Source organism: Methylobacterium sp. HJ2, from assembly GCF_056431005.1.
Genome location: NZ_JBWJYM010000012.1, coordinates 57672 through 163047, shown reverse-complemented (window position 1 = coordinate 163047; position 105376 = coordinate 57672). Strand labels below are relative to the sequence as shown.

97 protein-coding genes, 3 tRNA genes and 1 pseudogene (1 of these 101 running past the window's edge) are annotated in these 105376 nt (G+C 72.7%); 48 read left to right on the top strand and 53 right to left on the bottom strand.

Annotated elements, in window-relative coordinates:
• Window positions 1-140: 140 nt before the first annotated feature.
• The 3 genes from ACS5RC_RS24165 to ACS5RC_RS24155 all read left to right on the top strand — a co-directional run bounded on the left by ACS5RC_RS24165 (window position 141) and on the right by ACS5RC_RS24155 (window position 2874).
• Window positions 141-217, top strand: a tRNA-Met gene (locus tag ACS5RC_RS24165).
• 64 nt (window positions 218-281) lie between these two features.
• Window positions 282-1037: a precorrin-6A synthase (deacetylating) gene (gene cobF, locus ACS5RC_RS24160; RefSeq protein WP_478346466.1), complete on the top strand. Its 756-nt coding sequence runs from the start codon at window positions 282-284 to the stop codon at window positions 1035-1037.
• A 175-nt stretch (window positions 1038-1212) separates the two neighbouring features.
• Window positions 1213-2874 carry a DEAD/DEAH box helicase gene (locus ACS5RC_RS24155; RefSeq protein ID WP_478346465.1) on the top strand — a complete coding sequence of 554 codons (1662 nt, stop codon included), beginning with the start codon at window positions 1213-1215 and terminating at the stop codon, window positions 2872-2874.
• 512 nt (window positions 2875-3386) lie between these two features.
• Here ACS5RC_RS24155 and ACS5RC_RS24150 read toward each other — a convergent pair.
• Window positions 3387-4517 carry a glycosyltransferase family 61 protein gene (locus ACS5RC_RS24150; protein ID WP_478346464.1) on the bottom strand — a complete coding sequence of 377 codons (1131 nt, stop codon included), beginning with the start codon at window positions 4515-4517 and terminating at the stop codon, window positions 3387-3389.
• Window positions 4518-4699: 182 nt separating this feature from the next.
• On the opposite strand from ACS5RC_RS24150, the gene ACS5RC_RS24145 reads away from it, so the two are divergent.
• Entirely contained in the window at window positions 4700-5533 is an 834-nt protein-coding gene (locus tag ACS5RC_RS24145) for a class I SAM-dependent methyltransferase (RefSeq protein WP_478346463.1), read from the top strand.
• On the top strand, window positions 5530-6717 hold the full coding sequence (gene rffA / locus ACS5RC_RS24140) for a dTDP-4-amino-4,6-dideoxygalactose transaminase (RefSeq protein ID WP_478346462.1): 1188 nt from the start codon (window positions 5530-5532) through the stop codon (window positions 6715-6717). Before ACS5RC_RS24145 ends, rffA begins: the two co-directional genes overlap by 4 nt.
• A gap of 40 nt (window positions 6718-6757) precedes the next feature.
• Here the strand turns inward: rffA and ACS5RC_RS24135 are convergent, their stop codons facing one another.
• Window positions 6758-9043 carry a TonB-dependent receptor family protein gene (locus ACS5RC_RS24135; RefSeq protein WP_478346476.1) on the bottom strand — a complete coding sequence of 762 codons (2286 nt, stop codon included), beginning with the start codon at window positions 9041-9043 and terminating at the stop codon, window positions 6758-6760.
• Between the two features lie 362 nt (window positions 9044-9405).
• On the opposite strand from ACS5RC_RS24135, the gene ACS5RC_RS24130 reads away from it, so the two are divergent.
• Window positions 9406-14232, top strand: coding sequence for an NAD-glutamate dehydrogenase (locus tag ACS5RC_RS24130; RefSeq protein WP_478346461.1), 4827 nt, complete (start codon window positions 9406-9408; stop codon window positions 14230-14232).
• 268 nt (window positions 14233-14500) lie between these two features.
• Window positions 14501-15454, top strand: a complete 954-nt coding sequence (locus ACS5RC_RS24125) for an IS481 family transposase (RefSeq protein ID WP_478346460.1) — start codon at window positions 14501-14503, stop codon at window positions 15452-15454.
• Here the strand turns inward: ACS5RC_RS24125 and ACS5RC_RS24120 are convergent.
• The 3 genes from ACS5RC_RS24120 to mdoH all read right to left on the bottom strand — a co-directional run bounded on the left by ACS5RC_RS24120 (window position 15451) and on the right by mdoH (window position 19161).
• On the bottom strand, window positions 15451-15585 hold the full coding sequence (locus ACS5RC_RS24120) for a hypothetical protein (protein ID WP_478346459.1): 135 nt from the start codon (window positions 15583-15585) through the stop codon (window positions 15451-15453). The two genes, ACS5RC_RS24125 and ACS5RC_RS24120, sit on opposite strands and share 4 nt — an antisense overlap.
• Window positions 15586-15741: 156 nt before the next feature.
• Window positions 15742-16899 (bottom strand): MFS transporter, encoded by a 1158-nt coding sequence (locus ACS5RC_RS24115; RefSeq protein ID WP_478346458.1) that lies wholly within the window; start codon window positions 16897-16899, stop codon window positions 15742-15744.
• Between the two features lie 174 nt (window positions 16900-17073).
• Window positions 17074-19161: a glucans biosynthesis glucosyltransferase MdoH gene (mdoH, locus tag ACS5RC_RS24110; protein ID WP_478346475.1), complete on the bottom strand. Its 2088-nt coding sequence runs from the start codon at window positions 19159-19161 to the stop codon at window positions 17074-17076.
• A gap of 310 nt (window positions 19162-19471) precedes the next feature.
• Here mdoH and ACS5RC_RS24105 point away from each other — a divergent pair, with 310 nt between their 5' ends.
• Window positions 19472-20065: a YgjV family protein gene (locus tag ACS5RC_RS24105; RefSeq protein WP_478346457.1), complete on the top strand. Its 594-nt coding sequence runs from the start codon at window positions 19472-19474 to the stop codon at window positions 20063-20065.
• Window positions 20066-20131: 66 nt separating this feature from the next.
• On the opposite strand, the gene ACS5RC_RS24100 is transcribed toward ACS5RC_RS24105, so the two are convergent.
• Window positions 20132-20653: a Ros/MucR family transcriptional regulator gene (locus ACS5RC_RS24100; RefSeq protein ID WP_478346456.1), complete on the bottom strand. Its 522-nt coding sequence runs from the start codon at window positions 20651-20653 to the stop codon at window positions 20132-20134.
• A 375-nt stretch (window positions 20654-21028) separates the two neighbouring features.
• The gene (locus ACS5RC_RS24095) at window positions 21029-21259 is read right to left on the bottom strand and encodes a hypothetical protein (protein WP_478346455.1); all 231 of its coding nucleotides are present in this window, start codon (window positions 21257-21259) and stop codon (window positions 21029-21031) included.
• A 304-nt stretch (window positions 21260-21563) separates the two neighbouring features.
• Here ACS5RC_RS24095 and ACS5RC_RS24090 point away from each other — a divergent pair, with 304 nt between their 5' ends.
• On the top strand, window positions 21564-22604 hold the full coding sequence (locus ACS5RC_RS24090; protein WP_478346454.1) for a diguanylate cyclase domain-containing protein: 1041 nt from the start codon (window positions 21564-21566) through the stop codon (window positions 22602-22604).
• Between the two features lie 33 nt (window positions 22605-22637).
• Here the strand turns inward: ACS5RC_RS24090 and ACS5RC_RS24085 are convergent, their stop codons facing one another.
• From ACS5RC_RS24085 to ACS5RC_RS24070, 4 genes are all read right to left on the bottom strand, one after another.
• Entirely contained in the window at window positions 22638-23168 is a 531-nt protein-coding gene (locus tag ACS5RC_RS24085; RefSeq protein ID WP_478346453.1) for a hypothetical protein, read from the bottom strand.
• A 185-nt stretch (window positions 23169-23353) separates the two neighbouring features.
• The gene (locus ACS5RC_RS24080) at window positions 23354-26470 is read right to left on the bottom strand and encodes an efflux RND transporter permease subunit (protein WP_478346474.1); all 3117 of its coding nucleotides are present in this window, start codon (window positions 26468-26470) and stop codon (window positions 23354-23356) included.
• Between the two features lie 115 nt (window positions 26471-26585).
• A complete protein-coding gene (locus ACS5RC_RS24075; RefSeq protein ID WP_478346452.1) occupies window positions 26586-27695 on the bottom strand; it encodes an efflux RND transporter periplasmic adaptor subunit in 1110 nt (369 codons plus the stop codon).
• Window positions 27696-27820: 125 nt separating this feature from the next.
• On the bottom strand, window positions 27821-28993 hold the full coding sequence (locus ACS5RC_RS24070; protein ID WP_478346451.1) for a sensor histidine kinase: 1173 nt from the start codon (window positions 28991-28993) through the stop codon (window positions 27821-27823).
• 131 nt (window positions 28994-29124) lie between these two features.
• Here ACS5RC_RS24070 and ACS5RC_RS24065 point away from each other — a divergent pair, with 131 nt between their 5' ends.
• The 7 genes from ACS5RC_RS24065 (at window position 29125) to ACS5RC_RS24035 (ending at window position 36472) form a co-directional block, all read left to right on the top strand.
• Window positions 29125-29403, top strand: a complete 279-nt coding sequence (locus tag ACS5RC_RS24065) for a hypothetical protein (protein WP_478346450.1) — start codon at window positions 29125-29127, stop codon at window positions 29401-29403.
• A gap of 107 nt (window positions 29404-29510) precedes the next feature.
• Window positions 29511-30029: a (2Fe-2S)-binding protein gene (locus tag ACS5RC_RS24060; protein ID WP_478346449.1), complete on the top strand. Its 519-nt coding sequence runs from the start codon at window positions 29511-29513 to the stop codon at window positions 30027-30029.
• The gene (locus tag ACS5RC_RS24055) at window positions 30026-31084 is read left to right on the top strand and encodes an FAD binding domain-containing protein (protein ID WP_478346448.1); all 1059 of its coding nucleotides are present in this window, start codon (window positions 30026-30028) and stop codon (window positions 31082-31084) included. Before ACS5RC_RS24060 ends, ACS5RC_RS24055 begins: the two co-directional genes overlap by 4 nt.
• Complete coding sequence (locus tag ACS5RC_RS24050; protein WP_478346447.1) at window positions 31077-33317, top strand: xanthine dehydrogenase family protein molybdopterin-binding subunit; 2241 nt, start codon at window positions 31077-31079, stop codon at window positions 33315-33317. The genes ACS5RC_RS24055 and ACS5RC_RS24050 overlap by 8 nt, the downstream gene beginning before the upstream one ends.
• A 390-nt stretch (window positions 33318-33707) precedes the next feature.
• Window positions 33708-33998 carry a hypothetical protein gene (locus ACS5RC_RS24045; RefSeq protein ID WP_478346446.1) on the top strand — a complete coding sequence of 97 codons (291 nt, stop codon included), beginning with the start codon at window positions 33708-33710 and terminating at the stop codon, window positions 33996-33998.
• A gap of 100 nt (window positions 33999-34098) precedes the next feature.
• Window positions 34099-34806: a carbonic anhydrase gene (locus ACS5RC_RS24040; protein WP_478346445.1), complete on the top strand. Its 708-nt coding sequence runs from the start codon at window positions 34099-34101 to the stop codon at window positions 34804-34806.
• A gap of 100 nt (window positions 34807-34906) precedes the next feature.
• Window positions 34907-36472 (top strand): alkaline phosphatase D family protein, encoded by a 1566-nt coding sequence (locus ACS5RC_RS24035; RefSeq protein WP_478346444.1) that lies wholly within the window; start codon window positions 34907-34909, stop codon window positions 36470-36472.
• 64 nt (window positions 36473-36536) lie between these two features.
• On the opposite strand, the gene ACS5RC_RS24030 is transcribed toward ACS5RC_RS24035, so the two are convergent.
• From ACS5RC_RS24030 to ACS5RC_RS24010, 5 genes are all read right to left on the bottom strand, one after another.
• Window positions 36537-37829, bottom strand: a complete 1293-nt coding sequence (locus tag ACS5RC_RS24030; RefSeq protein WP_478346443.1) for an MFS transporter — start codon at window positions 37827-37829, stop codon at window positions 36537-36539.
• Window positions 37830-37863: 34 nt separating this feature from the next.
• Entirely contained in the window at window positions 37864-38289 is a 426-nt protein-coding gene (locus ACS5RC_RS24025; protein ID WP_478346442.1) for a MarR family winged helix-turn-helix transcriptional regulator, read from the bottom strand.
• 124 nt (window positions 38290-38413) lie between these two features.
• Complete coding sequence (locus tag ACS5RC_RS24020) at window positions 38414-38806, bottom strand: MAPEG family protein (RefSeq protein WP_478346441.1); 393 nt, start codon at window positions 38804-38806, stop codon at window positions 38414-38416.
• Window positions 38807-39122: 316 nt separating this feature from the next.
• Entirely contained in the window at window positions 39123-39386 is a 264-nt protein-coding gene (locus ACS5RC_RS24015) for a hypothetical protein (protein WP_478346440.1), read from the bottom strand.
• A 162-nt stretch (window positions 39387-39548) separates the two neighbouring features.
• The gene (locus ACS5RC_RS24010) at window positions 39549-39689 is read right to left on the bottom strand and encodes a hypothetical protein (protein ID WP_478346439.1); all 141 of its coding nucleotides are present in this window, start codon (window positions 39687-39689) and stop codon (window positions 39549-39551) included.
• Window positions 39690-39904: 215 nt separating this feature from the next.
• On the opposite strand from ACS5RC_RS24010, the gene ACS5RC_RS24005 reads away from it, so the two are divergent.
• Window positions 39905-40363, top strand: coding sequence for a Ros/MucR family transcriptional regulator (locus ACS5RC_RS24005; protein ID WP_478346438.1), 459 nt, complete (start codon window positions 39905-39907; stop codon window positions 40361-40363).
• Between the two features lie 218 nt (window positions 40364-40581).
• Window positions 40582-40752 (top strand): hypothetical protein, encoded by a 171-nt coding sequence (locus tag ACS5RC_RS24000; RefSeq protein WP_478346437.1) that lies wholly within the window; start codon window positions 40582-40584, stop codon window positions 40750-40752.
• Window positions 40753-40792: 40 nt separating this feature from the next.
• Here the strand turns inward: ACS5RC_RS24000 and ACS5RC_RS23995 are convergent, their stop codons facing one another.
• From ACS5RC_RS23995 to ACS5RC_RS23970, 6 genes are all read right to left on the bottom strand, one after another.
• The gene (locus tag ACS5RC_RS23995) at window positions 40793-41509 is read right to left on the bottom strand and encodes an SURF1 family protein (RefSeq protein ID WP_478346473.1); all 717 of its coding nucleotides are present in this window, start codon (window positions 41507-41509) and stop codon (window positions 40793-40795) included.
• Between the two features lie 107 nt (window positions 41510-41616).
• A complete protein-coding gene (gene cyoD / locus ACS5RC_RS23990) occupies window positions 41617-42009 on the bottom strand; it encodes a cytochrome o ubiquinol oxidase subunit IV (RefSeq protein WP_478346436.1) in 393 nt (130 codons plus the stop codon).
• Window positions 42006-42626, bottom strand: coding sequence for a cytochrome o ubiquinol oxidase subunit III (cyoC, locus tag ACS5RC_RS23985; RefSeq protein WP_478346472.1), 621 nt, complete (start codon window positions 42624-42626; stop codon window positions 42006-42008). The genes cyoD and cyoC overlap by 4 nt, the downstream gene beginning before the upstream one ends.
• Entirely contained in the window at window positions 42626-44632 is a 2007-nt protein-coding gene (gene cyoB, locus ACS5RC_RS23980) for a cytochrome o ubiquinol oxidase subunit I (protein WP_478346435.1), read from the bottom strand. Before cyoB ends, cyoC begins: the two co-directional genes overlap by 1 nt.
• A 42-nt stretch (window positions 44633-44674) precedes the next feature.
• Window positions 44675-45913 (bottom strand): ubiquinol oxidase subunit II, encoded by a 1239-nt coding sequence (gene cyoA, locus ACS5RC_RS23975; protein ID WP_478346434.1) that lies wholly within the window; start codon window positions 45911-45913, stop codon window positions 44675-44677.
• Window positions 45914-46050: 137 nt separating this feature from the next.
• Window positions 46051-47397 (bottom strand): MFS transporter, encoded by a 1347-nt coding sequence (locus ACS5RC_RS23970; RefSeq protein WP_478346433.1) that lies wholly within the window; start codon window positions 47395-47397, stop codon window positions 46051-46053.
• A gap of 407 nt (window positions 47398-47804) precedes the next feature.
• On the opposite strand from ACS5RC_RS23970, the gene ACS5RC_RS23965 reads away from it, so the two are divergent.
• The 7 genes from ACS5RC_RS23965 (at window position 47805) to ACS5RC_RS23935 (ending at window position 54947) form a co-directional block, all read left to right on the top strand.
• Entirely contained in the window at window positions 47805-49361 is a 1557-nt protein-coding gene (locus tag ACS5RC_RS23965; RefSeq protein ID WP_478346432.1) for a TAXI family TRAP transporter solute-binding subunit, read from the top strand.
• Window positions 49362-49636: 275 nt separating this feature from the next.
• Complete coding sequence (gene gntA / locus ACS5RC_RS23960) at window positions 49637-50452, top strand: guanitoxin biosynthesis heme-dependent pre-guanitoxin N-hydroxylase GntA (protein ID WP_478346431.1); 816 nt, start codon at window positions 49637-49639, stop codon at window positions 50450-50452.
• A complete protein-coding gene (locus tag ACS5RC_RS23955; RefSeq protein WP_478346430.1) occupies window positions 50449-51405 on the top strand; it encodes a methyltransferase in 957 nt (318 codons plus the stop codon). Before gntA ends, ACS5RC_RS23955 begins: the two co-directional genes overlap by 4 nt.
• 1 nt (window position 51406) lies before the next feature.
• A complete protein-coding gene (locus tag ACS5RC_RS23950) occupies window positions 51407-52339 on the top strand; it encodes an L-histidine N(alpha)-methyltransferase (RefSeq protein ID WP_478346429.1) in 933 nt (310 codons plus the stop codon).
• A 105-nt stretch (window positions 52340-52444) separates the two neighbouring features.
• The gene (locus ACS5RC_RS23945; protein WP_478346428.1) at window positions 52445-52954 is read left to right on the top strand and encodes a ferritin-like domain-containing protein; all 510 of its coding nucleotides are present in this window, start codon (window positions 52445-52447) and stop codon (window positions 52952-52954) included.
• Window positions 52951-53991 (top strand): SDR family oxidoreductase, encoded by a 1041-nt coding sequence (locus ACS5RC_RS23940; RefSeq protein ID WP_478346427.1) that lies wholly within the window; start codon window positions 52951-52953, stop codon window positions 53989-53991. The genes ACS5RC_RS23945 and ACS5RC_RS23940 overlap by 4 nt, the downstream gene beginning before the upstream one ends.
• A gap of 23 nt (window positions 53992-54014) precedes the next feature.
• A complete protein-coding gene (locus ACS5RC_RS23935) occupies window positions 54015-54947 on the top strand; it encodes an alpha/beta fold hydrolase (protein ID WP_478346426.1) in 933 nt (310 codons plus the stop codon).
• Here ACS5RC_RS23935 and ACS5RC_RS23930 read toward each other — a convergent pair.
• The 6 genes and pseudogenes from ACS5RC_RS23930 to ACS5RC_RS23905 all read right to left on the bottom strand — a co-directional run.
• Complete coding sequence (locus ACS5RC_RS23930; protein WP_478346425.1) at window positions 54920-56191, bottom strand: glycerophosphodiester phosphodiesterase family protein; 1272 nt, start codon at window positions 56189-56191, stop codon at window positions 54920-54922. The genes ACS5RC_RS23935 and ACS5RC_RS23930 overlap by 28 nt on opposite strands.
• 163 nt (window positions 56192-56354) lie before the next feature.
• Window positions 56355-56633 (bottom strand): YARHG domain-containing protein, encoded by a 279-nt coding sequence (locus tag ACS5RC_RS23925; RefSeq protein WP_478346424.1) that lies wholly within the window; start codon window positions 56631-56633, stop codon window positions 56355-56357.
• Between the two features lie 128 nt (window positions 56634-56761).
• Complete coding sequence (locus ACS5RC_RS23920) at window positions 56762-57802, bottom strand: sensor histidine kinase (protein ID WP_478346423.1); 1041 nt, start codon at window positions 57800-57802, stop codon at window positions 56762-56764.
• A gap of 38 nt (window positions 57803-57840) precedes the next feature.
• Window positions 57841-58293: a response regulator gene (locus ACS5RC_RS23915; RefSeq protein ID WP_478346422.1), complete on the bottom strand. Its 453-nt coding sequence runs from the start codon at window positions 58291-58293 to the stop codon at window positions 57841-57843.
• 81 nt (window positions 58294-58374) lie between these two features.
• The gene (locus tag ACS5RC_RS23910; RefSeq protein WP_478346471.1) at window positions 58375-59970 is read right to left on the bottom strand and encodes an ATP-binding protein; all 1596 of its coding nucleotides are present in this window, start codon (window positions 59968-59970) and stop codon (window positions 58375-58377) included.
• 297 nt (window positions 59971-60267) lie between these two features.
• Window positions 60268-60972, bottom strand: a pseudogene (locus ACS5RC_RS23905) (CHASE domain-containing protein); the annotation flags it as partial.
• Between the two features lie 365 nt (window positions 60973-61337).
• On the opposite strand from ACS5RC_RS23905, the gene ACS5RC_RS23900 reads away from it, so the two are divergent.
• A complete protein-coding gene (locus tag ACS5RC_RS23900; protein ID WP_478346421.1) occupies window positions 61338-61715 on the top strand; it encodes a hypothetical protein in 378 nt (125 codons plus the stop codon).
• Between the two features lie 9 nt (window positions 61716-61724).
• Here ACS5RC_RS23900 and cynS read toward each other — a convergent pair whose 3' ends face one another.
• The 4 genes from cynS to ACS5RC_RS23880 are packed head-to-tail and all read right to left on the bottom strand — an operon-like array spanning window position 61725 to window position 65489.
• Window positions 61725-62213, bottom strand: coding sequence for a cyanase (cynS, locus tag ACS5RC_RS23895; protein ID WP_478346420.1), 489 nt, complete (start codon window positions 62211-62213; stop codon window positions 61725-61727).
• 57 nt (window positions 62214-62270) lie between these two features.
• The gene (locus tag ACS5RC_RS23890) at window positions 62271-63266 is read right to left on the bottom strand and encodes an ABC transporter ATP-binding protein (RefSeq protein ID WP_478346419.1); all 996 of its coding nucleotides are present in this window, start codon (window positions 63264-63266) and stop codon (window positions 62271-62273) included.
• Window positions 63267-63273: 7 nt separating this feature from the next.
• Window positions 63274-64125 (bottom strand): nitrate ABC transporter permease, encoded by an 852-nt coding sequence (gene ntrB / locus ACS5RC_RS23885; protein WP_478346418.1) that lies wholly within the window; start codon window positions 64123-64125, stop codon window positions 63274-63276.
• A gap of 5 nt (window positions 64126-64130) precedes the next feature.
• Window positions 64131-65489 carry a CmpA/NrtA family ABC transporter substrate-binding protein gene (locus ACS5RC_RS23880; protein ID WP_478346417.1) on the bottom strand — a complete coding sequence of 453 codons (1359 nt, stop codon included), beginning with the start codon at window positions 65487-65489 and terminating at the stop codon, window positions 64131-64133.
• Between the two features lie 161 nt (window positions 65490-65650).
• Between ACS5RC_RS23880 and ACS5RC_RS23875 the strand changes: the two genes are divergently transcribed.
• A complete protein-coding gene (locus tag ACS5RC_RS23875; protein WP_478346416.1) occupies window positions 65651-67531 on the top strand; it encodes a sigma 54-interacting transcriptional regulator in 1881 nt (626 codons plus the stop codon).
• A gap of 12 nt (window positions 67532-67543) precedes the next feature.
• On the opposite strand, the gene ACS5RC_RS23870 is transcribed toward ACS5RC_RS23875, so the two are convergent.
• The 7 genes from ACS5RC_RS23870 to ACS5RC_RS23840 all read right to left on the bottom strand — a co-directional run bounded on the left by ACS5RC_RS23870 (window position 67544) and on the right by ACS5RC_RS23840 (window position 71860).
• Window positions 67544-67741, bottom strand: a complete 198-nt coding sequence (locus ACS5RC_RS23870) for a hypothetical protein (RefSeq protein ID WP_478346415.1) — start codon at window positions 67739-67741, stop codon at window positions 67544-67546.
• A 5-nt stretch (window positions 67742-67746) separates the two neighbouring features.
• Window positions 67747-67944: a hypothetical protein gene (locus tag ACS5RC_RS23865; protein WP_478346414.1), complete on the bottom strand. Its 198-nt coding sequence runs from the start codon at window positions 67942-67944 to the stop codon at window positions 67747-67749.
• A 51-nt stretch (window positions 67945-67995) separates the two neighbouring features.
• Window positions 67996-68241 (bottom strand): hypothetical protein, encoded by a 246-nt coding sequence (locus tag ACS5RC_RS23860; RefSeq protein WP_478346413.1) that lies wholly within the window; start codon window positions 68239-68241, stop codon window positions 67996-67998.
• 65 nt (window positions 68242-68306) lie between these two features.
• The gene (locus tag ACS5RC_RS23855; protein WP_478346412.1) at window positions 68307-69236 is read right to left on the bottom strand and encodes an acyltransferase domain-containing protein; all 930 of its coding nucleotides are present in this window, start codon (window positions 69234-69236) and stop codon (window positions 68307-68309) included.
• Window positions 69237-69350: 114 nt separating this feature from the next.
• Entirely contained in the window at window positions 69351-70496 is a 1146-nt protein-coding gene (locus ACS5RC_RS23850; protein WP_478346411.1) for an HD-GYP domain-containing protein, read from the bottom strand.
• A 562-nt stretch (window positions 70497-71058) separates the two neighbouring features.
• Window positions 71059-71346, bottom strand: coding sequence for a hypothetical protein (locus ACS5RC_RS23845; RefSeq protein WP_478346410.1), 288 nt, complete (start codon window positions 71344-71346; stop codon window positions 71059-71061).
• A 133-nt stretch (window positions 71347-71479) separates the two neighbouring features.
• Window positions 71480-71860, bottom strand: coding sequence for a hypothetical protein (locus ACS5RC_RS23840; RefSeq protein WP_478346409.1), 381 nt, complete (start codon window positions 71858-71860; stop codon window positions 71480-71482).
• Window positions 71861-71947: 87 nt separating this feature from the next.
• Here ACS5RC_RS23840 and ACS5RC_RS23835 point away from each other — a divergent pair, with 87 nt between their 5' ends.
• Both ACS5RC_RS23835 and ACS5RC_RS23830 read left to right on the top strand, forming a co-directional pair.
• Window positions 71948-73090 carry a PrpF domain-containing protein gene (locus tag ACS5RC_RS23835; RefSeq protein WP_478346408.1) on the top strand — a complete coding sequence of 381 codons (1143 nt, stop codon included), beginning with the start codon at window positions 71948-71950 and terminating at the stop codon, window positions 73088-73090.
• Between the two features lie 82 nt (window positions 73091-73172).
• Window positions 73173-74930, top strand: coding sequence for a dihydroxy-acid dehydratase (locus ACS5RC_RS23830; RefSeq protein WP_478346407.1), 1758 nt, complete (start codon window positions 73173-73175; stop codon window positions 74928-74930).
• A 22-nt stretch (window positions 74931-74952) separates the two neighbouring features.
• Here the strand turns inward: ACS5RC_RS23830 and ACS5RC_RS23825 are convergent, their stop codons facing one another.
• On the bottom strand, window positions 74953-75978 hold the full coding sequence (locus ACS5RC_RS23825; RefSeq protein ID WP_478346406.1) for a histone deacetylase family protein: 1026 nt from the start codon (window positions 75976-75978) through the stop codon (window positions 74953-74955).
• 273 nt (window positions 75979-76251) lie between these two features.
• Entirely contained in the window at window positions 76252-77193 is a 942-nt protein-coding gene (locus ACS5RC_RS23820; protein ID WP_478346405.1) for a 2-hydroxyacid dehydrogenase, read from the bottom strand.
• Window positions 77194-77688: 495 nt separating this feature from the next.
• Between ACS5RC_RS23820 and ACS5RC_RS23815 the strand changes: the two genes are divergently transcribed.
• The 3 genes from ACS5RC_RS23815 to ACS5RC_RS23805 all read left to right on the top strand — a co-directional run bounded on the left by ACS5RC_RS23815 (window position 77689) and on the right by ACS5RC_RS23805 (window position 80889).
• On the top strand, window positions 77689-79920 hold the full coding sequence (locus ACS5RC_RS23815; protein ID WP_478346404.1) for an ATP-binding protein: 2232 nt from the start codon (window positions 77689-77691) through the stop codon (window positions 79918-79920).
• A gap of 194 nt (window positions 79921-80114) precedes the next feature.
• Window positions 80115-80444 carry a hypothetical protein gene (locus tag ACS5RC_RS23810; RefSeq protein WP_478346403.1) on the top strand — a complete coding sequence of 110 codons (330 nt, stop codon included), beginning with the start codon at window positions 80115-80117 and terminating at the stop codon, window positions 80442-80444.
• A gap of 172 nt (window positions 80445-80616) precedes the next feature.
• Window positions 80617-80889, top strand: coding sequence for a hypothetical protein (locus ACS5RC_RS23805; protein WP_478346402.1), 273 nt, complete (start codon window positions 80617-80619; stop codon window positions 80887-80889).
• A gap of 106 nt (window positions 80890-80995) precedes the next feature.
• On the opposite strand, the gene ACS5RC_RS23800 is transcribed toward ACS5RC_RS23805, so the two are convergent.
• Together ACS5RC_RS23800 and ACS5RC_RS23795 are read right to left on the bottom strand one after the other, a co-directional pair.
• The gene (locus tag ACS5RC_RS23800; protein WP_478346401.1) at window positions 80996-81163 is read right to left on the bottom strand and encodes a hypothetical protein; all 168 of its coding nucleotides are present in this window, start codon (window positions 81161-81163) and stop codon (window positions 80996-80998) included.
• Window positions 81164-81373: 210 nt separating this feature from the next.
• Window positions 81374-82603, bottom strand: a complete 1230-nt coding sequence (locus ACS5RC_RS23795; protein WP_478346400.1) for an MFS transporter — start codon at window positions 82601-82603, stop codon at window positions 81374-81376.
• Window positions 82604-82698: 95 nt separating this feature from the next.
• Here ACS5RC_RS23795 and gcvA point away from each other — a divergent pair, with 95 nt between their 5' ends.
• Entirely contained in the window at window positions 82699-83592 is an 894-nt protein-coding gene (gene gcvA / locus ACS5RC_RS23790; protein ID WP_478346399.1) for a transcriptional regulator GcvA, read from the top strand.
• Between the two features lie 164 nt (window positions 83593-83756).
• Here the strand turns inward: gcvA and ACS5RC_RS23785 are convergent, their stop codons facing one another.
• The 4 genes from ACS5RC_RS23785 to ACS5RC_RS23770 form a co-directional block, all read right to left on the bottom strand.
• On the bottom strand, window positions 83757-84440 hold the full coding sequence (locus ACS5RC_RS23785; protein WP_478346398.1) for an MgtC/SapB family protein: 684 nt from the start codon (window positions 84438-84440) through the stop codon (window positions 83757-83759).
• A 389-nt stretch (window positions 84441-84829) separates the two neighbouring features.
• The gene (locus ACS5RC_RS23780) at window positions 84830-85051 is read right to left on the bottom strand and encodes a hypothetical protein (protein ID WP_478346397.1); all 222 of its coding nucleotides are present in this window, start codon (window positions 85049-85051) and stop codon (window positions 84830-84832) included.
• Window positions 85052-85148: 97 nt separating this feature from the next.
• Entirely contained in the window at window positions 85149-85862 is a 714-nt protein-coding gene (locus tag ACS5RC_RS23775; protein WP_478346396.1) for a cache domain-containing protein, read from the bottom strand.
• Window positions 85863-86549: 687 nt separating this feature from the next.
• Window positions 86550-86625, bottom strand: a tRNA-Ala gene (locus tag ACS5RC_RS23770).
• 120 nt (window positions 86626-86745) lie between these two features.
• Here ACS5RC_RS23770 and ACS5RC_RS23765 point away from each other — a divergent pair.
• From ACS5RC_RS23765 to ACS5RC_RS23755, 3 genes are all read left to right on the top strand, one after another.
• Entirely contained in the window at window positions 86746-87048 is a 303-nt protein-coding gene (locus ACS5RC_RS23765; RefSeq protein ID WP_478346395.1) for a YggT family protein, read from the top strand.
• A gap of 107 nt (window positions 87049-87155) precedes the next feature.
• Complete coding sequence (locus ACS5RC_RS23760) at window positions 87156-88199, top strand: MaoC family dehydratase (RefSeq protein ID WP_478346394.1); 1044 nt, start codon at window positions 87156-87158, stop codon at window positions 88197-88199.
• Window positions 88200-88747: 548 nt separating this feature from the next.
• Window positions 88748-89071 carry a hypothetical protein gene (locus ACS5RC_RS23755; protein WP_478346393.1) on the top strand — a complete coding sequence of 108 codons (324 nt, stop codon included), beginning with the start codon at window positions 88748-88750 and terminating at the stop codon, window positions 89069-89071.
• 53 nt (window positions 89072-89124) lie between these two features.
• Here ACS5RC_RS23755 and ACS5RC_RS23750 read toward each other — a convergent pair whose 3' ends face one another.
• Window positions 89125-89715, bottom strand: coding sequence for a L,D-transpeptidase (locus tag ACS5RC_RS23750; RefSeq protein WP_478346392.1), 591 nt, complete (start codon window positions 89713-89715; stop codon window positions 89125-89127).
• Between the two features lie 334 nt (window positions 89716-90049).
• Here ACS5RC_RS23750 and ACS5RC_RS23745 point away from each other — a divergent pair, with 334 nt between their 5' ends.
• The 4 genes from ACS5RC_RS23745 to ACS5RC_RS23730 all read left to right on the top strand — a co-directional run bounded on the left by ACS5RC_RS23745 (window position 90050) and on the right by ACS5RC_RS23730 (window position 95974).
• Window positions 90050-90406 (top strand): hypothetical protein, encoded by a 357-nt coding sequence (locus ACS5RC_RS23745; protein WP_478346391.1) that lies wholly within the window; start codon window positions 90050-90052, stop codon window positions 90404-90406.
• Between the two features lie 264 nt (window positions 90407-90670).
• Window positions 90671-91915 (top strand): efflux RND transporter periplasmic adaptor subunit, encoded by a 1245-nt coding sequence (locus tag ACS5RC_RS23740; RefSeq protein ID WP_478346390.1) that lies wholly within the window; start codon window positions 90671-90673, stop codon window positions 91913-91915.
• A gap of 136 nt (window positions 91916-92051) precedes the next feature.
• Complete coding sequence (locus ACS5RC_RS23735) at window positions 92052-95225, top strand: multidrug efflux RND transporter permease subunit (RefSeq protein ID WP_478346389.1); 3174 nt, start codon at window positions 92052-92054, stop codon at window positions 95223-95225.
• Between the two features lie 551 nt (window positions 95226-95776).
• Entirely contained in the window at window positions 95777-95974 is a 198-nt protein-coding gene (locus tag ACS5RC_RS23730; protein WP_478346388.1) for a hypothetical protein, read from the top strand.
• A 22-nt stretch (window positions 95975-95996) separates the two neighbouring features.
• Here the strand turns inward: ACS5RC_RS23730 and ACS5RC_RS23725 are convergent, their stop codons facing one another.
• Entirely contained in the window at window positions 95997-96230 is a 234-nt protein-coding gene (locus tag ACS5RC_RS23725) for a hypothetical protein (protein WP_478346387.1), read from the bottom strand.
• 660 nt (window positions 96231-96890) lie between these two features.
• Here ACS5RC_RS23725 and ACS5RC_RS23720 point away from each other — a divergent pair.
• Window positions 96891-97943 carry an NAD-dependent epimerase/dehydratase family protein gene (locus ACS5RC_RS23720; protein ID WP_478346386.1) on the top strand — a complete coding sequence of 351 codons (1053 nt, stop codon included), beginning with the start codon at window positions 96891-96893 and terminating at the stop codon, window positions 97941-97943.
• Here ACS5RC_RS23720 and ACS5RC_RS23715 read toward each other — a convergent pair.
• Window positions 97915-98331 carry a hypothetical protein gene (locus tag ACS5RC_RS23715; protein WP_478346385.1) on the bottom strand — a complete coding sequence of 139 codons (417 nt, stop codon included), beginning with the start codon at window positions 98329-98331 and terminating at the stop codon, window positions 97915-97917. The two genes, ACS5RC_RS23720 and ACS5RC_RS23715, sit on opposite strands and share 29 nt — an antisense overlap.
• Before the next feature lie 252 nt (window positions 98332-98583).
• Between ACS5RC_RS23715 and sseA the strand changes: the two genes are divergently transcribed.
• Entirely contained in the window at window positions 98584-99429 is an 846-nt protein-coding gene (sseA, locus tag ACS5RC_RS23710) for a 3-mercaptopyruvate sulfurtransferase (RefSeq protein ID WP_478346384.1), read from the top strand.
• A 24-nt stretch (window positions 99430-99453) separates the two neighbouring features.
• On the opposite strand, the gene ACS5RC_RS23705 is transcribed toward sseA, so the two are convergent.
• From ACS5RC_RS23705 to ACS5RC_RS23695, 3 genes are all read right to left on the bottom strand, one after another.
• Entirely contained in the window at window positions 99454-100698 is a 1245-nt protein-coding gene (locus tag ACS5RC_RS23705; RefSeq protein ID WP_478346383.1) for an aminopeptidase, read from the bottom strand.
• A gap of 156 nt (window positions 100699-100854) precedes the next feature.
• Window positions 100855-101148 (bottom strand): DUF2218 domain-containing protein, encoded by a 294-nt coding sequence (locus ACS5RC_RS23700; protein ID WP_478346382.1) that lies wholly within the window; start codon window positions 101146-101148, stop codon window positions 100855-100857.
• Window positions 101149-101460: 312 nt separating this feature from the next.
• Complete coding sequence (locus ACS5RC_RS23695) at window positions 101461-102879, bottom strand: FAD-binding oxidoreductase (RefSeq protein ID WP_478346381.1); 1419 nt, start codon at window positions 102877-102879, stop codon at window positions 101461-101463.
• Between the two features lie 196 nt (window positions 102880-103075).
• Here ACS5RC_RS23695 and ACS5RC_RS23690 point away from each other — a divergent pair, with 196 nt between their 5' ends.
• The 6 genes from ACS5RC_RS23690 to ACS5RC_RS23665 form a co-directional block, all read left to right on the top strand.
• Window positions 103076-103771 carry a fumarylacetoacetate hydrolase family protein gene (locus ACS5RC_RS23690; protein ID WP_478346380.1) on the top strand — a complete coding sequence of 232 codons (696 nt, stop codon included), beginning with the start codon at window positions 103076-103078 and terminating at the stop codon, window positions 103769-103771.
• Window positions 103772-103775: 4 nt separating this feature from the next.
• Entirely contained in the window at window positions 103776-104243 is a 468-nt protein-coding gene (locus ACS5RC_RS23685) for an NUDIX domain-containing protein (RefSeq protein ID WP_478346379.1), read from the top strand.
• A gap of 129 nt (window positions 104244-104372) precedes the next feature.
• Window positions 104373-104447 (top strand) — tRNA-Gly (locus tag ACS5RC_RS23680).
• Window positions 104448-104640: 193 nt separating this feature from the next.
• Window positions 104641-104943 (top strand): hypothetical protein, encoded by a 303-nt coding sequence (locus ACS5RC_RS23675; RefSeq protein ID WP_478346378.1) that lies wholly within the window; start codon window positions 104641-104643, stop codon window positions 104941-104943.
• The gene (locus tag ACS5RC_RS23670) at window positions 104882-105124 is read left to right on the top strand and encodes a hypothetical protein (protein ID WP_478346377.1); all 243 of its coding nucleotides are present in this window, start codon (window positions 104882-104884) and stop codon (window positions 105122-105124) included. The genes ACS5RC_RS23675 and ACS5RC_RS23670 overlap by 62 nt, the downstream gene beginning before the upstream one ends.
• 25 nt (window positions 105125-105149) lie before the next feature.
• Window positions 105150-105376, top strand: partial view of a hypothetical protein gene (locus ACS5RC_RS23665; RefSeq protein WP_478346376.1) — the 5' portion only. Its footprint extends 103 nt past the window's final position; 227 of the gene's 330 nt are visible here — the first part of the coding sequence; the start codon lies at window positions 105150-105152; its stop codon lies beyond the right edge, outside the window.

The window sequence follows — 105376 nt, the reverse complement described above, 5'->3', positions numbered from 1 at the left end:
ACTCGGCCGTTAAACGCACCAGCGCCCATGGTACTGTGTCTCAAGACACGGGAGAGTCGGTCGCCGCCAGACCCGCACAGCGCAGGCACGCATCCACAGGATGCCAACCCATTCCCTCGACACGATGCTCACGACCCTGGCGCGGGGTGGAGCAGCCCGGTAGCTCGTCAGGCTCATAACCTGAAGGTCACAGGTTCAAATCCTGTCCCCGCAACCAACCTCACAAGCCCGCCCCGGATCACACTGGAGCGGGCTTTTGGCTGTCCGCAGGACCTTTTGCGATGCGAACCTTGCGCGTCATCGGCATCGGCACCGGCAACCCGGACCATCTCACCCTGCAGGCGGTGCGGGCGCTCCGCGACGTCGACGCGGTGTTCGCCCTCGACAAGGGCTCCGAGACGGCCGACCTGATCGACCTGCGCCGGCAGATCTGCGCGGCCCACATCGCCCGGCCCTACCGCTTCGTCGCGGTGGAGGATCCCGCCCGCGAGCGGCGTCCGGCCGATTACGGCGGCACCGTCGAGGCGTGGCACGCCGCGCGCGCCGCTGTGCTCGAGGGGGTGATCGCCGACAGCCTCGGGGAAGGGGAGGTGGGAGCCATCCTGGTCTGGGGCGATCCTTCCCTCTACGACAGCACCCTGCGCATCCTGGAGCGCATCCGCGCGCGCGGGCGCCTCGCCCTGGCCTGCGAGGTCATCCCCGGCATCACCAGCGTGCAGGCGCTGACGGCGGCCCACCGGATCCTGCTCAACCGGATCGGCGCGGCGGTGCAGATCACCACCGGGCGCAACCTCGCCGCCGGCCTGCCGGAGGCGGACGGCACCGTGGTGATGCTCGACGCCGACCCGCGCTTCGACCATCTCGACCCGGAACTGACGATCTACTGGGGCGCCTATCTGGGCACGGCCGACGAGATCCTGCGCTCGGGGCGGCTCGGCGATGTCGGGCCGGAGATCCGCCGGGTCCGCGCGGAGGCGCGCGCCCGCCACGGCTGGATCATGGACATCTACCTGCTGCGCCGCCCCGAGCCCACCTGACCCGGTATCCGCCCGGCCGGAGCGGGGACGGAGCCAGCAAGCCCGCGCAGCGCCGGACAAGCCCGCGCGGCGCTTGAGCGAAGCCCGGATCCGTCATCCCGCAGGGATCATCTGGATCGGGTCTGAGGCAATGCCGCCACGGACGCGCCGCGGCCGAGCCTCTACACCGCCGCCCATGCTGCAACTCCGCGACTACCAGCGCGCGAGCCTCGACGCGCTCCGGGCGGCCTGGAGCGGGGCAGGGGGCTCGTCTCCCGCCTCCGCCCTGCGCGACGGCCTGATCGTGCTGCCCACGGGCGCCGGCAAGGCCCTGGTGATCGCCGCCCTCGCCCGCGAGACCCTGGAGCGCCAGCCCGACGCCCGCATCGCCGTCGTCACCCACAGCCGCGAGCTGATCGCCCAGAACCACCGCGAGCTCGTCGGCTGGTGGCCGGAGGCGCCGGCCGGGATCTTCTCGGCCGGCCTCGGGCGGCGGGAGGCGGGACGGCCGATCGTCGTCTGCGGCATCCAGTCGGTCTGGAACAAGCTCGACGCCCTCGGCCCCCGCGACCTCGTGATCGTGGACGAGGCCCACCTGATCCCGCGCGACGCCGAGACCCGCTACGGCCGCTTCCTCGCCGGCCTGCGGCGCCTGCGGCCGGAGATGCGCGTCGTCGGCTTCACGGCCACGCCCTACCGCCTCGACAGCGGGCGGCTCGACGAGGGGGCGGGGCGCCTGTTCGAGGGCATCGTCTACGAGGCCAATGTCGGAGACCTGATCCAGCGCGGCTACCTCGTCCCCCTGCTCTCCAAGGCGACGCTCACCGCCCTCGACGTCAGCGGCGTCGGGCGGCGGGGCGGCGACTACATCCCGAGCCAGCTCGAGGCGGCGGTGAACCGGGACTGGATCACCCGCGCGGCGGTGGAGGAGATGTTGGGCTACGGCCACGGGCGCCGGGCCTGGCTCGCCTTCTGCGCCGGCGTCGCCCACGCGGAAGCGGTGCGCGACGCGGTGCGCGCCGAGGGCGTCTCCTGCGAGACCCTCACGGGCGAGACCCCGCGCCGGGCCCGCGATCGCATGGTGGCGGCGTTCCGGGCGGGCCGCATCCGCTGCCTCACCTCGGTCGGCGTGCTCGCCACCGGCTTCAACGTGCCCGAGGTCGATCTCATCGCCCTGCTGCGCCCGACCCAGAGCACCGGGCTCTACGTGCAGCAGGTCGGGCGTGCCCTGCGGACGGCGCCGGGCAAGGCCGACGCGCTGATCCTCGACTATGCGGGGCTGGTGCGGATGCACGGGCCGGTCGACGTCGTCACCGCGCGCACGGCCGCGGCGGTGCGGGGGCGGGAGGGCGTGGTGCGGGCCAAGCCCTGCCCCGGCTGCGGCGCCCTGATCGCGCTGAACGCCTCGACCTGCGAGGCCTGCTGGGTCGAGCCCGAGGCGGAGTCCGCGGAGGCTCCGCACGAGGCGGAAGCCGAGGACGCGCTGCCGATCCTCTCGCCCGCGGTGACGGCGGCGCTTCGGACGGGCTGGCAGCCCGTCACGCAGTGGCGCGTCGAGCCGACGCCGGACGGGATCGCGGTGGTGCTCGGCGGCGGCGCGCCCAGCCGGATCCGTCTCGATCTCGCGGGCAGCGGCTACGCGCGCGAGACGGCGGTGCTGTGGTGGCGCGGCCTCGGCGGCGGGCGCGACGTGCCGATGGACGCGGCGGAGGCGCTGGAGCGCCGGGACGAACTGGAGCGGCCGGACGCCGTGCGGGTGCGCCCGGCGGGCCGGCTGCGCGAGGAGGTGGCCTGCCGCTTCGCGGACGGACGGGTCTTCGCCGGGACCCGGCGGCCGGATGATCCGGCGACCGGATGAGCCGGCCGCTTGACCGGGGAGGGGGCTCGGGCGGGGATGGCCCTGCCCCGGAGCGCCGGCCGCCACGATCGCGCGGGCGGGTCCAGGACGGCGCGGACCTGTCGACCGAGCCGGTGTCCGGATCGCCGCGCGTCGAACGCCAGCTTGCGGCTCCCGGCATCCCGGCCTCCGCCTCGAACGGTCGAGGACAGGACGGCCAAGGGCTGCGGAGCCGCGGCACAGGACCCCTGCCCCGAAACGGCAACGCCGTATGGTTAACGAAAACTGTAGGAATGGGCCTCCCTCGACCTGATGGTTCCATAATATATCTTATGCGAATGGCGGATGCAGGCGTCAGACTGGGGTTTCCGAGGTCGTGCGGCGGACAGACACGCGTCGGGCTCGGACCGGATGACGGTCGGGCGGGCTCGCGGCACGCGTCCGGCGGACGGCACCGGCGCATTGTGTCGCGATCCCCTCCCCGGCACCGGATGGACGCCGCATTCTCCGCACCGCGTCGCGGAGGCACGGGCTCAGAACAGAGGATCGGGGCGGCCGTGCCGCTCCCGCACCGGCGGCCGGGCCGTCAGGGCCGAGAGGCGGCCGGCGAGGTGGTCCGGGTCGACCCGGTAATCGAGGTTCCGCCGCGCCGGGCCGGCGGCCTGCGCGCCCTCCTCCGCGGTGGCCGCGACGAGGAGATGGTACTCGAGGCCCAGCACCTCGCAGAGATGCAGGAGGCCGACATGCTCCCGGCGCTCGACGCTGAACGCGCTCTCGATCACCAGGACGCGGGTTCCGGGCCGGCAGAACAGCAGGTTCGCCAGATCCGAGCCGTGCCCGCCCACCACGAGATCCGCCTCGTGGAAGAGCCGCGCCTGCTCCCGCGCCGAGTGGTCGCCGAGGGTCTCGGCCCGGATCCCGTGCCGCTCGAGGACCGGGGCCACCGCCTCGAAATTGGCGATCCGGCGCTTGGGCCCGGCCAGGCCCTGGCGGCTCGCGAAGATCCGGCGCGCGGCGGTGACCTCCGCGAGGCCGAAGGCGTCCTTCACGTGCCGGGCGAAGGCCCGCACGAGGTCGGGGTACAGCCGCCGCTGGTTGAGGAAGGAGACGAGATAGGCCTCTTGCAGTCGATGGTCGCGGGCGGGATCGACCGGGAGCAGCCGCTCCTCGGGGATGCCGAAGGTGTCGAGGATGGCCCGGAAGGGTTCCCGCATCGCGGTGGGATGGACGACGATGCGGGTGTCGGGATCTGCGAGGCGCTCCGGCGCCAGCCAGCGGAGCAGCAGCAGCCGCGGGCACCAGTTGAACAGCCAGTGATACCAGACGCCGTCGATCGGGCCGCCCAGCACGACGTGCCGTCCCGGATGGAGAGCCGGCGCGGCGGCGAGGTCGTAGCGGTCCGCCGTCCGGGTGAACCGCAGCGGGACGATGTCGGCGATGCCGGCGTAGGTCTGGCCGAGGAACATGCGCTCCCGGCGCAAGTCGATCGGCACGAAGCCGCTCGTCAGCAGAACGTCCTGCACGCTGAACCCGAAGAGGCGATCGTGGCCAATTTTGTGTTCGGGCCACATCTCCAGATATTGTGCGTGCAGGACGCGCTTGAGATCGTAATCCGAATAGACATCCTGTTCTTGGACGATGATCCCTGAATACGAGTTCAGCATCTCTCGCTTCCTGGCCGGCGCGGCTGCAGCAGGGTCCGGCCCCGCATCTCAGCGGTCCGCCGGGATGGCTTATTTACCATCTGGCACTAAAGTCTTATCGAACAGCACCCTTAACTGGCGGCTCGCTCCCGGTCCGGGGGACTTGAGATTGAATCCTTGGGACGAAGCGGGACCACGACCGGATGACGCGAGCGAACGGGGACGGCGCCGCAGCGGCCGATGCGCGCGCCTATTTCAACGACTATGTCCGCCGCGTCTTTCCCGAGCGCCGCGCCGCCGCCGGCGCTGACTGGCCCTGGCCGGGCGACGAATGGGCCGACGAGGCCCTGCAGGAGGCGACGTGGCGGCGGATCGCCGGGCCTGCGCCGGAGGCCCTGCGCGAGATCGTCGAGATCGGGCCGGGCGCGGGCAAGTACACCGCCCTGGCGCTGGACCGCACGCCGGCCCGGGTCGCCGCCTTCGAGATCAGCGACGCCTTCCTCGACGTGCTCCGCACCCGCTGCGCCGCCGCGGTCGCGGCGGGCCGGCTCGATGCGCGCCGCATCGCCTGGAGCGACAACGAGGGCCTGCTCCGGGCCTACGGCACCCGGGCCGGCAGCGCGGACCTGTGGTTTGCCATCGACGTCCTGATGATGATGGATTTCCAATCCGCCCTCGTCTACCTGATCTCGGCGACGGCGATGCTGCGCCCGGGCGGCCGCTTGGTCGCCACCTTCGCGGACGGCGGCAGCGCGAGCGGCCTCGCCCGCATGCTGCGCGACACCGGCCGGCACTCCGCCTTCGACGCGGCGCCCTGCACGCGCTTCCACTGGATCGACCGGAGCCTGCTCGAAGCCGTGCTGCCGCGGCTCGGCTTCGGCGACCTCGCCATCGAGCACGGGCCCGACGGCGGCCTCGACATCGCCCGCCTCTATCTCAGCGCCACCCTGGTCGACCCGGAGGCGGGGCGGGCCCTCGTCCCCGGCCTCGCCCCGGTGGGCGATTCGACCAACCGCCGGGCCGCCGCGTGGGAATGAGCGCGCAGGCGCGCCCCGCCGCGGCGCTCGCGGGCGCGCCGGTGCCGTTCTGCCGTCCCACCGTCACCCTGGCGGGCGTGGAGGCGGTGGCGCGCGCGCTCGCGGCCGGCGGGCTCGCCGGCGGGGGCGAGCACACGGCCGCCTGCCATGCCCTGCTCCGCCGCACCGTGCCCGGGACGCCCTTCCTCACCACCTCCTGCACGGACGCGCTGGAGATGGCCGCCCTGGTGCTCGGGCTCGGTCCCGGCGACGAGGTGGTGATGCCGTCCTGGACCTTCCCGTCGACCGCCAACGCCGTCGCCCTGCGCGGCGCCGTCCCTGTCTTCGTGGACGTCGATCCGGCCACGCTCAACCTCGATCCCGCCGCGGTCGCAGCGGCGCTCGGCCCGCGCACCCGGGCCGTGTTCTGCGTGCATTACGCGGGTGTCGGCTGCGACATGGACGCTCTGCTCGCGCTCTGCGCGCAGGCGGGCATCGCCCTGGTGGAGGACGCCGCGCAGGCCTTCGGGGCGTCGTGGAACGGCGCGCCGCTCGGCGGGATCGGCGATCTCGGCACCTTCAGCTTCCACGCCACCAAGAACGTGAGCAGCGGCGAGGGCGGCGCCCTCATCGTCGGCCGGCCCGACCTCGTCGCTCGGGCGGAGATCGCCTGGGAGAAGGGCACGGACCGGCTGCGCTATCATCGCGGCGAGATCGGGCGCTACGAGTGGTGCGATCTCGGCTCCTCGTTCCTGCCCTCCGAGGTCACCGCCGCGCTGCTCACGGCGCAGATCGGGGCGGCCGAGACGGTCAACGCGACGCGGCGGGCCGCCTGGGCCCGCTACGCGGACCTGTTCGCGCAGGCGGCGAGCCCGGCCCTGCGCCTGCCCGCGGTGCCGGCGGCGGCCCGCCACAACGGCCACATCTTCGCCCTGCGCTTCCGCAGCGGTGCGGTCCGCCAAACCGTGCGGGACACGCTCGAGGCGCGCGGCATCGAGGCGCGCACGCACTACGTGCCGCTGCACAGCGCCTCCGCGGGCCTGCGCTACGGCCGGGCCCTGGGCACCCTGCCCGTCACCCGGGCGGCCGCGGAGACGCTGCTCCGCCTGCCGCTCGACGCGGTGATCACGGCCCCCGAGCAGGAGCGCGTGGTCGGCGCGATCCTCGAGGGGCTGGCGCGCGCGGGCGAGCCGGCGGGCGGCTGAGCCGCGGCCGAGCCTCCGGGCGCGCCCGGCGGCGGGCGCGTCAGAATCCGAGCCGGACCCCGCCGAAGAGCGTGCGCGGCGCGCCCGCCACGATCGCCCCCGGCATGCCCGCGAGCACGGCGGCGCCGTTCTGGAGGCCGCCGGGGCCGAGGGTGTCGGCGAGATTCTGGGTCGAGGCGGCGTAGAGGGTGCCCAGGAGGTTGCGCACCTCCAGGTAGAGGCTGATCCGGCGCGCGGGACCGCCGGTGAGCGCGGCGTCGTAGTGGAGGTTCAGGTTCACCAGGGCGTAGCCCGGCGCGCGCAGGAGGTTGGCGTTGTCGAGGGCGACGCGATCCTGCACCACGACCTCCGCGAAGGCGCCGAGCCCGGCGAGCGGGCCGGCCGGCACGTCGTAGCCGAGGCGGGCGAGGCCGACCTGGGGCGGCACGCCGGGGATCCGCCGGCCGGCCCGGTCGAAGCCGCGGCTGAGCCCGCCCGCCGACAGCGTCTCCGCGAAGCGCGTGTAGATCTGGTCGTCGTAGGTGTAGGCGAGGGTGGCGCGCCAGCCCGGCAGCGGGCGCCACTCCGCCCCGATCTCGAGGCCGCGATGCTCCGAGGCCGGCACGTTGTAGGTGTAGGTGACGGGCCCCCCGCCCCCCTGCGAGACCAGCTCGTCCCGGAAGAGCTCGTAGAAGCCGGTGAGGCTGAGGCGGAGCGTCCCGCGCGGGCTCCAGTCGAGCCCGAGATCGAGGCCGAGGTTGCGCTGGGTCCTGAGGCCGGTGTTGTCGCCGGGCAGCCCCGCCGGGGTGACGAACAGGTTGCCGGCCACCGGCGTGCCGTAACCCGTCGCCACCCGCCCGCGCAGGGCCCAGGCCGGGTCCGGGCGGTAGACCAGGGCCGCCTCCGGGGCGAGGTTGAACAGGCTGCGGTCGATGCCGGTGAGCGTCGCGACGGGGCCGGCGGCCGTGGTGGCGTAGGCCCGGTTGCGGCCCGCGAGCCAGGTGTTCTCCAGTCCGAGGCCGAGCACCCCGGTCCAGGCGCTCCCGAGCGCCAGCTCGACCCGGGCCCGCCCGCCCAGATTCGTCTGCGTGCTCTCCAGATCGCCGAGCAGCGCCCCGAGCCGCGGGCCGCCGTAGGGCGCGCGGGCGAAGGTGGTGGCGTGGCCGTCGATCGTCCCGAAGGCGAGCGCCGCGTAGCCGAGGGCCGGCATCCCGAACAGGTCGCCCTGCCGGGTCAGCTCGCTCAGCCCGCTCCAGGACGGGTACGAGCCCCGCGACGCGGTGGCATAATAGGGCTGGTCGAAGTTGCGCTCGTAGAACACGGCCTGCGTGCGCCAGCTCGTCCAGGCGTCGAGGTCGTGCTCCCAGCGCGCGGCCACCACCGTGCGGCGGTCGTCGCGTCCGAAGCCTCCCTCGTCCGCGGTGACCGGCACGGTGGCGCCGGAAGCTCCGTTCCGGAACAGGTTGACGAGGCTGCAGCCCGGCGCCGCGACGGCCACTGCCGCGCAGCCGCGCTGGTAGGGGTTGATCCGGTACTCGGCGCGGGAGCTGCGCACCGGCAGATCGGCGCCGATCCGGTTGTCGATCACCTTCAGGACGAAGCGGTCGTCGGGGCCGGGCGTGACGCTCGCCAGCAGGTTGACCATCCGGGTGTCGTAGCTGCTGTGGTCCTGGTAGCCGTTGGCCCGGGCGTCGCTGGAGAACAGGCTGATCGCGACCGGCCCGCTGACCTGCCCCACCGCGAGAGAGGGACTGAGCGCGCCGAAGCCCCCCGCATCGACCCCGATCTCGGTGCCGTCGATCTCCGCCGCATCGCGGGTGCGCAGGGCGATGGCACCGCCGGTGGCGTAGATGCCGAACAGCGCCGATTGCGGCCCGCGGAACACCGTGGCGCCCGCGTAGGCGCGCGGGTCGGTCAGGTCGAAGCGCGCGAGCCCGTCGGGCTGGGTCAGCACGAAACCGTCCTCCACCACGACGACGTTCTTGGTCCCGCCCGTGGGGCGGGCGTTGTTGCCGCGGATCGAGACGACCGCGTCGCGCCCGCCGCTGCCCTGGCGCACGCTGACCCCGGGGCTGTCGAGAAGGACGGAGCCGATGGTCGTGGCCGGGCGGTCCGCGATGGTGTCCTGCCGCCCGATCCGGGTGGCGGTCTGGCCGACCGGGTTCTCGATGACGGCCGCGGCGGAGCCCGGCGGCGCGGCGACAGTCGGGCCGCGCCCGTAGGGGTCGGCGCCCTCGCCCGTCACGGAGAGCTCCGACAGGACGACCGCGTCGGTCGCCGCCTCGACGGAGGCCGCTGCGCCTCCGGGCGCCGGTCCCGGCCGGGCCACGGCCGGAAGCCCCGGCAGGCCGAGGATCAGCGCGAGGCCCGTCAGCCGCAGGACGGCGGACCCGGCGCCCGCGCGCCGCCGACGTTCTCGAAGCCCGGCGCCTGCCGTGCCGTGCCCGCGCGACACCCGATCCCCCGAACCGCCAGGGCCCGAACCGGGCAGGCCGCCGCCGGGCGGGCCGGGGGCGAGATTAGACCGCGACGCGCGTCCTGACGACGGCTTCGCGGCCACACTCCGGAACCTTCACGGTCCGCTTTGGGCGCCGGCGCCGGTGTCAGCCGCTCCGATCCGTCAGGGGCGTCCCGGGACCTGCATCGACTTGGCGGTCGCCCTCCCCTACGCCAACCTGAGGCGCCGATCCCGATTCGGGGGGAGTGACGATGGCTCTGGAAACCGCGACCGCCCTGGCGAGCCCCGAGGCCAAATCGGCCCGGAGCGACCTGATCGAGGCGGCGGCCGGCCGCATCGGCGAGACGGGAGGGCGGGGCGGCTTCGTCCGCGACCTCTACGGGCGGGTGCCGCCGGAGGATCTCGCCCCCTACCCCGCCGAGGCCCTGGCGGACCTCGCCTCCGCCGCCCGCGCCCTCCTCGCCGAGCCGCGCCGGCCGGGCGCCCCCGCGGATCTGCGCCTGCGCGACGTCACCGTGATGCGCGACGGGCGCCCGCGCGACCTGACCGTGCTGGAGGTCGTCAACGACAACCGGGCCTTCCTGCTCGATTCCACGCTCGCCGAACTCGCCGAGCAGGGCCTCGCCCCGCTCCTCGTCGCCCACCCGATCCTCGGCGTCGAGCGCGACGCCGAGGGCGCCCTCCTGCGCGTCGTCGGCGAGACCACGGCGGATGCCGGCGGCGCCCTCGACCGCGAGAGCCTGATCCATATCCATCTCGACCGCCTGGACGCGGGCGAGGCCCGCGACCGCCTCTGGACCGGCCTCGCCCAGGTCTACCGCGAGGTGATCGTGGCGGGCGACGACCAGGGCGCCATGCTCACCCGCCTGGAGCATCTGGCGGCCGATTACGGCCACGGCCCCTCCCCCCTCGCCGCCGAGGAGATCGAGGAGGCCCGCGCCTTCCTGGCCTGGCTGCGCGACGGGCACTTCATCGTGCTGGGCCTGCGCGAGCAGGACCTCACCGGGCAGGCGCCGGGCGACGCGGTCAGCCTCGGCGTGCTGCGCGATCCGGGCCTCGCGGTGCTGCGCCGCGGGCGCGCCCTCGTCGACATGACGCCCGAGATCCGCGCCTTCCTGGAGGAGCCGCAGGCGCTGATCATCACCAAGGCGAGCGCCCGCTCCCGGGTCCACCGGGCGGGCTATCTCGACTATGTCGGCGTGAAGCTGTTCTCGCCCGAGGGCCGGCTCTCCGGCGAGGTGCGGATCGTCGGCCTGTTCACCGCCGCGGCCTATACGGCGCTGGCCCGCGAGGTGCCCTACCTGCGCCGCAAGGTCGCCGCGGTGGTGGCGCGCGCCGGGCTCGACCCCACGAGCCATGCCGGGCGCAGCCTGCTCGCCGTGCTGGAGACCTACCCGCGCGACGACCTCTACCAGATCGGCGTGGAGCGCCTGACCCGCTTCGCCCTCGCCATCGTCGATCTCGCCGACCGGCCGCGGGTGCGGGTGCTCGCCCGCGCCGACCGCTTCGGCCGCTTCGTCTCGCTCATCGTCTACGTGCCCAAGGACCGCTACGATTCGAGCGTGCGCGCCCGCATCGGCGCCTACCTCGCGGCCGAGCACGGCGGCCGGCTCTCGGCGACCTATCCCGAATTGCCGGAGGGGCCGCTCGCGCGCATCCACTTCATCGTCGGCCTGCCCGAGGCGGACGCGCCCGAGCGCGACCCCAAGGTGCTGGAGGCCGGCGTCGCCGACCTCGTGCGGACCTGGGGCGACGCCCTGCGCGCGGCGCTCTCCGAGGCCTATGACGGGCGCGAGGCCCGCCGCCTGCACGCCCGCTACGCCGAGACCTTCTCGGCGGCCTACCGCGAGACCTTCGCGGCCGCGCTCGCGGTGGCCGACATCGCGATCCTGGAGCGGCTCGACCCCGAGCATCCCCGCGCCGTCGGGCTCGGGCGCCGCGAGGGCGACCCGCCGGCCCAGATGCGCCTCAAGGTGTTCTCGCAAGGGGGCGCCCTCCCCCTCTCCGACCGGGTCCCGGCCCTGGAGAATCTCGGCTTCCGGGTGATCAACGAGCGGACCTACCGGCTCGCGGGCGAAGGCGGGCAGGTCTGGCTGCACGACATGCTGCTGGAGCGCGCCACCGGCGCCGGGATCGACCTCGCGCGGCTCGAAGGCCCGCTCGAGGAGGCGCTGCTGGCGATCGGCGGGGGCCGCGCCGAATCCGACGGCTACAACCGCCTCGTCCTGGAGGCGGAGCTGCCCTGGCGCGCCGCCGCCCTGCTGCGCGCGCTCGGGCGCTACCTGCGCCAGCTCCGCGTGCGCTACGGCCAGGACTACCTCGCGGCGACGCTCGCCCGCTATCCCGAGATCGCCCGCGGCGTCGTCGACCTGTTCGCCACCCGCTTCGACCCCGCCCGCGAGGGCGACCGGGCCGAGGCGCAGGCCGCCGTGCGCGCCCTGCTGGAGGAGCGGCTCGCCGCGGTGACGAGCCTCGACGAGGACCGGATCCTGCGCCGCTTCGTCAACCTCGTCGAGGCCGCGATCCGCACGAACTTCTACCAGGAGGCGCCCGAGGGCGGTCCGCGGGAGACGATCAGCTTCAAGTTCGCCTGCGCCGAGGTGGCGAACATGCCCCTGCCCCGGCCCTTCTTCGAGATCTTCGTCTACAGCCCCCGCGTCGAGGGCCTGCACCTGCGCTACGGCTACGTCGCCCGCGGCGGCCTGCGCTGGTCGGACCGGCCGGAGGATTTCCGCACCGAGATCCTGGGGCTGGTGAAGGCCCAGCAGGTCAAGAACGCGGTGATCGTGCCGGTGGGCGCCAAGGGCGGATTCTTCCCCAAGCGCCTGCCTCCGGCCTCGGACCGCGCCGCCTGGCTCGCGGAGGGCACCGAGAGCTACCGGATCTTCATCCGCACGCTCCTCGACCTCACCGACAACATCGTCGACGGCCGGATCGTGCCCCCCGCCCAGACCGTGCGGCACGATCCCGACGACGCCTATCTCGTGGTCGCCGCCGACAAGGGCACGGCCACCTTCTCGGACATCGCCAACGCGCTCTCGCTGGAGAAGGGCCACTGGCTCGGCGACGCCTTCGCCTCCGGCGGCAGCCAGGGCTACGACCACAAGGGCATGGGCATCACGGCGCGGGGCGCCTGGGAGGCGGTGCGGCGCCATTTCCGCGAGATGGACGTGGACGTGCAGGCCGACCCCGTCACGGTGGCGGGCGTCGGCGACATGTCGGGCGACGTCTTCGGCAACGGCATGCTGCTCTCGCGGAGCCTGCGCCTCGTCGCGGCCTTCGACCACCGCGACATTTTCCTCGATCCGACCCCCGATCCCGCCGCGAGCTTCGCCGAGCGGCGGCGCCTGTTCGATCTCGGCCGCTCCTCCTGGGCCGATTACGACCAGGCCCTGATCTCGACGGGCGGCGGCGTGTTCCCGCGCTCGGCCAAGACCGTCCCGCTCTCCCCCGAGATCCGCGCGGCGCTCGGCTTCGACCGGGCCGAGGCCTCGCCCGCCGAGGTGATGCAGGCGATCCTCAAGGCGCCCGTCGACCTGCTCTGGTTCGGCGGCATCGGCACCTACGTGCGGGCGACGACCGAGACCGACGCCGACGCGGGCGACCGGGCGAACGACGCGGTCCGCATCGCCGGCACGGAGCTGCGCGCGAAGGTCGTCGGCGAGGGCGCCAATCTCGGCCTGACCCAGCGCGGTCGCATCGAGGCGGCGCGCGCGGGCGTCCGGCTCAACACCGACGCCATCGACAACTCGGCGGGCGTCAACACTTCGGACGTCGAGGTGAACATCAAGATCGCCCTGATGATCCCGGAGCGCGACGGGCGGCTCGATCCGGAGGCGCGCAACCAGCTGCTCGCCGCCATGACCGACGAGGTCGCCCGGCTGGTGCTGCGCAACAACGAATTGCAGACGCTCGCACTGTCGCTCGCCCTGAAGCGGGGCGCGGGCGAGACGGGCTTCGCCATGCGGACCATGCAGGCGCTGGAGGCGGAGGGGCGGCTCGACCGGGCGGTCGAGTTCCTGCCCGACGACGCGACGCTCGGTGAGCGCCTGCGCCGCGGCGAGGGCCTGACCCGGCCCGAATACGCGGTGCTGCTGGCCTACGCCAAGCTCTCGCTCTACGACGCGCTGCTCGCCGGGCCGGTGCCGAACGACCCCTATTTCGAGCGCGAGCTGCAGCGATACTTCCCCGTCGCCCTGCGCGAGCGCTTCCCGGACGCGGTGAAGGGGCACCGCCTGCGCCGGGAGATCATCGCGACCGCGCTCTCGAACATCATCGTCAACCGGGGCGGTCCCTCGCTCGTCACCCGCCTCGTGGACGAGACCGGGGCGGACGCCGCCACCATCGCCAAGGCCTACGCGGTCACCCGCGACGCCTTCGGGCTGATGGAGCTGAACCAGGCCATCGACGGGCTCGCCGGCCGCATCGGGGGCCAGGCCCAGCTCGACCTCTACGCCGAGGTGCAGGACCTGCTCACCGGCCGCATCGTCTGGTTCATCCGCGAGCTCGACCTCTCGGGCGGGATCAGCCCGGTGGTGGCGCGCTACCGCGACGGGGTGAGCGCGGTGCTGGCCGCCCTGCCCGACGTGCTCGCGGCCCAGGCCCGCGACGACCTCGCGGCGCGCGCGGCCGAACTCGTCGGCCTCGGGCTGGCGGAGGCCTCCGCGTCCCGCCTCGCGGCGCTGCGGGCGCTGACCTCGGCCCCCGACATCGTGCGGGTGGCCGAGACCAGCGGACGGCCGGTCTCCGAGATCGCCGCGACGCATTTCGCGCTGGAGCGGGCCTTCCGCCTCGATGCCCTGGCGGGCGAGGCGCGCAAGGCCCCCGTCACCGACATCTTCGACCGCATCGCCCTGGAGCGCGCGGTGGCGGGCATCCGCCGGGCGCAGCGCGCGCTGACGGCCGAGGTGGTGGGGGATGTCGGCGCCGGCCCGGAGGCGGTCGAGGCCTGGACCAACGCCCGCGGCGCGGGCCTGGCTCGCATCCGCAACGCGGTCGAGGCGATCGCGGCCTCGGGCCTCACCGTCTCGAAGGCGACGGTGGCCGCGAGCCTGCTCGGTGATCTCGCGCGGGTATGATCGGGACGGGCGTGACCGGCGCGGCCGAGTGATCCGCATGCCGGTCGCCTCGCCTGCCGGATAGCCTAGGACCCGCCCAGGACACGCCCGGGCAGCCGGCCTGTTTCACGGCCGGTGCCGTCCATCGCGGGTGCCGTCCGCCGCGGGAGGACCCGGTTCGGCGGAGGCGCGATCTCGAGGCCTAGATGTGAGCTTTCAGGAGGTTGTCCATCCGGTCTGAACCGAGGACGCTGGAGTTGCGAAGCTTCAACGATCCCGGAGAGACCGGATGAACATCCACCAGAATGCGCGCTTGACGCCCTCGGGTCGAGAGCGGCTGGTACGGCTGGCCCGGAGCGGCCTCAACCCGAAGGCGGTGGCCGCGACGATGGGCGTGTGCCCCAAGACGGTGCGCAAGTGGGTCGCCCGGTTCGCCGCGGAAGGTGCCGCCGGGCTGCAGGATCGCTCCTCGCGGCCGCACACGCTGCACCGCCCGACCCCGGTCGCGACGCAGGCGACTATCGTGGCCTTGCGTCGGCAACGCCTGACCGGCGCGCAGATCGCCCGTGATCTCGCCGTCTCGCCGGCCACCATCAGTCGGGTGCTGCGCCGGTGCGGCCTGAGCCGCATGCGCGACCTCGAACCGCCCGAACCCGTGCGCCGCTACGAGCGCGACAAGCCGGGCGAATTGATCCACATCGACATCAAGAAACTCGGCCGCTTCGAGCGGGTGGGCCACCGCATCACCGGCGACCGCACCCGGCAGAGTTCAGGCCGCGGCATCGGTTGGGAGTACCTGCACCTGGCCGTCGACGACCACTCGCGCCTGGCCTACTCGGAGATTCTGCCCGACGAGACCCGAGCCTCCTGCCTCGCCTTCCTCTTCAGCGCGCTCCGCTTCTTCCGCCGCCACGGCATCGCGGTCGAGCGTGTGATGACCGACAACGGGCCGGCCTTCAAATCCCGACGCTACGCCAAAGCGTTGCGGCGCCTGACCATCCGCCACGCACGCACCCGGCCCTACACACCCAAGACCAACGGCAAGGCCGAGCGCTTCGTCCAGACGTCCTTGCGCGAATGGGCCTACGCGCGCGCCTACGACACCTCCGAACAGCGCCGCGCGGACCTGCCTGCCTTCCTCTTCCGTTACAACTGGCAGCGCCCGCACGGCGGCATCAACGGCACGACACCCGTCAGCCGCCTCGGCCTGACCGAGGACAACCTGTTGAGGATCAACACCTAGAGCGGCTCGATGCCCATCTCGAGCATGCGCTGGTGATGCTCCAGCCACACCCGGATCATCCGGGCGAAGAGGCCGGTCCGGCGCGGGGTGGCCGCGGCGAAGGCGGGGCTGAGAGTAGGGGACGCGCTCATGGTCGGGCTCGCGGTGGCGGTGAGTGTCGGACTGGACAATGCGTCCGATGGTGCGGCGCAACAATCAGCGTGCGAGCGGCCGACCCATGCTACAATCGCATGGCGTTGACGAAATACTAACGCTTTTGCGCCGACCCATGCAGGATAGCCCCGGTCTCAGGAGGCCTGCAGGGCCGGACGGGCCCGCAGCGCCCCGAGCGTCAGGCCCAGCCCGAGGAGGGCGACGGCCGCTGCGATGAGCGGGAGCCGGCCGTAGCCGGCGCCGAGCGTCAGGGCGAGGCCGCCGAGCCAGGCGCCGGTCGCGTTGCCGAGGTTGAACGCGCCCTGGTTCAGCGTCGAGGCGAGGTTCGGGGCGTCGCTCGCCGCCTCCACCACCCAGATCTGCAGGGGCGAGACCAGGGCGAAGGCGAGCGCGCTCCAGAGCACGAGCACCGCCACCGTCGCGGCCTGCGACTGGGCGACCAGGGTGAGGATCACCAGCACCGCGACGATGCCCAGGAAGCCGCCGACCACGGTGCCGAGCAGGTTGCGGTCGGCGAGCCGCGCGCCGACGAGGTTGCCCACCGTGAGCCCGATCCCGGTGCCGAACAGGACGCCGGTGACCGCCCCGGGGCTGAAGCCGCTGACGCCGACCAGGAAGGGCGTGATGTAGGTGAAGACCGTGAACAGGCTCACCGAGGAGAGCGTCGAGATCAGCATCGGCTTCAGGACCGGCCAGCGCCCGAGGGCGCGGAACTCCCGGACGATGCCGCCGCGCGTGCCCGGCAGCCCCGCCGGCACGTAGAGCTGGATCGCCGCGAGCGCGGCGAGGCCGATCGCCACCACGGCCCAGAAGGCCGAGCGCCAGCCCAGCGCCTGACCCAGGGCGGTGCCGAAGGGCACGCCCAGCACGTTGGCGAGCGTCAGCCCGGAGAACATCAGCGACACCGCTTGAATGCGCTTCTCGCGCGGCACCAGATCGCGCGCCACGATGGCGCCGATGCCGAAGAAGGCCCCGTGCGCGAAGGCGGTGGCGACCCGCGCCAGCATCAGGAGGCCGTAGCTCGGCGCCAGCGCGCAGCCGAGATTGCCTGCCAGGAAGGTCGCCATCAGGGCGATGAGCGCGGTCTTGCGCGGCAGCCCGGCCGTGGCGATCGCCACCAGCGGCGCCCCGACCACGACGCCGAGCGCGTAGCCCGAGACGAGGTAGCCCGCCTGCGGGATGGTGACGCCGAAGCTGCCCGCCACCTCGGGCAGCAGCCCCATGATGACGAATTCGGTGGTGCCAATACCGAAGGAGGCGATGGCGAGCGCCAGGATCGGGAGCGAGATCATGCGGGACCCTCTCGGGCGGCACGGCCGCGGCCCGGGGACCGGCGGATTGTGCGATGCGGGATGCCCCGAACATGGCAGGCGCCGTGCCGATGCCCACCGCCCGGGGCGGGAGGCTGCTGCGCGTGCGCGGCAGGTCTCGGGCGGGATCCCGGATGAGCGGACCTGGCTCCCCGCCTAGCCGGAGAGCCGCCCGAGCCGGTCGAGCAGCGCCCGGTCGTGCAGGAGCGCCATGCGCTCCTTCGGTCCGAGCCAGGCAATCGCCTCCGCCACGGTCTCGGCCTCCATCAGCTTGGCCTGGGCGATGACGTGGTCGGGCACGATCTCGCCCCGCGGCCGCGATGCCCCGCGGGGCAGCATGCGGGCATGGGCCTCGGCGAGATCCGGGTCGGCGTGGAGGGCGCGGAGCGCGTCGGCCTCGTCGAGGCCGGCCTCGGCGTTGTCGGCGGCGAGGGCGCCCGCCCGCACGGCGATGCCTGGCGGGTCGCGCTCCTCCGGCGTCATCAGCAGGCCCCGGCGCTTGAGCGCGAGGCCGAAGCCGAGCTGCCCGCTCGCCCAGGAGATCGGGATCGCCAGGACGAGGCCGAGGATCGTCGGCGACATCCAGAGGAAGAGCGAGGTGGCGATGGCGAAGGCCGCCACGCCCGAGACGATCCCCAGCAGGGTGTGCCAGCGGTGGCGGCGCACGATGTCGCGGAGCGGGATCGAGCCGTCGTCGCGCCGCTGCGGGTTCCAGCCGGTGTCGCGCCCGAGCAGGATGCCCATGACCGAGCCGGACTGGATCAGCATCGCGGTGGGGGCGATCAGCGCCGAGAGCAGGATCTCGATCAGGCAGGAGCCGACGAGCCGGCCCGCCCCGCCGCAGGCCCGGCGCACCGGCGCGTCGCGCAGCGCCAGGATCAGCCCGAGCGCCTTCGGGGCGAGCAGCACCCCCATGGTCAGCCCGAAGAGCTGCAGCGCGCGCACCGGGTCGAAGCGCGGGAAGACGGGGTAGAGCGCGAATTCCTGGGCGAAGTATTCGGGCTTCACGTAGGCCGTCTGCAGCACCAGCGCGATGCCGACCACGAGCTGGCAGAGCCAGAGCGGCGAGGCGACGTAGCCGGCGATGCCGGTGGCGAAGTGCTGGCGCGAGGCGAAGTGCAGGCCGGCGGCCCCGATGATGCGGCTGTGCTGGAGGTTGCCCTGGGCCCAGCGCCGGTCGCGCACCGCCACGTCGATCAGCGAGGGCGGGCTCTCCTCGTAGGAGCCGGGCAGCGTCGGCAGCATGAAGACGTCCCAGCCGCCGCGCCGGATCAGCGCCGCCTCCACGAAATCGTGGCTCAGCACGTGGCCGCCGAAGGGCGGGCGCCCGGGCAGGTCCGGCAGGCCGCAGCACTCGGCGAAGGCGCGGGTGCGGATGATCGCGTTGTGGCCCCAGTAATTGCCGTCGCGGCCCGACCAGTGGCTGAGGCCCGTGGCGATCACCGGCCCGTAGATCCGGGCGGCGAATTGCTGGACGCGGGCGAACAGGGTGTTGCGGTTGATGATGAGCGGCAGCGACTGGATGATGCCGGCATCCGGGTCCGCCTCCATCGCGGCGGCGAGGCGGACCACGGCCTCGCCGCTCATCAGGCTGTCGGCGTCGAGCACCAGCATGTGGTCGTAGGCGCCCCCCCAGCGGGTGACGAAATCGCCGATGTTGCCGGCCTTGCGGTGGTGGTTCTTCGGCCGGTGCCGGTAATAGAGCCGGGCCTGCGCGCCGAGGCGGCCGCGCAGCTCCAGAAAGGCGCGCTCCTCGGCGATCCAGGCGTCGGCCTGCGTCGAATCGGAGAGCACGAACCAGTCGAAGCGGTCGCCGAGCCCCGTCGCCTCCACGGCCTCACGGATCGCCTCGACGCCCGCGAAGGTGCGGGCGGTGGCCTCGTTGTAGACCGGCATCAGGACCGCGGTGCGGCCCCCGAGCCGCGCCGGCAGGGCCGGCAGGGCGGGGCGGCCGAGCAGAACGCAGAAGCCGAGCACCGCGCTGGTGAAGGCGAGCGCGATCCACGAGAAGGTGAGCACGAACAAGGCCACCAGGACGTACTGGAGCAGGGTCGGGCTGCCGGAGACCGACACGGTCTCGTACATCTGCCGCCCGCCATAGGCGGTGAGCGCCAGCGCCCCGCCGAAGACGAGGAGCCGGGCCGCGAGGGGCGCCCGCCGGGGCCGGACCGGCCTGCGGGCGGCGCCGGCCTCGAAGCGGGCGAGATCCTGCACCGGCATGGCGAGCGGGGCCTCCGGCGGCATCGCGGGGGGAAAGCCCTGCTCGGTCGCGAGGCCCCTGGGGGCTTCGGAGGCTTCGGGGGCGATCAGGGTGGCGTCGTCCGGGCGCACGGCGGGGAGCATTCCTCGAGGCAGGGGCGAGGGATCCGCCCGTGGCGCCTGTGTAGAGGATTGTATCCGGGAAAGGCACGGCCCCCGATCCGCTGCCTCGGCAAGTGCGGCCCGCGCGCAACGCCGCGGGCCCGGCATCGGGGTCGTTAACCTTCGGGTTACCATCCGGTCCTAGCCGGTCGTGGACAGACCAGCGCCGATCCGGCGCGGCCCCGAGCGCGCCATGACCCTGCCAGAGACAGTCACGATCGTCGCCAATGCAGTCGAGGATCATCTTGACGTCTTCGGGCTGCTCGGCCTCACCCTGGGATTTCTCGCCGGCCTGATGCCGCGCCCGGCCCTGATCCTGCTGGCCTCGGCCGCCTGCGCCGCCGCCTTCGGGTTCCACTTCCTCAGGCTCGGCGCCGTCACCGGGGCGGCGATGTGTGCGGTCTCGGTGCTGCAGAGCCTGCTGGCGGCCCGGTTCGGCGGCCGCGACCGGCGCCCGGCCTGGTTCGTCCCGCTCTTCGCGGGCAGCTTCCTCGGCGTGCTCGCCCTCACCGCGGCGACCTGGAACGGCTGGCCCTCGGCCTATGCCGGGACGGGGGCGCTGCTCGCGACCCGCGCGCGCCTGCAGGGCGATCTCGGGACGATGCGCCGCCTCTTCCTCGCCGCGTCCCTGTGCTGGGCCGGCCACAACCTGCTCGTCGGATCGGCCTTCGGCCTGACCTGCGACGGCCTGACGATCTCGGGGCTGCTCATCGCCCTGAGCCGGAGCGGCCTCACGCGGAGCGGGATGGACCGGCGCGGGCCGGGCCGGGCGCTGGCGGGCGCCTGAGGGTCGCGGTCGGCGCCCCCGTTCGGGAGCGCCCGGCCCGCCCGCGGAGACCCGCCGCGGGCCGTCCTACTCGGCCGCCTGCGCGTCCTGCGCCTTGCGGCGGCCGCGGGGCTTGGCGGCGGGTGCCTCCGCGGCGGGCGCCTCGGCGGCCGGGGCGGGCTCGGGCTCGGCGGCGGGCGCGCGGCTCTTGCGGCGCTGCTGGCCGAGGCCGAGCGCGCGGGCGAGCTCGGAGCGCTGGGCCGAGTAGCTCGGCGCCGTCATCGGGTAGTCGCGCGGCAGGCCCCACTTCTCGCGATAGGCTTCCGGCGTCAGGCCCCGCAGGGTGAGGTGGCGACGCAGCGTCTTGTAGGGCTTGCCGTCCTCGAAGCTGAGCAAGCTGTCGTTCGAGATCGACTTGCGGATCTGGGCCGGCGTCAGCTTCTCGACGGCCTGCGTCTCGGACGCGCCCGGCCGGGCGAGATCGCGCAAGGCCGCGTGGATGCTCCCGATCAGGGCCGGCAGGTCCGTTGAGGGGACCGAGTTGTTCGCCACGTAGGCCGCGACGATCTCGACGACCAGTTCGATCTGGTCGACGTTCTGCTGTTCCATGATCCCGTCCGTTACAGGTGCAATGCGCTTGTTTGGGGAAGATCGATCTCGCACAGGGCACGGTCAAGGGTTTATTTTGAAGGTCCGAATGCAATCGGTATTTTTCTGGGAGTCTTTGGCGCAAATGTAACGCATGATTGGTCAGATATGCCTCGACGCGTGCGCAGAATGCATTGCTGTCCCGGAAAAGTTGCAGTCCGGTCGGATCGACGGCTGTGGCCTGATAGATCTCGGATCGGGAAAATCTTGCTTTGGATGATGTATTTTTTTACCCCGCTCCACTCCGCGCACGGGCGGCCGAATGCACGCCGAACGAGCGTTTGTTTTTATTGCAAATCTTGGTTGCGTCCGCGCAGGACTGGAGCAGACGGCCCCTCAGGCGCCGTCGAGCCCCGGCTGCCCCCCCGAGACCGAGGCTTCGAGCGCGCGCAGGCCGGCCTCGGTGATCGCGTATTCGGCGTGGCGCTGGTCGGGATGGGTACGGCCGGTCGGCCGGATCAGCCCGCGCTTTTCCAGGTAACGATTGATGGGTTGGGGCGCGTAGAAGCGCGGTGCCGCGTGGAGCATGCGTAGGCGGTAGAGATAGATCGGCTTGAGCTTGCCCATGCGCCGGAGATCTAGGGCTTTTAATCGCGCGGGGCCAGCGAATATCCGCAGTACAAAAACAGAATACTTCTAAACTACAGTTTTAAATCGATCTAAAATAAAGCTCGGCTCGATCCGGACGCGGCCTCCCGCCGCGCTTTGGCACCGCGTGGGGACCAAGTCCTGGGCGGGGCAAAGCTTTCTTAACGCAGGCCTTGCATGGTGCGGGGGCCTGAAACCTGCGGACGCAGCCCTGCGAGCCCGTATGTCGGACGAGGCCGATCCTGCCCATCTCCGCCCCTCCCCGCCTCGGCACACCGGCCTCGTGAGCGCCCGCGTCTCCGGCCTGGAACCCGGCAGCCGAGCCGTGGCCGAATGCCCCGTCGATCCCGCCCGCGCCGACCGGCCGGCGGGCCGCGGCGCGGGCGGCGGGCTCGACGAACTGGCGGCGCAGGCCGCCGCCGCCGCGCGGATCGGGGCCTGGGAGTGCCGCCTCTCCGACGAGCGGCTGACCTGGACCGACGCCACCTACGACCTGTTCGGCCTGCCCCGCGGGGCGCGCCTGTGCCGGAACGCCATCGTCGAGTGCTTCGCCCCGGGCTCGCGCGCGCTGCTGGAGCAGGTGCGCGGCGGTGCGCTCGCCGCGGGGCGCGGCTTCCGGCTCGATGCCGAGATCGCGACGCCGCGGGGCGAGCGCCGCTGGATCCGGGTCACGGCCGCGCTCGCCAGCGCCGGTGGCTGCCCGGTCCGGCTGTTCGGCACGAAGCAGGACGTCACCGCCGAGCGGATCGAGATCGAGCGCCTGCGGCGGTGCGCCGAGCGGGACGCCATGACGGGCCTTGCCAACCGCGCCGCCTTCGACGCGCGGCTCCACGCCCGCGCGGCCGGGCCGGCGGGCGGGGCGCTGCTCCTCGTCGACCTCGACGGGTTCAAGCAGATCAACGACCGCTTCGGCCACGCCGCCGGGGATGCATGCCTGACGGAAGCGGCCGCGCGGCTCGCCCGCACCTGCGCGGGGGCCGGACTCGCGGCCGATCTCGTGGCCCGGATCGGCGGCGACGAGTTCGCGGTGCTGCTCCCGCCCGGGCTCGACCGGGACGCGCCCGGGCAGCTCGCCGGGCGGATCGTGGCGGCCCTCGGCCTGCCTGTCGTGCTGGACGGGACCGTCCTGCCGCTCGGCGCCTCGGTCGGGCTCGCCCGCAACGGCCCGGGCCCGGACCTGTTCGCCCGGGCCGACCACGCGCTCTACGCCGCCAAGGCCGCCGGCCGGAACACCTTCCGCAGCGCCGACGCACTGCCGGGGCCGGCCCCCGGGCCCCTGTCGGCGCGCCCGGTGCCGGCCGGCGCCTTCGTCCGGGTCTCGTGACGGTGCCGCGCCCGCCGGCAACGGGCGCGCCTGTCAGCGGACCGAGACCTTGGCCTCGGTCTCGTAGCCGGTGCCGTCGGCGTTGATCACCAGGATCCTGAAGGTGTCGAGCCCCTCGAAATCCTCCTCCGGCTCGTAGAGCAGCCGCTGGCCCTGCACCTTGCGGCTGTTGCAGGCGGCCAGAGGGGCGCTCGGCGCGTAGCGGGGGAACGATTCGCCCGATTCCGTGCTCAGCCGCCCGTGCGCGGGCTTGGCCAGGATCCGGATCACCACCGGCCCGATCACCGAGCAGTCGGGGTTGAGCGAGGCGTAGAAGGCGATCGCCCGCACCTCGCCCTTGGGCACCACCCGCAGCATCGGGAAGGTCGGGAGGCCCTGCGGCGACGGCGCGGGCGCGGATGGAGGCGGGGCGACGGCGGCCGGCGGCTCGATCGGCGGCGGGACGGGAGCCGGTGCCGACCCGGCGGACGCGGCCGGGAGGGCCAGGGGCGCGGCGAGGGCCAGGGCCCTGAGCGGCCCCCGGAGCAGGGACGGGCGCAGGGCGGATTGCGTAGGGGGGTGCATGGGGGGATGCATGGCGGGGTGCCTCCGTTGCGGGGCCATCATAGAGCAGGATCCGGGCAGCCCGCGCGGGGCGGAGGCCGGTTCCGGCAAGCCGGCATCGCCTCCGTCCCGGAACGGCCTGCCCCGGGCCGCGCCCCGGATCGCCCCGGATGGGCGGCGCGGGCCGCGCTCCGCGGAGACCCGGGTCACAGCGCCGCGCCGATGCGCGCGTCCGGCGCCCCGCCCGCGTGGCGATCGGAGCGGAACCGGGCGAAGCGCAAAGCCAGCCCCGGCAGGATCGCGAGGTTCAGCACCGTCGAGGTGACGAGCCCGCCCAGGATCACGATCGCCATCGGGCCCTCGATCTCGCGGCCGGGCTCGCCCGCCCCGAGCGCGAGCGGCATCAGGCCGAGGCCCGTCACCAGCGAGGTCATCAGGATCGGCACCAGCCGGTCGGCGGCGCCGTGAATCGCCGTGGCGCCGTCCCAGGGCCGGCCCTCCACCGTGACGAGATGCTCGTAATGGGCGATCATCATGATGGTGTTGCGCAACGAGATGCCGAACAGCGTGACGAAGCCGACGATCGAGCCCAGCGAGAGCACGCCCCCGGTCGCCGCCACCGCGGCGACGCCGCCCACGAAGGCGAAGGGCAGGTTGACGAGGACGAGGGCGAGGTTGGCGCCCGAGCCCGTCACCACGGCCAGCAGCAGCACGATGCCGAGGCCGGCCAGCGCGGAATGGACCAGGAGGTCGCGCCGCGCCTGCCCCTGCGCCTCCGCCGAGCCCGCGAAGGAGACGTAGACGCCCTCGGGCAGCCGCACCTCCTTGGCGATCTTGCGCCGCGCCGCCGCGACGAAGCCCGCGACGTCGCGGCCGACCACGTTGGCGGTCACCGCCTGCACCCGCTGCGCGCCCTGGTGCTGCACCTGGTAGCGCCCCGTGGTCTCGTAGATGTCGGCGACCTGCGACAGCCGGATGTAGCGGCCGCCGGGCGTGCGCAGCGGCAGGTCGCCCAGCGCGCTGAGGCGGCCGCGGCCCCGCTCGTCGAGGATCACGATGACGTTGAAGACCGCGTTGCCGACGTAGCTCTGCCCGACCACGTCGCCCTGATAGGCGGTGCGGACCGATTCCAGCACCTCGATGGCCTCGAGGCCCCAATGGCGCAGGTCCGCCGGGCGCAGGGAGGCGTTGACCTGCGGCATGCCGGCGGGGGAGGCCTGCTGCACGTCGCGGGCGCCGCGCACCTCGGCCAGTTCCCGGGCGACCGAGCGGGCCGCCGCCTCGATCCGGTCGAGGTCGTTGCCGATCAGGTTGACCACCACCGGGGCGGTGAAGCCCGAGACCGTCTCCTCGATCCGCTCGGTCAGGAAGGTCTTGAGCGAGAAGGCCGCGCCCGGAAACCCCGCCGCCAGCCCCCGGATCCGCGCCTCGACCCGCTTCTGCGACGCCCCGTCGAGGCCCGCATCGAGATCGATGTGGATCTCGCTGTAATGGGTGCCGGCCGTGTCCTGGCCGGCCTCGGCCCGGCCGATCTGCGAGGCGACCGAGCGGATGCCGGGGATCTTCAGGAGCTCCCCGGTGATCTGCGTGCCGAGGCGCCGGGATTCCTGCAGCGACGTGCCGGGCGCGCCCGCCATGTGCAGGATCAGGTGGCCTTCCTTCAGGTCCGGCAGGAAGGTGCCGCCGAGCGTCGGCAGCAGCGCGGCGCCGCCGAGCGTCACCAGGATCGCGGCGGCGATCATGGCCCGCGGGTGCCGCCCGATCCGGGCCAGGAGGGCGGCGTAGCGCGCCCGCGACCACGCCATCACGGGCGGCTCGGAGACGGCCTGCCCTGTCCCCCTCCCCGCCCCTCTGCCGCCGAGCAGCAGCAGGCTCAGCGCCGGCGTCACCGTCAGCGCCACGGCGAGGGAGGCGACGACGGCGAGGATGTAGGCGAGCGCGAGCGGGCCGAACAGGCGCCCGGCGACGCCCGAGAGCGAGAGCACCGGCACGAAGACGAGGAGCACCGCGAAGGTGGCGTAGGCCACCGCCGTCCGCACCTCCAGGATCGCGTCGCGCACCACCCGCGCCAGCGGCGTCGCCTCGCCCCGGGCGCGGTGCTCGCGCAGGCGCCGCACCACGTTCTCGACGCCGATCACCGCGTCGTCCACCACCTCCCCGATGGCGATGGCGAGGCCGCCGAGCGTCATGGTGTTGAGGCTCTCGCCCGCCGCCATCAGGGCCAGCACGGCGGCGATCAGCGAGAGCGGGATCGCCACCGCGCTGATCAGGCTGGTGCGCCAGTCGGCCAGGAACACGAACAGCACGATGATCACGAGGCCGCCGCCGAGCGCCAGGGCCTGCAGCACGTTGGCGTTGGCGATGGCGATGAAGTTGGCGGGCCGGAACAGGTCGGGCCGCAGGGCGATGCCGTCGCGGGCCAGCGCCGGCTTGAGGTCGGCGAGCGCCGCCTCGACCCGGTCGGTGACCTCGAGCGTGTTGGTGCCGACCTGGGCGCCCACCATCAGCAGCACGCCGGGCCGCCCGTCGACGAGGGCCGCGCTGATCGGCGGCTCGGCGGCGGCCCGCACGGTGGCGACGTCGGCCAGCACCACGCTCGCCCCGCCCTCGTTGATCAGCACCGTGCGGCCGAGCACCTCCGGGTCCAGCGCCTGCCCCTCGGTGCGCAGCACCACCCGCTGGTTGGCGGTGTCGACGAAGCCCGCGCCGCGCACGCCGGTGGCCTTGCGGGCGGCGGCCAGCACGTCGTTGAGGCCGACGCGGAAGCGCACGAGGTCGTTGGGGCGCACCTGGACCTGGAGCGAGCGCACGCCGCCGCCGTAGACCGAGACCTGGGCGATGCCCGGCACCGCGAGGAGGCGCTGGCGCACGGTCCAGTCGGCGATCGTGCGCAGGTCGAGGTCGTCGCGCGTCTCCGAGGTCAGCCCGACGAGGAGCACCGTGCTCGTCGAGGAGGTCAGCGCGGTCATGGCCGGCGGCATCACCCCCTGCGGCAGGCGGCCGGTGAGCGCCACCAGCCGCTCGCCCACCCGCTGGCGCACCCGATCGACGTCGCTGCCGGCCTTGAACACGGCGGTGATCACCGAGAGGCCCTGGATCGAGGACGAACGCAGGGTCTCGAGGCCCGAGAGCCCGTTCACCGCCACCTCGATCGCCTGGGTGACCAGGACCTCGACCTGCTCCGGGTCGAGGCCCGGCGCCTCGGTCTGGATCACCACCGAGGGCGGTGCGAACTCGGGGAAGACGTCGTACTTGGCGCTGCGCAGGGCGTAGAGCCCGAACACCAGAAGGGCGCAGGCCAGCGCCAGCACCACCCGAGGCATCCGCACCGAGGCGCCCACGAGGGCGGCCTGCGGCCCGGCGGCCGGTTGCTCATGGCCGGCGGCGATTTGCGGGCCTGCGGCGGCTTGCGGGGCCCCGCCGTCCCGCGCCCGGCTCTCAATCGTCATCGTCGCCCGAGACCCGGATCTGGCTCTTCAGCTCCTCGGAGAGCAGAGCCTGTCCGCCCTTGAGCACGATCTCGGTGCCGTCGGGCAGGCCCTCGACCACGTAGGCATCCTCCGACATCGGCGGGTCGGAGCGGATCGGGTGGCGGACATAGGCCCCCTCCCCCAGCCCGCGATAGACCCAGGTGCCGCCCTGCCCGTGCACCACCGCGTCCTCCGGCACGAGGATGCCCGTGACGCTGCGCTCCGAGGGCAGGAAGGCCAGGGTGCTCATGCCCGGCAGGAGGCCGCTCTCGCCGGCGACGAGGTAGTAGAAGCTCTGGCCCTGCACCCGCGGGTCGGTGCGGGTCGCCGCGCTGACGAAGCGCAGGGCCACGCGCGCGCTCTGCGGCGGCACCTCGGCGAAGGCGGCCTCCGGCGCCCGGCTCAGGGATTCGCCCGGCGGCAGCGTCACCTGCATCAGGAAGTCGGCCCGCTCGATCAGCCGCGTCACCGCGGGCGCGCGGGCGACGATCGCCTTGCCGATCACCGGCCCCCATTCCTGCTGGGCGGTGGCCTCGAGGGTGCGCAGCTGCGATTCCGCCGCCATCAGGGCGGCCTGATCGGTCTGGTAGGTGCCCTCCGCGGTCTCCACCTGCACCGGCGTCGCGTACTGGCCGAGATTGCGCGCCCGGCGCGCGGCGCTGCCCGAGACCTCGATCTTGGCCCGGGCGGTCTGGAGCTGGGCCCGGGCGTTGGCGTAGGCGTTGGTCAACTCGGTGACGCGGGCGATGTCGAGGACGACGCCGTAGGCCTGCAGCTCCTGCCGGTGGGCCTCCGAGCGCCGCGTCGCGGTCTCCAGACCGACCCGGACCCGCTCCTCGGGCCGCAGCCGCACCACCGTGCGCCCGTCCTCGACCGCGATGCGCGGCGCGGGCAGGGGCGGCGCCTCGGGCGCGGCGCGCAGATCGGCCAGGAAGGCGGGCGCCCGCAGGTCGGCGAAGTAGGGCGCGGCGCGGGCGCGCCAGCCCGCACCGGTCTCGGTGAGGGCGAGCGCGGCGAGCGCGGCCGCGACCAGGATCGCCCCCGTGAGCAGGATCGGGCGGCGCCGCCGCTGGAACACGCAAGACCCTCCCCGCTCGAGCCCCGGCCCGGATGCGGGATCCGGCGCGGGGCGTGCCCTCTCCGGGGCCGCCTGATTGCCACTTTTGCCCGGTTTTCGCGTCCGGATCTACCCAGATCCGGAGATTATCCCGGCATCGGAACGACGAGATGGAAATGCGCGCCGGGCTCCTCGCGCGGCAGGGTGAGCGTCGCCCCGAGCTGGCGGCTCAGGTTCGAGACGACGCGCATGCCGAGGCTGCGCGAGGCCCGGGTGATGTCGAAATCCTCCGGCAGGCCGACGCCCCCGTCGGAGACGTCGAGGACGAGCGCCCCGTCCGCGAGGGCGGTGCTCACCCGGATCTCGCCGGTCTCCGGATCCACCGTATCCGGGTAGGCGTACTTGATTGCGTTGGTGACGAGCTCGTTGACGAGGAGGCCGATCGGGATCGCCTGATCGGCGGAGATCCTCAGCGGATCCACCGTGCAGACGAGGCGGTGGCGCGGCGCCCCGCTCTGCAGGTTGGCGATCAGGGTGCCCAGGAAGGGCGCGAGGTCGATCTCGCCCGGCGCCGCGTCGCCGCCCGCGCCGTCACCCTGCCGCCAGAGCTGGTCGTGCACCCCGGCGATCGCCTCGACCCGGGTGCGCGCATCGACCAGCGCCGCGCGCACGGCGTCGTCCTCCGCGCTCCGGGCCTGGAGGGCGAGCAGGCTCGCCACGATGGCGAGGCTGTTCTTGACGCGGTGGCTCATCTCGCGGGCGAGCAGGTCCTGCCGGGCGAGCGCCGCCTTGAGCAGGCTCTCCGTGCGCTGGCGCTCGATCGCGCCGCCGAGCAGGTTGGCGAAGCCCTGCATGAAGGCGATGTCCGCCTCCCCGAACATGCCCTCGCGGGTGTCGTCCACCTCCAGCACGCCGAAGGCGCCGTCGCGGTTCTCGATCAGCACGTTGATCGCCCGCCGGATGCCGTGATCGGCCATGAGCTGGGGCGTGCGGAAGCGGGTCTCGCGCGCGAGGTGGTTCGAGATCACCGGGCGGCCGGTCTTGAGGGCGAAGCCCGCGGGCGAGGCGAGGTCGGCCCCGACCCGGGCCTGCCCGATCACGTCGGGCGCCCAGCCGATCCCGGCGCGCACCAGCAGCGTGTCCTCGCCGCGCAGGTACTCGAGCGCCTTGCAGAACTCGGCCCCCATCCCCTCGGCGCAGAGCTCGGCCGCCCGCTGCAGCAGGCCGTCGACGTCGTCGCCGCGCAGGGCCTCGACGCCGAATTCGGACAGGATCGCCTGCTGGCGCAGGCGGAGGGCGAGATCCGCGGAGGAGGTCATGACGGGCCTAGCTTAACAAGGATCGCGGCCCGGCGCGATGCGGAGCGGCGGGGGGCGCGGCGCGCCGACGCTGGCGGGAGCCCGCGGCGTCCTCGACGGTTGAGGGGGTACGGAAACGCGGGAGGGCGCGCATGGCGGACGGATCACGGGACGGCGGAACGCAGGGGCTCTCCGACAAGGCGCTCTCGATCTTCGCCTTCGCGGCCTATCACCGCCTGCTCAGCGGGGAGCGCGTCACCTCGGTGATCCGCAAGGACGGAGCCGGTCACGAGGCCGACCCGGACGGCGTGGCCGAGCTGGAATCCCGCGGCCTCGTCACCGCGAGCGAGACCGGCATCGCGTTCGGCGACGCCGCGGAGGCCTTCACCGAGACCCTGGTGGCGGCGCTGCGCAAGGAGGCGGGCCGGTAGGCGCCCCCCGCCCCGGCCGGGCTGCGCGAAGAAACGCCGCGCCTCTGGCCGCCGGCCAAGCCCGGGCTACCTGTTAGCCATTCCAGACTGGCTGATCCGGAGCCCGCATGAGCATTCCCCTCACGCTCACCGTGAACGGCGAGCGGCGCGACCTCGTGTTGGAGGATCCGCGCGTCACCCTGCTCGATGCCCTGCGCGAGCGCCTCCACCTCACCGGCTCGAAGAAGGGCTGCGACCGCGGCCAGTGCGGCGCCTGCACGGTGCTGGTCGACGGGCGGCGGGTGAACGCCTGCCTCGCCCTGGCCGTCAGCCTCGACGGGGCCAGCATCGAGACGGTCGAGGGGCTGGCGCGCGGCGACGCGCTCCACCCGGTCCAGGCCGCCTTCATCGCCCATGACGGCTTCCAGTGCGGCTTCTGCACGCCGGGCCAGATCATGAGCGCGGTCGGGCTGCTGCGCGAGATGCGGGAGGCCGGCGAGACCGGGATCGACGTCGAGCGGGTGCGCGAGGGCATGAGCGGCAACCTCTGCCGCTGCGGCGCCTATGCGGGCATCACCGAGGCGGTGGTCGCCGCCCACGGCGCGCAGGACACCGCGCGAGACACCCTGCGGGAGGATGCGGCGTGAACCTGTTCAGCTACACCCGCGCCGGCAGCGTCGCGGAGGCGGTCGCGGCGGCGGCCGAGCCCGGCGCGGCCTACCTCGCCGCCGGCACCAACCTCCTCGACCTGATGAAGGGCGGGATCGCGACGCCCGCCCGCCTCGTCGACATCACCCGCCTGCCCGGCCTCGACCGGATCGAGGCGCAGGCCGACGGCGCGACCCGGATCGGCGCGCTGGTGCGCAACAGCGACCTCGCCCGCGATCCCCACGTCGCCAAAACCTACCCGATGGTCGCCGAGGCCCTGCTCTCGGGCGCATCGGCACAGCTGCGCAACGCCGCCACCACGGCCGGCAACCTGATGCAGCGCACCCGCTGCCAGTATTTCTACGACACCGCCTCGCCCTGCAACAAGCGCGAGCCCGGCGCCGGCTGCCAGGCGATCGGCGGGGCGACGCGCCTCCACGCCGTGCTCGGCTGGAGCGAGCACTGCATCGCGATCCACCCCTCCGACCTCTGCGTGCCGCTGGCCGCCCTCGGCGCGTCGGTGGAGATCGCGGGGCGCGCGGGCACCCGCACCGTGCCGATCGGCGACTTCCACCTGCTGCCCGGCACGACGCCCGAGCGCGAGACCGTGCTGGAGCCGGGCGAGCTCGTCACCGCGGTGATCCTGCCGCCCGAGGCCGCGGGATTCGCCGGCCATGCCCGCTACCTCAAGGTCCGCGACCGCACCTCCTACGCCTTCGCCACGGTCTCGGCCGCCGCCGCCCTGACGCTGGACGGCGACCGGATCGGGCAGGCCCGGATCGCGCTGGGCGGGCTCGCCCTCAAGCCCTGGCGCGTCGCCGCGGCCGAGGACGCGCTGGCCGGCGCCGCGCCGGACGACGCGGCCTTCGCCCGCGCCGCCGAGGCGCTGGTGGCCGGCGCCAAGCCCTCCGGCCCCGAGAACGCCTTCAAGATCGAGCTCGCCCGCCGCGTCGCGGTGCGGGCGCTGCGCCTCGCCCTGGCCGGCACGCCCGCGCGCCTGCCGGCGCTGCCCGCTTCCCCGTTCTCGCACGCCACCGGAGCGATCCATGCCTGAGACCGCAGCCCGCGCCCGCCACGGCTCCAGCATCGGCCAGCCGCTCACCCGGCGCGAAGGCCCCCTCAAGGTCACCGGGCAGGCGCGCTTTTCCGCCGACAACCTGCCGCCCGGCACCCTGCACGCCGCGCTCTGCGTCGCCCGCATCGCCCGGGGCCGCGTCACCGGCCTCGACGTCGCCGCGGCCGAGGCGCATCCCGGCGTCGTCGCCGTGATGACGCCGGAGAACGCGCCCACGCTCGCCAAGGACCCGAACGAGAAGGACAACCCCTTCACCTTCCGGCTCGACCTGCTGCAGGATTCCTCCGTCCGCTACGTCAACCAGCCGGTGGCGGTGGTGATCGGGCGGACGCTGGAGGCGGCGACCGAGGGCGCGCGGCTGCTGGCGCCGACCTACGCGGCCGAGACGCCGAGCATCGGCCTCGACGCGGGCGCGCCGTTCACGCCCGCCGCCATCGGCGCCGGCCAGCCGCCGGAGGAGGGCACGGGCGACGTCGCGGCGGGGCTCGCCGCCGCCTCCCGGCGCATCGAGGCCGTCTACGAGACGCCCGCGCAGTACCACAACGCGATGGAGCCGCACGCGGCGCTCGCCGAATGGGACGGCGACCATCTCACCCTCCACACCCCGAGCCAGGGCATGACCATGGCCATCGGCCGGCTCGCCGGGCTGTTCGGCATCCCGGCCGCCAACATCCGGATCGAGAGCCCGTTCCTCGGCGGCGGCTTCGGCTCGAAGGGCATGATCTCGGGGCCGCAGGTGCTGGCCTGCATGGCCGCCCGCCTCGTCGGCCGGCCGGTCAAGCTCGTGGCGCGCCGCGAGCAGATGTACGGGCCGATGGGCCACCGGGCCGAGACGCGCCAGACCCTGAAGCTCGGCGCGGACGACCAGGGCCGGCTCACCGCGATCGACCACCACACGCTCACCGCCTCGAGCCGCTTCGACGACTTCTTCGAGCCGAGCGGCGGCGTCACCCACACCCTCTACGCGGCCCCCGCCCTCTCGGTGCGGCACGAGGGGGTGCGGGTCGATACCGGCACCCCGCTGTTCATGCGCGCGCCGGGCGAGGCCTCGGGCAGCGCGGCGCTCGAATCGGCGATCGACGAGATGGCGCTCGCCTGCGGCATGGACCCCCTGGCCTTCCGGCTCGCGAACTACGCCGAAGTGGAGCCGATCTCCGGCAAGCCGTTCTCCTCGAAGGCGCTCCGCGCCTGCTACGAGCAGGGCGCCGCCCGCTTCGGCTGGGACGGGCGCCCGCAGGCGCCGCGCCAGATGCGCGACGCCGACGGGCTCCTCGTCGGCTGGGGCATGGGCACCGCCACCTTCCCGGCCCTGATGTTCGAGGCCGAGGCGCGGGCGGAATTGCGCGCCGACGGCAGCGGCACCGTCGAGATCGGCGCGCAGGACATGGGCCAGGGCGCCTGGACGGCGCTCGCCCAGATCGCCGCCGACGGACTCGGGATCGCGCTCGATCGGCTCAGCTTCGCGATGGGCTCCTCCACCCTGCCGAACGGCGGCATCGCGGGCGGCTCGGGCCACACCGCGACCGCGGGCGGGGCGATCCACGCGGCGGCCGGGGCGGTGATCGCCGAGCTCGCCGCGCTCGCCACCAACGATCCGGCCTCGCCCCTGTACGGGGCCGGCAATGCCGGGGTGGTCGCCCGCGACGGGCGCCTGGTCCGCCGGGACGACGAGAGCCGGGGCGAGAGCGTCGGGGAGATCCTGGGCCGGGCCGGCCGCGACCGCGTCGAGGCCAGGGGCAAGGCCTCGGCCGACCCGGCGGCGCAGGCCTCCTACGCCCTGCACGCGCACGGGGCGGTCTTCGCCGAGGTGAAGGTCGATCCCGATCTCGGGCAGATCCGGGTCAGCCGCCTCGTCGGCGCCTTCGCGGCCGGGCGGGTGATCAACCCGCGCCTCGTGCAGAGCCAGTATTACGGCGGCATGATCTGGGGCCTGTCCTTCGCGCTGCACGAGCACGCGGTGCTCGACCCGCGCACCGGGCGCTTCCTCAACGACAACCTCGCCGAGTACCACGTGCCGGTGAACGCCGACACGCCCGCGATGGAGGCGATCCTCGTGCACGAGGACGACCCCCACGTGAACGCGCTGGGTATCAAGGGCGTCGGCGAGATCGGCATCACCGGCACCGCCGGGGCCATCGCCAACGCGGTCTGGCACGCCACCGGCGTGCGGGTGCGCAGCCTGCCGATCACCCTCGACAAGCTGCTGGGCTGAGCCTCGCGCGCCCGGCCCCGTCTGCGAGAGGGAGCCGGGCGCACCCGCTCGCGCCGTCTCGCGAGGCGGGGCGGCTTGCGCCTGCGCCGGAACGCGGCGCCATCCCGTCCCGGACGGATCCAGCGGCCCGCGCCGGGGCCGGCCCCTGCCCGGGCGCACCGGGCGGGCGCGCCCGCGTTTAATCCCGGCCTTCGTCGACGCCGGCACCCCGCATGTGCGTCCGGGCACATGTATTCGCCGCGGATCGGATTAAAATATTTGGGCTATACTTGTGTTTATCCGCACATACATTGCTAAAACCTGATCCTATTGTTCTCTCAGCGGACGGGAGCCCGGCGCCTGAGGCGCCCGCGCTCCTGCCCTCCATCGTTCGAGAGAAAGGATCTCCCCATGTCGCGCCGCGTCGCCATCGCCGCCCTCGTCCTCGCCCTGCCGTTCTCGGTGTCCCTCGCCCAAGCGGGCGAGGGCAGCGGCGGGGACCGCATGCAGGCCGGGGGCGGCCACATGAGCTCCTACGTCAACGACCCCTACCACGACCCCCGCTCGCTCCACGCGCAGCGCCGCGGCAGCGGCCAGCTCCTCGGCGCGCCGATGTACGCCGACGCGCCCGCCCTCACCGCCCGCGCCCTGGTCGCGCCGCACTGGGCGGTGGGTCAGCGGCCGGTGCGCCCGCGGCGCTGATCCGCCGGCCCGGCAGGCCCGGATCGGGCCCGCATCGCGCCCGGGCCCTCGAGCGCCCGGGCGCCGAACCGGACAGACCCTCCCCGCACAAGGATCTCACGTGGACAGCATCATCCAGGGCATCTCGACCTTCCAGGACCACGTCTTCCCCGGCCAGCGGCGGATGTACCAGCAGCTCGTCCGGGACGGGCAGCATCCCAAGGCCCTGATCATCGCCTGCGCGGATTCCCGCGTGTCCCCGGAGCACATCACCCAGGCGGGCCCGGGCGAGCTGTTCGTCTGCCGCAACGCCGGCAACATCGTGCCGCCCTTCTCGCAGCAGAACGGCGGCGTCTCCTCGGCGATCGAGTACGCCGTCGTGGCGCTGGGTGTGCGCGACGTGGTGGTGTGCGGCCACTCGGATTGCGGCGCGATGAAGGGCCTGATGAACCCGGAGGCGCTCGCCGCCATGCCGAACGTGGCCGCCTGGCTGCGCCACAGCCACGCGGCCGAGCGCATCGTCTGCGAGGCCTATCCGGAGGGGATGGATCCCGGGGCCCGGCACCGGGCGCTGGCGCTCGAGAACGTCGTGGTCCAGCTCGCCAACCTGCGCACCCATCCGAGCGTCGCCGCCGCGCTCGCCAAGGGGGAGCTGCGCCTGCACGGCTGGTTCTTCGAGATCGAGACCGGCCAACTCCTCGCCTATGACGGCGGGGCGGGGCGCTTCGCGCCGATCGAGGACGAGGGCAGCCTGCCGGTGGCGCAGGACTCCGCCATCCGCGTCGCCGCGCCGGAATACGCCGCCCCGGGCCGCCTCGCCGCCGAGTGAGGCCTTCGGCCCCCGCGGCACGCCGGGGGGCATCGTCATGCGTTCGTCAGGAGAATACGCTCTCTCGCGTCCGAGCCCAGCCCGGGCGCCGGAGCAGCCGATGACCCAATCCCCGAGCCCGAGCCGCCGCCGGATCCTCGCCGGCGGCGCCCTCCTCCTCGGCGGCCTCGCGCGGCCGGGGATCAGCCGCGCCGCCGACCGGCCGATGCTGAGCCACGGCCTGCAATCGGGCGACGTGTCCGGGGACTCCGCCGTGGTCTGGGCCCGGGCCGACCGGCCCGCCCGCGCGGTGATCGAATGGGCCACGACCGAGAGCTTCCGCGAGGTGCGCGGGGGCGTCTTCGTCGATGCCCTGCCCGACAGCGACCTCACCGTGAAGGCCGCGCTCGCGGGCCTGCCGCCCGACCAGGACATCCACTACCGCGTGCGGCTGCAGGACCTCGCCGAGCCCACCCTCCTGGGCGAGCCGGTGACCGGGCGCTTCCGCAGCGCCCCCGCCCGTCCCCGCGACGTCACCTTCTGCTGGTCCGGCGACACCGTCGGCCAGGGCTGGGGCATCGACGAGGCGCGCGGCGGCATGACGATCTACGCCGCGATCCGGCGCAACCGCCCGGATTTCTTCCTGCACTCGGGCGACACCATCTACGCCGACGGGCCGATCCAGGCCGAGGTGGCGCTGCCCGACGGCAGCCTCTGGCGCAACCGCGTCACCGAGGAGAAGGCCGCGCCCGCCGAGACGCTCGACCAGTTCCGCGGCGCCTACAAGTACAACCTCCTCGACCGCAACCTGCTGGCGATGAACCGGGAGGTGCCGATCCTGGCGCAGTGGGACGACCACGAGGTCACCAACAACTGGTGGCCGGGCGAGCCGCTGACCCGGGCCGAGCACGCGCGCAAGCACTACACGGCGCCGAACGTCCTGCTGCTCGCCGCCCGGGCGTCCCGCGCCTTCCACGAATACATGCCGATGCGCTTCGAGCCAGCCGAGCCCGGGCGCGTCTACCGGACGATCAGCTACGGCCCGCTGCTCGACGTGTTCCTGCTCGACATGCGCAGCTACCGCGGCCCGAACGGCGCCAACGACGAGACCGAGCCCGGCCCCGCCACGCAGTTCCTCGGCCCCGCCCAGGTGGCGTGGCTGAAGCGCGCGCTGAAGGCCTCGCGGGCGACCTGGAAGGCCATCGCCGCCGACATGCCCCTCGGGCTCGTCGTGACCTACGACACCGACGCGAAATTCGGCTCGGAGGCGGTGGCGCAGGGGAACGGCCCGCCGCTCGGGCGCGAATTGGAGATCGCCGACCTGCTGCGCTTCATCCGCGACGCCGAGGTGCGCAACACGGTCTGGTTCACGGCCGACGTGCACTACACGGCGGCGCATTACTACGACCCGGACAAGGCCCGCTTCCAGGACTTCGCGCCGTTCTGGGAGTTCGTCTCGGGGCCGCTGCACGCCGGCACCTTCGGGCCGAACCCCCTCGACGACACCTTCGGGCCCCAGCTCCGCTTCGTGAAGGCGCCCCCGCCCGGCCGCCAGAACCTCTCGCCCGCCGAGGGCTACCAGTTCTTCGGCCACGTCGCGATCGCGGCGGCCACCCGGCAGATGACGGTGACGCTGAAGGACGCCGCCGATACCGACCTCTGGCGCGTCACCCTCGACCCGGCCTGATCCCCTGCCGCCGCGATCCCGACCGACGGGCGGAGGCGCGGCGGCCCGGGACGGAGGGGCGGCGTCAGGCCGGCACGGGCACCGGCGCCGCCTCGGGCCGGCGCCCGATCATCAGCGAGAGGCCGGCGGCGGCGAGGCACAGGAAGCCCGCCGCGATGAAGGCCGAGACGTAGTCGCCCGTGCCGGTGCGGACCGCGCCCGCACCCCAGGCCGCGGCGGCCGCGCCGATCTGGTGGGCGCAGGCGATCCAGCCGAACATCAGCGGGGCGTTCTCCTCGCCGAAGGCCTTGCCGGCGAGGTTGACGGTCGGCGGCACCGTGGCGATCCAGTCGAGGCCGTAGAACACGGCGAAGAGCGAGAGGCCGGCGACGCTGCCGTCGAAGGCGTAGGGCAGGAAGATCAGCGACAGGCCGCGCAGGCCGTAATACCACGCGAGCAGCTTGCGGGCGTCGATCCGGTCGGTGAGCCAGCCGGAGGCCGTGGTGCCGAGGAGATCGCAGATCCCCATCAGGGCCAGCATGCCGGCCGCCGTCACCTCCGGGATGCCGCGGTCGAGGCAGGCGGTGATCAGGTGGGTGCCGATCAACCCGTTGGTCGAGGCGCCGCAGATGAAGAAGGTGCCTCCGAGCAGCCAGAAGTCGCGCGAGCGGAGCCCCGTCAGCAGGCCGTTCACGGCGCGCCGGGCCGGGTTGACGCCCGAATGCACGGCGGGCGTCAGCGCGCTCTCGCCGTAGCGGGGCAGGCCGAGATCGGCCGGGCGGTCGCGCATCAGCAGGGCCACAAGGGGCACGAGGGCGAGCGCCGCCCCCGCCACCGTGAAGGCGACCGTGCGCCAGCCCTGATCGACCACGATGCGGGCGAGCAGCGGCAGGAACACGAGCTGGCCGGTGGCGCTGCTCGCCGTGAGCAGGCCGAGCACGAGGCCGCGGTTGCGCCCGAACCAGCGCCCGGCGATCGTGGCGCCGAGCACGTTGGCCACCATGCCGGTGCCCGCCCCGACGAGCAGGCCCCACAAAGCCACCATCTGCCAGGGCGCGTGCATCAGCGTGGTGGCGGCGGTGCCGACCGCCAGGATCAGGAGCGCGGCGCAGACCGAGCGGCGCAGGCCGAAGCGCTCGAACACCGCGACCGCGAAGGGCCCGATCAGCCCGTACAGGAAGATGTTGACCGCCACCGCCGCGCTGATCGTGGCCGTGGACCAGCCGAACTCGCGCTCGAGCGGCACGATCAGGATGCCGGGCGTCGCCCGGATCCCGGCGCCCACCAGGAGCACCACGAAGGTGATGCCGGCCACCACCCAGGCGTAGTGGAGGCGGCCTTGCGGGCGAGCCGGCGGCGTCGCGGTCTGGGCGGGCATGGGCTCGGGCCTTCGGTTCTGGGACGGGGACAGGTCAGTGGCCGGACAGCGCCGCGAGCGCCGCGCGGGCGCCGGGGGCGAGGCGCTCGCCGATCCGCGCCTCGGCGGCGCGCCAGTGCGGCAGGGCCGCGGCGATCGCCGCCGCGCCGGCCTCGGTCAGCGCCGCCACGCGCTCGCGCCCGTCGCGAGGGCCCACCGCCACCCGGACGAGGCCGCGCCGCTCCAGAGGATCGAGATTGCGGCCCATGGTCGAGCGGTCGAGAGCCGCCTCCTCGGCGAGCCGGGAGACCGGCAGCGCCCCGAGCCGCCCGAGGATGCGCAGGATCGCGAATTGGGTGACGCGCAGGCCCGCCGGGCGCAGGGCGGCGTCGTAGGCCGCCGTCGCCGCGCGCGCCGCCCGGCGCAGGGCCGTGCAGGTGCAGGGCGGGTCGGCAGATTCGGGAGGGCGTGCGTCGGACATAGATGCGGGTATATGCACACATCACGGCGACCGCAAGCGCGCCGAGGGGCCCCGGCTCCGTTCCGGCGAGCCCGGTCCCTCCGGGGACCGGGCGCCCGTCCTGCGAGGGTCTCCGCGCCGGTCCTCAGCCCCGCAGCAGCAGCGCGATCGCGGCCACCGCCACCACGCCGATCGTGGCGATGGTGCCGCCGCCCCGGCAGGCGAACTGGCGCGGCGAGTTCGGCGGCGCGAACATTCCGATCGGGTGGAGGATGCGGGCCACGAGGAGCACGAGGAGCAGGCCCTGGACCAGCCCGCGCGAGCCGCCGCCGCCCTCGACCAGGGCGATCAGCAGGAGCGCGAAGGGGACGTTCTCGGTGAAGTTGCCGTGGGAGCGGATGCGCTTGAGCAGCGCCTCGTCGCCCGTGCCGTGCAGGACGTTGCCGCCGACCCGGCCCGCCACGACCCAGCCGGTCAGGCCGAGATACAGCAGGGCGAACAGCCCGGCATAGAACGCTGTCGTCGTCGGAAACGTCACGGGATTCTCCGGTCGGGCCGCTGGTCTCGAGACGGACGCCGGCCGACCGCGCCCGTCGCGGGACCACCTAGGGCATCGCCCGCGATCCGGCATCCGGACGAGGCGTGCCCGCCCGACCGCGATCCGGTCCGGCGGACGGGAGCCTGTCACGACGGGGGCCTCGGGCTGTGCCCCGTCGCAACGACATCGGGACCGGCTCTAGCCGATCAGGACGCTCGCCGATCCGACCGCCACGGCGGCGAGACCGGAGGCGAAGGCGCCGATCATCGCGTAGCTGAACCACTTCATCATCATGTCCAAATCCCTGTCCCGCGGCTCAGCAGCGGTTTCCGCCGGAGGTCTGGCCGTATTGCTTGACCGGCCGGGTCTGCTGGTTGGCGTTGCCTTCGGCCGCCGAGCTCATCGGGCAGGCCTCGTAGAAGGGCGCATCGTGGACGCCGAGGCCGAGCGAGCCGGTGGTCTCGACGGCGTCTGGCACGTAGCCGGTCCAGCGGCCCTCCCGGGCCGACGCGGATGCGAGGGGGGCGGCGGCGAGGACGAGGGCGAGGACGGCGATGCGGGGCGTCACGCGGGTGTTCATACGGGTCTCGGTCTCCTTCAAGCGATCCGGCCGGACCGTCCGGTCGGTCTCGTCTTGCCTGATCCGAAGATGGGGGGCGCGGCGCCGCCGCGACGTGACGGCCCGCACGCACCGCCAGGGATTAAAGCCTGATCCGGGGCCTCGCGGCCGGCGGAGGCAGAGTCAGGCGATCGCCGGGTCCACGAGCTCGGCCACGAGGCGTCGGACTTCCTCCTCCGGCACGGGCTTCTCCGGGCGGGGCCGGCCGTGATCGAGGGGGCCGGCGGCGCGGCCCGCGCCCGTGGCGATTCGGCACGGCCGCATCGAGGCGCGCCTCCGATCCGATCAGGCCGAGGGCGTCCGCGCTACCGGTCCTCGGGGGCGCGGGCCGCGGCATCCGTCGTCCGGCATTCGGACGATGCCGGGGCGTCGCCGCGACGACTGTCCAGAAGATTCGCATCTGCAATCGGACCGTGCCCTTGATCTCGAGACATCGGGGCCGATCTTCTGTTTACGGAGAACGAAACCGGATCCCAGGCATGACAGAAGAAATCCAGGGGCAGAACCCCGACATCATCGCGTTCGCGGGCGATATCGTTGCGGCCTATGTCTCGAACAATCCCGTCCCGGCGAGCGAACTGCCTGCCCTTCTCGGAAGCGTCCACGGCGCCCTGTTGCGCCTGACCGGCGCCGCGGCTCCCGTCGCCGCGCCTGAGGAGGCGGTGGAGCAGCCCACGCCCGCGCAGATCCGCCGCTCGGTCACCGATGCGGGCATCATCAGCTTCATCGACGGCAAGTCCTACAAGACGCTCAAGCGCCACCTGACCAAGCATGGCCTGACCCCGCAGAGCTATCGCCAGCGCTACGGCCTGCCCTCCGAGTACCCGATGGTGGCGCCCGGCTACGCCGCGCAGCGCTCGGCCCTCGCCAAGGAGATCGGCCTCGGCCGACCGGGCGGAGCCCCCGATTCCGGCGGAGGCCGGCGCAGCGCCGCCTGATCGGCCCATGATCGGCCCCTGATCGGCCCATGACCGGAACGCATCCGGCTCGCCCTCTTCCGGAGCGGCGGGCTTTCGTGTGGTCTGCGGCGGGCCGACATCCCGGGCGATCTGTCCAGTCCTGCCCAAGATTCGGGCTGGACCGCATCCGTCCGGCGACCTATTCGCCCCTCCGAACACTGTGGCAACCGTCCGCAGGCTCGATTCGGGAGGACGCCATGACGCGTCAGGACAAGCCGGCCCCGACCCTCGACCGGACCCCCGCGCCGGCCCAGAGCCCGGCCGCGACCCTCTGGTCCGCCATCCTGGCCGAGCGCCGGGCGGGCGAGGATCCGGGCACCCGCCTCCGCGCCCTGCTGCTCGCCGACCTCTCCGAGCGGAAGGCCTGAGCCGCGACCGTCCGCGCGCCGATCGGTCTTCCGGCGACGCTCAGTCCGCGCCGGCCGCGCTGCGGCCCCGGCCGAGACAGGCGTCGCGCGTGAGATAGGCCGCGCCGCCCGCCACCATCAGGGCGAGGGCGTACCACGTGATCGCGTAGATCAGGTGGTTGTTGTGGAAGCGGATCACCGTGAGCCCGCCGACCGGGAGCCGGCCGTCGGGTCCCTCGTCGGGACCGCGATCCGCATCGACGAAGTAGGGCGCCGTCCCCGCGAGCCCCTGCGCCCGCGCGATCGCCGCGACGTCGCGGGAATACCAGCGCCCGGATGCGGGGTCGTTCGCCCGCAGGAAGGCGCCGCCGGGCTCCGACAGCCGCAGCAGGCCGGTGACCACGGTCTCGCCCGCGGGCAGGTCCCGGTCGGCCGGAGCGCGCCGGTCCCCCGGCACGAAGCCGCGGTTGACCAGCACGGTGAAGCCCGCATCGGTCCGGAACGGGGTCAGCACCCAGAAGCCGCCGCCGAGATCCGTGACGGCCTGGACCAGGGTATCGGCGCCGGGCAGGAAGCGGCCGGCGAGCCGCAGGTGCCGGTAGGCGTCGCGCTCGCCGAGGGCCGGCCAGTCCGCGGGCCCCGGTGCCGGAGCGGGGGCGCCGCCGGCATTCTCCGCGACGCGGGCGATCAGGTCGAGCTTCCAGGCCCGGCGATGGACCTGCCACGTGCCGAGCCCGACGAGCCCGGCGCAGAGCAGGAGCGCCAGGAGGTCGATCAGGATCAGGCCGGCAAGTCCCCTCGCGGCAAGTCCTCTGCCGGCAAGTCCTCTGCCGGCAGCCAGTCCTCTGCCGAGCCCCCTCCCCGTCCGGCGCCGCACCTGCTGGGTCAGGGCGCGTGGCGCATGTCGTGCACCGACATCGGCATCATGTTGGTGTTGAGGTGGTGCATCACCCAGAGCGAGCCGGTCAGCGTGATGATCACCAGGGTGACGGTGAAGATCAGCGCCAGCACGGTCCAGCCGCCCTCGGACTTGGTGTTCATGTGCAGGAAGTAGATCATGTGCACGACGATCTGCACCGCCGCGAAGCCCATGATCACGATCCCGGTCCAGAGCGGGCTCTCGAGCGGGCGCGCCATCACCATCCAGAACGGGATCGCCGTCAGGATGACCGAGAGCACGAAGCCGGTGAGATAGCCTCCGAACGAGCCGTGGCTCGGCGCGTCGGGGTGATGGGTGTCGGCGTGGTGCGCCCCGGCGTGGCTCGCGTCCGCGCTCATTGCAGGACTCCCATCAGGTAGACGAAGGTGAAGACGCCGATCCAGACCACGTCGAGGAAGTGCCAGAACATCGACAGGCACATCAGGCGGCGGCGGTTCTCGGGGATCAGCCCGCGCCGGCCGACCTGGACCATCAGGGTCAGCAGCCAGACGAGCCCCAAGCTGACGTGCAGGCCGTGGGTGCCGACCAGCGCGAAGAACGAGGACAGGAAGGCCGAGCGCTGCGGCCCGGCGCCCTCGTGGATCAGGTGGCTGAACTCGAAGAGCTCGATGCCGATGAAGGCCGCCCCGAACAGGCCGGTGACCGCGAGCCAAGCCTGCGTCCTGCCCTGCCGGCCCTTGTCCATCTCCAGCATGGCGAAGCCGTAGGTGATGGACGAGAACAGCAGCATCGAGGTGTTCAGGGCCACCAGCGGCAGATCGAACAGATCCTTGGGCGCGGGCCCGGCCGCGTAGTTGCGGCCGAGCACCCCGTAGGTCGCGAACAGCACCGCGAAGATGAGGCAGTCGCTCATCAGGTAGATCCAGAACCCCAGCAGGGTCCCGCTCTCCGGATGATGATCCTCCTCCAGGTGGAAGGTCGGCACGGTGCCGGGGGGCGCAGTGTCGGTGTGCATCATCGGCTCAGGCCCGCCAGCACGCTGGTGCGCTGCCCCTCGGCCCGGACGATCTCGTCGGCCGGAATGTGGAAGTCGCGGTTGTAGTTGAAGGTATGGACGATGGTCAGCACGAACATCGTCGCGAAGGAGAGCGCCGCCAGCCACCAGATGTACCAGATCATGGCGAAGGAGAAGACCACGCTGAGGCCGCCCAGGATCACGCCCGTGCCGGTGTTCTTCGGCATGTGGATCGCCCTGAAGCCGCTGACCGGCCGGGCGTAGCCGCGCCGCTTCATGTCCCACCAGCCGTCGAGGTCGTGCACCACCGGCGTGAAGGCGAAGTTGTAGTCCGGCGGCGGCGAGCTCGTGGACCATTCGAGGGTGCGCCCGCCCCAGGGATCGCCCGTGAGGTCGCGCAGGGCCTCGCGGTTGCGGATCGAGACCACGAGCTGGACGATGAAGGCCAGGATGCCGACCAGGATCAGGAGCGCGCCGACGGCCGCGACCACGAACCAGATCTGGAGCGAGGGGTCGTCGAAGTGCTGGGCGCGCCGCGTCACGCCCATCAGCCCCAGCACGTAGAGCGGCATGAAGGCGACGTAGAAGCCCACCAGCCAGAACCAGAAGCTGACCTTGCCCCAGAACGGGTCGAGCTTGAAGCCGAAGGCCTTGGGGAACCAGTAGCTCACGCCCGCCAGCATGCCGAACAGCACGCCGCCGATGATCACGTTGTGGAAGTGCGCGATCAGGAACAGCGAGTTGTGCAGCACGAAGTCGGCCGGGGGCACGGCGAGCAGCACGCCGGTCATGCCGCCGATGACGAAGGTCACCATGAAGCCGACCGTCCAGAGCATCGGCACCTCGAAGCGGATGCGCCCGCGATACATGGTGAACAGCCAGTTGAAGATCTTCGCCCCCGTCGGGATCGAGATGATCATCGTGGTGATGCCGAAGAACGAGTTCACGTTGGCGCCCGAGCCCATCGTGAAGAAGTGGTGCAGCCAGACGAGGTAGGAGAGGATCGTGATCACGACCGTGGCGTAGACCATCGAGGCGTAGCCGAAGAGGCGCTTGCCGCAGAAGGTCGAGGTCACCTCCGAGAAGATGCCGAAGGCCGGCAGGATGAGGATGTAGACCTCCGGGTGGCCCCAGATCCAGATGAGGTTGAAGTACATCATCGGATTGCCGCCGAGGTCGTTCGTGAAGAAGTGCGTGCCGACGTAGCGGTCGAGCGACAGCAGCGCGAGGACGGCGGTCAGGATCGGGAAGGCGGCCACGATGAGCACGTTCGTGCACAGCGAGGTCCAGCAGAAGACCGGCATCTTCATCATGGTCATGCCGGGCGCCCGCATCTTCACGATGGTGGCGATCAGGTTGATGCCCGACAGCAGCGTGCCGATGCCGGCGATCTGCAGGGCCCAGATGTAGTAGTCGACGCCCACGCCCGGGCTCATGTCCGCGCCCGAGAGCGGCGGGTAGGCGAGCCAGCCGGTGCGGGCGAACTCGCCCACGAACAGCGAGATCATCACCGTGATGGCGCCGGACGCCGTCATCCAGAACGAGAAGTTGTTCAGGAACGGGAAGGCGACGTCGCGGGCCCCGATCTGGAGCGGCACCACGTAGTTCATCAGGCCGGTGACGAACGGCATGGCCATGAAGAAGATCATGATCACGCCGTGGGCGGTGAAGATCTGGTCGTAGTGGTGGGGCGGCAGGTAGCCCTCGTTCGCCCCGAAGGCGATCGCCTGCTGCGAGCGCATCAGCAGCGCGTCGGCGAAGCCCCGCAGCAGCATCACCAGCGCCAGGATGACGTACATGATGCCGATCTTCTTGTGATCGACCGAGGTCAGCCAGTCGCGCCAGAGCGGGCCCCAGAAGCGGTAATAGGTGATGGCGCCCAGCACCACGATGCCGCCGAGCGCCACCATCGCGAAGGTGATCTGCAGGATCGGCTCGTGGAACGGGATGTCCTCGAGGGAGAAGCGCCCGAAGACGAGTCTCTGGAGGTCCGGATTGGAGAACATGGGATCGGCTCTCTGGCGAGATGTCGTCGGCTGTCGGCCGGCCTAATGGTTGCTGCGCTGGTCGGGGGCCACGGAGTCGTGGTTCATCCCCGGCATCGCATGGCCCGCATGCGGGTCCGCGGGCTGCTCGCCGCGGGCCTTCGGGTGCTCGGGGTCGTTCGGCTTCATGCCCTGGGGCTGCACGTCGCCCTTCGGCGGCCGGCCCGAGGCCGGGACGGTGGCGCCCGGGGGCTCGTCGCCCTGCTCGAGATGGCGGTTGTCGTAGCGCAGGCGCTCGCGGTTCTCGCCGCTCTCCTTGCCGCCGCCGCCGGCCGCGTCGATCGTCATCATCTCGCTCATGCACATCTTGCCGGGCAGGGCGCACATGTTGACGATCGAGCCGTAGAGCCCGTCGGCGACGGTCTTGTAGTAGCGCACGGGTTCGCGCTCGCTCGGCTTCTCGAGCTGGACGTAGCCGTCGCGGGTGAGCTCGCCGCCCTCCGACTTGGCCTTGGCGACCCAGGCGTCGAAGTCCTTCGGCTCCAGGCCGTGGAACTTGAACGTCATCCGCGAGAAGCCGGTGCCGCTGTAATGCGAGGACAGGCCCTCGTAGACGCCGGCCTTGTTGATCACCGCGTGGAGCTTCGTCTCCATCCCGGGCATGGCGTAGATCATCCCGGCGAGCGCGGGCACGTAGAAGGCGTTCATCACCGAGGAGGCGGTGATCTTGAAGGAGATCGGCCGGTCGACGGGCGCGGCGAGCTCGTTGACGGTGGCGATGCCGTATTCGGGGTAGAAGAACAGCCATTTCCAGTCGAGCGCCACCACCTCGACCTCGAGGGGCTTGGTCCCGGCCGGGACCGGACGCCCCGCATCGAGCCGCGACAGCGAGCGGTAGGGATCGAGGGTGTGGGTCGAGATCCAGGTGAGCGCGCCGAGCGCGATGATGATGACGAGCGGCGTCGCCCAGATCACCACCTCGAGCTGCGTCGAGTGGTGCCAGTCGGGATCGTAGGTCGCCTCGGTGTTGGAGGCCCGGTAGCGCCACGCGAAGATCAGCGTCAGGGCGATCACCGGCAGGATGATCAGCAGCATCAGGCCCGTGGAGGCCAGGACGAGGTTGCGCTGCTGCATCGCCACGTCGCCGGACGGCTGCATCACCACGAGGTTGCAGCCGCCGAGTAGTGCGACGAGCGGCAGCAGGACGGCCCCGCGCAGGAGCGCGCGCGCCCGGCCGGAGACGGGGCGTGTGGCGCGCCCCGAGCGCGCCTTGAGAGCGGAGTTGACCGCGGCGATGAGCATCGTTTCCCCTTGCCGCAGGTGCGGCGGCGAGACGTCCCAGAGGGTGGCGTCCCCGGAGGTCGTGGGACGCGGCGCGAGGCGCCGCGCGGTTCTCGGCGTCGGGCCTGAGGCCGGTCCGACGCCGTCGGTGCGGCCGATCACATCTGCCGCATCTCGGAGCGGTTGAGGGCGAGCGCCAGAAGGGTGGCGACCGCTCCCGACAGGAGGTAGAGGCCCACGCAGGCGAGCCCGAAGCGGGACGAGAGGCCGAGCGCCACCAGCGGCGCGAAGCCCGCGCCGAGCAGCCAGCCGAGATCGGCCATCAGCGCGGCGCCGGAATAGCGGAAGCGGGGCGCGAGCCGCGAGGTCACGGCACCCGCGGTCTGGCCGTAGGAGAGGCCGAGCAGCGAGAAGCCCACCAGCACGTAGACCGTCTGGCCGATGATGTTCTCCTCGATCACCAGCGGGGCGACGGTGCTCGCGATCGCGAAGGCGGCGATCAGGCCCGCCGAGATGATGAGGTGCATGCGCCGCCCGATCTGGTCGGCCATCAGCCCCGAGAACACGATGGCGCCGGCAAACAGCACCGCGCCGCCGAACTGCACCAGCAGGAACTCCCCCGCCGAGCGCTGGGTGAACAGGGTGATCCAGCTGATCGGGAACACCGTGACGAGGTGGAACAGGGCGAAGCTCGCCAGGGGCACCAGGGCGCCGATGAGCACGTCCTCGCCGTGGGCCTTCATCAGCGGGAAGAACGGCGCGGGCTCGAGCCGGCCCTTCTCGATCAGGTTCTCGAACTCGTCGGTCGCCACCAGCCGCAGCCGGGCGAACAGGGCGACGACGTTGATGGTGAAGGCGCAGAAGAACGGGTAGCGCCAGCCCCAATCGAGGAAGTCGGCCTGATCGAGGTTCATCACGAAGAAGGCGAAGAGCAGGCTCGCCAGCATGAAGCCGATGGGCGCGCCGAGCTGGGGCATCATCGCGTACCAGCCGCGCCGCTCCACCGGCGCGTTGAGGGCGAGCAGGGAGGCGAGCCCGTCCCAGGCGCCGCCGAGCGCCAGCCCCTGCCCGATCCGCAGGATCGCCAGCAGGTAGATGGCCGAGACGCCGATCGAGTCGTAGCTCGGCAGGAAGCTGATCGCCATGGTCGAGCCGCCGAGCAGGAACAGCGCGATGGTCAGCTTGACGCCGCGCCCGTGCCGCCGGTCGATCGCCAGGAAGATCACCGAGCCGATCGGCCGGGCGATGAAGGCGAGGGCGAAGACCGCGAAGGCGTAGAGGGTGCCCTTCAGCGGCTCGGCGAAGGGGAAGAACACCTTCGGGAAGATCAGCACCGAGGCGATGCCGTAGACGAAGAAGTCGAAATACTCGGCGGCGCGGCCGATGATGACGCCGACCGCGATCTCGCCGGGAGCGACCTTGTGGTCGGTCGAGACGAGGCGCGCGTCGCGTTCGAGCGGTGTCGAGTTGGCCGGCGACGAAGCCATAGCGTGATCCGGTGTCATCGAAGCGTCGGCCTCAATCCACGACGTGCCTGCGGGCGCCCGCCAGCGGGCCCCATCTCCTAGCGCAAAGCCCGGGGTGCGCAAGGATACCGATCCCGCGCCGTCCGCGACCCTGGTCTGCTCGATCCGCCGACCGCTGCGGCGAGGGCGTCCGCGTGGTCCACCGCGGGCTGTCCCCGCGATTCGCCGCCGATTCGCGGCCCGTTCGATCTTGTGAACCCTAGATAAGTCCGTGCCGTGCCGGTGCAAAGCCTCGCATTGTCGCGGCAGCCCCATACATCGGCGCCAATGTAGCGCGCCGCCTCGCCGGCCCTCCGCACCGTCTCGGCGGCGGGGGATCGGGACGGGGCTCGGGGCGCGATCCCCGGCCGGACCCGCCCGGTCCGGCGGGCGCCGAGGGGGGATGGATGCCGAGGTTCAGGGTCGGGCGCGAGGCCGGTTTCCTCGTCGCGGCGCTGCTGCTCGCGGCGGCGGCCGGCGCGGTCGCCTATGTCTCGCGGGCGACCACGCTCACGGTCGCGGTGGCGCCGAGCGGCGGCACCGAGCCCGCGGTGCTGCGCGCCTTCTCCGAGACGCTCGCCGCGCGCCAGCGCTCCGTGCGGCTGCGGCTCGTTCCCTATCCGGGCGTGCGCGAGAGCGCCGAGGCGCTCCAGCACGGGCGCGTCGATCTCGCGGTGGTGCGGCCCGACGTGCTGATGCCCGACAACGGCCTGACCCTCGCGATCCTGCGCGAGCAGATCCTCGTGGTCGCCGCCCCCGAATCCGCCGGGATCGGCGCCCTGCCGGATCTCGCCGGACACCGGGTCGGCCTGCTGGCCGACCGGGGCACCGATCGCGGCCTGATCGAGGCCGTGCTGCGGCAGGCGGGCCTGCAGGTCCTGGGTCCCGAGCACGCCTCCCCGGAGGCCGCCTCGCCCGAACCCCGCCGGCCCGGGACCGACCGCGCCGCCGATCCGAGTCCGTCCCCTCCGAGCCCCGCCCCTTCGAGCCCCGCCCCTTCGAGCCCCGCCCCGCCCGACGACGCCGAGCCGCCCGAGCCGGACGATGCCGTCGCGCTGGTGCCGCTCGCCGAGGCCGAGCTGAAGGCCGCCCTCGCCGACGGCCGGATCGAGGCGGTCGCGATGCTGACCACGGCGACGACCCCGCAGGCCGGCCGCGTCGTCGGCCTGATGCGCGGCGCCGACCCCAAGCGCCAGGCCGTCCTGATCGGCGTGCCGGACGCGCCGGCCGTGCTCGCCCGCATGCCGCGCCTGCAGGCGGTGAGCCTGCCGGCGGGCCTCTACGGCGGGCGCCCGCGCATCCCGGCCGAGGACGTCGCGAGCGTGGGCACCGCCTACCGGCTGATGGCCCGCTCCGACCTGTCGCGCAGCGTGGCGGCGGAGGTGACGCAGCACCTGTTCGAGACGCGCGCCGCCTTCGCCGACACCCTGCCGGCCGCCAACCACGTCCAGGCGCCCGCCTACGACACCACGGCGGCGGCGACCTCCGCCCGCTTCCCGATCCATCCGGGCGCGATCGACTACCTGGAGCGCGAGCAGGAAGGCTTCATCGAGCGCTACGAGACCTGGATCTACCTCGTGGCCTTCCTGGGCGGCGGCATCGGCTCCGGCCTGGCATGGCTGCGCCAGCGGGTGTTCCGGATCCGGCGCGAGCGGGTCGAGACCGCGACCGAGCGCCTGCTGGAGATCCAGGCGGCGGCGCGCGCCACCCCCGACCGCGCCCGCCTCGCGGCGCTGGCCGACGAGATCGACGACCTCGCCGCGGAGATCGCCCGCGACGCCCTCGAGCGCCCGGCCGAGCTGCGCAGCCTGAACGCCGCCGCGCTCGCGGTCGACGCCGCCCGCTCGACGGTCCTGCGCACGGCCGGGTCGGCCGGCGAGCGACGGCCCGAAACGGGCGGGGAAGCGGGGGGAGAACCGGGCGCCGCCGCCGCGTCCGCGTCGGATCCGGGCGTCGGCCGATGACCGGGCCCGAAAGGATCCTCGGCGGACAGCGGTATCCACAGCGATCGTCTTAACCTAAGTCAGGCCAGATCCGGTATTCACTCTGATCCCGGAAGAATATCGGTCGCGGTGTCGCAGGAGATTTGCGGAACAATCGGGCAAATCCTTCGGTTTTTCTCTCAGTCGATGCCGCTTTCCGCGGCACTCCACCATGCGTCCATTCCGGACCGAGCCGTGACCGCCTGGCATGCGCGTGCCTGGGCATGCGCGCGGCTGTGCGACTGCGACAGGGATCCATGACCTCACCGTTTCTCCATCCGCTCGCCGAGCTTCCGCTGCCCACCGGGTTTCCTGCCGACGACGCGGAGCACCCTCTCGCCGAGAGCTTCCGGGAGTTCATCCGCAATCCGCCCTTTCCCTGCGTCGGCGCCAAGTCGGCCCTGACGCGCGGGCAGATCCGGGTGGTCGTGGCCCGCGACATCGCCTCCGGGGCCGACGATGCCCGCGTCTTCGCCGCCCTGATGGCCTTCGTCAGCCGCTACCGGGCCGAGCCGGGGCTGTTCCAGAGCTTCGCCGTGGTGTTCGAGGGTCCCGGCACCCTCTCGGAGGAGGCCTTCGAGCGCGCGCTCTGGGCGCGGGCCCAGGGGCTCACCGACCAGGATTGCCGCCTGGGCCACGGCACCGACCCGCGGGTCGCGCAGGATCCCGACGATCCGCATTTCTCCCTGAGCCTCGCGGGCGAGGCCTTCTTCATCGTCGGCCTGCATCCGGGCGCCAGCCGGCAGGCCCGCCGCTTCGAGGCACCGGTCCTGGTGTTCAATCTGCACGACCAGTTCGAGCGGCTGCGGGCGGAAGGACGCTACGAGCGCATGCGCGCGGCGATCCAGGCCCGCGATCTCGCCTGGACCGGCTCGACCAACCCGATGCTCGCCAGCCACGGCGAGCGCTCCGAAGCGGTGCAGTACAGCGGGCGTGCGGTGGCGCAGGACTGGGCCTGCCCGTTCCGGCGCGGGGCCGACGCGCTCGCGCCCGACTGGTCGGCGGTGGCGGGCGATCTCCGCACCGGCGCCTTCGACGCCCGCCGCTTCGAGGACGGGACGGACCTGCGGTGAGCGCGCCCTGGACCTCCGAGGCGGCGCTCGCGGCCCTGGTCGAGCGGCTGCGCGCGGCGGGCTACGCCTTCACCACGGTGACGCCCGCCACGCAGGCCCACGTCGCGGCCCGGATGGGTGAGGCCCCGGCCCGGAGCCTGCGCGACGTGTTCGGCTGGAGCCGGCCCTTCGATCCCGAGGAGCCCGGCCCCGGCATCCCCGCCGAGATCGTCGGGCTGATGCGCGAGGCGGGCGTGCTGGTGCGCGCGGGCGCGGCGTGGCGGGCGAGCGTCCGGGTCTCGAGCCTGGCGGGCGAGCTGTTCGTGCACTCGGCCTATCCGCCGGCCGACCGGGAGGCGGTGTTCTTCGGGCCCGACACGATGCGGTTCGTCGCCTCCGTCCAGGCGCATCTCGACGCGCGCACGGCCCCGATCCGCCGGGCCGTCGACATCGGCTGCGGCAGCGGCGCGGCCGGGATCGTGGTGGCCAAGCGGGCGCCCGAAGCCGAGGTGCTCCTCGTCGACATCAACCCGAGCGCCCTGGCCGCGGCCACCCTCAACGCGCGGGTCGCCGGCGCGGCCAATACGAGGGCCGTCGCGAGCAACCTCCTGTCCGGCACGCAGGGCGTCTTCGATCTCGTGGTCTCGAACCCGCCCTTCATGATCGACCGCTCGGGCCGGACCTACCGGCACGGCGGCGGGGAGCTCGGCGAGGGCCTGTCGCTCGCCGTGGTCGAGGCCGCCGCCGAGCGGCTGGCGCCGGGGGGCAGCCTCGTCCTGTTCACCGGCTCGGTGATCGTCGAGGGGCGCGATCCCTTCGGCGAGGCGGCGCTCGCGGCCTGCGCCCGCGCCGGGCTCGACGCGCAGTACCGGGAATACGACCCCGACGCCTACGGCGAGGAGCTGGCCGACCCGGCCTACGCGCGTGCCGACCGCATCGCCCTCGCCGTCCTCACCGCCACGCGGGCGGCCTGAGATGGCCGACCGGGAGCGCGACGCCTTCCTGGAGGCCGCCCGCGCGGGCCTGTCGGCCAGCCCCCGCACCCTGCCGGGCAAGTTCCTCTGGGACGAGGCCGGCTCGGTCCTGTTCGACCGGATCTGCGACAGCCCGGACTACTACCCGACCCGGCGCGAGACCGCCCTGCTGCCGGGCGTCGTCGCCGAGGTGGCCGGGCTCGTCGGCCCCGGCGCCACGGTGGTCGAGTACGGCAGCGGCGCGAGCCGCAAGATCCGCGCGCTCCTCGACGCCCTCGACCGGCCGGCCCGCTACCTCGCCCTCGACATCTCCTACGCCTACATCGCCGAGGCGGTGGCGCGCCTCGCCCCCGATTATCCGGACGTCGCGATGGAGCCGGTCGCGGCCGATTATTCCGGGCCGGTGCGGCTGCCGGTCGATCTCGCGGGCGGCGGGCCGGTCCTCGGCTTCTTTCCCGGCACCAGCATCGGCAACTTCCCGCCGGAGGCGGCCGAGGGGTTCCTCGCCCGCGCCCGGGACACCCTGGGGCCGAGCCGCCTTCTGGTGGGCGTCGACCCGACCCTGGACGAGGCCCGGCTGCTGCGCAGCTACAAGGGCGCGGACGGGCTGATGTCGGCCTTCCACCGCAACATCCTGACCCGGATGGTGCGCGAGCTCGGCGCCGAGCTCGACCCGGACGGCTTCGAGCACGCGGTGCGGATCCGGCCCGATCCCTTCCGGGTGGAGGCCCATCTCGTCGCGCTGCGCCCGCAGGTGCTGCGCCTCGGCGGACGGGACTTCCCGTTCGCGGCCGGCGACAGCATCCGCACCGACACCTCGCACAAATACCCGCCGGACGCCTTCCGGGCGCTCGCCCGCCGCGCCGGCTGGCAGCCGGAGCGGGTCTGGCTCGATCCGGACGGCAGCTTCAGCCTGCACCTGCTGCGGGCATGATGTCGCAACCGGTGGGTGTAACGCAGGATAATCTGAAACTTAACCGGGACGCTCCGCGCTGATTACCAGACGGACATTCCGAACCCCTCCAAGGAGACCACCGCGATGGCACTCGACACGCGCACGATCTACGTGACCGCCCTCAAGAACACCCACGCCCTGGAGATGCAGGCGCTCCAGATCATGGAGCGCCAGATCGAGCGGCTGCAGCACTACCCCGAGATGGAGCAGGCCCTGCGCCGCCACGTCGAGGAGACGCACGGCCAGCGCCAGCGCCTGGAAGAGGCCCTCGGCAGCCTGTCGGAGAGCCCCTCGACCATCAAGGAGGGCATCCTGGGCTTCGTCGGCAACATGATGGCGCTCGGCCACACGCCGGCCCAGGACGAGATCCTGAAGAACGCCTACGCCAACCACGCCTTCGAGAACTTCGAGATCGCGGCCTACGAGTCGCTGCTCGCCATCGCGGAGGCGGCGGGCCAGGGCGGACACACCACCGGCTTCCAGCAATCCCTGCGCGAGGAGCAGGGCATGGCGCAGTGGGTCCACGAGCTGATCCGGCCCACGACGCTGCGCTACGTCGAGCTCAGCACCGCGGGCGACAAGGCCGACCGGTGAGCGGCCTCGCCCGTACGATCGGCGGCGGGCGGCGCAAGCCGCTCGCCGAGCAGGTGATCGTCGTCACCGGCGCCTCGAGCGGCATCGGCCTCGCCACCGTCCGGATGGCGGCCGAGCGCGGCGCCCGCGTCGTCCTCGTCGCCCGCAGCGCCGACGTGCTGGCCCGCGAGCGTTCGCGGATCGAGGCGGAGGGCGGCCGGGCCCTCGACGTGCCCGGCGACGTCGGCAGCCGCGCCGACATGCAGCGGGTCGCCGACCGGGCGGTCGAGGCCTTCGGGGGCTTCGACACCTGGGTGAACGTCGCCGGGCTGACGATCTACGGGCCCCTCGATCAGGTCAGCGACGCGGATCATGCCCGCCTGCTCCAGACCAACCTCTGGGGCACGGTGTTCGGCTCGCTGGTCGCCGTCGCGCATTTCAAGGCACGGGGCGGCGGCGGGCTGATCAACGTCGGCAGCGTCGCCTCCGATCTCGCCTTCCCGTTCCAGGGCATGTACGCGGCGAGCAAGCACGCGGTGAAGGGCTTCACCGAGGCCCTGCGCATGGAGCTGCTGCAGGCCGGCATGCCCGTCTCGGTGACGCTGGTGAAGCCGACCTCGATCGACACGCCCCTGCCCCAGCGCGCCCGCAACTACATGGACCGCGAGCCGATGCTGCCGCCCCCGGTCTACACCCCCGAGGAGGTGGCCCACGCCATCCTGCACGCGGCCGTGCATCCCCAGCGCGACATCGTGGTGGGCGGCGGCGGCAAGCTGATGACGGCCGCCAAGGAGTTCGCGCCGGGCGCCTACGATTATCTCGCCCCCGCGATCACAGCCTTCCAGAAGCGACGCAGCGCCCCGCGCGATCCCGAGGGCGCGCTCCACGCACCCGTGGGGGCCGGCGAGGTCCGGGGCACCCAGCCCGGCTACGTGATGCGCTCCAGCGCCTACACCCGGGCGAGCCTGCACCCGGCCGCGCTCACCGGCCTCGTCGCCACCGGCCTCGCCCTCGGCGCCGCCACCCTCCTGAACGGCCGATCGGGGCGGCGCTCCTGATCGCGATCCCGCTCCCCAACCCCGTGCGCGCCCCGTCGCCCGCCCCCTCGCCCAGCCCCTTCGCGTTCGCGCCGCCCGAGCGCCGCTTCGCCGCGGTGCCGGGAGGGCCGCGCATCGCCTATGCGGAGGCCGGGTCGGGTCCCGACCTCCTGCTGATCCACGGCGCCCTGATGACGCTGGAGGACATGTGGCTCGGGCCGATGCCGGCGCTGGCCGAGCATTTCCGCGTCGTCGCCATCGACCGGCCGGGACACGGCGAGAGCGAGCATGTCCGTCTCGCCGACGGCTCGCTCTGGCGCCAAGCCGCGATCGTGCGGGATCTCGCGCACGGGCTCGGGCTGAGCCGCCCGGTCGTCGTCGGCCATTCCTTCGGGGCGGCGGTGGCGCTGGCCCTGGGGATGCTCGCCCCGGACGCGGTCTCGGGCGTCGTGGCGATCTCGCCCATCGCCTTCCCGGAGCCGCGCCTGGAGCAGGTGCTGTTCGGTCCCCGCGCCGTCCCGGGACCGGGCGACGCGTTCTCGGCCCTCGTCCGGGGCGCCGACGGGCTGCTGCTGCCCCTGCTCTGGCGGGCGATGTTCCTGCCGCAGGCCATGCCGCGGCGCTTCGCCGAGGGCTTTCCCTTCGCCCTCGCGGGCCGGGCCGCGCAGCTCGCGGCCGACGGCGAGAACGCCAACCTGCTCTGGACCGACCTCGCCCGCAGCGTGGCGCGCTACCCCTTCTGCCGGGTGCCGGTGCGGATCCTCTCGGGCGAGCTCGACATCGTCACCAACCAGAGCCTGCACGGGCGCGGCGCCGCCCTGATGATCCCGGGCGCGCGGCTGCACCGCCTCGCCGGCCAGGGCCACATGCTGCACCATTTCCGGCCCGACGCGGTGCTCGACGCCGCGCGGGCGGTGGCGGGGCCGGACGCGGGCTCCCCGGCCCGGCCTCACTCCGCCCCGACGCAATTGGCGTAGAACGTCGTGGTCGCGGGCCAGTCCGAGAACACGCCGCGCACGCCGACCTCGCGGTGGAGCACGTCGAGGAGGGTCAGCATGTCGCCGTCCCGGTCGATCGCCGGGCGGATCGTACGGTAATAGCCGCCCCCGCCCCCCTTGAGCGGGCCGGAGCGCTCGAGCGACCATGTGACGAGGTCGAGCCCGGCGGCGCGGGCGGCCCGGGCGTAGGAGGAGGGCTCGATCCGGCCCTCCGGCCCCAGCCGCACCAGCATCCAGAGCGGCGGGGCGAGGAGCCGCACGCCGCGCCCGGCGAGATCCGCCATGCCGGGCTTCCAGCTCTCCGGCCGCTCCGGGTCGAAGGCCGGGTCGGTCTCGTCGCGGTTGTCGAGGAACAGGGCCTGGCGGCCGAAATCCGGCGCGGTCTCCAGCCAGTACAGGATGTCGCGCAGCTGGAAGCTCTGCAGGTAGACCTCGCCCGGAGGAATCCCGGCGGCGCGGTACTCGTCCACGAGCTGCCGGGCGTACATGTCCTGGGTGTAGGTCCCCTCGAACGGCATCGGCACCTCGGGGGCCTTCAGCTCCGCGGTGAAGCGCCGGCCGAGGGAACGCACCAGCGCGATGAAGGCGCGGTGCGACATCAGCGTGCCGGTCTGCGCGTAGAGGTCGGTGCGCCAGCGCGGCGTCGCGTCCAGGGCGGCGGCGAGGGTCGTGGCGTCGGGGTCGAAGGCGTCCATCTTGCCCGTGAGCTCCTCGAACTCCGCGAGCGTCAGGTCGCTGGTGCAGCAGCGGGCCGAGGCCTTGCGGCCGGTCGCGGGATCGGCCGGCTCGAAGCGCCGGCTGCATTTCGCGGCGAGCGCCGGCCGCGCCAGGATGTCCGTGGTGGCGTGCAGGTCGCACTGCGCATGGCGGCAGACGAGCTGCCGGTCCTTGGTGAAGGCGACGTCGCACTCGATCACCCCCGCGCCCATCCGGGCGGCGGCGAGCACGCCCTCGCGGGTATGCTCCGGGAACTGGAGCGGCGCCCCCCGGTGCGAGATCGAGAACAGGCGCGCCGTGTAGGGCCGCTCGACGCCGCAGGCCCTGAGCCGATCCTGCAGGGGGCCGGGCTTCATCCGGTCGACGAGGTAGAACGGCCGCGGCCCGAGCTGGGCCGGCTGCCGCGCGAGCGGGGTCTCCGGTGCGGCCTGCGCACTCTCTGCGGAGGCGGGCGCGGACGGCGCGAGGGCCAAAAACAGGGACAGGATCGTGGCGATGATGCGCATCGTCGATGCCTCCGCTCGGTCGACCGGACCCTCGCCGCGCCCGAGGCCCCGCGGCAACGCTGTCACCGTTCCCCGGTCCGCGTCCGGGGAGCCGGGCCGCGGCGAGGGCGCCGCGCACGCCGTCAGCCGCCGCGCGCCGGCTGCCACGGCCTCGGAAGGCGCGCTAGCGCGGGCAGCCCCGTCGCCGCTCGAAGGCCTGGATCTCGGCGATGGCCGCCCGATCGCGGGCCGACATCGGGACGTCCTCGACGCGGTCGTACGCGCAGCCGGCATTGCCGAACATCCGGATCGCCCGCGGGGTCTGGAAGCAGTAGCCCGCGTTCTTGTACAGGATGTTGCGCTGGTAATAGGCTTCCTCGCAGCTCTGGGCATGCGCGGACGCGATCGACGCGATCGACGCGACCGCAATCGTCAGGCTCACGATCGACGTCTTGGCGGGCATGGGCGAACCTCGTTTGCGGGCTTGCGGCCCGACACGCTCCGGATCGGCCGGCTCGAGCGTGGCGATAGCCGCGGGGGCGATGTCCCGGCAGGCCCCGCCGATCGGCGGGAGCCCTTCTCGGGCGAGAGTCACACCGGGAAGCACAGAACCGCCCGGGTGCCGATCCGGCCGGTCTCGTAGGCGATCTGGGAGCGCAGGTTCGTCGCCATCGCCCGGATGATGCGCGAGCCGAGGCCGGTGCCGCGCGGCTGGCCCTCGCCGGTCCAGCCGACGCCGTCATCCTCCACGGCGAGCGACAGGGCGTCCTCCCCCTGGCGGGCCACGGCGACCCGGATCTCGCCCGGCATCCCCGGCGGGTAGGCGTACTTGTAGGCGTTGGTGACGAGTTCGGTGACGACGACGCCGAGCGAGACGGCCTTGTCGGTGGCGAGCTGGATCGGCTCGGCCGAGAGCCTGATCGCGTGGTCGCGCCCCGCCGCCTTCATGGCGGCCTCGAGCTCCTCGACGAGGCTCGCGAGGTAGGCGTCGAGCTCGACCGCCTCGACGTCCTGCGAGGTGTAGAGGCGCCGGTGGATGCCGGCGATCGCCGAGATCCGGGCCTGCATCTCGTCGAGCGCGCTCTTGGCGGCCGGGTCGGAGACGGCGTTGCGCTGCATGTGGGCCAGCGCCGCCACCAGCGCCAGCGAGTTGGCGACCCGGTGGTTGACCTCGCGCAGCAGCAGCTCCGCCCGGTCGCGGGCCTCCCGCACCGCGGCCTCGGCCCGCTCCTTGTCGCGCCGCATCGCCTCCTGCCGCAGCGCCGTGCCGACCGCCTCGCCCAGCAATTCGCGGAAATGGCCCTGCACGTCCTTCCAGACGTAGTCGACGGCCCCGGCCTTCAGCGCGGCCACGGCGACGCGGCTGTCCTCCGAGCCCGTGACGTAGATCACCGGCGGCGCCTCGGGCAGCGCCCGGATCTCGGGCAGCAGGTCGAGCCCGGTCCGGCCCGGCATGTGGTGGTCGAGGGCCACCGCGTCGATGCCGCCCGCCGTGAGCCGCGCCAGCCCCGCCTCGCCGCTGGCGGCGAGCTCGACGCTGTAGCCGCGCGCCTGCAACGCCCGCTGCACGAGGCGGCCGAGGCCCGGGTCGTCGTCGATGTAGAGGATGCGCGCCGACGGCTCGGTGCTCATGTCCGGGTTCTCATGCCGCGGCGCTCACGTCTCGGTCGTCATGGATTCTCCGGAACCTGCATCACCGAGAAGAACAGCCCGAGCTGGCGGATGGCGTTGGCGAAGCCCTCGTAGTTCACCGGCTTGGTGATGTAGACGTTGGCGCCGAGATCGTAGCAGCGCTGCACCTCGCGGCTGTCGTCGGTGGTGGTGAGCACCACGACGGGCGAGCGCTTGGTGTGCGGGTTCGCCTTGACCGTCTCCAGGATGTCGATGCCGGTCATGTCCGGCAGGTTGAGGTCGAGCAGGATGAGCAGGTGGCGCCGGGCGCTGACCTCGCCGGTCCCGTCCGGCCCGAGCAGGTAGGCGAGCGCCTCCGTGCCGTTGCGGAACGGCACGATCTCGTTGTTCACGCCCGCCCGGCGGATGTTGCGCTCGATCAGGCGGGCATGGCCCTCGTCGTCTTCGATCATCACGATGCAGACAGGATGCACGGGCGCGTCTCTCGTCATCGGACCCCCCTCTCCTGCCCCGGGCGCCGCGGGATCGGGCGCCGCCCCGGGTTCGCGCCGGCCTGTTCGCGGCCGGCGGCTCTAGGCCGTCGGGCCCGCCGCCCGGCGGGGCAGCGTCACGCTGAAGGTCGTTCCCCGCCCCAGCTCGGACGATACCGTGATCCGTCCCCCCAAGGAACGCACCAGCGCCTTCACGTGCGCGAGCCCGATGCCCTCGCCCGGCCGGTCCTGTGCGCCGGAGCGCCGGAACAGCTCGAAGATGCGGGCATGGTCCTGGGGGGCGATGCCGCGACCGTTGTCGGAGACCGTGTAGCAGATCCGGCCGCCGCCGACCGCATGGCCCGCGACCGCGATCCGGCCCGGGCGCCCGGGGGCGAGGTATTTCAGCCCGTTGTCGATCAGGTTGCCGAAGATCTGCTCCACCGCGAGGCGGTCGGCCACGAGGTCGGGCAGGTCCGCGTCGATCTCCACCAGCGCGCCCGCGCTATCCGCCTGATGGCGCTGCGCGTCGGCGAGGCCCTGGACCAGGCCCGCCATCGCGAGCGGCTCCGGCCGGAACGTCCGCCGGCCCTCCCGCGACAGCTTCAGGATCGCGGCGATCAGGGCTTCCATCTTGGTGATGGCGGCCTTGATGAAGCCCAGCGCCTCCTCCATGTCGGCGTCGATGCGTTCCGCCTCCGGCGCGTCCTTCAGCGCGGCGCGCACCTCTCCGCGCACCGTCTCCAGCTCGCTCGTGAAGCCCATCACGTTGACGAGCGGGGCCCGCAGGTCGTGGCTGACGATGTAGGCGTAGCGCTGGATCTCCTCGTTCGATTCGCGCAGCTCCGCCTCGGCCTCGCGCTGCTCGGTGATGTCGGTGTGCACGCCGACCCATTCGCGAATCCCGCCATCGGGCTCGAGGATCGGCACCGCCCGGATCGCATAGTGCCGCCACGCTCCGTCCCGCGCGCGGACCCGGTGTTCGAACACGAAGGTGCGCCGCTCGGCCACCGCGGCGTTCCAGGCCTCGACGCTGGCCTGCGCGTCGTCCGGATGGACGGCGTCCGCCCAGCCGTAGCCCTCGTACTCGGCCCGGCTCTGTCCGGTGATCTCCGCCCATCCGGGCTGCTCGCCGGCCATCCGCCCCTGGGCGTCGTTCGTCCAGAGCACGCCGCGCACGGCCTGCACGGCGCCCCGGAAGCGGTCCTGCTCGCGCCGCACCGAGGCCAGCAGGCGGGCGTTGTCGAGGGCCACCGCGGTCTGCGCGGCGAAGCCCACGATCAGGCGCTCCTCGCGGGTGCCGAAGCGGGCGGGCTCGGGATGGCCGAACAGCAGGGCGCCGAGCGTGCCGCCGGAGCCCGACACCACCGGCACCGCGAGGTAGCTGCGCACCGGTAGGTGGCCCTTTGGCATGCCCCCGTGCGAGCCGTAGCGCGGGTCGCGGCTCACGTCGTCTGAGCGGACCACGCCCTCGGCGAGGAAGGTCGGCTTGAACAGCTGCGTGGCTCGCGGCAGCCCGAAGCGGGTGAACGCCTCGCGCGGCCCGCCGGTGAGGCTGAACAGGCGCCAGACCTCCTCCGGGTTGTCCTCGGCGCCCGCGGGCACGCGCTCGAAGAAGGCGCCGTAGCGCCCACCGACGAGGCGGGTCGCCGCCTCGATCACGGACTGCACCAGGCGCTCGAGCTCCGTCTCGGCCACCAGCGCGGTGCCCGCCCGGTTGAGGAGGTCGAGCCGCTCGGTCTCTTCCTGCAGCGCGAGGCGGGCCTCCTCGGAGCGCTGGTTCGCCCGCGCCTGGGCGAGCGTCGCGCCCGACAGCAGCAGGGTCGCCAGGGTCCCGAGCCCGAGCACCCCCGGCCAGATCGCGCCGCCGGGATCGCGCGCGAAGGCCGGGGCCGCGGCGACCGCGAGCGTCCAGGCGTGCCCGGCGATGTCCACCCGGCGCGTCGTCGCGAAGTCGGCCCCCGTGGCGGCGGGCGCGGAGGCGTAGAGCAGTCGGGCCTCGTCCGGTCCGTCGCCGTCATAGACCCGGTAGGACAGTTCCGGCTGGCCCCCGGCCCTGGGGGACATCGCGGTGCGGGGAAACAGGTCCCCGGCCCGGAACGGGCTGTAGACCCAGCCGGTCAGCGCCGCCCGCCGCGTGGCCTGCGTCTCCGGCACGCCGCCGCCCGCATAGACCGGAATGTAGATCAGGAAGCCCGGCTGCTTCGCGCGGTCGATCTCCTGGATCAGCTCGACCCGGGCCGTGAGGGCCGGCTCGCCGGTGTCGCGCGCCCACGCCATCGCCTCCCGGCGCAGGGGCTCGGCATACATGTCGAAGCCGATCGCGGCGGCGTTGCGCGGATCGAGCGGCTCCAGCGCCACGATCGCGGTCGGGAGATCGTCGCCGCGATGCTCCGGCCAGAGGCGGAATTCCGGCAGGCCCTGCGCCCGGGCGTCCCGCACCACGGCGTCGGCCTCCTCGGGCCGGAAGCGCCGGGCGAAGCCGATGCCGCGGGTGCCCGGATAGAGATCGGCGAGGCGCAGGCGCGCGACGAAGGCGGCGAGCTCCGGCCGGGAGACCTCGCGGCTCGCGGCGTAGAGCCCGGCCGTGGCGCGCAGCAGCGCCACGTAGGTGTCGAGCCGCTCGCGGATGCGCTCGGCCTGCTGCCCGGCGAGCCGCAGGAAGCGATCGTGGTCGCGCGCGATCCCGGCCTGCCGCATCTGCAGCGCCACGGCGCCCGAGGCGACGAGGCCGACGAGCAGGACCAGGGCGGGCAGCAGGTAGGCCGGGGGCGAGCGCCGCGGCGACGCGGTGGCGGGTGCGGTGACCGGATCCTGCATGGGCGGGGGGCTCAGGGACGAACGGGCCTCTCTGCCATCCGGCGGGGGCGAGCGCCAGATGGTGCGGGCGGGCCCCGAACGGACAGCCGGGCGAATGGCGCGCTCCCCGCCGGCGCACCGCGCCATTCCGGCGCGCGACAGGCCCGCGCCATCGGGGCTAGAACGGTCCCGCCGCGGAGACCGCGGCCTTCGGGCGCCCCCGACCGGAGACCCGCAGGGACGCCACGCTCAGGGACGCCGACCTCATGGACGCCAAGCTCGCACACCACGTCAGGCAGGCCGCCGCCGCGGGCCGGCGCCGGGCGATGGCCTTCCCGCGCGGCACCCCCAAGGATGCCCTGCCCTTCGCGGTGCTGGAGCTGTTCGACGCCGAGGTGCGCGGCCATGTCGAGCGCGACCGCCGGATCGAGGACGAGCGCGACCGGGTGCTGATCGCGGCCGTCAAGCTCGCCGAGACGCCGGCCGAGGCCGTCGACGAGATCGAGCCGGCCCGGCGCCATCTCGTCGACGCGATCGACTATCTCGAGCAGGCGGTCCTGCGCTTCGGCATCGTCAACCGGCAGGCCGCCCGGGCCGGCTACGGCGTCGCCGGCGCGCCGGTGGCCGACCGGGACCTCGCGTGAGGCGGCCGATCAGGGCTCCTTGAAGCCGTATTCCGGCACGCCGTCCTCGTTGCCGTAGTACTTGTAGGGCAGGAACTTGCCCGACATGGCGAGCTTGACGCGGTCGCCCTTGTTGTTGGCCTCGCGCTCCATCGTCATGTTGAAGTCGATCGCCGACATGATGCCGTCGCCGAACTCCTCCTGGATCAGCTCCTTCCAGGTGGTGCCGTAGACCATCACCAGCTCGTAGAACCGGTAGATCAGGGGGTCGGTCGGCGGTAGCTGGGGGATCGAGCCGCGATAGGGCGCCTCGTTGAGCATGCGCTCCTCGGCCTCCGTCAGGCCGAACAGCTCGGCCGCCTTCCGGGCCTGGGGCTTGGGCAGCTTCATCTGGCCCATGCAGGCGGCGGTGATCAGGATCGGCGAGATGCCGCCGATCTCCTCCTGGATGTGCTTCCAGGTCCAGCCCTTCTCGCGCTTGATGTCGAGCAGCTTCTCGGTCAGGTCTTCGCGCTTCATCGCGTCTTTCTCCGGGTGGGGACGCCGCCCTCGGCGGCGGGGAGGTCGGTGGCCGGGTCAGGCCCGCAGAGCAGGCGATCCGGCGGGCGATCCGGCGGGCGCCGCGATCGCCCGGGCGTCGGCCTCGCTGAGCGCGGGGCGCACCACGGGCGGGCGGCGGGGGTCGTAGCCCGCGGGCATGGCGTCCCGCAGGGTCTTCGAGCGGGTCACCAGGAAGTCGATCAGGTGGTTGCGCAGGGCGTAGTAGCCGGGCGCGTGGTGGAGCTGCGTGCGGTCGCGGTCCTTGGGCAGCGGGTTCTCGACGATCTCGGCGACCCTGGCCTCGGGCCCGTTCGTCATCAGGACGATGCGGTCGGCGAGGTAGATCGCCTCGTCCACGTCGTGGGTGATCATGAACACCGTCTGCCCGGTCTCGACGCAGATCCGGCGCACCTCGTCCTGCAGGGTTCCCCGAGTCAGCGCGTCGAGCGCCGAGAACGGTTCGTCCATCAGCAGGATCTTCGGCTCGATCGAGAGCGCCCGGGCGATGCCGACGCGCTGCTTCATGCCGCCGGAGAGCTCGGAGGGCCGCTTGTGCTCGGAGCCCGCCAGCCCCACCGTGGCGATGGCCCGGCGCGCCCGCGCCTCCACCTCGGCCCGCTTGGCCTTCCGCCAGCGCGAGGAGACCGCGTAGGCGACGTTACCCAGCACGCTGCGCCAGGGCAGCAGGGCGTGGCCCTGGAAGATCACCGCCCGGTCGAGGCTGGTGCCGCCGATCTCGCGGCCATCGACGATGACGACGCCTTCCGAGGGCGCCTCAAGCCCCGCCAGGATGTTGAGCACCGTGGTCTTGCCGCAGCCCGAATGGCCGATCATGCAGACGAACTCGCCCCGGCGCATCGGCAGCCAGAGATCCGCGAACACCGTGGCCTGCCCGCCGCCGGGAGCGGGGTAGCGCCGGGCGATGCCCTCGACGGAGATGAACTTCTCGGAGGTCGACATGCGGCCGGTCCCGACAGGGCTATCGGGCGCGGCGCTGGCGGAGCGGCGCACGAAGGGAAGCAGGGAGCTCATGCGCGCCTCACTCGGGGAAGGTGACGAGGCGCTGGGCGCGGGCGAGCAGCTGGTCGAGCACCATGCCGACGAGGCCGATCACCAGGATCGAGGTGATCACGTTGGTGATCGAGAGGTTGTTCCACTCGTTCCAGACGAAGTAGCCGATGCCGGTGCCGCCCACGAGCATCTCGGCCGCCACGATCACGAGCCAGGCGATGCCGATGGAGATGCGCATGCCGGTGAGGATGGTGGGCGCCGCCGCCGGCAGGATCACCGTGAAGGCGCGGCGCAGCGGGCCGACCTCGAGGGTGCGGGCGACGTTGAGCCATTCCCGCCGCGTGCTCGAGACGCCGAACACCGTGTTGATCAGCATCGGCCAGAGGGAGCAGATGAAGATCACGAAGATCGCCGACAGGCCCGAATCCTTGATCGTGTAGAGGGCGAGCGGCATCCAGGCCAGCGGCGAGACCGGCTTGAGGATCTGGATGTAGGGATCGAGGGCGCGGCTCATCAGCGGCGACATGCCGATGAGGAAGCCCACCGGGATCGCCACCAGCACGGCGAGCCCGTATCCCAGCGCCACGCGCCCGATCGAGTAGGCGAGCTGGATGCCGATCCCCTTGTCGTTCGGGCCCCGGTCGTAGAACGGGTCCTTCAGGTGCTTCCAGATCGTGGCGCCGACGTCGAGCGGCCCGGGCATCGCCGACTTGCCGGTGGTGGCGGCCTGCCCCATCAGCGCGGCGTATTCCGGGTCCATGGCCTCGGTCCGGGACACCCCGGAGACGGCCACCTGCCAGACCAGCAGGAAGCTCGCGAGGAGCGCCAGCGAGAGGATGCCGGCGCGCAGGGACAGGGTGCGGTTGGCGGCGCGGGTCATGGCGCTCAGCTCGCGCGCTTGATCTTGAAGGAGTCGAGGTATTCCTGGGGCTTTGCCGGATCGAAGGCCTTGCCCATCACCGCGAAGGTCTTCGTCGTGGCCTCGGGCGGTGTGAGCCCGTCCTGGCGCATCAGCCGGGCCGCGTCGGTGGCGAGGTAGACCTTCTGGGCCACGGCCGCGTAGTCGACGTCGCCCTTGATCTGACCCCAGCGCTTCATCTGGGTCATGATCCAGACCGCGAAGGAGGGCCAGGGGAAGGCGTCGAAATCGACGCGGTCCGGCACCTTGCGCACCTGCCCCAGCCCGTCCGCGAAGGTCCCGGTCAGCACCTGCTCCACCACCGTCAGCGGCTGGTTCAGGTAGTTCGCGGGCGCGATCGCGGCGGCGATCTCCTTGCGGTTCTCGGCCTTCGAGGCGTAGGCGGTGGCCTGGATGACGGCGCGCAGGAGCGCCGCGTAGGTGTTGGGCGTCTCCTTGATGAACGCCTCGGAGGCCGCGAAGGCGCAGCACGGGTGCCGGTCCCAGATCTCCTTCGACAGGAGATGGATGAAGCCGACGCCGTCGTAGACCGCGCGCTGGTTCACCGGGTCGGGGGCGAGGAAGCCGTCGATGTTGTCGGCGCGCAGGTTGGCGACCATCTCGGGCGGCGGCACCGCGCGGATCTGCACGTCGGTGTCCGGGTCGATGCCGGCCTCCGCGAGGTAGTAGCGCAGCAGGTAGTTGTGCATCGAGTAGTCGAAGGGCACCGCGAGCTTGAAGCCCTTCCAGTCCTTCGGGTCGCGCCGGTCCTTGTGCTTCATGGCCAGCGTGATCGCCTGGCCGTTGACGTTCTCCACCGCGGGCATCGTGTAGGCCTGCGGGGTCGAGCCGATCCCCAGCGAGATCGCGATCGGCATCGGCGCCAGCATGTGGGCGGCGTCGTATTCCTTGTTGAGCGTCTTGTCCCGGATGACGGCCCAGCCGGCGGTCTTGACCACCTCGACGTTCAGGCCCTGCTTCTCGTAGAAGCCCATGGGCTTGGCCATGATGATCGGCGTGGCGCAGGTGATCGGGATGAAGCCGACCTTGAGGTCGGTCTTCTCGGGCTTGGCGCCCTCGGCGAAGGCCTCGGCGACGAACTTGGTCGGGAAGAGCTGGCTCACCGCCGCGAGGGCGGTGGCCGCGCCGACGCTGCGCAGGAAGGCCCGCCGCTCGCCGTCGTGCGGGAACAGGGCCCGCATCACCGCGCCCTCGACCACGCGCCCGATGACGGCGTCGCCCGCCACGGCGTCGTCGTGGGCGGCTTGATCCGCGTGCGCGCCGCAGGAGCAGCCGCCGCGGGCGAGGTGCCGTTTCGCGTCGAAGGGATTGTCGAACACCGCCATCTGGACCTCGCGCGTTCTGCAGCCGTCGAGAGTTTGGCAAAGGCCGTGCCAAGCGGATAAGTCCAGAAAATCCGATATTTATCAGCAGGTTATCGTTTCAATGCGAATTCACGAGAAATCGTGTATTCCGAGATTTCGTAATCCAGCGACGAGATCTCGCGATGCCCGAGGCTGCGCCCGCATTCGGTCCCGTGTTCGAGGCGGCCGGCGAGGCCATGCTGGTGATCGAGCCGGCCACCGACCGCATCCTCGACGCCAACCCGGCGGCCGCGCGGCTGCTCGGCCATCCGCGCGCGGGCCTGCAGGCGATGGCGGCGAGCGCCCTGCATCCGGGCCAGCTCCCGGCGCTCATCGTGTTCACCCAGGGCGTCGAAGCGCAGGGGCGCTGGTGGACCCACGCGCTGACGCCGCGCCACGGCGCGGGCAAGGCGCTCGCCCTCGAATATGCCGGGAGCCTGCTTCCGGGGGAGCCCGCCCGCCTCCTCGTCACCCTGTCCGATCTCGACGCCCGCCGCGCGCGCCAGATCGACCGCGCGGCCGAGGAGCACATGCGCGCCGGCCTCTCCGAGTGGCAGCGCATGGAGCGGATTTTTCGCGATATCGAGCGCGAGAATCAGCTCATCCTGCGGGCCGCAGGCGAGGGCATCTACGGCGTCAATGCCGAGGGCGTGACCACCTTCATCAACCCCGCCGCCGAACGGATGCTGGGCTGGGCGGCGGCCGACCTCGTCGGCAAGGACATGCACGCCACCGTGCACCACACCCGGCACGACGGGGCGCATTACCACCACCACGATTGCCCGATCTACGCGGCCTTCCGCGACGGCGCGGTGCATCAGGTCGAGGACGAGGTGTTCTGGCGGCGCGACGGCACGGCCTTCCCGGTCGCCTACACCTCGACGCCGATCCGCGACCGCGGGGCGCTCGTCGGCGCGGTCATCGTGTTCCGCGACATCAGCCAGCGCCGCGAGGCGGACGAGCGCCTGCGCAGCGCGCTGGCCGAGGTCGATTCCCTGCGCGAGCGGCTGGAGCTCGAGAACGCCTATCTGAAGGAGGAGATCCGGGCGGGCAGCCACCACCAGGGCATCATCGGGCGCAGCCCTGCGATCGAGGCGACGCGGCGCCAGATAGACCTCGTGGCCGGCACTGACGCGACCGTCCTGGTCACCGGCGAATCCGGCACCGGCAAGGAGCTGATCGCCCGCGCGATCCACGAGGCGAGCCGGCGCCGCGACCGGCCGCTCATCCGGGTCAATTGCGCGGCGGTGCCCCGTGAGCTGTTCGAGAGCGAGTTCTTCGGCCATGCGCGCGGCGCCTTCACCGGGGCCTTGCGCGACCGGGTCGGGCGCTTCGAGCTGGCGGATGGCGGCACGCTCTTCCTCGATGAGGTCGGCGAGATCCCCCTCGACCTGCAGGGCAAGCTGCTGCGGGTGCTGCAGGAGCGCTCCTTCGAGCGGGTCGGCGACGAGCGCACCCGGGCGGTCGACGTGCGGCTGGTCGCGGCTACGAACCGCGACCTGAAGGAGGAGGTGCGCCGGGGCCGCTTCCGGGGCGATCTCTATTTCCGCCTCAACGTCTTCCCGGTGGCCGCGAGCCCCCTGCGCGAGCGGCCCGAGGACATCCCGCTGATCGCCCAGCACATGCTGCGCGGGGCGGCGCGCCGGCTCGGCGTGCCGGAGCCGCGCCTGAGCGAGGGCGACGTGCGCCGCCTCTGCCGCTACGACTGGCCGGGCAACGTGCGCGAATTGGAGAACGTGATCGAGCGCGGCGTCATCCTGGCGGCGCGCGGGCGCCTGCGCCTCGACCTGCCGGATATCGAGGGTCCGCCGCCGCGTCCCGCCGCCCCCTCCGTGCTTCCGGCGCCCCGCCTCCTCACCGAGGCGGAGCGCCGCGACCGCGACCGGGCCGAGATCGCAGCGGCCCTGGCCCTGGCCGGCGGCAGGGTCTCCGGTCCCGGCGGCGCCGCCGAACGCCTCGGCATCCGGCCGACGACCCTGGCCTCGCGGATCAAGGCCCTGGGCATCGAGCCGCGGCGACGCTGACCCGGGCGGGGATCAGATCTCGGTCTCGCGCCGGACGATCGCGTCCTCGCCGGTTCCGGTCTGCGACAGCCCGACATCCGGGCTCTCGTCGGCGACCGCCACGGGCTCGTTCGTCGGGGGCTCCTGCGGGTCGGCGCGGCGGCGCGTCCCCGGCAGGGAGGACGAGGCCCCCGGCGGAAGCGGGCCGGGCGCATCGGGGTCGCGCACCATCCGCCTCACCCCCGGCCCGTGCCCTCGAAGGGGCCCGCCTCGCCGCGGCGCTCCGCCTCCGCCTCCGTGCCGGCGCGCTCCATCGGCCCGTCCGTCGGGCGTACCTGCCCGCTGGCCGGATCCCGGGGCGTGATCGCGGCGCCCTTCGGCTTCGGGCCGGTGCCGGCCTGGCGTTGGGCCTGGGTGTCGATGTCTTCGGTCATGCGGGCTCTCCTGTCCGGGATCAACGCCGCCGCGGAGGGCTGGTGCCCCGTTCAGGCGTCGTCCTCGGTGGCGAAGACCTCGCCCTGCTCGGCCAGCCGCACGTCGGCCTCGTCCGCCCGCAGCTCGGCCAGGCTCCAATACTCCGCGAGCAGGCGCGCCACCGGCTCCGTCTCCGGGTCGGCGCGACCCGCGAGCAGGTCGGCGACATGGGCTTCGATCGCCGCGGGATCGTCGCTCCCGCGCCCGGCCGCGACCGCGGCGGCGAGAGCCTTACGCTTGTCCTGCACCGCGCCCATGGAAACCTCCGCCCGGCTCGATCCTCTCTCGGCCGACGCGGGACGGGCCGCTCGGGTTCCCGCGATCAGCCGCCGGCCGCCCGGGCGATCCAGTCCTGCACCCCCGCGACGGAGCGGAAATCCTCCAGGGCGTGGACCTGCGCGTCGGGGAGCGCGCTCCGCGCCATGGTGGCGAGCGCGTGACCGGGGCCGAGCTCGAGCACGGCCCCGGCGCCGAACTCGGCGCAGGCCACGAGGCAGGCCGCCCAGTCGAGGGGCTCGGAGATCTGGCGCGCCAGCTTGTCGAGCCCGGCCCGTGCATCGAAGACCGCCGCCCCGTCGAGGCCGGAGAGCAGCCGCGGCCCGCCGGGCCGCGGCCTCAGGATCGGCGCGTCCGCCAGGACCGCGCGGAACCGGGCGCTCGCGGCGGCGAGGAGCGGGGTGTGCGAGGGCGTCTGCACCGGCAGCAGAACCGCGCGTTGCGCCCCCCGCGCGAGGGCCCCCCGGCAGAGCGCGTCGAGGCTCTCGCGCGCGCCGCCGACCACGAAGCTGTCGGGCGCGTTGCGGATCGCGAGGTGGCAGTCCAGCTCGGCGGCGAGGCCGTCCAGCGCCGCGCGCCCGAGACCGCGGATCCCGGCGAGGCCGAAGCCCTCCCCCGAGGCCGCATCCATCGCCTCCGCCCGCGCGGCGGCGAGGCTCAGCACGGTCTCGGGCGCGAGCCGGCCGGCGCAGCCCCAGGCCGCGAGGTCGCCGATGCTGTAGCCTGCGACCAGCGCCCGCGGCGCGGCCTCAGCCACGATCGTCCAGGCACTGAGCGCGGCCACGCAGCACAGGATCTGCCCGGTGCGGTTGTCGTGGAGCGCCGGCCCGCCGGCCCGCACGAGATCGCGCGGGTCCTGTCCCAGGAGCGGGCGCGCCGCCGCGAAGACCGGTCGTGCCGCCGGCAGGTCCGCCGTCAGGTCGAACATGCCCGGATGCTGGCCGCCCTGGCCCGAGAGCAGCACCGCAAGGCTCATGGTCGCGTCCTCCCCGGCTCCGGTCCGGGCCGCCGCCGAACCGTGCGGCGTCGCCCGTTCCGTCGCAAGGGGCGGCGGCGGTTCCGTTCCGGGCGCCGTGCCGCCCGGCGCCGCTCAGACCCGCGGCGCCCAGGCCCTGGGGTGCGCGGCCGTATCCGCCGCGATTTCCCGGAGCAGGGCCGGGACCCGGGCCCAGGGCTGGATCTCGCCCGCGATCTCCTTCCGCCCGGCATGCTCGATCGACCGGCCCGCAGCCACGATCTTCGGCCAGCAGGCCTCGAACGCCGCGACGCAGGCCGGATCGAAATGGGCCCCGCTCTCCGCCCGGATGCAGGCCAGGGCCGCCTCCAGCGACATGGCCTCCTTGTAGGGGCGCTGCGTCGTCAGCGCGTCGAACACGTCGGCCACCGCCACGATCCGGGCCGCCAGCGGGATGGCCTCGCCCGCCAAGCCCTTGGGATAGCCGGTGCCGTCCCAGCGCTCGTGGTGCGATTCCGCGATCTCGGCCGCCAGCCGGATCAGCGGCGAGGCGCTGCCGCTGAGCACGCGGCGGCCGATCTCCGTGTGGGTCTTGACCAGGGCGAACTCCTCCGGCTCGAGCTTTCCGGGCTTCAGCAGGATGCCGTCCGGGATCGCGACCTTGCCGACGTCGTGGAGCGGCGCGGCGAGGTAGAGTCGCTCACAGAAATCGGGCGCGAGATCGAGCGCCAGGGCCATCAGCTGGCTGTAGCGCGCCACCCGCCAAGTGTGGTCGCCGGTGTCGGTGTCCCGGTACTCGACGGCGAGCGAGAGCCGGAAGATCATCTCCTCCTCCCGCTCCCGCATGTGGCGCACCGCCGCCTCGACCTGCCCGTCGAGCCAGGCCGCCTGCTCCGCGAGCCGGCTCACGGCGCTGGCGAGCTGGACCAGGTTGTTCAGCCGGACCCCGAGCTCGATCGGCCGCAGGCGCTTGTCGATGAAGTCCGTCGTTCCCGCCTTGAGGGCCGCGAGGCGGATCGCGTCGGAATCCTCGCTCGTGATCATCGCGACCGGGACCTGGGCGTAGTGCGGCATGGTGCGCAGCCGCTCGACGAAGGCGACCCCGTCGATCTCCGGCATGTGGTAGTCGACCAGGACGAGGTCGAAGGCCCGCGTCTGCGCCTCGATGAGGGCCGCGGCCGGGCTGGTATGGCTCGCGACCGTGACGTCACGAAACTCTTCGAGCAGCGTGCGCATCCGCATCTGCATGGTTCGGCTGTCGTCGATGAGAAGGGCGTCCATAAGCGTCGGTCCGGGTTCCGTGCGGTCTGCCGACCGTCACGCGGGATGCGGGCAGGAGCGGCGAGGCAGGGACGACCTGGTCGGCGCGGTGCGCGGCGCACGACCCACGACGCGGTGGGGCACGGGCCAAGAGGGCGGCCCGGATGCGGGCCGGCCCGGTCTGGGAAGGACAATCATGGCGTCGGCACCAGAGGCGGTCTCCTGTGCGGATATGATTCAGTGTCTTCCACGCGAAGTTGCATCAAAGAAGCTAATCATCAGTTTATTTCTATCCTGCAGACAGGTATTTCGGTGCCGGATCATCTCGGAGATGTCCGCTTAAACTGCATCTGAATGCAACCTCCAGACGAGGAACGTTGCTTTTGCCCGTTTGAGCTGCGTCAGGACCTGCCGGGACGATCGCGCCACCGACGATTGCTCGCGATCGCCGGCCCCGAAGCCGCGCGCCGTCGTCGCCGCGCCCGGGCGAGCGCCCTCGCCGCCGCGCACGGATCGCGCGGCGCTCCAGGCGCGGCGGCCCGAAGGGCGCGGGCGTCTCCTGCGCGAGGCCGGAGGGCTGGGATCAGTCCTGGCCCTTGGGTGCCGCGCGCGAGAGGGCGTCGTCGTGCGCCGGCTGCGAGGTCTCCTCGGCCGGATCGTCGCCGGCCGCGCCCGTCCGGGCGGTCTCGTCCTGCGAGACGGGAGCACCGATGGCGGCCATCAGCATCCTGAGGCCCTCGATCCAGGCATCGACCTCGGCGCGCGAGGCGAGGCCCTCGCGTCGGAAATCCTTGCCCGGCTCGATCGTGGCGATGACGTCGAACAGGCCGTCGGGCCTGTCCGCGATCCGATAGGAGACGCGTCTTGGCATGGCTTCCCGTACCGCAACCTTCCCAGCGAGAGAAGGTTGCGCGCGAAAATCAGGGGCGCGGCGCAATCGCTCCGTCGCGCCCCCGCGCCTTCGTAACGCGCCGCCGGATGCGTTCTCGGAGGCGGGCGGCGTCTCAGAACCGGCAGGTGAAGGTGCCCGTGACCGCATGGTCCTGGGTCCGGTCGCCGGCCTGGTCCGTATAGGCGACGCCCGGCGCGGCGTCGGCCGACACCCGCAGGTCGAGACCGGCCTCGGCCACCAGCGCGCCCCGGGCGATCGGGATGCCCGCCGTCAGGACGCTCGGGCCGGTGCCGAAGGCCGGCAGCGCCGTCGGCACCACCTCCCCGACGGCGTGCCGGTAGCCCACCGGACCGTACGCCGAGACCGGCCCCGCGCCACCGGAGCCGCGCAGGGCGGCGGCGCTGCGCCGTCGGCATCCGGGCTCGTCACGCGCGACGACGCCTGCTCTCCGGACCGGTCCGCGCGCCTGGACGCTGCCCGGCCGGCGCGGCATTGCCTCGGCTGCCGGTTGGGATTCATAGAGGACGGCCAGTCCGGGCGTCCCGTCGCGGGCACCGTCCGGGCCCAGGAGGCTCGAACCATGCAGCGCGCGATCCCGGCCGTGTTCATGCGCGGCGGCACCAGCAAGGCGATCCTGTTCCACGCCCGCGACCTGCCGGCCGACCGGGCCGGCCGCGACGCGCTCTTCACCGCCGCGATGGGCACGCCCGACCCCTACGGCCGCCAGCTCGACGGCATGGGCGGGGGCGTGTCGTCGCTCTCGAAGGTCTGCATCCTCGCCCCCGCGACGCGGGACGACGCCGACATCGACTACACCTTCGCCCAGGTGCAGATCCGCGAGGCCGCGGTCGACTACGCAGGCAATTGCGGGAACATGAGCGCCGCAATCGGCCCCTTCGCGGTCGACGAGGGGCTCGTCCGCGCGGAGGGGGCGGAGGCCACGATCCGCATCCACAACACCAACACCGCCAAGATCATCCACGCCACCTTCCCGCTCGCCGAGGGCCGGGCCCGCTACGACGGCGACCTAGTGATCCCGGGGGTCGCCGGCTCCGGCGCGCCGGTCCGCCTCGACTTCCTGGAGCCCGGCGGGGCGACCACGGGCCGGCTGCTGCCGAGCGGGCAGGCGCTGGACCGGCTGGAGGTGCCGGGCTTCGGGACGATCGAGGCCTCCCTGGTCGATGCGGCCAACGCCACGGTGTTCGTGCGGGCCCGCGACATCGGGCTCGCCGGCACCGAATTGCCCGACGCCATCGAGGCACGGCCCGAGCTCCTGCGCCTGCTCGAGGCGATCCGCGTCGCGGGCTCGCTCCGCATGGGGCTCGCGGCCGACGCCGAGGCCGCCCGCGCCATCCGCATGGTGCCGTTCGTGGCCTTCGTCGCCCCGCCCGCGGAGGCTCGGACCCTCACGGGCGAGACCATCGCGGCCGCCGCGATCGATCTCACGGCGCGCGTCATCTCCAACGGCCAGCCCCACCGGGCCCTGCCGCTCACGGTCTCGCTCTGCACCGCCGTCGCCGCCCGCATCCCCGGCACGGTGGTCGCCGACGCGCTCGGCGCCCCCGGGGAGGGGCCGGTGCGCCTCGGCATGCCGTCCGGCATCCTCACGGTCGGCGCCGACGTCGCGGCCTCCGAGGACGCCTGGATCGCACGGACGGGCTCGTTCTACCGCACCGCGCGCCGGCTGTTCGACGGCCGCGTCTGGGTGCCGAGCGGCGCGTGATGCCGGTGCCGCGCACTCGATCCTCTGCCAGTCAGCCCCTCCGTGCGGCCGCGGGCGGCCGGCGCCAACCGGGAATCCAGCCATGACCGACGATCCGCACGGCCTCGACCGGGGGCTGACCAATTACGGCGACCGCGACTTCGCGCGCTTCCTGCGCCGCTCCTTCGCCCGCTCCATGGGGATCTCGCCGGGCCTCTTGAGCAAGCCCGTGGTCGGCATCGCCATGACGCCCTCGGGCTTCAACAACTGCCACCGCTCCATGCCGGAGCTGGTCGAGGCGGTCTCGCGCGGGGTGCTGGCGGCGGGCGCCCTGCCCCGGCCCTTCCCCACGGTGTCGCTGGGCGAGGTGTTCCTCAACCCGACCAGCATGATGTACCGCAACCTCATGGCCATGGACACCGAGGAGATGATCGGGGCCCAGCCCATGGACGCGGTGGTGCTGATCGGCGGCTGCGACAAGACCGTGCCGGCCCAGCTCATGGGCGCGGCCTCCGCCGACCTGCCCGCGATCCAGCTCGTCACCGGGCCGATGTCCACGGGCCGCCACCGCGGCCAGCGGCTCGGCGCCTGCACCGATTGCCGGGGCTTCTGGGCGAAGTACCGGGCCGGGACGTTCGACGCGGACGAGATCGCCGAGGTCGAGGGCCGGCTCTCCGTCACCGCCGGCACCTGCGCGGTGATGGGCACCGCCTCGACCATGGCCTGCCTCAGTGAGGCGCTCGGCCTGTCGCTGCCGGGCACCGCCGCGATCCCGGCCGTCCATTCCGACCGCCTCGTCGCCGCCGAGGAGACCGGGCGCGCCGCCGTCCGCCTGATCGGGACGCAGATCCGGCCCTCCCAGGTGATCACCCGGAAATCGATCGAGAACGCCATCCGGGTGCTGATGGCGCTGTCGGGCTCCACCAACGCCATCGTGCATCTCACCGCCATCGCGGGCCGCCTCGGCATCCGCATTCCCTACGCGCGCTTCAACCAGATCTCGGACGAGACGCCGGTGCTGGTCGATCTGAAGCCGGTCGGCGAGGGCTACATGGAGGATTTCCACGCCGCCGGCGGCATGGGCGCGCTGCTGCGGGAGCTGCGCCCGCTCCTCCACCTCGACACCCTGGATGTCGAGGGCCGGACGCTGGCCGAGCGCCTGGACGAGCCGGCGGGCTGGATCGACCGCCGGGTGATCCGCGCCTTCGACGATCCCGTCTCGCCGGTCGGTGGCCTGGTGGCGCTCGGCGGGAGCCTCGCGCCGGACGGTGCGATCTTCAAGCGCGCCGCGGCGACGCCCGCGCTGTTCGAGAGCGAGGGCCGCGCGGTGGTGTTCACGGGGCTGGAGGACCTCTCCGCCCGCATCGACGACCCGGATCTCGACGTCGCGGAGGGCGACATCCTGGTCCTGCAGAATGCCGGCCCGCACGCGGCGGGCATGCCGGAGGCGGGCTACCTGCCGATCCCCCGGAAGCTGGCGCAGGCGGGGGTGAAGGACATGGTGCGGATCTCGGACGCGCGGATGTCGGGCACCGCCTTCGGGGCGATCGTGCTGCACGTGGCGCCGGAGGCCGCGGTCGGCGGCCCGCTCGCGGCGGTGCGCGACGGCGACCGCATCCGCCTCTCGATCCGCGACAAGCGTATCGACCTCCTGGTGGAGCCCGACGAGATCGCCCGGCGCCTGGCCGGCTTCCGGCCCCCGCCCGCGCCGGGTCGGGGCTACAAGGCGCTCTACCGGCGCAGCGTCACCCAGGCGCCGCAGGGCTGCGACTTCGATTTCCTCACCGCCGAGACCTTCACCGCCGAGGGTCTCGCCGCCGAGGGTCTCGCCGCCCAGGGTCTCGCCGCCGAAGGCGGCTGAGGCGGGGCGCGACCGGGCCGGGTCAGGGGCGGCTCGCCGCGAAGCCCTCGAAGAAGCGCCGCGCCAGATCGCCCAGCGCCTCCAGACAGTAGCCGCCCTCCTGGACGATCAGGGTGGGCGCGCCGAACCGGCCGATCGCGGCACCGAGCCGGCGGAAGCCCTCGGCGCCGACCGAGACCTTGGCCTGGGGGTCGCCCGCGAAGATGTCGAAGCCGAGCGCCAGCACGAGGGCGTCGGGCCGGTAGAGGTCGAGGGTGCGCAACGCCTGCCCGAGCCGGTCGAAGAACACCGCCTCGCTCGCGCCGTGCGGCATCGGCAGGTTCAGATTGTAGCCCGCCCCCTCCCCCGTCCCGCGCTCGTCCGCATGGCCCGCGACGACGGGGTAGAAGTTCGTCGGGTCGCCGTGAATCGAGACGTAGAGGACGTCCCGGCGCGCGTAGAAGATCTCCTGGATCCCCTGCCCGTGGTGCATGTCGGTGTCGAGGATCGCGACGCGGCCGTGATGGGCGCGCAGGCGCTCGGCCGCGATGGCCGCGTTGTTGAGGTAGCAGAAGCCGCCCGCCGCCTCGGCGCGGGCATGATGGCCGGGCGGCCGGCAGAGGGCGTAGGCCTCGCGGGCGCCGCCCGACAGCGCGTCCGCCCCGGCGATCGCGCATTGCGCCGAGGCGTAGGCGGCCCGGAAGGTGTGGGGCCCGATCGGCGCGCTGCCGTCGGCGAGATAGCGCGCCGCCCGCGCCAGCACGCCCCGCAGGGCGTTGGGCTCGCGCACGAAGATGGTGGAGACGACCTCCGTGCCCCAATCCTCGCCGAGCGCCGTCCAGTCGGCATGCGCCGCCTCGAGGAAGCGGAGATAGTCGAACCCGTGCACCTCGAGGATCGGGGCGGCCCCGGCATCGGGGGGCGCCTCCACGGCGAAGCCGAGGTCCCGCACCGCGGCGAGCAGCGCCTGCTCCCGCTCGGGCACCTCCTGCGGCGCGCGCATCCGCCCGCGCGAGAAGTAGGTCAGCGGGCGATGCAGACCCTGGTCGGCATGGTGGTAGACCTTCACGCAGCGGCTCCCGTCCCGGCCGCGATGCCGCGGCCGGTCGATTGAGACCTCGCCTGCGCGGCTTGCGCAAGGCGGAGCGCGGGTCCGGCGCGGCCCGCCTTGCGCTCCGGGATGCCTCGCTCCGCTTGGTCCTGACCTGCGCTGTCCGGGCTCGCCGCGCCTGAAACGATCCCGGAGCGGCCGGCGGCCCGATTGCGGCCGAGCCCGGCTCGGCTCAGGTCCCGCGTCCGCGCGACCCGACGGGCTCCGCCCGACGCTCCTCGCGAGGCCTGATCAGTACCCGCGCTCGCGCTCGACGGTCTCCGGCAGCAGGCCGGTTCGGCGATAGGTCCGCACGATTTCGGCGACGACGGCGGCGGCCGTGCCCGGCGTCGTCGGGCCGGTCACGTGCGGGAGGATCGTGATGCCGGGATGGCGCCACAGCGGCGATTCCGCCGGGAGCGGTTCCGTGTCGAACACGTCGAGGACGGCGTGCGAGAGGGTGCCGGCATCCAGCGCGCCGATGAGGTCCTCCGTCACCACGATCGGGCCCCGGGCGAAATTGAGCAGGCCGGCTCCCGGCTTCGCCGCCGCGAGGCGCCGTGCGTCCAGAAGGCCGCGCGTCCGGCCGGTCAGCGGGAGCAGGCAGACGACGATGTCGCTCGCGGACAGCAGGCGCAGAAGTCCCGCTTCCCCCGAGAGCGTCTCGATGTCCGGGTGCGTCCGCGAGCGGGTCCAGGCGGCGACCGGGAAGCCGGCTCCGGCGAGGCGGACGGCTGCCGCCGAGCCGAGGGCGCCCAGGCCGAGGAGGCCCACGGTGACGGCGCCGGGTGGCCGGTAGGGCAGCTGGCGCCACAGGCCCGCCGCCTGCTGGCGCCGATAGGCCGGCATGTCGCGGTGCAGGTAGTAGGTCCATGCCAGAACCGCTTCGGCCATCGTCCGCGCCAGCTCGGGATCGATCAGGCGGGCGATCGGCGGTCCGCCCGGACCGAGCTCGGCCACGAGGCGGTCGACGCCGGCCCACAGGCTCTGCACGAGCACGAGGTTCGGCAGCAGGGCCAGCTCGGCCGGATCCGGATCGGCGACGATCGCGATCTCGACGCCGGCGCGCTCTGCCCGCGTCAGGCGTGCGAGCGGGACGATTGCCTCGTCCGGCATCGCCAGCGCGAGAGCGGAGCGATAGCGCGCCTGCTCCCCGTCATCCAGGCGGCTGAGAAAGGCGATCGGGCCGTTCATGCGAAGCTCCTCATTCCGGCCCTCAGGGTTCCGGCCGGGGACGGCCGCCGAGAACCCGTCCGGGACCTCGGGCCCGAACCGGTTCCCCGCCGCAACGCTCCGCGCCGCGACTCCGTCCGCCGGCGTCGCCGTCGTAATCCGGCATCTCGGCTGATCGGGTGGGATCGACCGCGCAGCGGGCCGGCCTGTCCTGTACCGGGTCGCGATGCGCTCGGGAATCGCGCCGCGCCGGAGCGGCGGCCGACCCGGATGACGAGGCTGCAGCCGAGCGGGGGACTTTCCGTCGAGTCCCGGTCGAACCGGGCGGCCGTGGGGAGGCGGGCCTCGGCCGCGTCCCGGATCCATTGGCCGCCCCGCCCGCGATGGCGACGCGCATTTGATCCCGCGCGCGGCGGCGTGCGAGAGAGGCTTCGGTCCGGATTCGACCGGGCCGGCCAGAGGGCGCGCGCATTCCACCGCCCTGCCCGAACCCTCTCCTCCAGCGAGACGGCGCTCATGCAGACCCTGCCGCGCACCGAAGCCGACCGCCTCGCCGCGCTGCGCGCGCTGGCGCTGGTCGGCACCGCGGCGGAGCCCCATTTCGATGCCGTCTGCCGCACCGCGCAGGCCCTGTTCCGCGTGCCGATCACGCTGGTATCGCTCGTCGAGGAGCACGAGCAGTGGTTCAAGGCCCGGTGCGGGCTGGATCTCGACAGAACGTCGCGCGCGGTCTCGTTCTGCGCCCACGCCATCCTCTCGGACGCGATCCTCGTCGTCGAGGATGCCGTCCTGGACGAGCGCTTCGCCGACAATCCCCTGGTGACCGGTCCCCCGGGGATCCGGTTCTACGCGGGGGCGCCGCTGGTGCTGCGGCCGGGTATCCGCGTGGGCACGCTCTGCCTCATCGACACGCGGCCGCGCGGCTTCTCGGCCGAGGAGGCAGGGCGGCTGCGGGACCTCGCCGAGATCGTGATGGCGCACCTTCGCCTGCACGAGACGCTGCGGTTGAGCGAGACCCTCGCCCGCGAGCGCCGATGGGCGGAGGCGGCCCTGGCCGCGAGCGAGGCGCGCTATCGCGAGGTGCTCGACGCGACCCACGACGCCATCCTGGCCCAGCTCGCCGAGGGCGTGATCGTGACCGACGCGTCGGGCCGGATCACCCTCGTCAACGCCGCCGCCGCCGCGCTCCACGGCGTCGGCCGCCTTGAGGTGGCGCCTGACGCCTACAGCGACACCTACCACCTCTTCACGACGGCGGGGGAGCCGTATCCGCCGCACGACCTGCCGCTCGCGCGCGCGGTGCGGGGCGAGACCGTGCGGGACGCGCGCTGGCGGGTGCGGCGCCCGGACGGCACCGAGATTCTGGCGATCGGCAATGCCGGTCCGCTGCTCGGCCGCGACGGCCGCCAAGTCGGCGCGGTGCTGACCCTGCGTGACGACACCGCCCGCGACGGGTCGGAGCGGGCCCTGCGCGCCAGCGAGGCGGCCCTGCGCGAGCTGAACGCCACGCTCAGCGAGCGCGTGGAGGCGCGCACCCGCGATGCGGAGGCCGCCAAGCTCGCGGCCGAGCGGGCGAGCGCGGCCAAGACGGACTTCCTGGCCACCATGAGCCACGAGATCCGCACCCCTCTCAACGCCATCATCGGCTTCACCGAGATGATGGCGAGCTCGGGCCGCCTGCCGCCCGACCTGCAGCATCAGGCCGAGCTCGTGCGCATCTCGGGCTCGGCGCTGCTCACGGTGGTCGACGACATCCTCGACTTCTCCAAGGTCGAGGCTGGGGCGATCGAGCTCGAGCGGAAGCCCTTCGCCGCCCAGGCGCTGCTCGACAGCTGCCTCTCGATTGTCCGGGGCACGGCGACGGCGAAGGGGCTCGCGCTGCGGAGCCGGATCGACCCGGCCCTCGCGCCGGGCCTGCTCGGCGATGCCGCGCGCCTGCAGCAGATCCTGCTCAACCTGCTCAACAACGCCATCAAGTTCACCCGAACCGGGACGGTGACCCTGTCGGTCCGGGTCGAGCGCACCGATGCGGCCGGACAGACGCTGCGCTTCACCGTGGTCGATACCGGCATCGGCATCCCGGCCGACAAGCACTCCCGCCTGTTCCAGCGCTTCAGCCAGGTGGACGGCTCGATCCAGCGCGATTTCGGCGGCACCGGCCTCGGCCTCGCGATCTGCAGGCGGCTGGTCGAGCTGATGGACGGCGAGATCGGGGTGCAGTCGCGGGAGGGGCTCGGCGCGAGCTTCTGGTTCAGCCTCACCCTGCCCCGCGTCCCGCTCGCCGATCCGCTCGCACCCGCGGTGGCGGCCGCTCCTGCCCGTCGCGGTCGCCTGCTCCTGGTGGAGGACGTGGCGATCAACCAGGAACTTGCCCGTGCGGTGCTGGAGGCGGCCGGCCACCGGGTCGACGTGGTCGGCGACGGCGCCGCGGCGATCGTCGCCGTGGTGGAGACCGCCTACGACCTCGTGCTGATGGACGTGCAGATGCCCGGCATGGACGGGCTCACCGCGACCCGGATGATCCGGCGCCTGACCGGGCCGGGCGCGGATGTGCCGATCATCGCCATGACGGCCAACGTCCTGCCGGAGCAGGTGCGCGAGTTCCGCGCCGCCGGCATGGACGACCACGTCGGCAAGCCCTTCGACCGGTCCGCCCTCTACGCGACCCTGGATCGCTGGCTGGCGGCCCGGCCCGGGCCGGTCGAGGCGGCGGCCGGTGAGGCGGTCGTCGGTCGTCGTGACGCGTAGCGCCGGCCGCCTCGCGAAGCCCTCGCCGGCGCCCGTCCTCCCCGCCCGCACGGCGCGGATCCATCCGGCGCCGGCGACGCCTGCCCGGAGCCGGACTGAGAAGCGGTCTTGCCGGCTTTCTGCGCACCGCGCGCGGGTTATCTCGTCCCCGCACCAAGAGCGGCCGGGACGGGCCGGGCAAGTCAGGTGCGCGCATGACGAGACCCTACCGCAGCGCGGTGGTCGAGAACGACTGGACGATCCCGATCGCGGCCGCGAATTTCGACGTCGCCCAGGTCACCCACGACGTCGTGAAATCCAGGGCGGAATGGGACAGGAAGCTGAGGCGCGGGTACAGTTGGGCCGATTACGAGCGGGAGAACCTCCTCGCCCTCTGGGACCGCAACGATTGCGAGGATCGGGCCATCCTGCGCTGGAAGCCGGAGACCGAGCGCTGGATCGACGCGCTCGCCACCTCGGACAGAGCCAAGGTCGGGCGGACGCTGCGTCGCCTCCTCGGACGCGGCGACCCGGCTCGCGCCTGAGCGCCGGCCGCGGCGAATCTGGGTGGTGGCGGGTGCGGATCGGCGCCCGTATCGCAGGTGCGCGGACGCACCATGACCGCGGCTCGGTCATGGTGACGCCACCGTTCCGGGCCATGCGCCCCGCGTCTGCTCGCCCCGTGTAGCCGGGCGAGATCGAAACCCAGGAGTTACCATGACCCCGAGCAAGGCGGCGTTCCTCGCCCTCGGCCTGACTCTCGTCCCGGCCGCGGCCCTCGCGCAGCAGGCTTCCCCGGCGCGGGAGGCCCTCAAGCGGTCCTGCACCGGCGACTACATGGAATTGTGCAGCGAGCACCCTCCGGGCGGCCCGGAAGTGGAGGCCTGCTTCAAGGCCAACATGAAGAAGCTCTCCCCGGCCTGCTCCGCCTCGATCACTGCCTACAAGCAGGAGCAGCGTGCGACCCGGCGCGTCAGCGAGGCCCGCTGAGGCGATCCCGACCCGGGAGCGCTCCCGGTTCGCCGCGGTGGCATCGACCGGTCGCGGGGCCGGGGCGCCGGCGGCGCTGGCGCGCGCCCGGGCTGCGCGGACCTGATCAGGAGAGCGCGACCATCTCGCGATCACGCAAGGCGCAGAGGGCGAAGTTCTTCAACCCGAGGCCGAATTGCCAGAAGAACTCACGTTCTCCGGCGACCACGTAGAGTCCGAAGCTGTCGAGCTCGAACCGGAGCTTGGAGCCGATCTGAGTTGAGAAGGCGCTCATCAGCAAAACCCCGCATTTCTGTGAGGCAAGGACTACCATATTTACGATCAGTTAAAAGGTGTTACTGAATTTTAGGTAAATCAAGCGTTAACGGGCGTGCTCCACAGCTGTCCCGACGCTCGACGACGATTTCGGTGGGACGGCGTCGCGGTGCGCCCGTCTACGCGGATCCGCGCCAAGCCTCCGGGTCGCAGATCGCCGGTCCGGTGATCAGGCACCCGCCCGCGGTGCAGGCAGGTGCCGGGAGAGGGCGAGCATGACCGGCACCGCGGCGAGCGCGGTGGCCGCGGCGGCGGCGGCCGCCCAGCTCGGCCCGACCGCGTCGCCCAAGCGGCCGTAGAGAAGGGGCGTCGCGAGCGCGCTCCCGCCGAGGGTCCAGGTGTAGAACAGCGCGAAGGCGCGCTCGACCCGGCCGTCGGGCGCGAGGTCCGGCACCGTGCCGTACAGCACGGAGGACGTGCCGTTCAGCATCACGCCCAGCACGGGCAGGACGAGAAGCGCCGGCAGGAGCGGCAGGGCGACGACGGCCAGGATCGCCATGGCCGTTCCGCTCTCGGTCAGGAGAACCGTCCGGGTGACGCCGAACCGCTCTCCGAGCCGCCCGCAGACCGCCTTGCCCAGCGCGCCGCCGACGAAGGCCAGCGCGAGCGCGAGGCCCACGGTGCTCAGGGCCGCCCCCTTCTCCTGCAGCAGGAACGGCAGGTAGATCAGGAAAGCCGGGCGTGCGGCGTTGTCGAGCATGCCGATCGCCACGAGCAGCCGGAAGCCGGTTCGCCTTGGCTCGGCGGCGCTCTCCGGCGCTGGCGCCCGCGGCGCCGGAGGCGGCGTCCCGCGCCGCGCGGCCCGGTCGCGCGGCAGGAGCCCGGCGACCGCGACCGCGACCGCGCCGCCGAGGCCGGCGACGAGCCAGAGCGCCGAGCGCCAGTCCGTCCACGTCAGCAGGAAGCCGACGAGGGGCGGGACGCTCGCCTTCCCGATGTCCCCGGTGAAGTTGTAGGTGCCCAGGGGGCCGCGCGCGGACTGCCCGTAGGCCCGCGCGATCACCGCCGAGGCCAGGGGGTGCTGCGTGCTGCTGCCGATCCCGCCGAGGGTCAGAGCGACGCAGAGGCCGACCAATCCGCCCGAGGCGCCGGCGAGCGCGTAGCCGCCCGCGCTCAGCAGCGTGCCGAGCAGCAGCACGGCGCGGGCGCCGAGGCGCTGCGCGAGACGGCTCGCCGGCATCTGCAGGGCGGCGAGCGCCCCGTTGTAGAGGCTGCGCAGCAGCGCGAGGGCCGCGTAGCCGAGCCCGAACTCCTCCTGCCAGACCGGCAGCAGCACGTAGATCAGGTCGGTGTAGCCGTCGTGCAGGGCGTGGTTGATGCCGGTGGCCACCAACGTCCGTCCCGCATCGGCGGCGGGCGTAACTTCGAGCGAGGCGGTCGGATCCGACGCGGGCGGCATGATGTGTCCGGGGCTGGTGTCGGCGCCGAGGATCGCGCGCTCGCACGAACCTGACAAACGCCTTATGCTGACGCTCGCGTGAGGAAACCTGACACGTGCTGCGCCGCCTGCCCCCGCTCAACGCCCTGAAGGCCTTCGAGGCCGCCGGGCGCCACGCGAGCTTCACGCGGGCCGCCGCGGAACTGCGCGTCACCCATGGGGCGGTGAGCCGCCACGTGCAGACGCTCGAGGCGTGGCTGGGCCAGCCGCTGTTCGAGCGGCACAACCGGCGCGTGGTCCTGACCGAGGCCGGCACGAGCTACCTCGCCGAGATCGGCGCGGCCCTGGACCGCATCGCCCTGGCGACGACCCGTCAGGTGGAGCGTGGCCGGCCGCGCCTGCTCCGCGTGAACGCGCTGGCGACGTTCACCCTGCGCTGGCTGATTCCGCGCCTGTCCGGCTTCCAGGTGTCGAATCCGTCCGTCGAGGTCCGGCTGACGACCTCGAACGTTCCCCTGGCCGGCATCGTCGAGCCGTTCGACGTGGCCATTCGCGGCGGTCCCGAGGTCCGGCCGGGCCATATCGGGCGGCCGTTCCTGTCCGAGGGGCGGATCCCCGTGTGCAGCCCGGCCCTGCTGAGGCGCCTGCCCCTCGCCGAGCCGGCGCAGCTGCAGGCCCACACGCTGCTGCACGCGGCGACGCTGCCGCAGGTCTGGCCGCACTGGCTTCAGGCGGCCGGCGTCCCGGATCTCGAGCCGCAGGCATCGGTCACGCTGGAGCATTTCTACCTGACGCTGCAGGCGGCGCTGGACGGGCTCGGCGTCGCGATGGGGCCGGAGCGGCTGATCGCCGACGATGTCGCGGCCGGGCGCCTGACGCGCCCCTTCGCGGGCCCCTCGCTGCCGGCGCGCAGCTACTTCACCTACGTCCCCGAGCCCCGCGCCGACGATCCGGCCGTCCGCGCCTTCTGCGCGTGGCTGACCGAGACCGCGCAGCGGCGCCCTGCCTGAGCTGATCGGCCGGCATCCGATCCGCTTCCGGCTTGTCCCGGCCGGCGAGGGCCCCTCCGCCCCAGCCGATGGCCAGGGCGAGCGGGACGATCGCAATCCGTGCCAGGAGCCGTCTCCCGCCCGGGCGGCATCCGCCTCCGCGCAGAGCCCCCGGAGCTGGCCCCCTAGATCTGGCCTTCGACGTCCTCGACGCTGATCACACCGGGGCGGGCCCGCAGATCGCGCGCGATCGCGGCCACAGCCTGGCGCGGGAGCCGCGCGAACGAGATCAGCACCTCGTCCTGGTCCGGATCCGAACCGCGCTGCACGACGAACTGACGGACGCGGGCGGCGCGTGCCCCGGCCACCTGCTGCAGGGTGTCGAACGAGATCTGTCCGGGTTCGGCCAGCACGCGCAGCGGCTGGATCTGCAGCCGGTCGTGGTAGCGCTGCTGCAGGGGCTTCAGCCCGGCCAGGATCGCCAGCAGGATGACGGTGGTGGCGATGCCGGCGACGTAGAGCCCGCTCCCCACCGCGAGCCCGATCGCCGCGACGGCCCACAGGCTCGCCGCGGTGGTCAGGCCCTTCACCACTTCGCCGCGCAGCAGGATCGTGCCGGCTCCCAGAAAGCCGATCCCTGAGACGACCTGGGCGGCGATGCGCGAGGGATCCAGCACCACGTTCCGCGCGCCGAGCGCGTCGCTGAAGCCGAAGGCCGAGACGATCATGATCAGGCAGGCGCCGACCCCCACCAGCATGTGGGTGCGCAGGCCCGCCGCCCAGAGGAGGCGCTCGCGCTCGACCCCGATGAGGCCGCTGAGGATCGCGGCCAGCAGGAGACGGGCGATCATCTCGAGGTTGCTCAGCATCCAGGTCTCCCCATCGCCGCGCGAGGCCGGCGATGCCGGCCGTCACGGGCCGAGACCTTGCACCGGCCCCGGGGCGACGAACAGGGGTGATGCCGCGCCGACGATGTACGGACCCGTGGTCCCGGGCTGCCGGATGCGCGCCGGGCCGCGCCCCGACCGGCTCGCCTGATCCGCGCGCCGGCAGCGTCCGGATCGGGCCGGCCCGGGCACGGACGGGAATGCGGGATCTCCGCCGCGGGTGCAGGGCCGGTCGTTGCGGGGGAGTCGGCGGCGGGCGGCCCGCGAGGGGCACCGGCAGCCGAGCAGGGCCGCGCTGATCGGCCCTCCGGGCACGCCGTGCGCCGGGATCGCGCCGTCGCGTGCGGTAAGGTCGACCCGGGACGGGTCGGCTATTCGCAGACGCAGCGGATTTCATCCGGCCCGAGGCTCGGACCATCGTCCGCGATGCCGTCGGGCGTCAGCGCGAGCAGGAGCAGAAAGGCGAGACACGCGGCAATCACCGCGAGCGCCGTGCCGATGCGTTCGGCATTGAAACGGCGCGCTCGCAGAAGCGCACAGCCGGCCGTGAACGCCGCGGTCTCTGCCAGCGGCACGATGCTCACGAGGGCCATGAGGCGCTCCCGTTCCGCGATCACTGGATCGGAGAGTCGATCTCTGACGATTCGGGCGGCGACGTCCGTGCAGCAGAGCACGCGCGGGAACGGCCGCCTAATTGGCGCCTCCCGCCGCCTCCGGCTCCTCCAGCGCTGCCGCGGCAGCCTTCAGTCTCTCGCGCACCCGCAGGGCCGTGGCCTGATGGGCCTCATCCTGGGCCTTCAACGCTTCCAGGAACGCCGTCCAGTCCGCACGCGCGGTCTCCGAGATCTCGCCGTCGAGCTTGGCCCGCAGGGCGGACACCCGAGCCTCGGGCGTGCCGGCCTTCGGGGTGACGGTGTCGGCGTCGTAGATCCCCACCGCGCACATCTGATCGCCGGCCTTGGTGTAGTAGGTGGTCTTGGGTTCCTCCACCGTGCTGCCCGGCTTCGGGAACAGGTAGCGGATCACCGAGACCGATCCGGGCTTCGCCTCCTGCATCATGGTGCGGATGAAGTAGTTGCCTGTCCTGTCGTGCAGGTCGCGGACATCATGGCCGCGCAGGATCGGATTGGGATGAGCGCTCATGACGCCGTCCGGGCCGACGCAGAACACGTAGGTATCGGCGGTGCGGAAGCCCCCCTCTCCCCTGGTGAACTGGGCCAGGGCCTTTGCCGAGTCGCGCGTGACCGCCTTCACCACGTTCTGCAGCATCCACCGGGCGCCGGCCTCGGGTCCGGCATCGCCGCAGGAGGTCGGGGCCTCCCCATCACCGCAGGCGCGAGCCGGGAGGCTTGCCGATGATCCCAGGGCGATCAGCACCAGGGCGAGAACATCGCGCTTCTTCATGAGGGGGTCCCGCGGGATCGAGATCGGACACGAATCGACCTCATCAGAAACCCGAATGCCTGCTCGGGCAAGCGCAAACGGGTCGCCGCCGGCTCCAATTCAGTCATTAGGGTCGCGCTGCACTGTCAAGCTACAGGTGTTGGCGGCGCGGACGAGGTTTGGATATCGGCGTTGCACGGCCTGATCCTCGACACGTCGCGGCGCGTCCAGCAACGGGCGATCCGGTGATGCATCCTCGGCAGGCAGGCGCCTCCGACGGACCGGGCGCCGACGTCGGTCGGCCGCGGTGGTTCGTGTCCGTGACGGAGCGAGATCAGCGGGTCCCGCTTCAGCGGCCGGGCGTGCCCCTGCCGGGACGACGCGGATCGGCGACGGAACCGCCGCCGGCTCTCTCCGGAAACGGGAGCCTCAACGGCCTCCGGCTTTGGCAGGCGGCGTTACCGCGAAGCCTCGATGCAGAGCGGGCCGATCGGCCGCGCCTCGGCAGGTTCGCCTGTGCTTCGCACCCGGCCTCGAACAGCCGTCCGGCCGTCGCCAGGACGCCATCCACGTGCGGGATGGCCGCGAATTCGTTGTAGACAAGGCGCCCCGATCCCGGGACGAGAAACGGATGGATCCGAGACGTCTCAATCCGGGCTCGCCTCGCAAGCCCTTGGTTCCACGCACCAATGTTCAGCAGAGAGTTGGTGGTGGAGCTGAGGGGATTCGAACCCCTGACCTCCGCAGTGCGATTGCGGCGCTCTCCCATCTGAGCTACAGCCCCGTCCGGGACGCCGGCCTTTTAGGCTTGCGCGGCTCAGCCTGTCAATTGCCGTTTCCCACCATCGACGCGCCGCCCATGCGGGGCTCGTCGCCGCGCAGACCCGAGGACACGAAGCCGCGCATGTACGCCCTCCTCTGGCTCTTCGATACCGTCGTCCAGCTCTTCATCTACGTCCTCATCGCCAGCGCGGTGCTGAGCTGGCTGGTCGCCTTCAACGTCGTGAACGTGCGCAATCCCATCGTCGCGCAGATCGGCGAGGTGCTCTATCGCGTCACGGAGCCGGTGCTGCGGCCGATCCGCAACCTCCTGCCCAACCTCGGCGGCGTCGACATCTCGCCGATCATCCTGATCCTGCTGCTGCTGTTCGTGAGCCGCCTGCTGCACGAGATCATCCCGCCCCAGACCCTCGTCTACACCCGCTAGGGCCGAGCTTCGCCCCCGCGCGGCGGGCGGCAGCGGGCTGGCGGACCGGATCGGACGCTCGCCGCCGGCGGCCCGCCTCCCCATCCGCGACCATCCCCGAGGACGCCATGAAGACCAATCCCGGCCGCTTCTTCGAGGATTACCGCCTCGGCGAGACCATCCGCCATGCCACGCCCCGCACCGTCACGGCGGGCGACGTGGCGCTCTACACGGCGCTCTACGGGCCGCGCTTCGCGGTGCAATCCTCGGACGCCTTCGCCCGGGCCATCGGCTACCCGCAGAGCCCGCTCGACGACCTGCTCACCTTCCACGTGGTGTTCGGCAAGACCGTGCCGGACATCTCCCTCAACGCCGTGGCCAATCTCGGCTACGCCGAGGGCGGGTTCCGCCGGCCGGTCTATCTGGGCGAGACGCTGTCCACCGTCTCCGAGGTGATCGGCCTGAAGGAGAGCTCGAATCGCCAGACCGGCGTGGTCTACGTGCGCTCGGTCGGCTCGGACGCCGAGGGCCGGGCGGTGCTGAGCTATTGCCGCTGGGTGCTGGTGCGCAAGCGCGACCCCGAGGCGGCGATCGCCGCCGAGCATGTGCCGGATCTCGCCAAGGTCGTCGATCCGCAGGATCTCGCGGGCGCCCTGCCCCGGCTCGACCGGAGCGCCTACGATCTCGACCTCGCCGGCAGCCCGCACCGCTTCGGCGACTACCGGACGGGCGAGCGCATCGACCACGTCGACGGCATGACCGTCGAGGAGGCCGAGCACCAGATCGCCACGCGCCTGTTCCAGAACACCGCCAAGGTGCATTTCGACAATCACGCCGCCAAGGATACCCGCTTCGGCCGGCGCTTGATCTACGGCGGCCACGTCATCTCGCTCGCGCGCGCGCTCAGCTTCAACGGGCTCGCCAACGCCTTCGCGCTCGCCGGCATCAATGCCGGGCGCCACGTGGCCCCGCTGTTTGCCGGGGACACCGTCTATGCCTGGAGCGAGGTGCTCGATACCGCCGATGTCGGCCGAGACGATGTCGGCCTGCTGCGCCTGCGGACGGTCGCCACCAAGAACCAGCCCTGCGGCAACCATCCCGACAAGGTCGGCGACGCCTACGACCCGTCGGTGATCCTCGATCTCGATTACTGGGCCTTCATGCCCAAGTGACGCGACGCGACCCGACGCGACGGGCACGAGGACCTGGCACGCCGCGCGGACCCGCCCGCGACGGCCGCGCTTCGACCGGGCGGGTGCCCTCTCCGAGGCTTCAGAGCAGCAGCATCAGGCCGAGCAGGAAGGCCGCTTCGAACAGGAGCAGCGCGGCGAGAAGACGGACCGTGCCGACCGCTTCGCCGACGCCCTCCGCTAACGGTGGTCCGCTGTTCATCGCTCGCTCTCCCCAGAGACCCGAGGAGCGTACGGGGCGCCCGGCCCGGCCGCATTAACCTGCGCGTAACCGTCGGCGCTCCGGTGGCCGCAAGGCGCGGCGTCCGGTCGTATCCGCTCGTTCCATGCCGGCCGGACGGCCGATCCGGGCGCGTCCGCCGCCGGACCGCTCCAGCGCGCCGGTATGATTGATATAATGAATACCGGCCCGTTTAGACTACACAAGGTTTATAAATATCGATAAAACAACCTGGACGATGGTCGTGCGCCCAGAGAGCGCCGGATCGGCGTCGGCAGTCCGAAAGCATCATCGCATTCCGGGAGGGCCCATGGGCACGAAGCAGTTTGCCAACAACACGAACTACGATCTCTCGATCGTCCTGAACGTGCGCCAGGGCGATACGCCCGGCAACGAGGTCGCCCCCAGGAGCCTCGTCCTGGCGAAGGGGCAGAGCCAGTCGTTCCAGTACAGCACCGATGCCAATCCCTATCTCGACGGCATCACCGTGCAGGTCATGCAGAGCGGCATCAACGTCATCAACCAGCAGGCGGTCGTGACGCGCGGCAGCCTCGTCGACAACCAGCTGAATCAGAACAGCCGGATCGACATCAGCATCTCGGGCGCGTCGCTCGTCCTGTCCTGCCACAACTGACCGAGACCCGGCCCGGGCGGCGGGCCGGTCCGCCGCCCGGGCCGTCCGACCGATCAGTTCCGCACGACCACCTTGGTGCCGACGCGGGCGCGGTCGTAGAGGTCGACCACGTCCTTGTTGGTCATGCGGATGCAGCCGGAGGAAACGGCCGCGCCCATGGTCTCGGGCTCGTTCGAGCCGTGGATGCGATAGAGCGACGATCCGAGATAGAGCGCGCGGGCGCCCAGCGGGTTGTCCTGGCCGCCCGCCATGTAGCGCGGCAGGTCGGGGCGGCGGGCCAGCATCTGGGACGGCGGGCGCCAATCCGGCCATTCCTTCTTCATGGTCACGGTCTTCACGCCCGACCACGAGAAGCCCTGCCGCCCGACGCCGACGCCGTAGCGGATCGCCTCGCCACCGGGCAGCACGTAGTAGAGCCGCCGCTGGCTCGTGGAGACCACGATGGTCCCGGGCTTCTCCGTGCCCTTCCAGGCCACCGTCTCCCGCGGGATCGCCTGGCTGCGAAAGATATTCATGAAATCGGCCAGCGCGCCGCTGTCGAACGGCCCGGCCGCAGCCGGGCCGGCGCCGAGCGCCGCGAGAGCGAGCCCCGCTCCCAAAGCAAGCCGGGTCCTCATGGCAAGTCGAGCGATGCGGTGCGTCATGCATGACCTCCTGTGACGTCCATCGCGTGCCACAAGCCGGGCTATTGCGGCAGCTTCTGGCCTCGAACTCCGTGATCGGCAGATCGCGGGAACTCTGTGTGATCCGTGCAACATCCGTGAGATGCTGCATCGACCCGACCTCGTCAGCCGCGAGACCGCAGCATGTCTTGCGCGTCATGACCTGCATGCTTCGGTCCGCGACCGTCGCGCCGGCCTCGGGCGCCGCCGGGATGGGGCTACCCGAGGATCGGCGCTGGACTGACAGAATGTCGCAGGCGATTGCGCGGCGGCGCAGCCTCCCCAATCTCCGGTCGTGCTTCGAGGAACCGAGACAGTGTCGCCGCGCCATCCGCGTGCCAACCGATCCGCGCTTTCCGGCGCGATCCTGTCCCTGCTCGCCCTCCTGTCCCTTCTGCTGCTCGCCGGCCTGCCGGCCACCGCGGATGCGACGGTCCGGCCGGAGCGTCCCTGCGCCGCGGCGCAGGTGACGGACCCCGCCTGCCCGTCGCAGCGCTTCGCGCTGCAGGTGACCCTCGATGCCGACGAGCCCGTCCCCGCCATCCGCACGATGGTGCTGCGCGCGGTGGATCCGCTTCGGCCCGAACACGGCGGGAGCTTCGAGCCCCTGTCCGACAGGCTCCCGGCCTCGCCCGCCGGCTGGCGGCCCGAGCGCCCGCCCCGCGCCGCCTGAGGAACGAACCCGGCAGGCCGACGGGCGATCGCGCGGTCGCGTCCTGACGATCGGCATGCGCCGTGCGTCGCGGGACTGCCACCATCCGGGTCCATAGCACCCGCAGGCGGGGCAGGATCGCCGCGCCCCCGGTCCGATCCCCGCCGCGCCGATCGACCGGATCGGCAGGCGGAGCCATTCTCCCGAGATGAAAACGTGGACGGTCGCCCCAAGAGGGAAGGCCCTCCCCCCAAGACGCGTGTCGCAGGAGCGAACCCGATCGTGATGCTGTTCTCCCCCCTGTCCCGCCTGCGCGGCGCGGCCCGCCGGCCGGCCGCCGCGGCGCTCGGCGTCGTGCTGGTCGCCCTCTCGGCCTGCAACCAGCGCGAGGCCGCCGCGCCCGTGCCCGTGCCCCCGCCGGAGGTCAGCATCGTCACCGTGGCGCCGCAGGCGATTCCCTACGTGCGGGACCTCCCGGGCCGCGTCGCCCCGACGCGCATCGCCGAGGTGCGCTCGCGCGTCTCGGGTCTCGTGGTGAAGCGGCTGTTCGAGCAGGGCAGCACGGTCAAGGAGGGCGACGTCCTCTACAAGATCGATCCGGCGCCCTACGAGGTCGATCTGGCGAGCGCCGAGGCGGCCCTCGCCAACAAGGAGGCGGCCCTGGTGCTGGCCACCCAGCAGGCCGAGCGCCTGGAGACGCTGCTCGCGCGCAACACCGCGAGCCAGGCCCAGTACGACACCGCCTACGCCGGCAAGCGCCAGGCCGAGGCCGAGGTCGCGGGGGCGAAGGCCGCGCGCGACCGGGCCAAGCTCAACCTCGGCTGGACCGACGTGCGCGCGCCGATCTCCGGCCGCATCGGCCGGGCATTGCTGACCGAGGGCACCCTGATCGAGCAGGGCACCACGGGCGTGCTCGCCACGATCCAGCAGCTCGACCCGATCTACGTCGACATCACCCAGTCGGTCGGCGAGTTGAACAAGCTGCGCCGGGATCTCGCGAGCGGCGAACTCGCCAAGCTGGAGAACGACGCGGCCAACGTCCACCTGATCATGGACGACGGCGGACTCTACCCGCTCGCCGGCCGGCTGCTGTTCTCCGACGTCACCGCCGACCCGAGCACGGGCCAGGTGACCCTGCGCGTGCTGATCCCGAACCCCAACGACGAGCTGTTCCCCGGCATGTACGTGCGGGCGCGGATCAAGCAGGGCATCGATTCCGACGCCATCGCGGTGCCGCAGCAGGCGATCCAGCGCACCACCGACGGCAAGGCCGAGGTCTGGGTGGTCAAGGCCGACGACAAGGTCATGCTCCAGCCCGTCGAGGCCGGTCCCGTGGTCGGCCAGAACTGGCTGATCCGCGACGGCCTCAAGCCGGGCGAGCGCGTCGTGGTCGAGGGCTTCCAGAAGATCACCGCGGGGATCCAGGTGAAGCCGGTGGATCACGGCACGGCGCAGGATCCGGAGGCCGGCAAGCCCCACGATCCCGACGAGGCCGAGGCGAAGAAACAGGCGGTTCGCCAGACGCGCTGACCCGGCGCGCCGACCCGAACGTCCCGCACCCAACCGCCCTTCCCGCGCCGAGCGGTCACCCGCCCGGCCGATCCCACGATCCGGCCCGCCTCGCGCCCGTCAGGCGCCGTGCGGTGCCAAGGAGCCCGAACGCGACATGGCACGCTTCTTCATCGACCGGCCGGTCTTCGCCTGGGTGGTGGCCCTGTTCATCATCCTGGGCGGCGCCCTCTCGATCCCGATGCTGCCGGTGGCGCAGTACCCGGTGATCGCGCCGCCCTCGATCGCCCTCTCGACGGCGTTCCCGGGCGCCTCGGTCGAGAGCCTCTATACGGGCACCACCCGGCTCATCGAGGACGAGCTGAACGGGGCGGCCAACATCATGAGCTTCGAGTCGACCACCGACTCGTTCGGCTCGATCAACATCACCGCGACCTTCCTGCCCGGCACCGACCCGGCGCTCGCCTCGGTCGAGGTGCAGAACCGCCTGAAGCGCGTGGAGGCGCGGCTCCCGGCCGAGGTGCGCCAGCAGGGTATCCTCGTGGAGGAGGCCTCGGCCGCGACCCTCAACATCATCACGCTGGTCTCCACCGACGGAAAGATGAACGAGATCGGGCTCGGCGACTTCCTGATCCGCAACGTGATCAACGAGATCCGACGCGTGCCGGGGGTGGGCCGCGCCACGCTGTACTCGACGGAGCGCTCCCTGCGCGTCTGGGTCGACCCGGACAAGCTGCGCGGCCTCTCGCTGACGCCCGAGGACGTCACCGACGCGATCCGCAACCAGAACATCCAGATCGCGTCCGGCGCGGTCGGCGCGCAGCCGAGCCCGACCACGCATCCGGTCACCGCCCCGATCATCGTGAAGGGCCAGCTCAGCACCGTCGAGGATTTCGGCGCGATCGTCCTGCGGGCCAACCCCGACGGCTCGAACGTGCGCCTGCGCGACGTCTCGCGGATCGAGCTCGGCGGCGACGCCTACCAGTTCTCCACCCGCCTCAACGGCGGCGAGGCCGCCGGCATCTCGGTGACGCTGGCGCCGGACGGCAACGCGCTGGAGACCGCCAAGGCCATCCGCGCGAAGATGGAGGAGCTGGCGCAGTTCTTCCCGCCGGGCCTGAAATGGGACATTCCCTACGACATCACACCCGCCGTGAAGGCCTCGATCGAGAAGGTGCTGCACACCCTCGTCGAGGCGGTGGTGCTGGTCTTCATCGTGATGTTCCTGTTCCTGCAGAACATCCGCTACACGCTGATCCCCACCATCGTGGTGCCGATCGCCCTGATGGGCACCGTCACGGTGATGCTGCTCGCAGGCTTCTCGATCAACGTGCTCACCATGTTCGGCATGGTGCTGGCCATCGGCATCCTCGTCGACGACGCCATCGTGGTGGTCGAGAACGTCGAGCGCATCATGGCCGAGGAGGGCCTGCCCCCCAAGGAGGCCACCAAGAAGGCCATGGACCAGATCACCGGGGCCATCATCGGCATCACCCTGGTGCTGGTGGCGGTGTTCATCCCGATGGCGTTCTTCCCCGGCTCGGTCGGCATCATCTACCGCCAGTTCTCGATCGCGATGGTCACCTCGATCGGGTTCTCGGCGCTGCTCGCCCTGTCGCTGACGCCGGCGCTGTGCGCGACCTTCCTCAAGCCCGTCGAGAAGGGCCACGGCCACGCCAAGGGCGGCGTCTTCGGCTGGTTCAACCGGATCGTCGACCGCGAGACCGCCCGCTACGGCCGCGGCACGCGCTGGTTCATCGCCAAGTCCGGCCGGATCATGCTGGTCTACCTCGCCCTGGTGGCGGGCGTCGGCTTCGCCTTCCTGCGCCTGCCCGAGGGCTTCCTGCCGGTGGAGGACCAGGGCTTCTTCACCGTCGACATCCAGACCCCGCCGGGCGCCTCCTACAACCGGACCCAGGCCGCCGTGCGCAAGGTGGAGGAGCACCTGATGGCCCAGCCCGGTGTCGCCACGGTGACGATGCTGAACGGGTTCTCGTTCTCCGGCCAGGGCCCGAACCTGAGCCAGGCCTTCGTGACCCTGAAGCCCTGGAGCGCGCGCGACGCGGCGAATTCCGCAGCGGCGCTCGTCGCGGGCACCAACAAGGCGCTCGCCGACTACCGCGACGCCATCATCGACGCGCAGGAGCCGCCGCCGGTGGACAACCTCGGCAACGCGGCGGGCTTCTCCTTCCGCCTGCAGGACCGGGCGCAGCGCGGCTACTCGGCGCTCTCGGCCGCGGAGGCCCAGCTCCTGAAGCTCGCCCAGCAGAGCCCGATCCTGCAAAAGGTGAAGATCGAGGGCCTGCCGGCCACGCCCCAGGCGGAGCTGATCATCGACCGCGAGAAGGCGGCGGCGCTCGGCGTCAAGTTCGAGGACATCAACGCCACGATCCAAGTCAACCTCGGGTCGGTCTACACCAACGACTTCCCGAACCAGGGGAAGATGCAGCGCGTCTACGTCCAGTCCGAGCAGCTGCAGCGCATGCAGGCGGCCGACATCTTGAACTACGCGGTCAAGAACAGCACCGGCACCATGGTGCCGATGTCCTCCTTCGCCGACATCAAGTGGAGCATGGGCCCGAGCCAGATCGTCGGCTTCAACGGCTATCAGGCCGTGCGCTTCACCGGCGAGCCGGCTCCGGGCTACACCTCGGGCGAGGCGATCGCCGAGATGGAGCGGCTGACGCAGCGGCTGCCGAAGGGCTTCGGCTACACTTGGACCGGGCAATCGCTCCAGGAGAAGCAGGCGGGCAGCCAGGCCTCGCTGCTGCTCGCCCTCTCGGTGCTGATCGTGTTCCTGTGCCTCGCCGCGCTCTACGAGAGCTGGGCGATCCCGTTCTCGGTGCTGCTCGTGATCCCGCTCGGCGTCATCGGTGCGGTGGCGGCGGTGTACCTGCGCGGCATGCCCAACGACGTCTACTTCAAGATCGGGTTGATCACGATCATCGGGCTCTCGGCCAAGAACGCGATCCTGATCGTGGAATTCGCCAAGGACCTCTGGAAGCCGGGCACGAACATCATCGAGGCGACGATCCAGGCCTCGACGCTGCGCTTCCGCCCGATCGTGATGACCTCGCTGGCCTTCATCCTGGGCGTGCTGCCGCTGGCCATCGCCTCCGGTGCCGCCTCGAAGAGCCAGCAGGCCATCGGCACCGGCGTGATGGGCGGCATGATCTCGGCCACCGTGCTGGCGGTGTTCTTCGTGCCGGTCTTCTTCGTCGTCGTGATGCGCGTGTTCCGGCGCAAGGCGGTCGAGGCCGGCCTGCGCGAGGCGGCGGCATCGCCCGAGGCGGAGCGCAAGCCCGGCGCGCACGGGGTGGCGGCGGAATAGGCGCGGTCCGCGTGCAGGCCCGATCCCCGATCATGGATCGGCCGCGACCGCCCGAAGCCGCGCATGGACGGCATCCGATGCCTCGTCTAGTCTCGGCCTCCAGAGCCGGGCCGAGACCCGCGACACTCATCCGGAGGGCGTCGATGCCGATCCGACCACGCCGCACCGCGACCTGCGCGCTGGCCGGCACCCTGCTGTGGATCGGCTTCTCCGCAGCGGAGGCCCAACAGCCGGCAGGGTCCTGGACCGACCCGCCCGCCCGCAGCCCGGCCACGGCACCGGAAACCGCGACGCCGTCGCCGAAGGCGTCCGCACCGGACGCGAAGGCGCCGACACCCGGCGCCGTGTCGGATGCGAGGGCTGGAACTGAGGGGCGGGCCGAGAAACGGGTCGCGTCGGGACGCGGACGGCGCTCGGCGGAGGCCCGCACCGCGCCCGTGCGGCGGGCCGTTCGCCGCGCGACGCGGGAACCCCGCCAGGCGGTCGTGCGCGCGAGCCCGCGCGGACGGGTCGCGATGGTGCGACCGGCGCCGCGGCACGGATTCGCCACGATGGCGCCGCGGCCCGAGCGGGGCCTGCCGGTCGGTGTCGCGGCCCCGGCATCCGATCCCTGGGATCCCAGACTCGATCGGCTGCAGAGCGCCGAGGAGGCCGGCTACATCGTGGTCCGCCGCAGAACCGTGGAGTTCCCGGACGGGCGGACCTTGCGCGTCTATCGTCCGCGCGACGGATTCGACGATCTGGATTGAGCCGGTGCCGGCCCGATCCGGATCAGCGGATGCGGCCGGGGCGCGTCGGCTCGAACACGATGCGGCGGTGGAACGCGCACCAGCTTTTGCCGTCCTGCACCGGCGCGCCGCAGCAGACGGCGCGCTCGTTCGGCTCCCCGATGATGAACTTGCAGACGAAGGCTCCGGACTGCGCGAAGGGGACGCGCAGGTCGACGGAGGGCTCCTTCACGGATTCGGCTTCGCCGATCTGGGACATGCGGACGAGTTGATTCATCGTGACCGAGTAAGCTCGCGGATCCCGCGGGCGTCGAGGCCCGTCGGAAGGGTGAGGGGTACTGACATCCACGTCGCCGCGGGCTTCCATCCACAGGGCCGCTGGCTTAGACCCGAAGGTGGATCCGCCGTGCCGGGCATCGGGACAGGGCCCGAACCGGACCGGCGCGAAGGTGTCATCGTACTGTTATAGCTGGCGTTCCCGGGCGCGAAAACAAGGCGGCGGCCCGTCTGTGCGCGGGCGCACCGAACATCCACGCGGTTTGCACCAGCTTTGCCGGGCATGCGGGCGGGTGTCGGGGAGTCCCGCGCAGGCCGCGCGATGAGCAGACGCGGCGGCGCGAAAGCCGCCGACGACTTGGGACGCACCCGCGCAGTACTCAAGTCCCGGGTCTCGCGGGCCGCGATCGACTGCTCCAGCGCCGCCCGCCGACCGCGACGGCAGCGCCGTCCCGCGGCCTTACGGCCCTCCGGCGCCATGCCGCGAACGCAACCCCTATCCCCGTTTTTCGCCGCATCGGAGGCGGTCGACGCTCGGGGCAGGCGCGAATCGCGCCGGCCCGAGCGCTTGAGGGCAGGCCGCCCCGCGGTGTAGGTCTGAGGCCGGAAGCCGGACCGGATGCGCCTCGGCCGAAGGCGCTCTGATGGAGGCGATGCGGCGATGCGCGTGCTCGTGACCGGCTCGGCCGGCTTCATCGGCTATCATCTCTGCCGCCGGCTCCTGGCCGAGGGCCACGCCGTCACCGGCCTCGACGGCTTCTCGGACTATTACGACGTCGGGCTGAAGCGGGCCCGCCACGCCGATCTCGCGGGCCACGCCGCGTTCGCGCCGATCGAGGGGCGCCTCGAGACGACGGGGCTGCTGCGCGATCTCCTCGAGGCGACGCGGCCGGAGGTCGTGGTCCATCTCGCGGCCCAAGCCGGCGTGCGCTACAGCCTCGAGAACCCCCAGGCCTATGCCGATGCCAACCTCACCGGCAGCTTCAACCTGCTGGAGGCGGTGCGCGCCTATCCGGTGCGCCATCTCCTGCTCGCCTCGACGAGCTCCGCCTACGGCGGCAACGCCGCCCTGCCCTTCCGCGAGACCGACCGCGCGGTCACGCCCCTGACGCTCTACGCCGCCACGAAGCTCGCCATGGAGGCGATGGCCCATTCCTACAGCCATCTCTTCGCGATCCCCACCACCGCCTTCCGGTTCTTCACGGTCTACGGGCCCTGGGGGCGGCCCGACATGGCGCTGTTCCTGTTCACGGCCAAGATCCTGGCGGGCGAGCCGATCGAGGTCTTCGCGGGCGGCGCGGCCGAGCGCGACTTCACCTACGTGGACGATCTCGTCGAGGCGATGCGCCGGCTCGCCGAGGTGCCCCCGCCCCCGCCCGGCGGATCGGGGCCGGTGGGGCCCGAGGATACCCTGAGCCCGGTGGCGCCCTACCGCCTCGTGAACATCGGCGGCGGTCGCCCGGTGCGGCTCGACGCGATGATCGACGCGCTGGAGCGCGCCCTCGGGTGCCGGGCCGAGCGGATCCTGAAGCCGCTTCCCCCCGGCGACGTCGCCCGCACGGAGGCCAGCACCGACCTCCTGCGCCGCCTCGTGGGCGCGGTGCCGGAGACGCCGATCGCGGTCGGAATTCCCGCCTTCGTCGCGTGGTACCGGGACTTCTACGCGGTCCCGCGCCGAGATCGGCTCACGGGCCCGGAGGGCTGTAGCTCCTGAGCAGCCGGTCGAGCGCCGCGCGGTCCGCCCGGGCGAGGGTGTCCAGCGCGGCGTGCGCGTCCTCTGCGGCGTTGCGGCGGCGGCGGTCCTTCACCGCGGCGATCTCGTCCGCCATCGCGCGAAGGTCCCGGAACGGCATCTCCGTGCGGCCCGCAGAGAGCAGCACGACGGCGTCGAGGAGCCGGCCGAGCTGCCGTCCGAAGCTCGCCGCCTCGGTGACGACCGCCTGCTCGATCTCCCGGCTGCCCGCGTAGTTCACGTCGACCTGCTGGGTGATGAAGGGCGCGAAGGATTGCGTGACGTTGCCCTGCGGCAGGGCGATGCCCTGCGGCAGGGTGACGGACGGCAGGCCCACGGAGGGCCAGAACGGGAAGAACGGGTTGGTCACGGGCGGGGCCCTCGCGATCGGGAACGCCCGGGACGGCGAACCCCGGCGGAATCCTACAGGTTTTCCGGGATCGCCCCTCCCCCGGATGGCGGACGGAGGCCGGCATCGCCGCCATCCCGAGGCGCCGGCCCTGCGCCGCACAGAGGATCCGCGAGGAGCGCCAGGGGCCCGGCATGGGGCTGCCAAGGGGTGCGCGGGACCATGGTCTGTGCTTGAGTGGCGCCAACCCGGATCCCGAACCGAGCGACATCGATGGCGCCCTCTCCCCTCGTCACCGCAGATTGGCTGCACCAGCGCCTCGACGCGCCCGACATCGTGGTGCTCGACGCCTCGTGGTACCTGCCCGCCGCCGGGCGCGACCCGGCCGCCGAGTTCCGGGACGCGCACATCCCGGGCGCGCTCCGCTTCGATCTCGACGCCATGAGCGACGAGACTTCGCCCCTGCCCCACATGCTGCCGCGCCCGGAGGTGTTCGCCTCGCGCATGCGGGCGCTCGGGATCGGCGACGGCCTGCAGATCGTGGTCTATGACGGGATGGGGCTGTTCTCGGCCCCGCGCGTCTGGTGGATGCTGCGCACCTTCGGGGTACGCGACGCCCTCGTCCTCGACGGCGGCCTGCCCGCCTGGATCGCGGCGGGCTACCCGACCGAGGACGGCGACCCGGCCCCGCGCGAGCGGCGCCACTTCACGGCCCGCCTCGACAACGGCGCCGTGGCCGATGCGGGCGACGTCGCCCGCGCCCTCGCCAGCGGCACGTCCCAGGTGGTCGACGCCCGCTCCGCCCCGCGCTTCCGCGGCGAGGAGGCCGAGCCGCGCCCCGGCGTGCGCCCCGGCCATATGCCGGGCGCGCGCAACGTCCACTATTCCGCACTGCTCCGCGACGGGCACCTGCGGAGCCCCGAGGAGATTCGCGCGGCCTTCGAAGGCGCCGGCGTCGACATCGACCGGCCGATCCTCACCACCTGCGGCTCGGGCGTGACCGCCGCGATCCTCACCCTGGCGCTCGAGACCCTGGGGCACCCGGCCCGCGGCCTCTACGACGGCTCGTGGTCGGAATGGGGCGCGGACCCGGACCGGCCCGTCGCCACGGGCGCGTGAGGTTGCGGGGATGAGCGGGCCGCCTCAGGCCCACTCGCCCCGGCGCATCACCGGCACGGCCTGCCCATCCGCGTCGATGCCGTCCACGTCGATCTCGGCCGAGCCGATCATCCAGTCGATGTGGATCAGGCTGCGGTTGGCCCCGCGCGCCGCGAGATCGTCCTCGCTGAACCCCGCGCCGCCGTCGCGGAAGCACTTCGAGTAGGCTTGGCCCAGCGCGATGTGGCTCGCGGCGTTCTCGTCGTAGAGGGTGTTGTAGAACAGCAGGCCCGAGGCCGAGATGGCGGAGCTCGCCGGCACCAGGGCGACCTCGCCGAGGCGGCGCGCACCCTCGTCGGTGTCGAGCACCCGGGCGAGCACGTCGGCGCCGGTGCGGGCGGTCGACTCGACGATGCGCCCCTCGGCGAAGCGCACGGCGATCCCGTCGATCAGGGTGCCCTGGTAGGAGAGCGGCTTGGTGCTCGTCACGTGGCCGTCCACCCGAAGCCTGTGCGGCGTGGTGAAGACCTCCTCGGTCGGGATGTTGGCGTTGCAGGTGATGCCGCTGCGGGACGTCGCGGCGCCGCCGCACCACTCGTGGTCGTCGGCGAGTCCCACATTCAGGTCTGTGCCCGGCCCGCGGAAGCGCAGCGCCGCGAAGCGCCGGCCGTTGAGCAGGTCCTTGCGGGCGTGAAGCTCGGCGTTGTGGCGGGCCCAGGCCCCGAGCGGATCCGCGCTCTCGACCCGCGAGGCCGAGAAGATCGCGTCCCAGAGCCGGGCCACGGCCTCCTGCTCCGGCAGGTCCGGGAACACGGTGCGGGCCCAGGACGGGGTCGCGGCCGAGACGATGGTCCAGTTCGTGGCGAAGTTCGCGATCAGCTCGAGGGCCGGCACGTAGGCCTTGGAGCGGGCGCGGTTGGCCCGCGCCACCTTGTCGGGATCCTGGCCGGCGAGCAGGGACGGGTCGTCGCCGCTGATCGCGAGGCGGGCCGCGCCGTTGCGGTAGGCCTCCGCCATGCCGGAATAGAGCCAGCCCGCCGCCGTGTCGAAGGCGGGGTCCGGCGCGTCCGCGAAGCGGGCGAGCGTGGCCTCGTCGTCGCCCAGCAGCGTGGTGACCAGGGAGGCGCCGGCTTGGTAGGCCTCGCGGGTGATCGCGCGGGCGAGCGGCAGCGCGTCCAGCGGCGCCGTCATCACCAGTTCCTGCCCGGGCTGAAGGTTCAGCCCGACGCGCACCGCCACCGTGGCCAGGCGTTCGAGCCGTGGGGAGAGCGGCCCGGTCCGTTCCGTCATCGTCAAGCTCCTCGCATCCGGTCCGGCGCCGCGGCGCGGGTCAGGGGCGAGGTTTAGAGCATGCCGTCGCCTTCGCGAAAGAGGCGCCGGCCGGTCCTTTCAGAGCCGGACCGATCCCTTCGGGATGATAGATCCGGGCTTCGCGCAAATGCCGGATCAGGCGGCGCGCGACCAGGTGATCTCGCCGAGGCTCTCGCGGAAGGCGAAGCGCATCAGGTGATCGGAGACCACGTTCTCGAGGCGCGTCAGGCCGGCCGGATCGGGCGTGGCGATGCGCATCAGCAGCGCGTCGGGCTCGGCCTCGAAGGTGCAGACCCGGTCCTCTCCGAACGGCACCGTGCCGCGCTCCGGCGTGCTGTTCACCGGGAATTTGTGGCTCCAGTGGCGGCAGAGCTGCTGCAGGTAGCGGCTGGCCTCGGCGGTCTGCACGCGGGCCTGGGAGGTGGGCATGGGTGTCTCCTGATCGTGTCCTGCGGGCCGGTGAGCTTCGCAGATGCGAAGGGGTGGCGCGGGAAGAAGCAATCGTCGGGCCCGATCGCGCGGACGCGAGGGGGCGGAAGCTGATCAAACTCTGCCGCAGCCGTTAAGGTTCGGATAACGCTGCGCTCTCCGAGCGGTCGGACGGACCCGCTCCGCCAGCCGCGCGGCAGCCGTGATTCGTGTTCTGCGCCGCCGATCGAGCGAGTTTGTGGCGCGATGCGACAGGCCTACCCGCGACAAAATGGTGCATCGCACCATCCGTGTCGAGCCCCTGCCCCGCCCTCAGAGCGCCTCCGGCACCACCTTGCCCGGGTTGAGGATGCCCTTCGGGTCGAGCGCCGCCTTCAGGGCTCGCATCAGGTCGAGGCCGACCGGATCCCCGTAGCGGGCGAGCTCCTCCCGCTTGAGCTGGCCGACGCCGTGCTCGGCGGCGATCGAGCCGCCCATCGCGTGCACGATATCGTGCACGATGCGGTTGAAGCGGCCCCACTCGGCAAGGAAGGCCGCCCGGTCCATGCCCTCGGGCTGGCTGAGGTTGAAGTGGATGTTGCCGTCGCCGAAATGGCCGAATCCGCAGACCCGGATGCCCGGCATCGCCGCCTCGCAGGCGGCCGTGGCCTCGGTCAGGAAATCAGGCAGGCGGGCGAGGGGCACCGACACGTCGTGCTTGATCGAGCCGCCCACCCGGCCCTGCGCCTCGGGCAGCGATTCGCGCAGGTGCCAGAGAGCCCGGTTCTGCGCCTCGCTCGCCCCGATCGCCGCGTCCTCGACGAGCCCGCGCTCCATCGCCTCGCCGAGCGCCGCCTCCAGCTCGGCCCGCGCATCGGCCCCGGGCCTCGCCGTCGCGAGCTCGACCAGGGCGTAGGCGCCGTGGCTGCCGGCGAGCGGCCGGACGGTGCCGACGCCGTGGCGCAGCACGAGGTCGAGCCCGAAGGGCGGCAGGAACTCGAAGGCGGTGAGGTCTCGGTCGCAGGCCGCGCGCAGGCGCACGAACAGGTCGAGGGCGTGCGCGGCCGAGGCGAGCCCCACGAAGGCGACCGCCGTCGAGGCCGGCCGCGGGAACAGCCGGAGCGTCGCCGCCGTGACGATGCCGAGCGTGCCCTCCGAGCCGATGAAGAGCTGCTTCAGGTCGTAGCCGGCATTGTCCTTGCGCAGGGTCTTGAGCCCGTCCCAGACCCGCCCGTCCGCCAGCACCACCTCGAGCCCGAGCACGAGGTCGCGGGCGTTGCCGTAGGCCAGCACCGCGATGCCCCCGGCGTTGGTGGCGATGCCGCCCCCGATCCGGGCCGAGCCGCGGGAGGCGTAGGAGAGCGGGAACAGCAGGCCCGCGCCCTCCGCGGCGTCCTGGAGGTCGGACAGGATGACGCCCGCCTCCACCGTCACCGTCGCGCCGACCGGATCGATCGCGCGCACGCGGGCGAGACGCGCCAGGGAGAGCACCACCCCGCCGGCCGGCACGCCGCCGCCGACGAGCCCGGTATTGCCCCCCTGCGCCACCACCGGCACGCCCGCCTCGGCGCAGGCCCGCACCACGAAGGCGACGCCCTCCGTATCGGCGGGCCGCGCCACCGCGAGGGCGTTCCCCCGGTAGAGCCGGCGCGTCTCGACGAGATAGGGCGCCATGTCCTCCGGCTCGGTGAGGAGATGCGCGCGCCCGAGCCGGGCGCGCAGCGCGTCGAGCAGGGCAGGCTGGTCCGGCATCGGGCACTCTCTGTGGGCGGAGCCCAATCTCACGCGGGTAGGGCACGCGGGCATGGGATGGGACGACGGGATCGACGACGGGATGGCGCGGGCGCCGCTGCGGCTTAAGTTGGGGGTCTGGGCGGGTTCCGGCGATACCCCGGGCCGGGCCTTCCGCGAAACCCGGGTCCCCACGGGCCCCCGCACGAGGCGACGCATGCTCTCCGTCATTCCCAACCCGCCGCGCACCGCCCTGCCAATCGTCGGCAGCGCGGACCTCTTCCCGGTGCGGCGGGTCTATTGCGTGGGACGCAACTACGCCGCCCATGCCCGCGAGATGGGTGCCGACCCCGACCGCGAGCCGCCGTTCTTCTTCATGAAGCCCGCCGACGCGCTGCAGCCCGTGGGGTCGGAGCCCGCTCCGCACCCCTACCCGCCCCGGACCGAGAACTACCACTTCGAGATCGAGATGGTGGCGGCCCTCGCCAGAGGCGGGCGCGACATCCCGGTCGCCGAGGCGCTCGACCATGTCTACGGCTACGCGGTGGGCCTCGACATGACCCGGCGCGACCTCCAGGACGAGGCGAAGGCCCTGCGCCGGCCCTGGGATCTCGGCAAGGCGGCGGACGCCTCCGGGCCGATCGGGCCGATCCATCCCGTGGACCGGGTCGGGCATCCCGAGCGCGGCGCGATCACGCTGAGCGTGGACGGCGCCCCGCGCCAAACGGGGGACCTCTCGGAGATGATCTGGTCCGTGGCCGAGCAGATCGCCTACCTGTCGGCCTATTTCGAGCTGGCGCCCGGCGACCTCATCTTCACCGGCACGCCCTCCGGCGTCGGCCCGGTCCGGCGCGGCGAGCGCATGGTCGCGGCTGTGGCCGGCCTCGGCGAGATCGTCCTGGACGTGGTCTGATCCGGTGATCCTCGACCATCCGCTCGCGCGCCACCTCTTTCATCTCGGCGCCCTGGCGCTCCGGGGCATGACCCTCGGAGTGCGCGGCGCCGCGATCGATCCGGAGGGCCGCGTCTGCCTGGTGCGCCACACCTACGTGAGCGGCTGGCACCTCCCGGGCGGCGGCGTCGAGCGCGGCGAGACGGCGGTCGAGGCGATGCTGCGCGAGTTCCGCGAGGAGGCGGAACTCGCCGTCCCCGCCGACGGATTGCGCCTGCACGGCTTCTACCGCAACAGCGCCGCCTCGGCCCGCGACCACGTCGCGGTCTACGTGGCGCCGGCCTTCGCGTTGCTGCGCCCGAAGGCGCCCGACCGGGAGATCGCGGCCTGCGCGTTCTTCCCCCTCGATGCCCTGCCCGAGGGCACCACCCGCGCCACAGCCGAGCGCCTGCGCGAGATCCGGGAGGCCGTGACCCCGGCCGCGACCTGGTGAGGCCCGGACCCGCACGGCCCCGGCGAAATTCCTCGTCTCATGCCGCTTGCATCGCCCGGCCGAATGGTGTTTAGAGATCGCCGTCCGGGGCCGCCGGGCCGGACTTCGGAAGGCGGCGCCGCGAAGAGAGCGGGTGTAGCTCAGGGGTAGAGCACAACCTTGCCAAGGTTGGGGTCGAGGGTTCGAATCCCTTCGCCCGCTCCAATTTTCCCAACCAGACCAACGACCCAAAAGCCGCCCTCGGGTGGCTTTTGTCGTTTGCGGTTCGCCGCGGAACCACCGATCGGGGGTGGCGCCGTGGCGTCGGCTTGCCGCAGCCGCCGACGGCTCCCGGACATAGGGTGACCTGCGGCAGTTTCCTGGGTGAAGCCCGGCGTCCCGCGCGCTATGAGGCGGCATGATCCGCATCGTGAAGCACGTTCCGGTCGAGACCACAGGGGATCGCGATCGGCAGATAGAGCAGGTCGAGGCGGCGATCCGCGCCCGGTTCCCGGACGCGACCACCGAGGTGGTGCTAGGCCTGCTCGACGAGGACAGGGTGGTCGAGGCCCGCCTGCCGCTGCGCCAGCTTGGCGCGTGGCAGGCGCAGCGTCACCACGTGACGGCCGGGGCTCCGGCGCAGCAGGGGACGCAGACCGATGCCGATCAAGGCGCTGAACGACCGCAAGAAGCTCTCGAACGACTTCAACGAGGCGAATGACGCCTTCATCGACGCGGTGCTCGCCGCCCTTCAGGCCGGAGAGCTGCCCCTCGACTTGGCGCGCGCCTACCTCGCCCATCCGGTGGCGATGATGCACGCGGACGGGGCGCAGGCGGTGGCGAACTATTTCGAGCGCATCCTGGCGCAGCGGCCCCGGATCGACTGGACGCCGGGCGATTGAGGCCGCGCCCGGCCCCGGACCCGACATGACCCCTGCCCTGCTCTGCGAGATGCTGGCGGACCGCCTGAACGGGATCGAGGCCGCGCTGGCCCGGCTCCGGCAGCGACGGGCCGGCGATGCCGCCACCCTGGTGCGGGCGCATCTCATCGACGTGCTGGCACTGCTCGACCGCGACCCCGGCCTCGACGCGGCGGCCGACGACCTGCACCGGGCGGCCCTCGCGCTGGCCGCCGCGGGACCGAGCGGCGGCGC

What these genes read in the sequence shown, in the direction of transcription:
- ACS5RC_RS23970 (WP_478346433.1), bottom strand. Translation starts at nt 47,397, where the DNA reads ATGACACCGGATCACGCTATGGCTTCGTCGCCGGCCAACTCGACACCG.
- ACS5RC_RS23930 (WP_478346425.1), bottom strand. Translation starts at nt 56,191, where the DNA reads ATGCGCATCATCGCCACGATCCTGTCCCTGTTTTTGGCCCTCGCGCCG.
- ACS5RC_RS24045 (WP_478346446.1), top strand. Translation starts at nt 33,708, where the DNA reads ATGTCGCGCCGCGTCGCCATCGCCGCCCTCGTCCTCGCCCTGCCGTTC.
- ACS5RC_RS24115 (WP_478346458.1), bottom strand. Translation starts at nt 16,899, where the DNA reads ATGATCTCGCTCCCGATCCTGGCGCTCGCCATCGCCTCCTTCGGTATT.
- ACS5RC_RS23865 (WP_478346414.1), bottom strand. Translation starts at nt 67,944, where the DNA reads ATGACCGAAGACATCGACACCCAGGCCCAACGCCAGGCCGGCACCGGC.
- ACS5RC_RS24130 (WP_478346461.1), top strand. Translation starts at nt 9,406, where the DNA reads ATGGCTCTGGAAACCGCGACCGCCCTGGCGAGCCCCGAGGCCAAATCG.
- ACS5RC_RS24120 (WP_478346459.1), bottom strand. Translation starts at nt 15,585, where the DNA reads ATGAGCGCGTCCCCTACTCTCAGCCCCGCCTTCGCCGCGGCCACCCCG.
- cyoD (WP_478346436.1), bottom strand. Translation starts at nt 42,009, where the DNA reads ATGAGCGCGGACGCGAGCCACGCCGGGGCGCACCACGCCGACACCCAT.
- cynS (WP_478346420.1), bottom strand. Translation starts at nt 62,213, where the DNA reads ATGAAGCGCGAAGACCTGACCGAGAAGCTGCTCGACATCAAGCGCGAG.
- ACS5RC_RS24000 (WP_478346437.1), top strand. Translation starts at nt 40,582, where the DNA reads ATGACGCGTCAGGACAAGCCGGCCCCGACCCTCGACCGGACCCCCGCG.
- ACS5RC_RS23800 (WP_478346401.1), bottom strand. Translation starts at nt 81,163, where the DNA reads ATGAGCGCCTTCTCAACTCAGATCGGCTCCAAGCTCCGGTTCGAGCTC.
- ACS5RC_RS24010 (WP_478346439.1), bottom strand. Translation starts at nt 39,689, where the DNA reads ATGCGGCCGTGCCGAATCGCCACGGGCGCGGGCCGCGCCGCCGGCCCC.
- ACS5RC_RS23880 (WP_478346417.1), bottom strand. Translation starts at nt 65,489, where the DNA reads ATGGCGGTGTTCGACAATCCCTTCGACGCGAAACGGCACCTCGCCCGC.
- ACS5RC_RS23855 (WP_478346412.1), bottom strand. Translation starts at nt 69,236, where the DNA reads ATGAGCCTTGCGGTGCTGCTCTCGGGCCAGGGCGGCCAGCATCCGGGC.
- ACS5RC_RS23670 (WP_478346377.1), top strand. Translation starts at nt 104,882, where the DNA reads ATGCCGATCAAGGCGCTGAACGACCGCAAGAAGCTCTCGAACGACTTC.
- ACS5RC_RS23875 (WP_478346416.1), top strand. Translation starts at nt 65,651, where the DNA reads ATGCCCGAGGCTGCGCCCGCATTCGGTCCCGTGTTCGAGGCGGCCGGC.
- ACS5RC_RS23765 (WP_478346395.1), top strand. Translation starts at nt 86,746, where the DNA reads ATGTACGCCCTCCTCTGGCTCTTCGATACCGTCGTCCAGCTCTTCATC.
- ACS5RC_RS24015 (WP_478346440.1), bottom strand. Translation starts at nt 39,386, where the DNA reads ATGAACACCCGCGTGACGCCCCGCATCGCCGTCCTCGCCCTCGTCCTC.
- cyoA (WP_478346434.1), bottom strand. Translation starts at nt 45,913, where the DNA reads ATGCTCATCGCCGCGGTCAACTCCGCTCTCAAGGCGCGCTCGGGGCGC.
- ACS5RC_RS24025 (WP_478346442.1), bottom strand. Translation starts at nt 38,289, where the DNA reads ATGTCCGACGCACGCCCTCCCGAATCTGCCGACCCGCCCTGCACCTGC.
- ACS5RC_RS23720 (WP_478346386.1), top strand. Translation starts at nt 96,891, where the DNA reads ATGCGCGTGCTCGTGACCGGCTCGGCCGGCTTCATCGGCTATCATCTC.
- ACS5RC_RS23820 (WP_478346405.1), bottom strand. Translation starts at nt 77,193, where the DNA reads ATGAACGGCCCGATCGCCTTTCTCAGCCGCCTGGATGACGGGGAGCAG.
- ACS5RC_RS23965 (WP_478346432.1), top strand. Translation starts at nt 47,805, where the DNA reads ATGCCGAGGTTCAGGGTCGGGCGCGAGGCCGGTTTCCTCGTCGCGGCG.
- ACS5RC_RS23735 (WP_478346389.1), top strand. Translation starts at nt 92,052, where the DNA reads ATGGCACGCTTCTTCATCGACCGGCCGGTCTTCGCCTGGGTGGTGGCC.
- ACS5RC_RS23730 (WP_478346388.1), top strand. Translation starts at nt 95,777, where the DNA reads ATGGCGCCGCGGCCCGAGCGGGGCCTGCCGGTCGGTGTCGCGGCCCCG.
- ACS5RC_RS24035 (WP_478346444.1), top strand. Translation starts at nt 34,907, where the DNA reads ATGACCCAATCCCCGAGCCCGAGCCGCCGCCGGATCCTCGCCGGCGGC.
- ACS5RC_RS23675 (WP_478346378.1), top strand. Translation starts at nt 104,641, where the DNA reads ATGATCCGCATCGTGAAGCACGTTCCGGTCGAGACCACAGGGGATCGC.
- ACS5RC_RS23780 (WP_478346397.1), bottom strand. Translation starts at nt 85,051, where the DNA reads ATGGCCCTCGTGAGCATCGTGCCGCTGGCAGAGACCGCGGCGTTCACG.
- ACS5RC_RS23835 (WP_478346408.1), top strand. Translation starts at nt 71,948, where the DNA reads ATGCAGCGCGCGATCCCGGCCGTGTTCATGCGCGGCGGCACCAGCAAG.
- ACS5RC_RS24150 (WP_478346464.1), bottom strand. Translation starts at nt 4,517, where the DNA reads ATGCTGAACTCGTATTCAGGGATCATCGTCCAAGAACAGGATGTCTAT.
- cyoB (WP_478346435.1), bottom strand. Translation starts at nt 44,632, where the DNA reads ATGTTCTCCAATCCGGACCTCCAGAGACTCGTCTTCGGGCGCTTCTCC.
- ACS5RC_RS24085 (WP_478346453.1), bottom strand. Translation starts at nt 23,168, where the DNA reads ATGCACCCCCCTACGCAATCCGCCCTGCGCCCGTCCCTGCTCCGGGGG.
- sseA (WP_478346384.1), top strand. Translation starts at nt 98,584, where the DNA reads ATGGCGCCCTCTCCCCTCGTCACCGCAGATTGGCTGCACCAGCGCCTC.
- ACS5RC_RS24005 (WP_478346438.1), top strand. Translation starts at nt 39,905, where the DNA reads ATGACAGAAGAAATCCAGGGGCAGAACCCCGACATCATCGCGTTCGCG.
- gntA (WP_478346431.1), top strand. Translation starts at nt 49,637, where the DNA reads ATGACCTCACCGTTTCTCCATCCGCTCGCCGAGCTTCCGCTGCCCACC.
- ACS5RC_RS23900 (WP_478346421.1), top strand. Translation starts at nt 61,338, where the DNA reads ATGGACGCCAAGCTCGCACACCACGTCAGGCAGGCCGCCGCCGCGGGC.
- ntrB (WP_478346418.1), bottom strand. Translation starts at nt 64,125, where the DNA reads ATGACCCGCGCCGCCAACCGCACCCTGTCCCTGCGCGCCGGCATCCTC.
- ACS5RC_RS23795 (WP_478346400.1), bottom strand. Translation starts at nt 82,603, where the DNA reads ATGCCGCCCGCGTCGGATCCGACCGCCTCGCTCGAAGTTACGCCCGCC.
- ACS5RC_RS23920 (WP_478346423.1), bottom strand. Translation starts at nt 57,802, where the DNA reads ATGAGCACCGAGCCGTCGGCGCGCATCCTCTACATCGACGACGACCCG.
- ACS5RC_RS23755 (WP_478346393.1), top strand. Translation starts at nt 88,748, where the DNA reads ATGGGCACGAAGCAGTTTGCCAACAACACGAACTACGATCTCTCGATC.
- ACS5RC_RS23705 (WP_478346383.1), bottom strand. Translation starts at nt 100,698, where the DNA reads ATGACGGAACGGACCGGGCCGCTCTCCCCACGGCTCGAACGCCTGGCC.
- mdoH (WP_478346475.1), bottom strand. Translation starts at nt 19,161, where the DNA reads ATGCCGCCGGAGGCCCCGCTCGCCATGCCGGTGCAGGATCTCGCCCGC.
- ACS5RC_RS23725 (WP_478346387.1), bottom strand. Translation starts at nt 96,230, where the DNA reads ATGAATCAACTCGTCCGCATGTCCCAGATCGGCGAAGCCGAATCCGTG.
- ACS5RC_RS23890 (WP_478346419.1), bottom strand. Translation starts at nt 63,266, where the DNA reads ATGAGCTCCCTGCTTCCCTTCGTGCGCCGCTCCGCCAGCGCCGCGCCC.
- ACS5RC_RS24050 (WP_478346447.1), top strand. Translation starts at nt 31,077, where the DNA reads ATGCCTGAGACCGCAGCCCGCGCCCGCCACGGCTCCAGCATCGGCCAG.
- ACS5RC_RS24100 (WP_478346456.1), bottom strand. Translation starts at nt 20,653, where the DNA reads ATGGAACAGCAGAACGTCGACCAGATCGAACTGGTCGTCGAGATCGTC.
- ACS5RC_RS24125 (WP_478346460.1), top strand. Translation starts at nt 14,501, where the DNA reads ATGAACATCCACCAGAATGCGCGCTTGACGCCCTCGGGTCGAGAGCGG.
- ACS5RC_RS23840 (WP_478346409.1), bottom strand. Translation starts at nt 71,860, where the DNA reads ATGCCGCGCCGGCCGGGCAGCGTCCAGGCGCGCGGACCGGTCCGGAGA.
- ACS5RC_RS23845 (WP_478346410.1), bottom strand. Translation starts at nt 71,346, where the DNA reads ATGCCAAGACGCGTCTCCTATCGGATCGCGGACAGGCCCGACGGCCTG.
- ACS5RC_RS23925 (WP_478346424.1), bottom strand. Translation starts at nt 56,633, where the DNA reads ATGCCCGCCAAGACGTCGATCGTGAGCCTGACGATTGCGGTCGCGTCG.
- ACS5RC_RS23695 (WP_478346381.1), bottom strand. Translation starts at nt 102,879, where the DNA reads ATGCCGGACCAGCCTGCCCTGCTCGACGCGCTGCGCGCCCGGCTCGGG.
- ACS5RC_RS23805 (WP_478346402.1), top strand. Translation starts at nt 80,617, where the DNA reads ATGACCCCGAGCAAGGCGGCGTTCCTCGCCCTCGGCCTGACTCTCGTC.
- ACS5RC_RS24030 (WP_478346443.1), bottom strand. Translation starts at nt 37,829, where the DNA reads ATGCCCGCCCAGACCGCGACGCCGCCGGCTCGCCCGCAAGGCCGCCTC.
- ACS5RC_RS23700 (WP_478346382.1), bottom strand. Translation starts at nt 101,148, where the DNA reads ATGCCCACCTCCCAGGCCCGCGTGCAGACCGCCGAGGCCAGCCGCTAC.
- ACS5RC_RS23945 (WP_478346428.1), top strand. Translation starts at nt 52,445, where the DNA reads ATGGCACTCGACACGCGCACGATCTACGTGACCGCCCTCAAGAACACC.
- rffA (WP_478346462.1), top strand. Translation starts at nt 5,530, where the DNA reads ATGAGCGCGCAGGCGCGCCCCGCCGCGGCGCTCGCGGGCGCGCCGGTG.
- ACS5RC_RS23815 (WP_478346404.1), top strand. Translation starts at nt 77,689, where the DNA reads ATGCAGACCCTGCCGCGCACCGAAGCCGACCGCCTCGCCGCGCTGCGC.
- ACS5RC_RS23870 (WP_478346415.1), bottom strand. Translation starts at nt 67,741, where the DNA reads ATGGTGCGCGACCCCGATGCGCCCGGCCCGCTTCCGCCGGGGGCCTCG.
- ACS5RC_RS24070 (WP_478346451.1), bottom strand. Translation starts at nt 28,993, where the DNA reads ATGACCTCCTCCGCGGATCTCGCCCTCCGCCTGCGCCAGCAGGCGATC.
- ACS5RC_RS24095 (WP_478346455.1), bottom strand. Translation starts at nt 21,259, where the DNA reads ATGGGCAAGCTCAAGCCGATCTATCTCTACCGCCTACGCATGCTCCAC.
- ACS5RC_RS23775 (WP_478346396.1), bottom strand. Translation starts at nt 85,862, where the DNA reads ATGAAGAAGCGCGATGTTCTCGCCCTGGTGCTGATCGCCCTGGGATCA.
- ACS5RC_RS23860 (WP_478346413.1), bottom strand. Translation starts at nt 68,241, where the DNA reads ATGGGCGCGGTGCAGGACAAGCGTAAGGCTCTCGCCGCCGCGGTCGCG.
- ACS5RC_RS23750 (WP_478346392.1), bottom strand. Translation starts at nt 89,715, where the DNA reads ATGACGCACCGCATCGCTCGACTTGCCATGAGGACCCGGCTTGCTTTG.
- ACS5RC_RS23830 (WP_478346407.1), top strand. Translation starts at nt 73,173, where the DNA reads ATGACCGACGATCCGCACGGCCTCGACCGGGGGCTGACCAATTACGGC.
- ACS5RC_RS23760 (WP_478346394.1), top strand. Translation starts at nt 87,156, where the DNA reads ATGAAGACCAATCCCGGCCGCTTCTTCGAGGATTACCGCCTCGGCGAG.
- ACS5RC_RS23950 (WP_478346429.1), top strand. Translation starts at nt 51,407, where the DNA reads ATGGCCGACCGGGAGCGCGACGCCTTCCTGGAGGCCGCCCGCGCGGGC.
- ACS5RC_RS24065 (WP_478346450.1), top strand. Translation starts at nt 29,125, where the DNA reads ATGGCGGACGGATCACGGGACGGCGGAACGCAGGGGCTCTCCGACAAG.
- ACS5RC_RS23785 (WP_478346398.1), bottom strand. Translation starts at nt 84,440, where the DNA reads ATGCTGAGCAACCTCGAGATGATCGCCCGTCTCCTGCTGGCCGCGATC.
- ACS5RC_RS24105 (WP_478346457.1), top strand. Translation starts at nt 19,472, where the DNA reads ATGACCCTGCCAGAGACAGTCACGATCGTCGCCAATGCAGTCGAGGAT.
- ACS5RC_RS23690 (WP_478346380.1), top strand. Translation starts at nt 103,076, where the DNA reads ATGCTCTCCGTCATTCCCAACCCGCCGCGCACCGCCCTGCCAATCGTC.
- ACS5RC_RS24155 (WP_478346465.1), top strand. Translation starts at nt 1,213, where the DNA reads ATGCTGCAACTCCGCGACTACCAGCGCGCGAGCCTCGACGCGCTCCGG.
- ACS5RC_RS23810 (WP_478346403.1), top strand. Translation starts at nt 80,115, where the DNA reads ATGACGAGACCCTACCGCAGCGCGGTGGTCGAGAACGACTGGACGATC.
- ACS5RC_RS24080 (WP_478346474.1), bottom strand. Translation starts at nt 26,470, where the DNA reads ATGCCTCGGGTGGTGCTGGCGCTGGCCTGCGCCCTTCTGGTGTTCGGG.
- ACS5RC_RS23850 (WP_478346411.1), bottom strand. Translation starts at nt 70,496, where the DNA reads ATGGACGCCCTTCTCATCGACGACAGCCGAACCATGCAGATGCGGATG.
- ACS5RC_RS23740 (WP_478346390.1), top strand. Translation starts at nt 90,671, where the DNA reads ATGCTGTTCTCCCCCCTGTCCCGCCTGCGCGGCGCGGCCCGCCGGCCG.
- ACS5RC_RS24145 (WP_478346463.1), top strand. Translation starts at nt 4,700, where the DNA reads ATGACGCGAGCGAACGGGGACGGCGCCGCAGCGGCCGATGCGCGCGCC.
- cobF (WP_478346466.1), top strand. Translation starts at nt 282, where the DNA reads ATGCGAACCTTGCGCGTCATCGGCATCGGCACCGGCAACCCGGACCAT.
- ACS5RC_RS23915 (WP_478346422.1), bottom strand. Translation starts at nt 58,293, where the DNA reads ATGACGAGAGACGCGCCCGTGCATCCTGTCTGCATCGTGATGATCGAA.
- cyoC (WP_478346472.1), bottom strand. Translation starts at nt 42,626, where the DNA reads ATGCACACCGACACTGCGCCCCCCGGCACCGTGCCGACCTTCCACCTG.
- ACS5RC_RS24060 (WP_478346449.1), top strand. Translation starts at nt 29,511, where the DNA reads ATGAGCATTCCCCTCACGCTCACCGTGAACGGCGAGCGGCGCGACCTC.